Source organism: Acinetobacter sp. ANC_7511, from assembly GCF_056779975.1.
Genome location: NZ_JBWYIY010000015.1, coordinates 1 through 97,462 on the forward strand (window position 1 = coordinate 1; position 97,462 = coordinate 97,462).

Sequence of the window (97,462 nt, forward strand, 5' to 3'; positions counted from 1 at the left end):
CCATGTGAGAGTAAGTCATCGCCAGCTCATTATTCTAAACACCCCCTTCAATACAAGGGGGTGTTTTTTTATATATATAAATTGAAATAAATAATCATATAGACGATAAATTTTATGTCTTGAACAGTTATAGCAACCTCTCTTATCCATCTGATGCTCAAATTCATAAAGTATGATTAGTTTCTATTGGTACACCTGTGTACATAGAAAAATGATCGCCTAATCAATTGGTCGTGGTTGTCTTTTAATGCTTTAAATAATGAGTGACTAAAATGCATGCGAGATGCAATAGAGGCATTTACATAATAAAAAGTAAGAGTGAAAAATATATTACTTAATTACTCATGAACAGAAGTTGCTTGAGAGGTCATGATATAGTGAATTTAAAAGTTTTAAATCCGAATATATTTAAGGATACGTGATGACCAATTCAGAAAAAAAAATTGAGTGTGATTATTCTCTTTATGTTGCCTCTAAAGCATCCCAAACAGGTCAATGGCTTGAAGTAAAAGATAAATTTAGCCAAAAAATATTTGCCCGAGTAGCCTTAGCAGATGCAAATACTTTAGAAAAAGCAATCCAATCTGCAATTGATGCAGAACAGGCAATGGCAAAATTAGAACCATTTCAAAAGCAAAAGATTTTATTACATTGTGTCAAACGCTTTGGCGAAATGAGAGAGGAATTAACTGCAATTCTGATTGCAGAGGGTGGAAAGCCATTAAAAGCAGCTCAGGCTGAAGTTGAGCGTCTTATAAATACCTTTCAAATCGCTGCTGATGCTGTTACACAAATGGACGATGGGCGTTTAATGCCATTGGCTGTGACAGCTGCTGCACAGGGTTATACAGGTATGATTAAACATGTTCCGATTGGTGCTATATCATTAATTAGTCCTTTTAATTTTCCACTTAATTTAACTGCTCATAAAATTGCACCTGCAATTGCAGCAGGGTGTCCTTTCGTACTGAAACCTGCGTCACTTACACCAGTTTCTGCTCTAAAAATTGCAGAAGTGTTGGCGGAAACTGATTTACCTCAAGGTGCATTTTCAGTTTTACCTTGTCCTCGCGAACAGGCAGATATCTTGGTAACCGATGACCGATTCAAATTACTCAGTTTTACTGGATCGGATGAAGTCGGTTGGGATATGAAAGCACGTGCTGGTCGAAAAAAAGTCACCTTAGAGCTTGGTGGAAATGCTGCTGTTTTAATTGAACCTGATACTGAAATATCTGATGTGTTAATTGATCGTCTTATTGGGGGAGCTTATAACCATGCAGGTCAAGTTTGTATTAGTGTCCAAAGAATTTTAGTCCATGAAAATATTTATACGGATTTAAAGAAGAAATTAATTTCCAAAATAAAAAAAATCAAAGCGAGCGATCCGAATTCAGACTCGACCTTATGTGGCCCTATGATCAAGGAGGCAGAAGCTAAAAGGCTTAAAAAATGGGTCGATAAAGCGGTAAAGAAAGGCGCCAAAGTTTTAGTTGAAGGTCAGGTTAAAGGGGCTTTATTTGATCCAATATTGTTAGAAAATGTTGATGCGTCTTTAGAAATTTATAAAGATGAAGCTTTTGGACCCGTTGCCATTCTAGAGAAGTACAAAGATTTTGAAAAAGGCATTGCTACAATTAATCAAAGCCGATTTGGTCTACAAGCTGGCGTTTATACAAAAAGTCTGAATAAAATGATGTATGCGTGGAATCATTTACATGTAGGTGGTGTCATCATTAATGATATTCCATCATTCCGTGTAGATAATATGCCTTATGGTGGCGTTAAGGATTCGGGTCTAGGTCGAGAAGGGATTCAATCAGCAATTCGAGATATGCAAGAAGAGCGTTTGCTTGTGATTAAACAAGGATAATTATTTTTTATGTTAAAAGGAGCATAACGCTCCTTTTAAATTATTTAGTTTAGATTAACGCAGTGATTTAAAAATAAACATATTGAGTTAAAATTAATCAATAAGAATAAAAAAATGATGAAACACAGTTTTTTCCTGAATTAATTACAGAAAAATCTGATTAAAAGCGCTATTGTTGATTCATTAAACATCCTTTATTTCATCTTTCTTTAACCAAGAATATTAAATAAGGGGGTGGTTTGTAATTCGAAAAAAATGCTCAAAAGGCCGTTTCTGATTCAAACAAAAAAATTTTAATGGTATGCAATTACTTGCGAGATAACATCAACAATAGCAGTAAGCGTGTACCCATTTACGGATTAGGTACTATATGACAGCTTCACGTGAAAATTGGAGCGCCAGATCAGGTTTTATTATTGCAGCTATTGGTTCTGCAGTAGGTTTAGGCAATATTTGGCGTTTTCCCTATGTCGCATATGAAAATGGTGGCGGGGCATTTTTAATCCCTTATCTGGTTGCAATTTTTGCTGCCGGTCTCCCACTTTTATTTTTAGATTATGCAGTTGGACATAAATACCGTAAAGCCCCACCCACAGCTTACAAGAAGTTGATGAATGGTGAATCATTGGGTTGGTGGCAAGTCGCTGTGACATTAATTATTGGTATTTACTATGCCAGTGTATTGTCATGGGCGGGTAGTTATATGTTCTACTCGTTTGGTCAACAGTGGGGAAGTGATACAGAGAAATTCTTTTTCACTACCTATCTTCAAAATGGCGAAGGTTTAGCATTTGGATTTGTTCCGACCTTATTTATAGGTTTGGTTGTCGTTTGGGCGATCGTTATGTTCATCCTGTATGGTGGGGTGAAGAAAGGCGTGGAATTGTCGAATAAGATCTTTATGCCATTATTGGTGGTTTTATTTACGATTCTCGTGATTCAAGCTATTCGTTTACCAGGTGCTGTCCAAGGTTTAAATGCATTCTTTACACCAAACTGGGAAGCGATGGGCAATTATAAAGTATGGTTAGCTGCATTTGGTCATATCTTTTTCTCGTTATCCGTTGGTTTCGGGATTATGTTGACCTACGCTTCGTATTTGAAGAAAAAAACGAATTTAACTGGTTCTGGACTAGTCGTTGCTCTTGCAAATTCATCTTTTGAAATTTTAGCTGGTATTGGGGTATTTGCAGCATTAGGTTTCATGGCCTACAGTGCGGGTGCTTCAGTTGACGATGTTGTATCTGGTGGTATTGGTTTAGCTTTTATCGCTTTCCCTAAAATCATTTCAAGCATGGGGGCTGGCGGAGACTTATTTGGCTTCTTGTTCTTTGCATCTTTAACAGTTGCAGGGATTACATCCATGGTCAGTATTCTTCAAGTTCCAATCGCAGGTTTTCAAGACAAGTTAGGATGGTCTCGTAAGAAGGCTGTGACAATTATTGCAGGTGGTTCAGCAATTGTTTCAACTTTATTGTTCTCAACTCACAGCGCGATTACCTTTGTCGATATTATCGATTACTTTGCCAATAATATTGGTATTGTCGCGGGTGGCTTATTATCAATTGTATTGGTGTCATGGTTCCGTCGACCATTGTTAAAGCAACTTCAAGAGCATGTAAATCAATATTCTAGTATTAAGCTAGGTGTTGGTTGGAACTTCATGTTGACGATAGTCACGCCAATTTCATTGTTAGCTGCGTTATTGCTAACTTTGAACTCAATATTTACTGAAGGCTATGGCGGTTATCCAATTGAGATTCTATTGCCAATTGGTGGCGGTGTAGTTGCAATCTTTGTATTCTGTGCGGTTGTTTTTAGTCGTCTAAAAGACAATGGACCTGAGGAGAAATAAGATGAATACTTCTGCTTTAATGATGCTTATTATCTCAACAGTGCTGTTATGGGGTGGTCTTATTTTAGCCATGATTCATTTGGCAAAAAACCCAGATGAGCTTGAAGATTAAACTACTTCAGATCAATATTAAAAAAGCCATGACATGAGTCATGGCTTTTTTAATATGTCGATAAATTAGAAATAAACTATCTTAAAAAATAGCATTAAATCTTTTGAATTAAACAATAATAGAATCCATCACCATGACCTTGTTGTGGCAATAACTGACGGCCGTGGATTTGTTCAATTCCCCAATTTACATTTAATTTGATTTCTTGAGCATCTGCATGCGTGTTGAAGAAATCAATCATTTGGTGTTCATTTTCAGCTTTCAAAATCGAGCAGGTAATATAAAGCATTGACCCGCCAACTTTGAGTTGTTGCCACATATGATTCAGAATCTGTTTTTGAAGAGCAACCGTTTGTTGGATATCGGTAGATTGGCGAAGTAAACGAATATCTGGATGACGTCGTACAACTCCAATAGCAGAACACGGTGCATCGAGAATAATACAGTCAGCTTGTTCAGGTGCAGACCATACCGTAGCATCAGCAGGGAGTATTTCTACTGGAGCATAATGATTAAGTGCAAGACGCTCTAAGTTTTCACTTACGCGGCTTAAACGCTTTGTGTCGTGATCGATCGCATACAGCTTTTTAGGACGATAACACTCTAAAATATGTGCTGTTTTTCCACCTGGAGCCGCACATGCATCAATTACGATCTTATCATCAAGATTCGGCAACAAGGTCGCGCAAAGTTGAGCATGTTCATCCTGAACAGAAAAACCACCTTCTTCAAAGCCAGGGAGGTGAGGAATATGCACGGATTGATCTAAGATAATGCCTACATCGGACCATTCACATGGATGAGCATCAATCCCTTCTTCATCAAGAATATCTAAATATTCCTCACGGCTTACCTGTCGTTCATTTACACGTAGTGTCAAAGGCGCAGCCAGTTTAAGCTCAGCTGAAAGCATTTGAAGATGCTCTGGCCAATCTTTTTTCAAGCGTTTAAATAGCCAACTAGGTAAACCATGGGCTTGGTCTAATGCTTCGCCGAATTCTTCAGTTTCACGTGAAACACGACGTAGAATCGCATTCACGACGCCACTTAAAGCTTCAAAACCAAGTTGTTTGGTGGCTGTTACCGTTTCTGAGATAGCCGCATGTGCTGGAATACGCGTGCAAAGCAGTTGATATAAACCTAAATATAGGCAGCTTTCAACGGTTTCGTTGTTGAGCGGTTTAGTCAGAAGAGGGAGAGTAATTGCTTTAAGTGCATGCCATTGGCGTAAAGTGCCTAAAGTCAATTCATGAAATAAGGCCCGATCACGCTCACCAACCAATGAAAGATGTTGGGAAAGAACAGAGGTGAGGGATTGCCCATTCTGAACGGCCAGTAATGTTTTAATCACATGTCCGCGTAAATTTAAATGAGAAGATTGTTGGCTCATGCGAAGATCTGTCCTGGCTGCAATTTTTGACTTTGTAGAATTTGTGCAGCATTGAGCGCTTTACCGCCTGGCCACTGAAGTTGAGTGAGGCAAATCACTTGATGATCACCACACACAACGTGAACACCATCCTGATCGACACCGATGATTTCACCGACTTGTTGAGTTGATGGAGTGAGTGAAGAAAGTTTCGAATTCCAAATACGTAAATTGTTGGTTTCATCAATAGGAGTGAAAGCTACGGGCCAAGGATTGAAAGCACGGATATTTCGATCAATCGTCACAGCATCATTTGCCCAGTTAATTTGAGCTTCAGCCTTCGACAGTTTATGTGCATACACTGTAAGTGATTCATCTTGAACTTCACGTGTATCTAAATAATGCTTTAAAGTGTCTTCACTTTCTAAAACAGCGAGAGTGGCTTCAGCCCCTTGTTGAGCCAGTTTATCATGTAAGGTTGCGGAAGTATCTTCAGCCGTAATAGGACAGATCGTTTTAAACATCATGTCACCAGTGTCTAGACCAGCTGCCATTTTCATGATCGTAATACCTGTTTCAGTATCACCTGTCGCGATAGCACGTTGAATAGGGGCTGCACCTCGCCAGCGAGGCAATAAGGAACCATGAATATTCAAGCAGCCGTATTTAGGTGTATCTAAAACGACTTGAGGCAAGATTAAACCGTATGCTGCGACCACCATCACATCAGCATTGAAAGACTTGAGTTCAGCTTGAGCAGCCAAACCTTCCTCAGTCGACGATTTAAAATGTAAAGGTTGGTAAACAGGAATATTGTGCTCAAGCGCCAATTGCTTTACCGCTGACGCTGTTAGTTTTTGTCCACGTCCTGCTTTACGGTCTGGCTGCGTATACACAGCAACAATTTCATGAGAAGTCTTTAGCAAAGCTGCTAATGCACTCGCTGCAAATTCAGGGGTTCCCGCAAAGATGATTTTCACTCAGACACTTCCAAAACAATATAAAGAACATTATATGCCAAAAGCGATTTTCGCCCAAATAAGGTCGTAATTTGAAACGTTTTCATGTGCATTTTGTGCTTAAGGTGTGATTAATAAAATTTATGTATTTTTAAAAAAAGATTCATGAAAGTTTTGTATTACGATTTCAGATAAGGGTTTATAGTAGATCACATCTCTTACATCGATTTAGATCGTTGAGGGCAAATCAGACCTATACGAACAATTGCAAGCAATGGTTAACTGTTAATCAGAAAGCTGTCATAATAGAAGTAAGGTTCAACTGATTTAGCCTTATATTTCAGTATCATTTAGCCAGATTGAATACATATTCATCGAGCTCAGCTTAAGTTGGAAATAAAAATGCCTGACTATCGTTCGAAAACATCAACACACGGAAGAAATATGGCGGGTGCACGTGGCTTATGGCGTGCAACTGGAATGAAAGACGAAGATTTTGGCAAACCAATTATTGCAGTAGTCAACTCATTCACACAATTCGTACCGGGTCATGTGCATCTTAAAGACTTAGGTCAGCTTGTTGCACGTCAGATTGAACAAGCGGGTGGTGTAGCTAAAGAATTTAATACAATCGCAGTAGACGACGGTATTGCAATGGGTCACGACGGAATGTTGTATTCATTACCATCGCGTGACTTGATTGCTGACTCAGTTGAATACATGGTCAATGCACACTGTGCAGATGCAATGGTTTGTATCTCGAACTGTGACAAAATCACACCAGGGATGTTGATGGCGGCAATGCGCTTAAACATTCCTGTGGTGTTTGTTTCAGGCGGCCCGATGGAAGCTGGTAAAGTCCAAATTCGTGGTGGTGAACAAGCGATTGACCTTGTGGATGCCATGATTGTTGCTGCAGATGACAACTACACAGATGAAGAAGTAAAAGCATACGAACGTTCTGCATGTCCAACTTGTGGTTCATGTTCAGGGATGTTTACTGCAAACTCAATGAATTGTTTGACAGAAGCATTAGGTTTATCATTACCGGGTAATGGTTCAACACTTGCAACGCATGCCAACCGTAAAAAACTATTTGAGCGTGCGGGTCAGTTGATTGTTGAAATCACAAAACGCCATTACGAACAAAATGATTACAGCGTATTACCACGCAACATTGCCCCTAAAGCTGCTTATGAAAATGCCATGACTTTAGATATCGCGATGGGTGGTTCTACCAATACAGTACTTCACTTATTAGCGGCTGCGCATGAAGCAGAAGTTGATTTTACAATGGATGATATCGATCGTTTATCACGTAAAGTGCCTGTACTGTGTAAAGTTGCACCTGCGGTTAAAAATGTTCACATGGAAGATGTCCACCGTGCAGGCGGTATCATGTCGATCCTTGGCGAACTAGACCGTGCAGGTTTGTTAGATACTTCTGTACCAACCGTACACGAAAAAACATTAAAAGACGCTTTAGATAAGTGGGACATTATTCGTACTGAAAATGAAGAGGTATATAACTTCTATAAATCAGCACCGGGCGGTGTACCAACACAAACAGCATTCTCACAAGACCGTTACTACACACGTCTTGATGGCGACCGTGAAAATGGCGTGATTCGTAATGCAGAACATGCTTTCTCTAAAGACGGCGGTTTAGCAGTCCTTTACGGTAACATCGCACTTGATGGTTGTATCGTAAAAACGGCTGGTGTAGATGACTCGATTCTGAAATTCAACGGTACAGCACGCGTATTTGAAAGCCAAGATGATGCAGTAGAAGCAATCTTAGGCGGCAAAATCGTAGCAGGTGACGTGGTTCTGATTCGTTACGAAGGTCCACAAGGTGGTCCGGGTATGCAAGAAATGCTGTATCCAACAAGCTACTTAAAATCAAAAGGCTTAGGTAAAGACTGTGCGCTTGTGACTGATGGTCGTTTCTCGGGTGGTTCATCAGGTCTTTCAATTGGTCACGTGTCTCCAGAAGCGGCTGAAGGCGGTGCAATTGCTTTAGTTGAAGATGGCGACCGTATCGAAATTGATATTCCAAACCGTACGATTCACTTAGCAGTTGCTGATGATGTATTGGCTGCGCGCCGTGAAGTACAAGAAGCTAAAGGTTGGAAGCCTGCGAAAGAGCGTCCACGTAAAGTATCTAAAGCACTGAAAGCGTATGCAATGCATGCAACAAGTGCTGCAAAAGGTGCGGTACGCGATATCTAATCTGCTTATAAACTAGATCAATCATGATTCAAAAGCATCCTTCGGGATGCTTTTTTAATCACGAAAAGTTTGAATTTCATCTGAAAGCGTCAATTACATTAATGACAATATTTGATAGAAAGGTCATAAATATTGATCAATTCTCTTTGTCTTGATATAAGTTTTGCTCGCGTTCAAACTTTTTTAGTTTTAGAAAAAGCGATGAATTCGATACTTTGAGCACATAGTTTACCAGTAAAATCATCTGAGGCACATCTCATGTCATTGTTACGCCGTTGGTTTGATCCGCTACGATCGAGTTGGTTTTATCAGAAACCAAATCGTCAAGAGGTCTTGTCAACTGAGCAGGGTTTAACGATCTATCTTCGTTTAGATGATGTGTATAGTTATCTTGCAGTCCAGCAATTGGCACAATTAAATGACATTTTAAAAGATGAAATTAAGCCGTTAAAAATTGTTATCTCAGATACTGCTGCTGAAGCTCCAAATGATATGAGTCCTGAAGAGTGGCAAGATTACAGTCTACGTGATGCCCAAATTTTAGCGTACCAGCATCGTTTCGGATTCGATAATGAAAAGCCTGAAATACCAGGTGCTGAAGCGATTCAACAGGCAGAAACGATTTTACGAAATACCCCATTAACAGGTGAAAATTTTCTCTATTTATTGGAAGATGTCTTCCATATGTTGTGGCAACAGCAGTATGGAAAATTACGTACTTTGTATGTCATGGCCAGTCGACATCGAAAAGAACAACAAATCGCTGAGCGAACTTTTGATCACACGCCAGTTTTAGCAAGCTTTTTTGAGCTCGGTAATCGTCGGTATCATGCGGTAGATGATTTATTAAGATTGACCCGCCGTTTAAAACAACAAAGACTCTTGACCGGTAATCCTATTTTTCTCATCAATCATATTGAGTGGCGGGAACACCTAATGAATGATGCTGAAGAATTATCTGAGATTCAGGCGATGAATCCTGAGTTGGACCTCTATATTGCATTAGAAGATCCGATCTCTTGGTTATTATTAGCTTATATTAAAGAGGAACTTGCCGATTATTACGATATCCAACTTACCGTTTATCCATTGCAATATCAGGGACGAGATTTATTTGATTGGAGTTTGGCAACTCGTTTATCTAAACGAACAGAAGTAAAATTTACGCCGTTTTGCCGACCGACTCAGCAGGCGACATATGAAATAGCACGATTGTTTTACAGTGTGCCTGAGGATCAACGTCTTGATGCAATGTATGAAATCTTGCAGGCTGTATGGAGTAAAGGTAAAGATCTATCGTATCGACCTCATATTCAAGCCTTAAAACAGAACTTGAATATCACAACGCTCACTGAAGAGTCGATCAGTCAAAAGCTGGAAGAAAATCAATTACTCTGTGAGATGAAATCACAACCTGATTTACCAGTGCTTGAGCTTCGTATCGATGGAAAGAGTTATGTGTTTAATAGCTTATATCGTGTATGGATGATTGAAAGTATTTTCAGTAATGTGTTAGAACAAAAGTACAAAAGTGAAAATGAATCTGAACACAGGGATACCGAATCAATTGAAAATCAATAAAGAAAAATGCGAAACCCTTCAGCAAGCTCGAGCACAAATAGATTCAATTGATCAAGCCATAACAGAATTAATTGGTTTACGCCAATATTATGTAGATCAGGCAGTTCGTTTTAAAAGAACTATACAAGATGTACAGTCACCTGAACGTGTTGAAATAGTGATTGAAAAAATACGTGAATTGGCTACAAAGAATGGTGTGGATCCATTACTCATGGAAAAAATATATCGAGAGATGATTCAACACTTTATTCAAAGAGAGTTAAAAGAAATACGACCATAATAGTCGGAATTCTTAATAAGAATGAGGAACTTAGTTTCCTCTTTTATTCATTGAAATTTACAAAATATATAGCCGATTTGTGAACTGGTTCAACAAAGCTTAGTGTTACAAAAAATAATATTAAGTTAACATTTGGATACATCACTTTTTAGACTGACGGTCGAAGGCGCTATGGATACCCAGTTACAATTAGAAAAAATAGTCAAGGATCTTGAAAACTATAAAGTAGCCATTGATGCACATTCAATTGTAGCCATAACAGATGCACGTGGCGTCATTACTCATGTCAATGAGAAGTTTTGTAATATCTCACAGTATTCTTATGAAGAACTGGTCGGATCAACACATAAAATTATTAATTCAGGCTATCACCCGAGAAGTTTTTTTAAATATATGTGGAAAGCCATTTCGAGTGGAGAAATTTGGAAAGGCGAAATTTGTAACCGAGCTAAAAATGGTTCTTTATATTGGGTTGAAACCACGATTGTGCCGCTTAAAGATAATAATGGCGTTTTACAAAACTATATCTCCATTCGAACTGATATCACACAGCTAAAAAATTCCGAAGACCATGCACGTTATATGGCATTACATGATGAATTAACGGGATTGCCTAACCGCCGTTTTATGCAAGAACGCATGTTGGCGGTGATTGAATCATGTAAACAAAATGGTACACATAGTGCACTCATGATGTTGGATTTGGATAACTTCAAAAATATTAATGACACGTTAGGACACGATCGTGGAGATGACCTACTCAAAATGGTCTCGGTGCGTCTTATGGAGTGTGTGGCACAGCAGAATGCAATTGTCCGTCTTGGTGGAGACGAGTTTTTAATTATTCTTTCAGATTTAGATCCAGATGAAACGATTGCTAATCAAGCAGTGATGCAAATCGCTGATAAAGTTCGTGCTGCATTAAATGAGCCTTTCGTATTAAAGGATAATAAAATTCATACTAGCTCTAGTATCGGAATTTTTATTTTCCGTAATTCAAAATTGCCAAAAAATGAGTTGCTTAAGTACGCCGACATGGCGCTGTATCAAGCTAAAGAAAATGGTAAAAACTGCATATGTGTTTTTGATCCTGAAATGGAACAAAGTGTTATTGCTAAAGCTGCTTTATTAAATGATTTAAGATTAGCTTTATTACGAGATGAGTTCCAACTTTATTATCAGATTTTAGTAAATCGCGAAGAGGAAGTGATCGGGTATGAGGCTTTGCTACGTTGGAGTCATCCTGAACACGGTTTAATTTTACCAGGTCGATTTATTGAAGAAGTGGAGAAAACTGATCTCATACATGATGTTGGTAATCGTGTATTAGTATTAGCATGCCAACAGTTAAAAGATTGGAGCCAATACCCAGAATCTTCAAACTGGACGATTTCAGTCAATATTAGTGTCGAACAATTCCGTAAGACTGACTTTGATAAAAATGTGCTTCGGATTATTGATGAAGCAGGAATTGATCCAACATTATTACGTTTAGAACTCACTGAAAGCATGTTCTATACCGATATGCATAACTCAATTGAGAAAATGAAAAAGCTCATCGAGCGTGGATTAAGATTCTCTATGGATGATTTTGGAACAGGATATTCTTCATTGAATTACCTCAAAATGCTTCCACTGGATCAACTCAAAATTGATCGTTCATTTGTAGAAAATATTGTCGGTAATCCACGCGATATTGCTATTGTGAAAACGATTATTGATTTAGCACAGATTCTCGATCTGAATGTGGTGGCAGAGGGTGTAGAAACTGAAGAGCAATTCCAAGTTCTGAAAGAAAATGGCTGTAATACGTTTCAAGGCTATTATTTTGGTCGACCTCAACCGATTGAAAAAAATCTTAAAATACTTAATTAGAATAAAAAATTAAAAAAGAGAGCATTAAGCTCTCTTTTTTTATATGCGATAGATTTTTAGTTAGACTTTCCACCTAAGCTAAAGAACCAATTCAGGAATAATGCAGCAAAGGTAGCCGTTCCAATACCACCTAAATTGAAGCTACCAAATTGAAGCGCAAAGTCACCAGTACCTAAGATCAGCGTGATCGCAGCAATCATGAGGTTTTTATTTTTAGAGAAATCGACACGATGTTCGATCCAAATTTTAGCACCAGCGATGGTAATTAAACCAAACACCACAATTGATGCACCTGCAAGAATCGCAGTTGGAATGGTTTGAATAATTGCACCAAATTTTGGTGATAAGCCAAGGAAAATTGCGAATACACCTGCGATGGCAAAAATAATCGTGGAATAGACACGTGTCACAGCCATCACGCCAATATTTTCCCCATAAGTGGTCATGCCTGGAGCACCTACACCACCGGCTAATGATGTTGCAACACCATCGGCTACAAACGCTTTACCAATATGTGGGTCTAGATTTTCACCAGTCATGGCAGAGACTGCTTTGATGTGACCTAAGTTTTCAGCCACTAAAATTAAAGCTACAGGAGCAATGATGAGCATCGCGTTCATACTGAACTCAGGAGCATGAAAGTTAGGCAGACCAAACCATGCAGCTTGTGTAATCGGCGTGAAGTTAATTGGAGTACCGTAACCCATGATATTCGTAATAACAAAGTATACGATATAAGACAGCACCAAACCCACAAGTAAAAGTAGGCGTTGTAGCATCCCTTTGGTGAATACTGCAATTGAAGCCATACAAATGACAGTAATCAATGCCATCCACATATTAAATGGATTACCCGCGACACTTTTTACCGTTACCGGTGCAAGATGCAGACCGATGATCATGACCACAGAACCTGTTACGACAGGAGGCATGAGCTTTTCAATCCATCGAGTACCTGTTGCCATCACCAGAAAACCAATTAAGGCATAAAGTACACCACAGGTAATAATTCCCCCAGCAGCTAATGCAATATTCGCATTTGCTCCAGCACCGGCATATCCCGTTGCCGCGATGACTACACCAATAAAAGCAAAGCTTGAGCCTAAATAACTGGGCACTCGACCGCCAGTGATGAGGAAAAATAACAGGGTACAAATACCTGACATTAATATGGCAAGATTAGGATCAAAACCCATTAATAATGGTGCTAAAACTGTCGCACCAAACATGGCAAAAGCATGTTGAATGCCAAGAACTACACTTTGCGCAGGAGGTAAATATTCGGTCGTGCCAACAGGACGCGTATCAATATCATCCGTAAAGGGACGCCATTTAGGAAACCAACTGGTCATAAAGTGAGCACTCAATAGTTAAATTGTGCACATCATACGCCTGTTTTATGAGAAATCATCTGTTTCTTGCAAAATTATTAAAACTAATGGTCTGACTTTTATTGAATTTTTACCCATCGGTAAAAAAAATATGTTTTAAAAATAAAGTAAAATCAGCCTATTGCAATTCAGCTATATCAAAAAAATCTATATCCATATTGAGTAAAAAATTTATAGGTGCTTCGTTGTCATTACTGAAAATTAGAATAAAGTCTCTAAATTGCTCAAGCCCATAAAGGTACTTGAGCATAGGCAGTCGTGAAATCAACCCGTATTACGTAATCCAGCAGCAATACCTGCAATACTTACCATTAATGCATGGTCAACCTCAGTTTGTTCGACAGTTCGTTCAGCTAAATATTCGCGACGTCTTTTCATGAGTTCTGCTTGTAACAGGTGTAATGGAAGAAGATAGGGTTTACGAATCTTCATGGCTTGATCAAGAACTTCATTAGAACTGAGTAATTTAGATTCACCTTTCATCGCCAATAAAGTTTGTACGGCATCATGTAAGCGTTGGCGTAGTTCCGCACCCAATACTTTAAGATTTTCATCTTGGGTGAGATGAGATTCATAATACAATGCGACATTGCTATCTGATTTAGATAGCACCATCTCCAACATATCAATTAAAGTTTGGAAATAAGGCCATTGTTCTAACATTTCATCTAGCTCAGCTTTGTGACCTTCTGAAATGACTTGATTGATGGCTGCACCAGTACCTAACCATGCTGGAAGCATTAATCGAATTTGAGTCCATGCAAATACCCATGGAATTGCACGTAAGGATTCAATACCACCGCTGATTTTTCGTTTCGCTGGTCTTGAACCCAAAGGTAGCATCTGTAATTCAAGCTCTGGCGTCACGGTTCTTAAATATTGGACAAAATGAGGGTTTTCGCGGACTGTTTGACGGTAAACATTCACAGAGAGTTCCGTCATCTTGTGCATCAACTCGCGCCATGCTGCCTTGGGTTCTGGTGGTGGCAGTAAAGTCGCTTCAAGGGTAGCTGCGGTATAAATCTCTAAATTTTGCAGTGCGATTTCTTCTAATCCAAATTTGAATCGGATCATTTCGCCTTGTTCAGTCACACGGATTGCACCTGAGATTGAGCCAGGTGGTTGTGAAAATAGTGCTTGTTGGGTTGGAGCACCACCACGACTAATTGAGCCACCACGACCATGGAACAAAGTGAGTTGTATACCATGTTGTTTGGCAATAGCTGTTAACTCTTCTTGTGCACGGTACTGAGCCCAATTTGCAGACATGAAACCTGCATCTTTTGCTGAGTCAGAGTAACCAATCATGACCTCGTGCTTGTTTTGAATATGTTGTTTGTACCAATGCATACTGAATAAAGTATTCATGGTCGAAGCTGCGCCATCTAAATCTTTTAACGTTTCAAATAATGGAACTACACGCAGAGGTTGCTTAATACCTGCTTCTTTTTGGAGTAATAGAACCGCCAAAACGTCACTTGGATATTCCGCCATTGAAATAATATAAGCACCTAGACTTTCAGCAGGTTGTTCTGCCAAAGTTCGCATGGTAGCGAATACTTCTTGAACATCAGGATGCTCAATAAGACTTTGAGCAGATTCATTAAGATGCTTAGGAAGTAAAGGGCGTTTGCTTTGCAGTTCTTGTAATAAGAAGTTTTGACGGGCTTGTTCAGTCCATGTCTCAAAATTGCCAAGTCCAAGATACTCAGTAATCGCTGAAATTGCTTGACGATGACGACCTGACTCTTGGCGAATATCTAGTTTTAATAACTCAATACCGAAACAATTCACGCGATAAATAAAATCGAGTAACTTTCCTTGAGCGATACCGGAAAGGTTTGAATCGACTAATGAGCGATAACATAACAATAATGGCTGCAACAACTCATCTTTGTGATGAATAATCTGGCTACGATCCACATCAGAATGTTGACCTTGTAATTTTGCAGTGAGCCATTCTCTTGTAATTTTTAAGCGTTCACGTGTTGTTCTTAAATATTCACGATAAGGCTCTGAATGAGGCTGACCTAAGGCAGTCTTTAGTTCATCACTGCACGCCTGAACAGAAAGCTCCCAACGTAAATCTTCAATATCTCGGAGGTAGAGATCCGCGGCTTTCCATCGAGATAACCATAAAACTTCTTGAGTCACTTTGTGTGTGACATTTGGGTTTCCATCTCGGTCACCACCCATCCAAGATGCAAACCGCACAGGTGCAATATCTAAAGGTAAAGCTTGAGAACAATGCTCTTGAACCAATTGATTCAATTCACGGACAAACTTAGGAATAGCGTTCCATAAAGTTTGCTCAATGGTAGTAAAACCCCATTTTGCTTCATCAATTGGGGTTGGACGATGTTGGCGAATTTCATCGGTTTGCCATGCTGAACAAACCAATTGTTTTAATTCAGAAAGAACTTGAGCGCGCTGTTTGGGGGTCAGCTTTTGCTGATCAAACTTAGATAAACACTCGTTGATCCCATCATATTTTTGGATCAAGGTGCGACGACTAACTTCCGTAGGATGTGCGGTGAGTACAAGCTCAATATTTAGCTCACAAATTTGTTGATAAAGGGTTTCCGCTGAAATCAGCTGTTGTTGAAATTTTTCAAAAAGGGGAATAAGGACATTCGCTGCAGCGCCGTTTTCATCAAACTCATTTTGGCGACGGCTACGTACCACATGATATTGTTCTGCAATATTGGCAAAGTTCAGAAAATGTGAAAAAGCGCGTGTCAGTGGAAGAATCTCATCATCTTTTAAACTTAAAAATAAACTTTCTAATTGTTTTTCAGCTTCGCTATCACCATCACGTGCACCTTTCGCGAGTGCACGAATTTGTTCAACTTGATTAAACAAATCTTGTCCAGCTTGTTCTTTTAAAGTCTCTCCTAAAAGATTACCGAGTAAGCGTACGTCTTCACGTAATGGAGCATCAATTTGTTGAATCATTTTTTTCTCCTTTTCTTGTTCTTTTGACTATACCGCTTATTCATGACATGCCAAGCGATTGCAAAATAATTTAAAGAAAATTAGGTGAAAAATACGCCATTTAAGAATGGAGAGAGCTATTTTTTGTATTTCAGCATAAATAATTCGATGGCTTGATGAATAATTTCATCACATTCTGCTTCACTGGGAACCTGACGAACACCTAACAATACTTCATGATGTCGATGCCCTAAGAGTAAAGAAAGGAGCAAATGTGTTTGCTTTTCAGCATCATCTTTCTGGATAAATCCGTGCTCAATCGCTTGAGCAAAAAAATCAGTCCAAACCACAAATAACCGCTTATGAGATGCATTATAAAAAGGTTCAGCCAAAGGATTTTGCTCTGCTGCCAATTCTAATAATAAATGCTCAAGCTTAATGGCTTCAGGAAGATTGACAATTTGCAGCGCTAAACTACATACCTGATAGAAGTCTTCTAAAAAATTGGATTCAGGGTGTAATTGGATTCGCCGAGCATTGATTGATTCTTCGCACGTTTCTGCAATTGCGTAGGTAAATAACGATTCTTTATCTTGAAAATGGTTATACACCGTCAGTTTAGTCACGCCAGCTTCTTTGGCAATTTGATTCATGCTTGAACCATGAAAGCCCTGTTTTAGAAACAAACGTTTAGCTGCCTCTAATATTTGTTTCTTTTTAACTAAATCCTTAGGACGTCCAATATTCATTTGCACAAAAAAATCCAAAAAAAACAGTTTAGGTCATACCTTGAAAAATGATTTTTAATTACTGTACCATGCGGTATATTAATTAAAAAATAATCAAATTAATATCCCTAATTTGATTTGCCTAAAAATTGACATAAGAGCAGTGCACATGAGTCCTCAAAAATTTGCCACATACAGTCTAATGCTCATTTGTAGCGTGATACTCACCGCGTGTAGTAAGGATAAACCCACAGAGGAACAAATTCCATTTGTGATGGTTGCCCAGCCGAATACTTCCCAAGATGAACTGAAAAGTTATGCAGGAGAAGTTCAGGCGAGACAGCAAACGGCATTGGCTTTCCGTGTTGGAGGACAAATTACTGAACGCTATGTTGATGTTGGGGATCGAGTCAAAGTCGGGCAAGTCTTAGCAAAATTAGATGTGAAAGATGCTCAACTGCAGTTAAATGCTTCAAAAGCTCAGTTAGAAAGCGCGCAATCTGCAGCCAAAATTGCCGAAGAAGAATACAAACGCTTTAAGCAGTTATTACCTATTAATGCGGTGAGTCGTTCGCAATATGATGCCGTAGAAAATCAATATAAATCGGCTATGTCCAATTTAAAACAAGCACAATCAAATTATGCAGTGAGTAGTAATCAGACGGGATATAACCAACTCATTGCCAATAAAAATGGCGTCATCACTGAGCGTAGTATTGAAGTTGGTCAAGTGATCGCAGCAGGGCAGGCAGCATATCAACTGGCGATAGATGGTGATCGTGAAGTGGTGATTGGTGTGCCAGAACAAGCAGTATCAGAAATTAAAACAGGTCAAAAAGCTTGGGTTACGCTATGGTCAAAACCAGAGGAGCGTTTCGCCGCATATGTGCGTGAAATTTCACCTGCTGCCGACCAATCTAGAACATTTAGTGTCAAAGTTGCTTTGACTGAAGGGCGTTCAGCAATTCAACTTGGACAAAGTGCGCGAGTATTTTTTTCAAATATCAGTTCAAATGTGATTAATGTTCCTTTGACCAGTGTATCTGCAACAGAAGATCAGCCTTATGTTTGGGTTGTGAATCCAGATCACAGTATCCGTAAGGTGAATGTTCAAATAGGTGCTTATGGTCGTGATACGGTACCTGTGACTCAAGGTTTAAAAGCTTCTGATTGGGTCGTGGTTGGCGGTGTACACTTACTGCGAGATAAACAAAAAATTAATCCGATTGACCGTCAAAACCGTGCAGTGAATGTGAAAGCAGGACAAGTTGGAGCGAAAATATGAACTTTAACTTGTCAGAATGGGCGTTAAATAATAAGGGACTGATCCTTTATTTCATGATTTTGATGGGAATATTGGGTGTTTATTCCTACTCAAAACTATCACAAAGTGAAGACCCTCCATTTAGTTTCAAAGTAATGGTCGTTCAAACCTATTGGCCAGGTGCGACAGCGGAAGAAGTTTCATTACAAGTAACTGATCGCATTGAAAAAGAATTAATGAGTACGGGGCTCTATGATCGTATTGCAGCCTATTCTCGTCCTGGTGAATCAATGGTGACCTTTGTTGCCAAAGACTCGCTGCGTTCTCATGAATTACCGAATGTTTGGTATCAGGTTAGAAAAAAAATTGGAGATATCAAACACCAACTTCCTAGCGGTGTTCAAGGTCCATTCTTTAACGATGAATTTGGTGACACCTTTGGGAATATTTATGTCTTAACGGGTGATGATTTTGATTATGCCGTGATGAAGGAATATGCCGATCGCTTACAGCTGCAACTACAACGTGTACAAGATGTTGGTAAGGTTGATTTAGTTGGCTTGCAAGATCAAAAAATTTGGATAGAAATTTCAAATACGAAAACCGCTCAATTGGGTATTCCAGTTTCTGCAATTCAAGAAGCACTACAAAAACAAAATACCATGGCGAGCGCAGGTTTCTTTGAAACAAGCTCAGATCGTATTCAAGTGCGTGTCAGCGGACAATTGAAATCAGTCGAAGATCTCAAGAACATGCCATTACTGGTTGGTGATAAGACCATTCAATTGGGCGATGTGGCTGAAGTTTACCGTGGCTTTAGTGAGCCAGCTCAACCACGTATGCGCTTTATGGGCAAAAATGGTATTGGTATTGCGGTGTCTATGCGTAAGGGTGGTGACATCATTGCGCTAGGGAAAAATCTAGAAAAGACCTTTAATGATCTACAACAAACTTTACCTTTAGGGATGGAACTTAAAAAAGTTTCAGATCAGCCTGTAGCGGTGCAACGCAGTATTCACGAATTTATCAAAGTGCTCGCAGAGGCCGTGATTATTGTCTTATTGGTCAGCTTCTTCTCTTTAGGTTTCCGTACAGGATTAGTGGTCGCTTTCTCTATTCCCTTGGTCTTGGCAATGACGTTCGCAGGCATGAATTTCTTTGATGTTGGACTGCACAAGATTTCTTTAGGCGCGTTAATTTTAGCACTTGGACTTTTGGTTGATGACGCCATCATTGCAGTTGAAATGATGGCCATTAAAATGGAACAAGGATATAGCAGATTAAAAGCCGCAGGTTTTGCTTGGAAGTCGACCGCATTTCCAATGTTAACGGGGACGCTGATCACTGCAGCTGGATTCTTGCCGATTGCCACTGCTGCGTCGAGCACAGGTGAATATACTCGCTCAATTTTCCAAGTTGTAACCATTGCTTTGGTGGTGTCATGGTTTGCAGCGGTACTGTTTGTTCCTTATTTAGGTGACAAATTACTGCCTGATTTTAATCAAATGAATCAGAAAGCCCCGTGGTATCAACGCTTATGGGCAAGATTACGTCAACAACCAGAGCCACAACCAGTCGTTCAACACCATGGTGAGCATCACGATCCATATCAAACCAAGACGTATCAAAAATTTAGATCTTGGGTTGAGTTATGTATTACTTATCGTAAAACCGTTATTGCTGCGACGGTTGCAATATTTGTCTTGTCAATTTTGATGTTTAAATTTGTTCCACAACAATTTTTCCCACCATCAAACCGTGCTGAAATATTAGTGGATCTAAAACTAGAGGAAGGTGCTTCTCTAACAGCGACAGAAAATGCGGTTAAAAAAGTAGAAAAATTCTTGTCGACTCAAAAAGGGATCGATAATTACGTCGCTTATGTTGGTACAGGTTCTCCACGTTTCTATTTACCACTTGATCAACAATTGCCTCAGGCGAGTTTTGCACAATTTGTGGTTTTGGCTTCCTCATTAGATGAGCGAGATGAGATTAGAAAGAATCTGAGTGAAGAAATTAGTAAGTTATTGCCTGAAGTACGGACACGTGTATCGCTATTAGAAAATGGGCCACCAGTCGGTTATCCAATTCAATACCGTGTTTCTGGTGAAGATTTAAATACTGTTCGCCAACGAGCACAATTAGTGTCACAAGCAATCAGTGAAAATCCAAATACCGCCAATGTTCATTTAGATTGGGGTGAGCCGAGTAAAATTATTTCACTTGAAATTGATCAAGATCGTGCGCGTCAGTTAGGGGTATCTAGCTTAGATTTGGCGAATTTCTTAAATAGTTCAATAACAGGCGCTGCGATTAATCAGTATCGTGAGAAACGGGAGTTAATTGATATTCGTTTACGTGGCGATCAAGCGGAACGTGTTGATGTAGCATCGTTACAAAGTCTCGCTGTACCGACGAGTCAAGGTACAACAGTTCCATTGGCACAGATTGCGAATATTCAATATAAGTTTGAAGATGGTCTGATTTGGCATCGTAACCGTTTGCCGACGATTACTGTACGCGCAGATATTCGGACTAAACTCCAACCAGCTACTGTGGTTGGTGAATTAACTGAATCTATTGAGAAAATTCGTGCCGAACTTCCAAGTGGTTATCTGGTAGAAGTGGGAGGCACTGTGGAGGAATCTGCACGTGGGCAAACTTCAGTAAATGCTGGCATGCCGTTATTTTTGGCTGTGGTCTTTACCTTGCTTATGATTCAGCTCAAGAGTATTTCACGTTCGTTTATTGTTTTCTTGACCGCGCCTTTGGGTTTAATTGGCGTGGTATTGTTCCTGTTAATATTCAATAAGCCTTTCGGGTTTGTGGCGATGCTAGGTACCATTGCTTTATCTGGAATGATTATGCGTAATTCGCTTATCTTGATTGATCAGATCGAGCAAGATATCAAAGCGGGTCATTCTCAATGGGAAGCGATTTTAGAAGCGACAGTACGCCGTGCCCGTCCAATTATTTTGACTGCATTGGCTGCTGTGTTGGCGATGATTCCGCTTTCACGCAGTATCTTCTTTGGTCCAATGGCGGTAGCAATTATGGGTGGACTCATTATCGCAACATTATTAACGCTGTTCTTCTTGCCAGCACTCTATGCGGCATGGTTTAAAGTAAAAAAAGAGTCAAAAACCGCGTAGTTTTATGTGAATACTAGGTGCGAAGCATTGAAAAATTCAATATAGTAGTCCCTAGTTTTTAACACAAAATAACACAGTGGGCTGAGTACATAAAAAAACTGAATGTGCACTCGGTTGAGGTATAAAAAAGCATCCATGGGGCGAGACAATTTAACAAGACATCGTCGATTAATTACGATGTCTTATGTATTCATGTTTCTTGCATTGTTCACTGGTATCAGTGCTGCAATCGCCTATTTTTTAGCGCAAAAAGTGGCTCAAGCGCAAGACGCTGAAGTCTGGATCCATGCTCAAGCATTATGGATTGCACGAAATGTTGTGCTATTCATGATGATGGCCGCATTTGCTGCTCTTTGGTTTATTCCTGCCTGCTTTATCTATTGGGATAGTGTGTTATGGGTGAAAGGGTGTACGGTGATTGGTGTCATTTTTACCACAATTGCATGGCTATTTCTCCTAAATGCATGGCTTAAAGGCTTAGTTAAGTATCTCCAGAAAAAAGCCGCTTTTTAAAATAATGATTTAATTTACTTGTAATCTCGGAATATGACCCCAACATATTCCGCAGAGAAGTCATATCAAATTTTTTTGTGGAGCATCGCCAGACATGGCTAAACGTGATTATTATGAGGTTTTAGGGGTTTCTAAAACAGCTAGTGATGATGAAATTAAAAAAGCCTACCGTAAGTTGGCGATGAAATATCATCCAGACCGTAACCCTGATAATGCTGAAGCAGAAGAAAAATTCAAAGAAGCTGCTGAAGCGTATGAAGTTTTATCTGATAGTGAAAAACGCAGCATGTATGACCGCATGGGACATAATGCGTTTGAAGGCGGCTTCGGTGGCGGCGGCGGTGGTTTCGGTGGCGGTTTTAGCGCTGAAGACATTTTTAGTCAGTTTGGTGACATTTTCGGTGGCGCGTTTGGTGGCGGCGGTCGCCAACAGCGTCAAAGACGTGGTTCAGACTTACGTTATGTGCTTGAGCTCAGCTTAGAAGAAGCTGTACGTGGCGTAAAGAAAACAATCACTTTTACTGCGCCAGCACCATGTGAAGTGTGTGATGGTAAAGGTTCTAAAAACCCGAATGATGTTGAAACCTGTAAAACTTGTCACGGGGCTGGCCAGGTCCGTATGCAACAAGGTTTCTTCTCAGTTCAGCAAACGTGTAGCACTTGTCGCGGACAAGGTAAGATTATTAAAAATCCTTGTGGCACTTGTCATGGTTCAGGTGTTAAAGATCGTCAACAGACACTTGAAGTTACCATTCCTGCAGGCGTAGATAATGGCGATCGCGTTCGTTTAACTGGAAAAGGTGAAGCGATTCGTGATGGTCAATCAGGTGATCTATACGTAGAAGTTAATGTTCGTGAACATGAAATCTTCCAACGTGATGGCGCGGACTTGTATATGGATGTGCCGATTAGTATCGCTGATGCTGCATTGGGTAAAGAAATTGAGATTCCAACCCTTGATGGTCGTGTGAACTTGAAAGTACCTGAGGGAACACAAACAGGTAAAATGTTCCGTCTACGTGGCAAGGGTGTAAAACCAGTACGCACAAGTATGCAAGGTGATTTACTTTGCCGTATCGTGATTGAAACACCAGTCAACTTAACTGCACGTCAACGTGAACTTTTAAAAGAGTTACAAGAATCTTTAGATGGTGCGGACAGTAAATCTTCACCTAAAAAGAAATCATTCTTCGATCGTTTATTTGACTGATCAGAATGAAATAAAAACCCGACATTATTGTCGGGTTTTTATTAAGTTATAAATACTTAAGACGCTTAAAGCAAAGTAAGTGATACTACCATTAGATAATTTCTTAGTTTATGGGTGTATTCAAAAGTTGTTGAGACTTATTTGTTTAAGCTTTTAAAATCTAAAGGTAAATTTTTTAATAGGTTTTGTTAGAACTATAATTTAAAAAAAGAGGATCTGACGATCCTCATCATGTAATTTTGAAAAAACTAATCCTGAGCATCAATACTCTGACCATTCATACCTATACTGTCTTCGCCCATTAAATATAAATAAGCTGGCATGATTTGTTCAGGCGTTGCCAATACTTTCGGATCTTCATCAGGATATGCTTTAGCACGCATAGCTGTTCGTGTTGCACCAGGATTAATGCAGTTATAACGGATATTTGGATAGACATTTTCTTTTGCAAAAATTTGACTGACCGCTTCAATGGCAATTTTTGAAACTGAGTATGCGCCCCATTTCGCACGTGCTTCACGACCGACACCTGAGCTTGCAAAAACAACAGAGGCATTTTGAGATTTTTCTAATAATGGAAGTAAATGTTGAGTAAGAACAAAAGGTGCTCTTAAATTTACAGCCATTACATCATCCCACACTTCAGCAGGGTAGTGGGCCAATTCAACGCGCTCACCTAAAATCCCAGCATTGTGCAAAATCCCATCTAAACGACCAAATTGTTGGTCAAGTGTTTCCACAAGACGTTCGTAATCATATGCTGTTGCAGTAGAAAGTTGCAGTGGCAAAATTGCAGGTTGAGGAGCACCTAAACTTTCAATTTCGTCATAGATCACTTCTAACTTGTTCAGCGTTCTACCATGAAGAACGACGGTCGCACCATGTAAAGCATAGCTCAACGCTGCTGCGCGTCCAATGCCATCACCTGCACCCGTAATTAAAATTACTTTATCTTTCAATAAATCTGGGCGAGGTTGATATTCTGAATATTTCATGTGCGACCTCCTTCATTGTTCTAATTAAGCTGTTTTTTGGTGAGATTCGATCAATTCGATTAAGTGTTGATGTAATTCTTGTACATCATTCACTATACAATCTGCCTGCCAAGAATCTAAGTCATCTTTGTGTTCTAATGGTAAATATCCGTAAGCAGCCAAAATCGTGTACATATTTGCGCTTCGACCTGCATCAATATCACGTGGATGATCACCAACATAAATGCATTGTTCAGCTGGAACATTAATTTGTTGAGCAGCGAGATACATTGGTTCTGGGTCAGGTTTAGTGTGCTTAACATCTTCTGGGCATACGAGAACGGCACAACGTTCAGTTAAGTTTAAGGCTTGAAGTAGTGCCTCACTCAGCCAACGAGGTTTGTTTGTCACAATTCCCCATGGAATATCCCGTTGTTCCAAGTCCTCAATTAAAGGATACATTCCTGCAAAAAGGTCTGTATCCACAGCAATATCAGCACCATAGATATCTAGAAAGCGCTGACGATGTGCAAGGAAAATAGGATCATCAACCTGTAATTCAGGATATACCAATTTCACCATCGCCCGAGCCCCCTCGGAGACCTGAGTTCGGATCAGGGCTGCATCTACGATCTCTCGACCTTCTTCACGACACATTGCTTGAATAATACGAATAAAATCCGCAGCAGTGTCAATTAAAGTCCCATCTAGGTCGAAAAGTACGGCCTTCATTCATTCACCTCATTATGGGTGTAAACCATATAGTTCACATCGACATTTGGGGCTAACCAATAATGTTTAGTTAATGGGTTGTAATGTAAGCCTGTCATATCTTTAAGTTTTAAACCTGCGTTACGAATATCATGCGCTAATTCAGAAGGTTTAATAAATTTATGATAGTCATGAGTTCCTTTTTTCAAAAGACGTAACACATACTCTGCACCGATAATCGCAAATAAATATGATTTTGGATTACGGTTAATTGTGGAGAAGAATACATGACCGTTTGGTTTCACCAGTTTTTGGCATGCTTGAATGATTGACGCTGGATCTGGTACATGTTCCAACATTTCCATACAAGTTACGACATCGTATTGACCAGCTTGTTCTTCAGCCAATTGCTCAACTGGAATTTGACGATATTGGATATTGGTTACGTTTTCTTGTTCTGCATGCAGACGTGCGACATTTAATGGTGCTGCGCCCATATCGATACCGAGGACATTGGCACCACGGCGTGCCATACTTTCAGCCAAAATGCCGCCGCCACAGCCCACATCTAGGACTTTCTTGCCACTAAGACCACCTGCATGTTCATCAATCCAATTCAATCGTAGTGGATTGATTTGATGGAGAGGGCGAAACTCAGAGTGTTGATCCCACCATACCGCAGCAAGTGCTTCAAATTTAGCAATTTCTTGTGGGTCAACATTCAGTTGAGTCATTACAGCCACCTTAGCAAAGTTCGTTTTAATGGGTAGAATTTATATCAGATCTTAGTGTATCGCTAATTCCAAAAAAAGCGATAAATCTTGTAAAAAAGTTCACAGAATCAAAACGATTTTCTCATATTTGTTTTATAGTGAAACCATATGCTAATCAGAATGATTTAGAGGATAAAAACTTAATGAAAAAGGTGGTTTTTAGTGGCGTTGCCGCTGCGGTGCTGATGGCACTTTCAACAGGTGCAATGGCGAACTTTGTTGAAGGCAAAGATTATACGGTCGTGCAAAACCCAGGAAAGGTTGATGTCGCTGGTAAATTGGAAGTACGTGAATTCTTTTGGTATGGCTGTGGTCATTGCTTTACTTTAGAGCCTCATATGCAATCTTGGTTACGTAAAATTCCAAAAGATGTGAATTTTGTCCGTACACCTGCTGCAATGAACAAAGTATGGGAACAGAATGCACGTGGTTACTACATTTCTGAAGCACTTGGTGTTCGTAAACGTACCCATTTGCCTTTATTCCACGCGATCCATGACAAAGGTCAGCAGATTTTTGACCAAAAATCACAAGCACAATTCTTTACGAAGTATGGTATCCCAGAAGCGAAATTCAATAGTTTATATAATTCTTTCGCAATTACTGCCAAAGTCTCTCAAGCGAATAAATTAGCGCAGCAATATCAATTGACGGGTGTGCCAGCTGTTGTAGTAAATGGGAAGTATGTCGTACAAGGTGATAATGGCCGCGTGTTACAAGTGGTTGATTATCTATTGGATAAAGAGCGCAAAGCTAAATAATAAAAAACCCGCATTGAGCGGGTTTTTTTATGCCTCAGTAGTATTCCAATTCAAAATCCCTTTAAAGATTAATCGTATTTGGGTAATGGACTGTTTTTTGAGTACTAATTTTTGTAATTCAAGCTCCATACCTGAATATTGACGACCTAAGCTAATCCAAGACATTGCCCATGTGAAACATAAATTAATTAAAATATTCGACAACATTTTTAGGTCATCAGCATGATGAAAATTTTGTACGATTTCGAATTTTTGTAGGTCATTGGCCAAATCAGAATTTAGAAACTCAATTTCACGAGCAATCGCACGTCTTACCACTTCAGAACCCCCCCAGCGCTCTGCGATCATAAAAATCCAAGGTTGGGTATTTAAATCGATGGCTTCAAAAAAAAGTTCCATGCTGGTTTCGGCTTTCGCCTCAGGGTGGGCCAAACCTTGACCGAGCTGATGAAGTACGGTTTTCAAATATAACGCGACTTGATCCACTAACTCTTGGCCTAATTCATCCATATCTTGAAAATGTCGATAAAAGGCTGTTGGCACCAAACCAACCTCACGTGCAACTTCACGCAGACTAATACTGCTAAATGAACGGCCAGATGTGCTTAAGCGCAAAGCGGCATCCAGTAAAGCCTGACGACTTTGTTGTTTACGTTCATCGCGTATAGACATCTTAAAACCTGAGAAGTGAAGTCGAGATGAGTCTATCAAAAAAATATAAAAATTAAACGACGAATGTCAGTGAACATGTGTTGACTCAACTTTAAAAACAATATAGTGTACACATGTTCACTATTAGAACACTTGTTCACTCAATTAAATTGAAATACAAAAGAGGAACGTTTGAGATGAGTAGTTATCTGTCATATCGTCCTGAATGGATTCGAGAAGATTTCGTCGATTTTATCGCTGAAAAAATACATCCCACTTTGGCTTGGAAAAAAGTCAAAGCATCGCTCGTGAGTCGTCAGGCACTTAGTCACGATTTCTATGAGATTCATTTATGTCCAAATCACAATTTCGATTTTCAACAGATTGAGGCAGGGCAAAGTGTTTTAGTGACAGTCGTAATTGCAGGCGTGCGTCTACAACGTAGTTATTCGATTGTGGAAATTTCTGCGACAGGTAATCTGGTGATTGCTGTCCGAGCTCAAGGAGTAGTGTCGAATTGTTTAAGCCAATTGGCGATAGGTTCTGTTGTGGAAATTTCTCAAGCGCAAGGTGAATTTACGCTTGAGCCGACTCAACAGCCAATTGTGTTATTGGCGTCGGGGAGTGGCATTACCGCCATTTATGCATTGCTTACGAAGGCTTTAAACACATTATCTGTACCTATCTATTTGATTTATTTCTGTCGAGATGACGCGTTCCACGTGAAACTACAACACCTCGCTTCAAAACATGATCATTTTAATTATCACTATTTTAATACACGCCAACATAAACAATATCTGACATTGGCGTTGTTAGAGCAGTTAATGCCAAGTTTTAGGCAAGCACAGATTTATGCATGCGGTGCAACTTCGATGATGCAAGCTGTAAATCAAATTTGTCATGAAGAGGGGATCAGCAATCAGCTCAAACAAGAGTTTTTTCAAATCCGTGTAGATGAAGAAATTGAAAAACAATCTGTCACGTTTATCCGCAGTCAGAAATCGTTTGAAGCTCAAAAAAGTTTATTGGTGAGTGCTGAAGAGGCTGGATTAAGACCCGCTCATGGATGCCGAATGGGTATTTGTAATGCATGTGTCTGTAACAAAGTGAGTGGCGCTACTAAAAATATGCTCACAGGTGAAATTGAACATGAGCCAAATCGACAAATTAAATTATGTATTAGTCAGGCAGTAAGCCCTGTTGTGATTAATTTGTAATTTAACGGTATCGTATAAGACTGGAGAAAAATAATGAATATGTCACTTAATACAACATGGCAATCAAAATCTAAACATCTGACCGCTGAGCAAATTGAAGCATTTGGACAACGCGTTGAGCAGATCCGACTCAGTATTATGAATGATTTGGGTGAACAAGATGCCAAATATATTTATAAGATTCGTAACTTTGTTCGCTATAGCGAGATTGGCTCACGTGCATTGCTGATGTTTGGTGGTTGGATTCCACCTGTTTGGTTGGTAGGTACAGGATTACTGGGCGTGTCCAAAATTGTTGAAAATATGGAGCTTGGACATAATGTGATGCATGGTCAATTTGACTGGTTGAATGATCCTAGTTTAAACGGTGCGACATATGACTGGGACACCATCTCAACAGGCGATGACTGGAAATATACCCATAACTATGTACATCACACCTATACCAATATTGTGGGTATGGATCATGATGTAGGTTATGGCTTACTTCGTGTCTCAGCAGCTCAACGTTGGGAACCAAGATTTTTATTAAATATTCCATTAGCGATTCAATTGATGGTGCTTTTTGAATGGTATGTCGGTGTTCAAAATCTACACTTGGAAGACGCGCTTGTTTATAAAACCAAATCTTGGAAACAAGTGTGGAAAGATGCTGAAAAATTAAGAAAAAAAGTACGACGTCAGGTGGTGAAAGATTATGTCTTTTTCCCCCTTATCGCTGGTCCAAATGCGCTTCCTGTCTTCGTAGGAAATGCAGTTGCAAATGTGATTAGAAGTTTATGGTCATCTGCAGTGATATTTAATGGTCATTTTACTGAAGATGCAGAAACATTTGAGATGGATAATACCGAAAATGAAACAAGAGCAGAATGGTATTTACGTCAAATTCGAGGTTCAAGTAATTTTACGGGAACTTCATGGCTGCATATTTTGAGTGGTAATTTGAGTCATCAAATCGAGCATCATTTATTCCCTGATATGCCTGCAAATCGCTATGCAGAAGCTGCGCCAAAAATTAAAGCGTTGTGTGAGGAATATGGCATTCACTATAATGAAGCAAACTTTATGAAACAATTCTGGAGCGTTTGGGTTCGTTTAGCTAAATGTTCTTTACCAAATGATAAAACAGCTAAAATTTCTCAATCTATAAGAAAACTAAGAGGAATATTTGCTTGAGTACCACTATTTAGTTTAATTCATGAAAGGCATGGAGCAGTGATCTGCAAGAATAAAAGCACCTTTAGGAATCTGATTCAGGTTGCGTTTGAAAAGCTCGAAATCATGTACAGCACCACGACTCGTGCATAAACTCAGAACTTGCTGTGTTCTATAATGGATAATGGCTTGTACTTTAAAAGTATGTGCCTTCTTCTTACCACCATAGCTTTTCTTCTGTTTTTTAGGTCTTTGTATTGGAATTTCTGTGGCATCTACGATCACCACATTCCAGTCGATACCTTCGCCTTCAGGCAAACTATTGGGTAAATTAAATAGATTGGACTTGATCAGGCAATCCTCTACGTGGCGGACGATTCTTGAAGCAGTAGGCTCTGATACACCATAACTCGTTGCGACATGAAACAATGTTCGATATTCACGCCAATAACTTAAGCACAGAAGGATTTGATCTTCTACACTTAACTTAGATAGTCTACCTTTAGCAGGTACAAGCATTTTTAGCTGTTCAGCCATCAAATCAAAGATTGACCATGAGATGCCTGTATATCGCTTAAACTGTGTTTCAGAAAGCTTCTTTGAGTCGATGTATTTCATTCGTAAATTATGCATGAATATTTAAAATTATTCGGTACAAATAGTCAGCAAGGGATAGATCTTTTTTTGATTTATGAAAGAGATCTAGTATCTTATTTCTGAGTACTATTATTTCGAAAATTAAAAGTATAGATGTGAAAAAATGAATATTGGAATCTTATTATTTGATGAGGTTGAGGTCTTAGATTTTGCAGGGCCCTATGAAGTCTTTGCTATTACTACAGATAATCATAATAAAAAGCTTTTTAATGTGTTTACTGTGGCACAAAAACATGAAATTAAAGCAAGAAATGGTCTTGCAGTAAAAAGTGATTACCTCTTAGACAACTGTCCATCTATAGACATTCTCGTGATCCCTGGAGGATATGGTGCTGAAACAGTCGAGCTATATAATACTCATCTATTGAATTGGATAAAATTAAAACACGAAACGTCAAATATCACATTCTCTATTTGCACGGGAGCATTCATCTTAGCGGAGGCAGGGCTACTAGATGGGCTAAATGCTACTACTCATTGGATGGATATTTCACGTCTAGAGGCAGAATACCCTAAAATTACAGCTATGAAAGATGTTAGGTTTGTAGATGAAAATAGGATAATAACTTCTGCTGGGATATCATCAGGGATCAATGCTTCTCTATATGTCGTATCTAAAGTAACGAATAGAGATGTTGCATTGAATACAGCAAGAAGAATGGAATTTGAAACTGACTTATAGATTTTCTAAAATTAAAATAAGACACCTTATGCGAAGTTGGATTAAATCGCTTTTTCTTTTGCTCTCAATGAGCTTTTAGGTATGACTTAATTCTTTCAAAATTTAAGTTTGTCAGATTTAAAACACGGACTTATAACAAAGTCAGATGCCATCAATCTGCTATAATGTGCCCAATCTTTTTTTAAGTAAAAATTAGGACGTATTATGCGTATTGACCAGCGTGCATTAGACCAGTTACGTGACGTTAAAATTACTCGAAACTATACACGTTATGCAGAAGGTTCAGTTTTAGTTGAATTTGGTCATACCAAAGTTCTTTGTACTGCCAGTGTTGATAATTCAGTACCGCGCTTCTTGAAAGGAAAAGGCCAAGGTTGGGTGACTGCTGAATATGGCATGTTGCCACGTTCAACCCATACACGCAGTGACCGTGAGGCAGCTCGTGGTAAACAAAGTGGACGTACTCAAGAAATTCAACGCTTAATCGGTCGTAGCTTACGTGCTATGGTGGATTTGAAGAAATTGGGTGAAAACACGATTACAATCGACTGTGATGTTATTCAAGCCGATGGTGGTACACGTACAGCGTCTATTACAGGTGCTGCGGTAGCCTTGATTGATGCTATGAATTCATTACTTGAGAAAAAGAAAATCAAACAAGATCCACTCAAAGGTTTGGTGGCTGCAATTTCTGTTGGTATCTATCAAGACGAAGTACTACTCGACTTATGTTATGAAGAAGATTCAAACTGCCAAACAGATTTGAATGTGGTGATGACTCAGGGGGGGGAGTTTATTGAAATTCAAGGTACTGCAGAAGATAAACCGTTCACGCGTACGCAATGTAACGCAATGCTTGAAATGGCTGAGAAAGGCATTCAAGAGTTAATTCAAAAGCAACAACAAGCACTAGGTTGGTAATTCGCATCTGATAGCATGCCTTGATTGTAAAAAAGCACCTTGATAGAGGTGCTTTTTTTTATTTCATAGATTTGCAATTGAAGCTTCATTGCAGCGTCACGAAAAAAGCGTATCACTGAGTTCGCATAAAACGAGAAGGATAACTACATGCGAGCTTATTTTTTTATACTCATCCTTACACCAAGTATTTTGTTAACAGCTTGTGGGGGAGATGATGATTACCAACCATCCAAACCGCAACCTTCAGATCCAAGCTGTGAAATCTATTGTGCTCCATAACCATAACAAGAATAAAAACAGGATAACTGTATGAATCGTCGTGACTTTATTTTAAATTCGACCAAGACATTATTGGGCGCATCTGCATTAGCGAGTTTTCCGCTGAGTATTCAAAAAGCTTTAGCAATTGATGCAAAAGTGGAAACTGGCACTATTCAAGATGTGAAACATGTGGTGATTTTGACTCAAGAAAATCGTTCTTTTGATAACTATTTTGGAACATTCAAAGGAGTACGTGGTTTTGGTGATCGATTCACCATTCCATTGAGTGGTAAAAGAGCGGTGTGGGAACAGTATGATGGCAACAAAAATAAAATTTTGCCTTATCACCTAGACAGTTCATTGGGCAATGCTCAACGTGTTTCGGGCACACCTCATTCATGGAAGGATGGTCAAGCCGCTTGGGATTGTGGGCGTATGGGCAATTGGGTGGAACATAAACAACCTCAATCCATGGGTTATTTTAAGAAACAAGAACTCGAGTTCCAGTTTGCGCTGGCGGAAGCATTTACTTTATGTGATGCCTATCATTGTGCCATGCACGCGGGAACTAATCCTAATCGTAAATTTATTTGGACGGGGACCAATGGGCCAACTGCTGCAGGTGTCGCGAGTGTAGTCAATGAGTTTGATAGTATTGGTTCATCAATGATCGGTTACGACTGGACCACGTATCCTGAACGATTACAGCAGGCTGGGATTAGTTGGAAGGTTTATCAAAATATGCCAGATAATTTTACGGATAATCCTTTGGCAGGATTTAAGCAATATCGCAAAGCCAATGAATTATCTGGTAAGCCAGTTAGCCATGCCAATATTTTGTCGCCTGAATATGATGAGCGTATTGATCAACGACAACCTCTCTATAAGGGGATTGCCAATACGATGCCTAAGGACGGCGGTTTATTAGGACAATTTAAACAAGATATCTTAGACGGTAAATTGCCACAGGTGAGCTGGGTGGTCGCACCGGCAGCGTATAGTGAACATCCGGGACCATCAAGTCCTGTTCAAGGCGCGTGGTACATTCAAGAACTGTTAAACACTTTAACGGCAGATCCAGAGTTATGGAGTCAGACGGTTTTACTGGTCAATTTTGATGAAAATGATGGTTTTTTTGATCATGTACCATCGCCGTCTGCACCATCAAGAGAAATCAATGAAGCAGGTGATATTGTTAAAGTTCATGGTAAAACCACGTTATCAGAACAAGAGATATCATATGAATATTTCAATCACCCACGTGTATCAGGTTCGACAGCACAGCCTGAATTAAAAATGAAAAATGGTAAGAATGAAAACTTCTGGCATGGTGTGTATGGTCCAGGAGTACGTGTTCCAATGTATATCATTTCACCGTGGAGTCGTGGGGGATGGGTCAACTCTCAAGTATTTGATCATACTTCAATTATTCAATTTCTTGAGCAACGTTTTGGCGTGCAAGAGCCTAATATTAGCCCTTATCGTAGAGCGGTCTGTGGTGACCTTACGTCGGCGTTTGACTTTAAGACACCTAACTTTAATATTCTGCCAACACTCAATGGGCAAAGAACAAAACAAGAAGCTGACAATACGCGTCATTCGCAAGAGCAACTGAGCAAGGTTCCAGTCCCAGCAAATCAACAATTTCCTGTGCAAGAATCTGGAATACGTCATTCTCGAGCATTACCTTATTTATTACATACCAGCGCGCGCGTACAGGTTGCAACCCGAAACATACAATTGATTTTCGCAAATGGTGGAGAACAAGGTGCGGTTTTCCATGTCTATGACAAACTAGATTTAAATGCCATTCCTCGACGTTTTATGGTGGAGGCAGGCAAACAGCTTGAGGATGTTTGGGAACTAGTAGATGATCAATATGATCTTTGGGTACTTGGACCAAATGGTTATCATCGAGCATTCAAGGGAAATCTTCACCATCAAATTGAAAGAGATCATTTGCCAGAAATTCGAATTTGCTATGAAGCCTGTCAACCTAAAATAATTATAAAAATACGGCATGATGGTGCTGAAGCTGTGGAGATGATGGTCAAGGACAATGCGTACTACAATCAAAAAATGTGGACTGTCAAAACTCAAGCGAATGAGGCTGAACTTCATCTCGATTTAACGGAGTCTTGGGGATGGTATGATTTTAATGTGGTAATCGCCCAACAGCAGGGAGAGCAGGCTTATGAACGTCGATTTGCTGGACGTATTGAAACAGGGCAGCATACATGTACCGATCCTATGATGGGATTATTGCAACCTAAATCTTAAACACGAAGTAAAAAAGCCGTGAATGTTCACGGCTTTTTTCACAATTGAAAAATTCAGGTATTAAGACAGTCGAAATGAATTAGAGATCCAACCTTTCGGAAGTTGAGGCATTATAAGCTCCTCAGGGCGATTTGGATCTTCATCCAGTTGCTTACCACCATAAATGACATCATTGATCTGTCCATTTTGATTTTGATATGTTAACCAAGGATAGGTTTTACCAAACCCAACAGGATCTTGGGTGTAATCACAAACACCATCTGGAAAAACTTTTTGTAATCGAGCCCATTGCTCATCTGTAAAGTTAATATTGGGGTAAAGACGACGTGTGAGTGGTTGTAGTTTACATTTATTGGCGTAGGTACTAATTTGATCACCTGCTACCATTCGCGGTGTTTTATAGACCGGTACACGAAGGTTATTGCAGAACCCAGATCTTCGAATCGTTCCTAATGTGATACATGAGTCGTTAAGATTTACTTTATTGCGTGTGAGTTTCTGTGGCAGAGGTAAATTGCTTGTATCATTTTTTACGCGATCCAACCATTGATTCATATCATCGAAACTGATTTCTAAACATTTAAGATCGCCAATCATAATGGTATCACCTCCATACAGAAGCTGATTGTTATGATGTCCGTGTGCTTTGTCTAAACGTGCTCTAATCGCGAATGCTCGGTAAGCATCATGGAAGATCGCTGGATCTGGACCACGACAATCAATAATCGCCACTTGATCTAAATTATTGGCAACATTGATTAAACCAGTTCGATAAGCATTTTTCAAACCTTGCTCCGTGGCATATAACCGTTCGGGAATTGGGTTAATATCAATATCAACTCCACCAAGGCGTTCATTTAATAAAACAAATTTTTCAGCATTGATCACACCATCAAATAAGGTTTGAAGCCCGTATTGCACACCGACATTATCAATTGGCAGGTTTGCAAACCCGACATTGCGTTGATTTTCGACGGGACTCCAAATTTGTCTAAGCTGTTGTGTATTTGGATCAACTTCAGTTGGATTTCTGAGACCCAACAAATTTACAGCAGCCTCTTGAATTGAACAGCGTGTCCCATTCGGATTTGAGGTGGCATTGTACAGTTGTGTTTCTGATATTCCGCTACAAATTGTATTTGGTCGAGCAACATCGAATTGCGCAAGTTCACTGACATAACCATTAATCTCAGAAATATGACCTTGAATATGGTTAATTTGATGAGGGAGGAAAGAGCGGCCTTCTGCTGTTTTAAAATAATTGATCATAATATGATAATCAGCAAACTGAGATGCTGTACTCCATGCATCAGGGAAGGAGCAGGTTACTAACAAACCTTGGTATACACCTGGATAAGCGTTAGCTACCCATTGAGATGCGAGCGCGCCACCTGAGCAGCCTTGTCCAATCGTGTAGTCTAAAGTGCCGTATTGTTCGATAAAACGTTCTTTGGCCATAATAATTGATTCAGCTTGAACCGCCAAATTACAGTTATGTCCACTGTTGGATAGCGCCGTAGACATGACGCCATAACCTTTGCCCAAAGCCTTGATGGTAATATCTGGCAAAATAGAAGTTGATGTCGCAACCACGGTAGGCGCGGTTGCAGACTGATAATCATTTCCGCAACTTTGCCCATGGGTTACTAACAGCTTATTATTAAATTGGGGTTGTGGATTCAGCGCAGTCCAAGGCTGATTAGGATTAAACAATACAGCAAACCGATATTCATCACGATTTTGATAGCCAACCTCCTCTCGAATGATAAATGGCACTTCTACACCTGTATCGGTCTTAATTTTGGAAATTAGACCCGCCGAAGGTGGTTTCTCAGGATTATAGGTTTGTAAAGTTCCGACCAAATTCCGATAGTAGTAATTATATTGAACAGGTTTACGACAAAATAAATCAGTCGAGCCGTTGGTACAGGTCCATGGATTAATTTGGGGTCCAGATAAAAGAGGGCCTGTGGTACTGAAATTTTTTAAATATAAATTTTGAATTGCGTTTGGTGTTTCAATTTTAAGTAGATTTTCCCCTAACTGTAATCCATTCAATAGCACTCTATTTTGAGCATTAGAAAAGCGAGATTTGATGTCCTGTCCATTTAAATGAATGCTTATATTTGCGTCATTAAAATTAATCGATGGGTCTAATTCGATTAATACATCATTATCTGTCACAAGATCGGGGCGAGTTGATAAAACAGTCACGAATTCTTTTTCAAGTTTATTCGTTGGATTGTCAGGATCAGTTGGATTGGTCGGAGTTGGCTGTGATCCATTACCACCGCCTGAATTCCCCCCAGATTCGCTGGAGCTTTTACAACCGACGAGTAAGCTGCTACTAATCGCGACGCTTAAAAGCGTATAGATCATTTGCGTTTTCATGTGATTTCCCTAATGTACAACATGGTGGATGCAATCGATCCGATGACTGCATTTCTTTTTATTTATTCACTGACATTCAGCATGGTCTATGCGTTGACACCCTCCTATTATTTAGACAATGCGAACTCATGGGTTTAATTGTATTTATTGGCTTCACTATGAATGAAAATTAGGCAGCATTCCATGACAGAAAATTGAATAATTGTAAAATTAAGGCAAATAAATAATTGAAATTTAATGATTTACTTTGCATTCTATAGGTATATTATGATTTTGATTAAAAAATAATCTTAAAGCGTGGAAGGTATCAACTAGGACCATATAAATTCAAATTTTTTTGTATTCTTGCGATAAAGTTAATGTAGCATCACAGTTTTAAGCAAATAAAAAAAGGAGCAAAGCCCCTTTTTTATTGAGAGATAGAATTTAATCAATTAAGCGTTAAAGCGCATAGATAAATCGATGGCTTTTACATCTTTAGTAAGTACACCCATTGAAATAAAGTCGACGCCTGAAGTAGCAACTTCACGTAAGTTCTCGATGGTAATATTACCTGAAGCTTCTAATTTACAACGACCAGCCACATGCTTGACTGCATCAATCATTTGTTGTTGGCTGAAATTGTCCAACATAACGATATCCGCACCAGCATCTAAAGCTTGGTTTAACTCATCCCAAGTTTCAACTTCGACTTCCACAGGTTTACCTGGTGCAATGGCATGCGCTTTTTCGATTGCTTGCTGAATGCCACCTGCAGCCATAATATGGTTTTCTTTAATTAAAAAAGCATCGAATAAACCTAAACGATGGTTTTGACCACCACCTACACCCACCGCATATTTTTGCGCAATACGTAAGCCTGGTAATGTTTTACGTGTATCAAGCAGTTTGGTATTTAAACCTTCCAAATGTTTCACATATTCAGCCGTTTTTGTAGCAACAGCGGAAAGGGTTTGTACAAAATTAAGTGCTGGGCGTTCAACGGTTAACAGACTGCGTGCTGAGCCGGCAAGTTTTAAAAATGCCTCATTGGCTTGAACTTGATCGCCATCTTGCTTTAACCAAATCACATCAACGCTTGGATCATAGGCTTTAATTAAAGCATTCACCCACGGTTGCCCTGCAAGAATCATCGTTTCGCGACTGATAATGGTTGCTGTTGCTTGTTCATCTTCAGGTGTCAGCAATGCGGTGATATCACGCTCACCAATATCCTCTTGCAATGCTTGTTGGATATTGATTTGAATTGATTGTTCAAGCAAAGATTGCGGTATGCTCATAAAATCCCTATTGTAGGCACCAGAAAAATGAGCAATATATTACCATTGCACTTAAAGTAATGGTGCTGTTTTTTTCGTCCAAGTCTTTTTCAAAGATGAGCGTGGATGAATTGTCATAAGTTGCAAACACGGATTGAGATCACACATGTCGAATGTACCCAAGCTTCAAGTGGTAGATGGTGTATTACAAGGTGCAAGATTTATTGCTTCACCAAATTTTAATCAAAGACCAGACCATACTGACATTCAACTGGTGGTCATCCACAATATTAGCTTACCGCCCTCACAGTTTGGAGGAGGCTATATTGAGCAGTTTTTCCAAAATAAATTAGATTGGGATGCACATCCTTATTTTAAAACCATTGAAGGGATGCAGGTCTCAGCACATTTGTTGATTTTAAGGTCAGGCGAAATTTTACAGTTTGTTAATTTTAAAGACCGTGCTTGGCATGCAGGACGCTCTACGTACATGGCAAATCCAGAATGCAATGATTATTCGATTGGCATTGAACTCGAGGGTAGTGATGATCAAGATTTTACGGAACAACAATATCAAGCTTTAGTTGAGGTCGTGGCAACACTTCAACACGCTTATCCTAAAATTAAAAGTCATATCGCAGGGCATTCAGATATTGCACCTGGACGAAAGACCGATCCAGGACCGCATTTTCAATGGTGTTATTTTAGAGATCAATTAAAACAACGAAAAATATGATGCTTTGTCGAATGAAATAACAATTTAAAAGCGAAGTTTTATTACAATATCGTCAATCTTTTTAAGTGGTGAATATGATGGCGCTTTGGCGATCCACCTTTATTGTTAGTGCAATGACCATGTTGTCTCGTGTCATGGGGCTTATTCGAGACATGGTGCTGTTAAATGTGTTCGGGGCAGGTAAAGACTTCGATACTTTTGTCGTAGCGTTTCGTATTCCCAACTTTTTTAGGCGTCTTTTTGCCGAAGGTGCATTTTCCCAAGCATTTATTCCTGTTCTCACAGAATATAAAACCACCAAACTCCATGCTGAAGTTCAGATCCTAATTAGTCGGGTATTTGGATGTTTGCTTACCGTGATGACTGCATTAACTTTGCTGTGTATGATTGTTGCACCTGCGATATTGTATGTTTATGCGCCAGGATTTCATGCCGATGCAGCCAAATTTGATTTATCAGTCGACTTATTCCGTCTCACCATTCCCTACCTGATGTTTATGTCGCTGACGGCATTTGCCAGCAGTATCTTAAACAGCTATGGCTCATTTACCACACCCGCATTTGCGCCAGTGTTGTTGAATATTGCTATGATTGCAGGGGCTTTGTGGTTATCTCCACATATGGAAACACCCATTATGGCATTGGGTTGGGCAGTGGTGTTTGCTGGCATTTTGCAATTAGCCCTACAAATTCCGGAACTGTGGCGCAAAAAACTCCTGATCCCACCTAAAGTTGATTTTAAGCACGAAGGTGTCGAGCGTATTTTAAAATTAATGTTGCCTGCACTGTTTGGGGTTTCAGTCACACAAATTAATTTGCTGCTCAATACCATTTGGGCGTCTTTTATGCAAAATGGTTCTGTGTCATGGCTTTATACAGCAGAACGGATGACCGAATTGCCTTTAGGCTTAATTGGTGTAGCCATTGGAACGGTGATTCTGCCTGCACTCTCTGCGCGTAAAGCCGAACAGGATCAAACTAAATTTAAGGCTATGTTAGATTGGGCTGCACGTGTCATCGTATTTGCTGGTATCCCAGCCAGTATCGCTTTATTTATGTTATCTACACCGATTATTCAAGCGCTGTTCCAACACGGTGCTTTTGATGCACGAGCGACAGAAATGACCGCTTTGGCATTACAATGTATGAGTGGTGGTGTCTTGGCATTTATGTTGATTAAAGTCTTTGCTCCTGGATTTTATGCGATTCAAGATACCAAAACCCCAGTACGTGTTGGCCTAATGGCTGTTGCAGCCAATGCTATCCTCAATGTGGTTTTTATTGGTATCTTCAAATGGATGGGCTGGGAAGAACTCCATATGGCATTGGCGTTGTCATCTACAGGTTCTGCTTTAGTCAATGCAGGGATGCTATATTTCTATTTACACAAGCGTGAAATATTCCGATTTGGTCCGCACTGGAAAAAATTATTTTTCCAATTTATGGTGGGTAACGCCGTGATGATCGCAGCTTTATGGTATGGTCTCAGCTGGTATAATCCAGATGTAGCCCCGTGGATGCGTGTATTTGAAGTGCTTGCTCTTTGTGTATTAGGTGTGGTTGCCTATGTATTGGGTTTATTTGCGACGGGCTTTAGACCAAGACAGTTAAAACACGGCTAATGCTTTAAACAGACCCTAAATAAAACAAAAACATCGCGGAAGCGATGTTTTTGTATAAGTCATGTGAACCTTAAGGCAAAACTTTTAAAAGTTCGACATCAAAGATCAAGGTGCTGTTCGGCTCAATCGCATCGCCCGAACCGATCTCACCGTAGCCCAAATCAGCAGGAATAAAGAAGCGGTATTTAGCACCTTCCTTCATGAGTTGTAAGCCTTCAGTCCAACCCGGAATGACTTGACTCACTTGGAATTCAACCGCTTGATTACGCGCGATCGAACTATCGAATACTGTGCCATCGATCAAACGCCCTTCATAATGAACTTTCACTTTTGACGTTGCTTTAGGTGTTTTGCCTTGACCTTGCTGAATCACTTGATATTGCAGCCCTGTTGGTCGTGTGACAATACCTGCTTTTTTGGCATTCTCTTGTAAAAATTGCTGCCCAGATTTTAAATTTTCTGCAGCTAATTTTTGAAATTCGATCAGCTGTTTGGATTCACTCTGCTTTTTGTATTTGGTTAAAGCCTGCGCCATTTCTTGATCGGTTAAACTCGATTTTTGACCGGTTGAGCCTTGTTTCAATCCTTCAATAAAAGCATCCAAATTAATATCTTTTAATGTATCCGCATTAGTGCGTCCCATCACATAGCCATAGCTATATCCGAGCTGATCTTTTTCAGTACTTTTATTGCTAATGTTTGCCGCAAATGAGACAGAGCTGAGGATCAGCAGACTGCTTAATATAGAGATTTTTTTCATCATTCAAATCCAAAAAAGGAGAGCTGAAGGCTCTCCTTTTGATTAATTTATTTGACTTCGATTAATTCAACATCAAAAATGAGCGTGCTGTTTGGTGGAATCGTACCAGGAACACCCTGTTCACCATAAGCCAGATTTGATGGAATATATAAGGTTGCTTTACCGCCTTCCTTCATCAATTGTAGGCCTTCGGTCCAACCAGGGATGACCTGATTCAACGGAAATTCAATCGGTTCACCACGTTCAACCGAGCTATCAAAGACTTTGCCATCAAGTAATTTACCGGTGTAATGCACTTTAACCACGGAGTTTGCAGCAGGTTGTTTGCCTGTACCTTCTTTGCTGATGAGATACTGCAAACCAGAAGCAGTTGTTTTAACATTCGGTTTTTTTGCATTTTCAGCAAGGAAGCTATTGCTTTGTGCATTGGCAGCTTTAGAGTCCTCGACTTTCTTTTCTTCTAATTCTTTTTGTAAAGCCACATAAGCAGTTTGCAGTTCTTCATCTGTATAGGCACGTTCTTTTTTAGCATGCGCTTCACGGACACCGACAATAAACGGATCAATCGCGACTTCAGGAGGAGTTTGGCTGGCAACTTCATAACCCAGTGCATAACTGATTTTATCAATCGGTTTTGCATCAGCAGTCATGCTAGAAACTGTCGCAGATGTTGGATGTTGACTTGCATAATAAACAGGAACGAGCGCAGCACCGCCTAAAACGACAGCAACAGCAATGGGTAAAGCTTTACTCATGAGATTTCCAATTTTTTTCAATTATATGTGCAATTTTCTAAAATCGCGGAACCAAAACAGCATAGCGTCAATTCACTTTCAGCGATATAGAATTTCAATGAAATCAACAAAATTTCACAAATATACAGTGTTTGATCGGCATAAAAAAAGCCTGAATAGATCAGGCTTTTATTCAAGAATAATTAATCATTGTCCTTTGAGGCTTTATACGCATACGCATAGTTATAACCATAGCCATAACCTGCCGCATTACGTTGAATGTCATTTAGAATAAAGCCATTCACTTTCACACCGGCTTGTTCGAAACGATTGACTGTGATTTCGAGTTCTTTCATTTGTGTCTTCGCATAGCGAGCAATGACCAAATTCACACCTGCATATTGCGAAATGATAATACCGTCAGTCACAGCAAGTACAGGTGGCGTGTCAATGATCACATGATCAAACTGTGTTGAAAGCTGTTCAAGCAACTGTTTGAATTTTTCAGAACTCAACATCTCAGATGGATTGCTCGGACTCTTACCACGAGTGATCACACTTAAACCAGCGACTTCAGTGTCTCGAATAATATTTTGTAGAGAGTGCTGATCAGTCATGTAATCAGTCAAACCTGGCTGTGTTTCAATATTGAAATATTTGTGTAGATAACCACGACGTAAGTCAGCATCAATAATCAAAACACGTTTGTCGGCTTGCGCTAATATTGTTGCTAAATTTGTTGAAATAAATGATTTACCCACTTCAGGTGCAGGACCAGAAATCATAATCACATTATTTCGAGCTGAACTCAGCGCAAAATGAATCGCCGTGCGCATGCTGCGTAAACTTTCAATCGCAATATCATCGCTATTTTTAATCGCGAGAATTGGGATTTTCTTATGTTTTTTCAGCATCTTAATGCGGCTTTCTTGTACTGGAGAACGCGGTACCGTTGCATATACCGGCAGATCCAATTCATTTTCAATTTGACTAGAGTCTTTAATACCTGAACGCATCATATTACGTAACAGCGCCAGAAGTGTCCCCAGGAAACCGCCGAGGAAAATGGACAGAATTAGGATCTGTAATTTTTTAGGTTTAATTGGTTCAATTGGTTCTACTGCAGTATCAACAATGCGAACATTACCAATTTCCCCCGCTTTCGCAATGCGAAGTTGTTGGTACGAATTCAGCAAAGCTGTATACAACTGTTGTTTGACTTCAACTTCACGGAATAACTGTAGATAGCGACGTTGCAAGTCTGGGAGTTGTTTTAATGTGCCATCCAATTCATTGATTTTTTTATTGATCGCGCCAAGTTGAGCGTTCATTTGTTGCATGATCGGATGTTCATTGGTGTATTTCGCACCCGCTTCAGCCACTTTTTGCTCAAGTTCAGCCTTTTGAGTTTCTAAGGTAACACTTTGCGTTAAATACAATTCAGATTCTTTGGTAACATCAACCGTATTAAAGCCTTGACGGAATTTGTTAAATTCACGTTCGGCGACATCCAGTTGTTGTTTTAGTTCTGGGAGTTGTTCATCCAAGAATTTGAGCGTTTGCGCAGTTTCAGCAGAACGTCGCTCTACATTTTGCTGACTATACGCATTTAAAATCGTATTCAGGACTTTTGTAATATGTTCTTTATCTTGACCTTGATAATTGAGTCCCAGAACACCAGTCATTTTCCCTTTTTCAGCCACTGAATAGTTGGCCAAAAGCGATTTCATCGCAGCAGGCAAAGACTGTTTGGTGATGATATAGCGGTCATTCAATTGATCTTGTGTGCGAATCTCAACTTTCCATACGCCATCGCGGGTAGAGTTTTGATTGAGCTGGTTGATTGAACCTTTTAGCACCACTTCTTCGGTTTTTATATCGGTCAGGGTAAATTGTTTCTCCGTAAAATTAAGTTCTAATGCACGGTCACGAAATTTCTGAGGAACATGGAAATGGGGAATCGCAAAAGATTTTTCGTCATCGTTAAAAATCACAGATTGACGTGAATAACTGGTCGAATAGTCATGTGGTGAAAATAAACGATCAAAGAAAGAGTTTTGCGTACCAGATACCCTAAGATCTAAATTTAAATTCTCAATCACTGAACCGAGGACTAATCGAGATTTCAGGATTTCAATTTCAGCTTGTGCGGGTTGTTTCTGCTCAATCATATTTGAGAGATCACCCAAAAGTGCAGCTGATGTACCTTTACTTTCTTCAACTTGGACCAAAGCATCAACAGAGTAGGTATCTGGTGTTGTACGCAAGTAGAGTAGGGCACAGACCAGACTCAAAATCACACACAAGGCAATCAGTTTCCATTGTGCGATTAATGAAAAAAATAATTCTTTTAAATCAATTGTATCTTCGGTATTCGCGGTTTGACTCATAATCTTTATTCAAAATATTAAAGGTGTTTTTTCCAATCAGCGATACAATCCTGAATCAACTGACAGGTGTCATTAAAGAATGCTTGATCGTGTTGGTAAGGATCCGCAATATTTTTTTCACGCCAGTGCCCCAAGCGAAAGGTTTTTCCTTTTGCGTATGGCCATGTTTGTTCGATATGCTTCTGTTGGTTCTGGCTCATGACAAGAATCAAATCCGCATTTTTGACCAATTCAGCATTCAGTTTGCGCGCCACATGATCTTGCATATTTATACCGAAATTTTGCATACATTGTAATGCTTTATCATCTGCAGGATGGCCAACTAAGCCAGAAATCCCAGCAGAGTGTATGTTTCGATCAGGGTACGCATCTTTTAGGAAATATTCTGCCATGGGGCTTCGACAGATATTTCCAATACATACCACTAAAATATTTTGAAAATTCATCAATTCCCCAAACGATCTAAATTATATAAAGCATTGGAGAAAGGAATAACCTGGTTGACCACACGTTGCCAGCGCGTTAGACCCGTTGCATCGACATAAACAATATCATTACTTTGCATTTTAAACTGATTAGCGAGACCAAAATTAGCAATGCTAGACAGATCCATATGAAAGATTTCAGTCATAGGTGAGTCACTTTGACTTCTAACGACGTAAATTTTACTACTGCTCGCAGACAATGGATTTAGCCCTAAGCTCTCCCCAATCACATCACTTAAAGTCATGCCTTGATCACGCATTGGTAGGGATTGGTTTTTACCTGACTCACCCATGACATAGATTTTTTGATCTTCACGCGAGTTCACGTAAATCGTATCGTTGGCTTGTACCAAAAGATTGTGTAGTGAAAACCCTGCTTTCTCCAGCTCAATCGAATTTAAATTATAGGTTTGACCATTGCGAACAAGACTAATCGACGTATTAGCACCAAATTGTGTGTTGATGCCACCGGCTAAACCAAGCGCAGTATAGATACTGGTGGGTTGGTCATTTAGCGTATATTGACCCCCTTTCATCACGTTGCCTTGTACCGAATAGCGCTGACCTTGGTAAGACAAAACTCTAGCGATGACATCTGGCGTTTTTAAATAACGGGCAAGTAATTGACGAAGTTCTTGATTCACTTGATCTAAACTTTTGCCAGCCGCTTTATAACGTCCAATAATTGGAAATTGAATATAGCCACGAGAATCGATTTGATAACCATTGGATTTAATGGCTTCTTGATTACTAATGGTACTGGTTGGAGGTGTAATTTCTGGATATGCCCATAGATAAATGGATAATACGTCACCAGCGCTGAGTAGATATTGTTTTTGATTTTGTAGAAACAAATGTCCCAAATCTTGGTGAACATTGACTTGTGCAGGTTGAACAGCAAAAAGGGACTCTTGAGTGAGTTTGATGACATTGACTTGAGTGCCCAAATCCGTCTGAAAAACACCTTCTTCAGGTAAGTCATAGGTTTGAAGACCTGAGGTAACAGCACATCCTGTAAAGCTTAAACTTAATGCCAACAGCAAACTATAACGATAGTGACTCACTCGTATTCCTATATTGTATACATTTATGATTATTCAAAAATTAATCTTAACTTAACTATATAAAGTTAAGCGACATTTTATACTAATTAAAACAATAAATATATCTTACCCAAGCTATCTTTATGTTTTAAATGCAGAAAGTATAACTTCTCTGACTTAAAGGAGTTTAATAAGAGTAATTTTTATCAAACTATTAATGATGTAGAATATCCATTTTAGAGCATATATAAGGCTTCAGAGATGTATGATCTCTATAATCTAAAAATTGCCATTATCGGATTGGGTTACGTCGGTTTACCGCTCGCTGTTGAGTTTGGTAAAAAAGTTCCTGTCGTGGGCTTTGATATCCATCAAAAACGCATTGATGAGTTGCGTAAGGGGCATGACCATACATTAGAGGTTTCATCAGAAGAGTTAGCGCAGTCTACGCAGTTGATTTATAGTGCGAATTTAGAAGATCTAAAAGACTGTAATTTGTATATTGTCACAGTGCCAACACCAATTGATGAATATAAACAGCCAGATCTTATCCCACTTGTTAAAGCATCGCAAAGTATTGGGCAAGTTCTGAAAAAAGGCGATGTGGTGGTCTATGAATCTACGGTATACCCAGGTGCGACAGAAGAAATCTGTATTCCTGAACTAGAAAAAGCATCAGGTCTTAAATTTAACCAAGACTTCTTTGCAGGTTATAGTCCTGAGCGTATTAACCCAGGTGATAAATTGCACCGTGTCACCAATATTTTAAAAATCACTTCAGGTTCAACGCCAGAAGTCGCTGACTTTGTCGATGAAGTTTATAACTTGATTATTGAAGCTGGTACCCATAAAGCAGCGAGTATCAAAGTCGCTGAAGCAGCTAAAGTGATTGAAAACACACAGCGTGATGTGAATATTGCACTGATCAATGAGCTTGCAGTGATCTTTAATAAAATGGGCATTGATACCGAAGCGGTGCTGCAAGCGGCTGGCACGAAATGGAATTTCTTACCTTTCCGTCCGGGTCTAGTGGGTGGTCACTGTATCGGTGTGGATCCGTACTATTTAACCCATAAAGCCCAAGCGATTGGCTATCATCCTGAAATTATTTTGGCAGGTCGTCGTCTCAATGATGGCATGGGTGCGTATGTGGTGACTCAGCTTGTGAAAGCCATGCTAAAAAAACGCATTCAGGTGGAAGATGCCAAAGTCCTGATTTTGGGTCTCAGCTTTAAAGAAAACTGCCCCGATATTCGCAATACCCGCATCATTGATATCGTGAAGGAGCTGAAAGAATATCATATTGATGCCGATGTCTATGACCCATGGATTGATGCTCAAGAAGCTAAGCATGAATATGGCATTCAGCCAATTTCGACTTTAGAAAATGGCAAATATGATGCCGTGATTTTAGCGGTGGCACATGATCAGTTTAAAGCGATGGGTGCAGATGCTATCCGTGCTTTGGGTAAATCTGAACATGTATTGTATGACTTGAAATATGTGTTATCTCAAGCCGAATCTGATTTGCGTTTGTAAGAGGACATATTTTTCATGAATCAATATCAACAGGTATGTGAGCAACTGAAAGTACAGCCAAAAACATGGCTCGTGACAGGCGTTGCAGGTTTTATCGGCTCAAACCTTTTAGAAACACTACTTAAGCTTGATCAAACCGTGGTGGGTTTAGATAACTTTGCCACAGGTCATCAACATAATTTGGATGAAGTCCAAGCTTCTGTGACCACAGAGCAGTGGGCGAAATTCAGCTTTATTGAAGGTGATATTCGTCAGTTTGCCGATTGCCAAAAAGCCTGTGTAGGTGTGGACTATGTGTTGCATCAAGCGGCACTTGGTTCAGTACCACGTTCAATTGCAGACCCGATTACTACCAATGAAACCAATATCAGTGGTTTCCTCAATATGCTAACTGCGGCACGTGATGCCGGTGTAGCAAGCTTTACTTATGCGGCAAGCAGCTCAACTTATGGTGATCATTCTGCATTGCCAAAAGTCGAAGAAAATATTGGCAATCCATTGTCACCTTATGCGGTGACTAAATATGTGAATGAGCTGTATGCCGATGCATTTGCTCGGAGCTACGGCTTTAAAGCCATTGGTTTACGTTACTTCAACGTGTTTGGTAAACGCCAAGATCCAAACGGTGCTTATGCGGCAGTGATTCCAAAATGGACGGCATCGATGATTCATGGTGAAGATGTCTTCATCAATGGCGATGGTGAAACCAGTCGTGATTTCTGTTTTATCGACAATACAGTACAAGCCAATATTTTGGCAGCAACTGCATCCGATGAGGCGAAAAATCAGGTCTATAACGTGGCTGTGGGTGATCGTACTACGCTCAATGACTTGTACCGTGCGATTCAATTAGCACTTGCGGAAAATGATGTACAGTTCGAGCGGGATCCTGTGTACCGTGATTTCCGTGCAGGGGATGTGCGTCATTCACAAGCGAGTATTGCTAAGATTCAAAAGCATTTGGGTTATGCGCCTGAGTTTAAAATTGCCGAAGGTATTCAACTGGCCATGCGTTGGTACGTGAACAACTTAAAATGATCTTAAGCAGATGATTGCGAAACTGTTCGCAAAGTATCAGTCCATTGGGCTGATCACATTAAGTTTACTTGCAGGTGCGATAATGACATTTATCGCACTTCCTGTTTTAACACGCTTATATTCTGTTGCGGACTTTGGGGCGTATGGGATTGCTTTAGCGATCGTTAGTGTTTTATCGACTGTAGCGAATTTGCGTCTGGATCAAGCTTTATTGGTCGCTGAGGAGCAGGATAAAAAAAGCCTGATTTTTGAAGGAGCAGTGTTCTCAACGGCGATTGCTATTATCAGTGGTATTATCATCAGCTTCATTTTAAATGTTGAAATGGCAGGGGCGGTTGCCACAGGTGTGCTTGCCAATACCCTGATTCAGAGCCTGTATAATTATCAATTTTCCGCACATAAAGAATATTTCTGTGCGAGCTTGAATATTTTTAGAAGTGCGATTGTGGTAGTGGTTCAACTGTCTTTACCGCTTGTGATGCAAATTAGTTTGGTCAATAGCTACAATATCAGCTCGATCATCGTGATTGTGGCTGTATTAATTTATCTATTGAAACATCAACTCTATCAAGTCTGTTGGCAGGCATTTAAGAATTATAAAGATTTCATTTACGCCAATACGCCACATGCTTTGTTGAATAGTTTTTCGCATAACTTGCCTTACTATGTGGTGTCGCATTTTGTGGGTGTACAGGCGATGGGTTTCTATGCCATTGTCGAGCGTACTTTACGTGTGCCGATCAATCTGATTTCGCAAACCTTGCGTCAGTTCTTTATTCGCAAATTCAAAACCACAGAATCCAATCAAAGTGCTTTAAAGGCGAGTGTATTGCTCAGTCTCGTTTCACTACCTTTATTTGCGATTTTCTTTATCTTGCCTGAATCCCTATATTTATGGGTTTTTGGCACTGAATGGATCGGCATCTCAAGCTATTTCCAAATTTTAGCCTTGGGCTATTGGGCGATTTTCTGTAATCCGCCTAGCTCGGCTTTTTTAATTGCCAAGCGTAACAGCCAAGTGTTGTTTAAACTGCAAATTGTTGAGCTGATCATTAAGTTCGCATTATTTGCCGGTTTATATGTTTTATTTGACGATAAAATTTATATGCTATTGGCAGTGCCTGTCGCACTCATCATCTATAACTTTGCCATTTTATATGTGGTGTGGAGAAACAAAAACTGATGTTTTTTAAACTATTAAAACTGATGAATTGGTTCACTGCACAATGTCGTCAGCAATTTTATAACATGGCTTTTGGCACGAAGTTTCGCTATTTCGGCAAAGGCTGTACGGTCGATATTAGTGGAAAGGTGAAGATCGGCAACAATGTTTATATTGGCGATCATGTCAGTCTGATTGTTGAAAATGGTGCTGTGCTAGAGATCGCCGACAACAGTTTTATTGGTGAAAACTGCTATATCAAATGTTTTGGTGGCAAGGTAGTGATTGGTCAAGATGTTAGTATCAATTCCAAATCGTATATCAATGGCTGTGGCGGTGTAACGATTGGCGATAACACCCGTATTGGTACGCAAAGCATTATTATTGCGAGTAATCATAAGTTCGGTGAGCCTGATCTTTTGGTCAAAGATGCGATTACCAAACTCGGTGTCAGCCTCGGTGAAAATATTTGGCTTGGTGCACGAGTGACAGTTTTAGATGGCGTGAATATACCAAGCAATAGCGTGATTGGCGCGTGTAGTTTGGTGTCCAAACCGCTGGATGATGCTGGGGTTTATGTCGGTAGTCCTGTCAAAAAAATCAAAGCGCTTTAGAACAAGGTTCACGTGACTTTCACACGCATATCTTCAAGTGCATTTTCAGCGTAAAATATTCAGCGATTTTTCCTCCTTTTAGAACCTGACATAGGTCATGTATATGGCATTTATTGTTTCTGCTTTTCGACAGTTGTTTGATTTGGTCTATTTTATGGCTAAAGGCAGTGTGGCATATGCACGTAAAAAGGGGGTGAAAATTGGTGAAAACTGTCGAATTTATATTAAAAATTGGGGCTCAGAACCGTTTTTAATATCATTGGGTGATCATGTTACGGTCACCTCAGGCGTAAAATTTATTACCCATGATGGTAGTACCTGTTTGGTCAAAGATGCCCAAGGTAAACGTTATCAACGCTTTGCGCCGATTCAAGTTGGCTCGTATGTGTTTATTGGTGTGAATAGCATTATTATGCCGGGCGTGAAGATTGGCTCGAATGTGGTGATTGGTGCAGGTTCAGTGGTGACCAAAGATATTCCAGACAATACTGTGGCGATTGGTATCCCTGCGAAAGTGGTGTCGAGCTTTGCTGATTATCAAACCAAAATTCAAAGCACGTGTGCTAGTGATAGCGACTTGGTCGGGATCACTGATTATCAACAGCGTGTTGAACGTGCCATGCAAGTGCAACAGCAAAAATCCTCTTAATTCATTCTCCCCACATTTTAGGTTGTTCTATGCTGAATAAAATCATGTTTTTCTTGCCAACTTTAGGTGGTGGCGGTGCGGAGCGTACCGTAATCCAACTAGCAAATAACCTGGTACAGCAAGGCCGTGATGTCGATGTGGTGGTCTGTGATTTAAGCGGTGAAAAATCCAAACTACTGCCTGAAGTCGACTCTAAAATTCAGCTAATTGATCTCAATTGCGGTCGTGTATTTCGGGCAATTCAACCCTTAAAACAATTACTCAAAGCCATTCCATATGATGCAGTGATTGCTACCCAAAGCCACAGCAATATCGTCTGTGCTATTGCAAAACGTTTGGCAAAAAGTCAGAGCAAACTGATTTTGCGTGAAGTCTCGACGCCATCGAAAAATATGAAGCTGACAGGGCTAAAAAAGTTTGTCTTTAACCGTTTGGTGAATTGGACCTATTGCAGTGCCGATCAAGTGGTCTGTGTCTCCAATGGTGTATTAGAAGATTTTAAACAGTACTATCATTACGCTGAAAATAACCTGAACACCATTTTTAACCCTGTGATTGACAGCAGTTATCTGCAAAAACTCAAAGCACCGGTACAACACCATTTCTTTAGCCAAGATCACCAAGTGGTGTTGGCAGTTGGGCGTTTAACTGAAGCCAAAAATTTTGGTTTATTGATTCGTGCTTTCCATGAGTTACATCAAATCCATCCTGAAACTCGTCTCATTATTTTAGGTGAAGGCGAGTTACGTGCTGAATTTGAAGCCTTAATTAAGGAACTGAATTTAACCGACGTGGTGGATTTACCAGGATTTGATCCAAATCCATATGCCTATTTTAAATATGCTTCACTGTTTGTTTTAAGCTCGAATTGGGAAGGTTTACCGGGTGTGTTGATTCAGGCATTGGCCTCCAACGTCAAAGTGGTCAGTACGGATTGTCCAAGTGGTCCACGTGAAATTTTGGCAGACGGTCAGTTTGGTCTATTGGTGCCATGTGATGATCAAAAAGCTTTGAGTCATGCTATGCATCAAGCGTTGTATCATGATTATGTCGAGTTTGATGCGGAAGCCTTTAAGCAACATTGTTTGCAATTCCATAAAGATACCGTGGTGCATCAGTACCGAGATTTGTTGGAGTCGAAGGCATGAATAAACCGCTAATGGTGCATGTGATTACCAACTTTGCAGGGGTAGGCGGTGCTGAGATGATGCTGGCACGTCTGATTCAATTCACTGAAGATCAATATCAGCATGTGATTATCAGTTTAATGAAAACCTCTGAGGTGTATCAAACCACGCTCGAGCGTTGTCAGTCACATTATGCGCTGCAGTGGAATGGTTTAAATACACTAAGTACGATTCAAAAATTGCGCGGTTTACTCAAACAATTACAACCGAAAACTGTGCAATGTTGGATGTACCATGCCAATGCATTGACTAGTCTGAGTGTCGTCGGTTTAGCTCAAAAACCAAATGTGGTGTGGGGCATTCATCACTCACTTGCATCCCCAAAAGATGAATCAATCAGTACTAAAATTGCACTGGGTTTAAGTAAAGCTTTATCAAAACAACCCAGTGCCATTATTTATTGTGCGCATTCATCGAAACAGCAACATGCTGACTTTGGTTTTCAAAATACCTATCAGCATGTGATTGCCAATGGCGTATTTCTCGATAAATTTCAGCCGAATTTGCAGTTCCACCAACCGACCGTAATTGGTTTTGCAGGGCGATATCACACCGCCAAAGGTTATCCCTATTTGTTTGAAACTATGGACTTGCTGAAAGATGAAAACATCATCTTTAAAATTGCAGGTAGTGGCGCGAGTTTAGAAAACCCAGAAGTTAAAGCCTTATTTGAACAATATCAGTTAGATGCTGAAAAGGTTCATCTATTGGATCAAGTCTCAGATATGCCTGCCTTTTATCAATCGATTGATGCTTTTCTGATGACTTCAATTACTGAAGGTTTTCCAAATGTGTTGGTCGAAGCCATGGCATCCGGTTTACCATGTATCAGTACAGATGTGGGTGATGCCAAATATATTGTGCAAGATTTAGGCAGTATTGTGCCACCAAGAAATGCCCAAGCCTTGGCAGATGCGATTTTGGCGTATGCACAAAAAACCGAGGCAGAAAAACAAGGCTTAAAACAAGCAACGCGTGAACGGGTCGAGCAGAATTTCAGTATTGCAACCGTCAGCTGTCAATATATGCAGGTGTGGAGCCAACAGGCATGAAATTTTTAATGATCAGTAGTTTTTTGCCGTCGGTATTGAATTTTCGTGGCAAATTATTGGAAGCGATTTCTGCCAAAGGGTATGAGATTCATATCATGGCACCTGAGTTTGCAAGCTTTCCCGAAGAACAGCAGAAACTACAAGCACTTGGCTATCACTTGCATGAAATCCCGATGCAACGCACGGGCACCAATCCACTGTCGGATTTAAAATTATTTAAACATCTGTATCAGCAAATTCGTCGTATTCAACCGGATTATGTGCTGTCCTATACCATTAAACCGGTGATTTATGGCACGCTCGCATCATGGCTAGCCAAAGTACCGCATCGTTTTGCGTTGATTACCGGTCTCGGCTATGCCTTTCAAAATGTCGAATCAGGTAAACGCAGTCTATTTCAAAAAATTGTGCATGGCTTATATGCCCAAGCTTTAAAATATAGTGAAAAAGTCTTTTTTCAAAATCCTGATGACTTAAAACTATTCCAAGATATGCACTTGCTTGAACCCAACAAACCCACTGTGGTGGTGAATGGTTCAGGCGTGAATGTCCAAGACTTTGATGTCATGCCTTTACCGAAAAATGCAGAAGGGCAGGTTAAAGCATCCTTCTTGCTGATTGCCCGACTACTCGGTGATAAAGGCGTACGTGAATATGCGGAATCGGCACGTATCATTAAAGAAAAGCATCCTGAAGCAGAATTTCATTTAGTCGGCTGGATTGATGATAATCCTTCTGCGATTGCCCAAGCTGAACTCGATCAATGGATTGCTGATGGTCGCCTCAAATATTGGGGCAAACTCACTGATGTCCGTCCTGCCATTGCAGAAAGCTCAGTCTATGTGTTGCCATCGTATCGTGAAGGCACACCACGCACGGTATTAGAAGCCATGGCGATGGGTCGTGCGATTATCACCACTGATGCACCAGGGTGCCGTGAAACCGTATCCCATGGTGTAAATGGCTATTTGGTCGGAGTAAAATCAGTCGATGATTTGGTACACAGCATGCACTATTTTATTGAAGATCCAGAACTCATTGAACTCATGGGGCAACGTTCACGTGAAATCGCCCTCAATAAATATGATGTGCATCAGGTTAATCGTCATATGATGAGTGAAATGCAATTAGCATCTGTGCATCATGAGGTGCTGAAATGATCATCAAATATATCAAAAGTGATTTATATCGTTATACGGGCAAGATCAGTTTTAAATTATTTTTAAAAAATTATTTACTCAATCGCGGTTTTAACTTTTCGTTTTGGCTACGGATTGCTAGTTCAAAAACCTTTTGGGCAAAATTGGCTTATCCAATTTATTACTATAAAAAAAGAAAATACGGCATTGATATCCATATCAGCACCAAAATTGGCTACGGTCTATATATTGGTCATGGTGGTCCGTTGGTGATTAATCCAACTGCTGAAATTGGTAACAATGTTAATCTTTCCCAATTTACGACGATTGGTGCCAATGGTGGACGTAAAGCCGCACAAATTGGCGATAATGTTTATATTGGCCCCAATGTTTGCATTATTGAAGATGTTAAAATCGGTGAGAATGCCACGATTGGTGCAGGAAGTGTGGTCACTAAAGATATTCCTGAAAATGCCACGGCTGTGGGAAATTATGCCAAAGTGATTCACATGAATAATGCAGGTCAATCTGTAAATAGACGTTGGACAGATCTTGACTAAGGGGCAGAGGAATTCAATGTTAAAACGTATTATTGATATCACGATTGCATCGACCGCTTTAATTTTGCTATCGCCTGTGTATTTTATTGTGGCACACAAGGTGAAAAAGAATTTGGGTTCACCGGTGCTATTTCGTCAGGTACGTCCGGGTCTACACGGCAAACCGTTTGAAATGTTCAAGTTCCGCACCATGAAAGATGCGTTGGATGCTGAGGGCAATCCATTACCCGACAGTGAGCGTTTAACCCCATTTGGTAAAATGCTTCGTGCAACCAGTTTGGATGAAATGCCTGAACTATGGAATGTGATTAAAGGCGACATGAGTATCGTGGGTCCGCGTCCATTACTGATGGAATATTTGCCTTTATATAATGAGGAACAAGCCAAACGCCACAATGTGCGTCCGGGCATCACTGGTTATGCGCAAGTGAATGGTCGTAATGCCATTTCATGGGAAAAGAAATTCGAACTCGATACATGGTACGTTGAAAACCAATCGCTATGGCTTGATTTTAAAATCATGTTCAAAACCATAAAAAAAGTCATCGCCAAAGATGATATTAGTGCCGAAGGCGAGGCAACCATGAGTAAATTTGCCGGCACACCGGAACACAAAAAATGACAACACTTTATGCAATTTATGGTGCTTCAGGTTGTGGGCGTAGTCTGATGCCTGTTGCCCGTCAGCAATTGGCGCGTGAACAAGATCAATCTGAAATTATCTTTATTGATGATGCTTTAACAGAAATCAGTTCAGTGAATGGCCATCGTGCCATGAACTATCAGGCATTTTTAAATGAATCAGCATCTGAAAAATATGTACAAATTGCGATTGCCAATAGTCGGGTACGAGAAAAAATTGCTCATCGTTTAGAAGCCGATGGTATTCAGCTTTGGTCGATCTCTGCCGATAACGTGATTTTCATGGATGAGGTTCAAATCGCGGAAGGTTCAGCTTTAAGCCCATTTGTTACGATTACCTCCAACATTAAAATCGGCAAATGCTTCCATGCCAATTTATACAGCTATGTGGAGCATGATTGTGTGATTGGGGATTTCGTTACCTTTGCGCCAGGCGTAAAATGCAACGGCAATATTCATATTCATGACCATGCCTATATTGGCGCAGGTGCCAAGATTAAGCAGGGCACGCCCGATCAGCCATTGGTGATTGGCAAAGGCGCGATTGTCGGCATGGGTGCCGTAGTCACCAAAAGTGTTCCTGCGGGCGCAACAGTGGTGGGTAATCCTGCGCGGATTGTCAGCACTTCACAGCAATAAGTTTTAGGAAAATTCCATGTTAAACAGTGAATTTGAGCCTTGGCCAAGCTTTACCCAAGCAGAAGCCGATGCGGTGTCAAACGTCCTTCTTTCCAATAAAGTCAATTATTGGACAGGTCAGGAATGCCGTGAATTTGAAAAGGAATTTGCACAGTTCGTTGGAACAAAACACGCCGTTGCCGTCGCGAATGGCACAGTGGCATTGGATTTAGCCCTCAAAGCTTTAGGTGTAGGTGAGGGGGATGATGTGATTGTCACTTCACGTACCTTTTTAGCGTCTGCAAGCTCGATTGTGACCGCAGGTGCCAATCCAATTTTTGCTGATGTTGAACTCGATTCGCAAAACATTTCACGCCGTACTATTGAAGCGGTGCTGACCCCGAATACCAAAGCCATTATTTGTGTACATTTGGCAGGTTGGATGTGTGATATGGGTCCAATCATGCAATTGGCTGAGGAAAAAGGCATTGTCGTGATTGAAGACTGCGCCCAAGCACATGGTGCGATGTATAAAGGTAAATCCGCAGGTTCAATCGGTCATATTGGTGCATGGTCATTCTGCCAAGATAAGATTATGACCACCGGTGGTGAAGGCGGGATGGTCACCACCAATGATGAACATCTTTGGAAAAAAATGTGGTCATACAAAGATCATGGCAAAAACTTCGATAGCGTCTATAACAAACAACACCCACCGGGTTTCCGTTGGTTGCACGACTCCTTTGGCACCAACTGGCGCATGATGGAGATGCAAGCGGTGATAGGCCGTTTGCAACTGAAAGAAATGCCTGAATGGACTGCAAAACGTAATGTCAACATGGCGCGTATCCAAGCCATATTTGAAAATAGTCCTTATTTTACAGTCGCAAAACCATCATCTGATTATGTACATGCAAGTTATAAATGCTATGTGCAGGTCAATGTTGATGCTCTGCCTGAAGGCTGGTCACGTGATCGCATTATGGCGGAAATCAGCGCGCAAGCGGTGCCGTGTTTTAGTGGCTCATGTTCAGAAGTGTATTTAGAAAAAGCTTTTGATGAGACACCGTGGCGTCCAGAAACACGTTTAGCCAATGCGAAAGCATTAGGTGAAAGCAGTCTGATGTTCTTGATACATCCAACACTGTCTGAACAAAGCCTGCAAAAAACCATAGATGCGATTCAAAGCGTGATTGCCAAGATTCAAGCCTAAAACAGCGTATAATCACAGCGTGCTTTTTCAGCCATGATAACTGAGCCTAAATGAAAGATTTTATTCGTTCCATTGCATCTTTACCGCGTCGCCAAAAACAAGTGGTTTTGGTGACCATGGACATGTGCATGCTGCCTTTGATGATGTGGCTGGCCTATGCCATTCGTTTGGCGCGACCAAATGTCACTGTGATGCAAGGTCTTGAGGCTTGGTATATCTATGTTGCCATCGCAGGTGTACTGATTTTTGCTTTGCTCGGGATTTACCGCGCCATCGTGCGTTCATTTAACGAAGATTATTTACTGCGTATTTCGATCGGGACATTTATTCAAATTGTGGCGTTGTATGCCATCAAAAAATTAGATGTCGCCTTTATTCCAATGAGTATCCCACTCATGTACGGCTTTATGCTGTTTTCTTACATGTGGTGGAGTCGTGTGGTGATTCGTTATGCGACGCTTAAAACCTTTGCCAAAAAGCAGACTCGTAAACGCGTGGCAATTTATGGAGCAGGATTGGCAGGACAACAAATTGCAGCCGCTTTAAATCGTTCCGATGATTATTTACCTGTCTGTTTTATTGATGATAAAAAATCATTGCGAGGTCAGTCTTTAAGTGGATTAAAGATTTATTCACCGAAAAAAGCGCAAAAGAAACTCGGTAAATTTGGTATCGAGGAAGTTTTACTTGCCATGCCATCGGTCGGACGTGCGCGTAAAAAGGAAATTATTGAATCCTTTGAAGCCACTGACGTCAAAATCATGGAATTGCCTGGTGTCACCCAACTGGTCGATGGAAAAGTCAAAGTATCTGATATCCGTGAAGTGGATATCATTGATTTATTGGGTCGTGATCCTGTACCACCTAAGCCTGAGCTACTAGAAAAGAATATTAAAGATAAAGTCGTGATGGTGACTGGGGCAGGGGGGTCGATCGGCTCAGAATTGTGTCGTCAGATTGTCAAGCATCAACCTAAAATATTGGTGCTGTTTGAAATGTCTGAATTTGCGTTGTACTCGATTGATCGTGAATTGCAGACTTCAGGAGTGCAGGTGATTCCAATTTTAGGTTCGGTGACAAATCAAGTAAAATTGGAACGCATTTTGCAACAATACAGCGTGCAAACGGTGTATCACGCTGCAGCATATAAGCATGTACCTTTGGTTGAAGCCAATCCTTTTGAGGGTATTTATAACACCTCGATTGGTACACAGCGCAGTGTCGATGCTGCAGTGGCTCAAGGGGTGGAAACTTTTGTGCTGATTTCGACCGATAAAGCGGTACGTCCGACCAATGTGATGGGGGCGTCAAAGCGCATGGCAGAACTCTATTGCCAAGGTTTAGCATCGACTCATCCTAAAACACAAATCAGTATTGTACGTTTTGGTAATGTTTTAGGTTCGTCAGGTTCAGTAGTGCCACTGTTTAAAAAGCAGATTGCGCAAGGTGGTCCTGTGACAGTGACCCATCCTGAAGTGACGCGTTACTTTATGACCATTCCTGAAGCTGCGCAGCTTGTGATTCAAGCTGGTGCAATGGGCACGGGTGGTGATGTGTTCCTACTTGATATGGGGGAGTCGGTTAAAATTGTAGACCTTGCAAAACAAATGATTCGCTTAAGTGGTTTCCGTCCTATGGATGACAATGGAATTGGCGACATTGAAATTCAATTTACGGGTTTACGTCCAGGTGAAAAGCTGTATGAAGAGTTATTGATTGATCAAGAAGGTGTGGAAATAACAGGACATGAGCGAATTCTAAAGTCTTATGAAAAGTATTTTTCATTCGCTGATATTCATGAAGCTTTTCTTTTATGTCAGGAAATACATCTGAAAGAAAATTTGTATGAATTGACTCAGTTATTTATTATATTTGTAGATGGTTATATATCAAACGAAATTGATAGCTAAGTTAAAAGAAAATGCTGTATTTACAATTTTAATGACTCCCGAATGTTATAATGACATTGTTTAATGCTGAATATTCTCAATGGCTTTATAAAGTTAGTTCTATAATTTAGGGTATATATGAAAATTCTAGTGACAGGTGGTGCTGGTTTTATTGGATCAGCAGTTGTAAGACATATTATAAAAAATACTAATAACCAAGTTTTGAATATAGATAAGCTTACTTATGCGGGTAACTTAGAGTCTCTTAAAGAAGTAGATCAAAATGAGCGCTATCATTTTGATCAAATTGATATCTGTGATGCCGAGGCTTTAATAAACGCTTTGGAATATTTTAAACCAGATTTAATCATGCACTTGGCCGCAGAATCTCATGTTGATCGTTCGATTGATGGACCTGCAGAATTTATAAGAACTAATATTGTAGGAACATATACGCTTTTAGAGGTGAGTCGTAAATATTGGTTAAGCTTAGATGCAGAGAAAAAACAATTATTTAGATTTCACCATATTTCTACAGACGAAGTATATGGTGACTTAGATGGTACAGCGGATTTATTTACTGAAACTACATCTTATGCACCGAGTTCACCTTATTCGGCAAGTAAAGCAAGCTCTGATCATCTAGTGCGAGCATGGCAACGCACTTATGGTTTGCCGACCATCATCACCAATTGCTCAAATAATTATGGTCCTTACCATTTTCCTGAAAAATTGATTCCTTTAGTGATTTTAAATGCTTTAGAAGGCAAAGCGCTTCCAATTTATGGTAAAGGTGATCAAATTCGCGATTGGTTATATGTAGAAGACCATGCTAGAGCATTATATAAAGTAGTGACTGAAGGTGTTGTCGGAGAGACGTACAACATTGGTGGGCACAATGAAAAACAAAACATTGAAGTAGTTAAAACGATTTGTAAAATTTTAGATGAGCTGAGACCTCAAGCGAATGCAGAGCCTTATGAAAGTTTAATTACTTTTGTCAAAGATCGTCCAGGTCATGATTTACGTTATGCGATTGATGCAACTAAAATTGGCAATGAGTTAGGTTGGAAGCCTGAAGAGACCTTTGAAAGTGGTATCAGAAAAACAGTTGAATGGTATTTAAATAATTTAGATTGGTGTCGCCGAGTTCAAGATGGCAGTTACCAGCGTGAGAGATTAGGTGTGAAGTTATAATGAGTACAAAAGGTATTATTTTAGCGGGTGGATCTGGTACACGCTTATATCCAATTACAAAAGGAATTTCAAAGCAGTTACTTCCAATTTATGATAAACCGATGGTGTATTACCCGCTTTCAGTTTTAATGTTGGCTGGTATTCGGGAAGTTTTAATTATTAGTACACCAGATGATATTGATGGTTTTAAACGCTTACTAGGTGATGGGTCGCAGTTTGGCATCCATTTAGAATATGCAATTCAGCCAAGTCCCGATGGTTTGGCACAAGCTTTTATTATTGGTGAAAAGTTTATTGGTGAGAGCAATGTTTGTTTGGTTCTAGGCGATAATATTTTTTATGGCCAAGGTTTTACACCAATGTTAAAACAAGCTGTTGCTCGAGCGAAAGGTGCAACCGTATTTGGTTACCAAGTAAAAGACCCTGAGCGTTTTGGGGTAGTGGAGTTTGATGAGAAAAAACGAGCAATTTCATTAGAAGAAAAACCTAAACAACCAAAATCAAATTTTGCTGTGACTGGTTTGTATTTTTATGACAATGATGTCATTCAAATTGCAAAGCAAGTTAAGCCATCAGATCGTGGTGAATTAGAAATTACTACAGTGAATCAAATGTATTTGGAGCGTGGTGATCTTAATGTAGAGTTGCTAGGGCGTGGTTTCGCATGGCTAGATACTGGAACACATGCAAGTTTACTTGAAGCAGCACAGTTTGTAGAGACTTTAGAAAAACGACAAGGTTATAAAGTTGCTTGCTTGGAAGAAATTTCTTTGAGTAACGGTTGGTTAACCAAAGAGAAAGTATTAGAAATAGGTCAAAGTATGAGTAAGAATGATTATGGGCAATATCTAATTTCTTTGGTAAGTGAATAAATGAGTTTAGTGAAATTAATTGACTTACCGAGTTTCGGCGATGAAAGAGGTGGTCTGGTTGCGCTTGAGTCGAATCAATCTATTCCTTTTGAGATAAAACGCTTATATTACATTTTTAATACATCGAATAAACCACGAGGATTTCATGCACACATTGACTTAAAACAGGTTGCGATCTGTTTGAAGGGAAGTTGTCGTTTTATTTTGGATAATGGTCATAATCAAGAAGAAGTAATTCTAGAATCTCCAACTAAGGGATTAATTATCGATTCTTTGATGTGGCGAGAAATGCATGATTTTTCAGAGGATTGTGTGCTTCTTGTACTCGCTAGCGAGCATTTTTCAGAGGATGATTATATAAGAGATTACAGTTCATTTTTAAAAATGGTGAATAAACCATTTATACACCCTCTATCAGATGTAAAATCAGAAAAAATTGGCTTAAAGACTAAAATTTGGCAATTTAGTATTGTATTTCCTGATGCAATCATTGGTGAAAATTGCAATATCTGTGCGCATACATTGATTGAAAATGATGTAAAAATAGGAAATAACGTTACGGTTAAGTCAGGTGTTTACATTTGGGATGGTATAACGCTTGAAGATAATGTATTTGTTGGCCCATGTGTAACTTTTACAAATGACAAAAGACCAAGATCAAAACAGTATCCTGATTCTTTCCCAAAGACATTGATTAAGAAAGGAGCAAGTGTGGGGGCAAATGCTACAGTACTACCAGGGATTACTATTGGTGAAAATGCACTGATTGGGGCTGGAGCTGTTGTGACAAAAGATGTGCCACCAAATGCAGTAGTTGTAGGCAATCCAGCATATATTAAAGGTTATACAGAATGATTCCTTTTCTTGATTTAAAAAGTGTTAATAAACAACATCGCGATGAATTAATAGAAGCCTGTACCCGAGTTATAGATTCAGGTTGGTATATTGGTGGAAATGAGTTAGAGCGTTTTGAACAAAATTTTGCAAACTATTGTGGAACAAAATTTGCCATAGGTGTTGCAAATGGTCTTGATGCTTTAATTCTTACATTGCGTGCATGGAAAGAGTTAGGAAAAATTACTGATGGTGATGAGGTTGTTGTTCCATCGAATACATACATTGCCAGTATTCTTGCTATTACAGCCAATAATTTAACACCTGTATTGGTTGAGCCTGATATTAATACCTATAATATAGATCCATTAAAAATAGAAGAAGTAATAACGCCTAAAACTCGTGTTATTTTGCCTGTGCATTTGTATGGGCAACTTTCTAATATGCCAAAAATTATAGATATCGCAAAAAAATATAATTTATTAGTTTTAGAGGATTCAGCGCAAGCACATGGCGCACAGATAGGAGGGAAAAAAGCAGGGAATTGGGGTGACGCATCAGGCTTTAGTTTTTATCCTGGTAAAAATTTGGGTGCATTAGGTGATGCAGGTGCTATCACGACTAATGATATTGAATTAGCAACAATGTTAAAAGCATTACGTAATTATGGATCACAAGAAAAATATAAAAATTTAGTCCAAGGTGTGAATAGTCGATTAGATGAAATTCAAGCGGCTATGTTGGATATTAAGCTTAACTATTTAGATCAAGAAACTCAGCATAGACGCCAAATTGCGACTTTATATCTGAATGGAATAAAGAATCCTCTTATTAAGCTTCCATTGGATAATGTGGATGTTGAAGCCTGCGATCAGCATGTTTGGCACCTATTTGTAATTCGTACGAATAAACGTGACGCATTACAAAAGTATTTATTAGATCATAATATTCAGACGTTAATTCATTATCCAATCCCTCCACATAAGCAGAAAGCATATAAAGAGTTGAATGGTCATAGCTATCCTTTAACTGAAGCTCTACATGAAGAAGTTCTAAGTTTACCTATTAGCCCTGTAATGCATGTTGATGAAGTTCAATCAGTAATAGAAGTTATCAATTCTTTTGTAGGGTAATTATGTTAGATCTATTTAAAAAACTATTGCCTAAAGCTGTAAAGAATTGGCTATACCCTTTTAAGATGAATTTAGTGGATAATCCAAAAAAGAGAAAGCTGTTTTTGCACATGCAAAATAAGCATCAAGAGCTTTTACAACAAATGAAAGGCAAAAAAAAAGTCAAAGTAGTTTTTTTAGCTATTCATAAAAGCGTTTGGAAAGTTGATCCAGTTTTTCAAAAAATGCTTAATGACCCCTTCTTTGAGCCTGTAATACTTGTATGTCCTTATACTGTTTATGGGGAAAAACGTATGAAGCAGGATATGCAAGAATGCTATGAGTATTTCAAAGAGAAAGGATATCCATTACTTTCTTCTTATAATGTAGAAGAACAACGTTGGATCACACTTGAAGAAATACAACCAGATATTGTGTTCTTTACTAATCCACACAACTTAACACGTAAGGAATATTATGAAGATGCTTATTTAAATTATTTGAGCTGTTATGTACCTTATCATCATGAAGTTGGTTCTTATGGAAATAATATTGATCAATATGATCAATATTTTCATAATGCAATGATGACTATTTTTGCAACACATAATGCATCTTACGAATTGTTTAAAAAAACTGCTCAATCTAACGCTGCTAATGTAATTGTCACTGGTTATCCAGCGATGGAAGAGTTAATGGATTTAAAAGAGAAAAAGGTTGTATCCGAAGTTTGGAAAAATAATGATACAAGGCTAAAAGTGATTTGGGCCCCACATCATACGATTGATGATCCAGTTTTGCCTTATTCAAACTTTTTGAAATATGCTGATAAGTTTAAAGAGCTTGCACTAACTAAAGCAGAATATATAACATGGTGCTTTAAGCCACATCCTATTTTAAAGTCAAAACTGTATTTGCACCCAGAATGGGGAGTAAAGAGAACTGATGAGTTTTATGCTTTTTGGCGTGATAATGAATTTAGTCAATTAAGTGAAGGTAGTTATTATAATCTTTTTGCTGAATCGGATTTCATGATTCATGATTCAGGGTCTTTTTTAGCAGAATATCTATATTTAGAGAAGCCTGTGATGTACCTATTACATGAAAATAATCATGGAAATTATTACAGTAAGTTTGGTCAAGCAGCATTAATGGCATGTGAGATTGGCTACTCATTTGATGACATAATTAAGTTTGTTGATAAGCAATTAAATTATGGTTGTGAAATAAAAAGTGAACATAAATTTTTTATCGATAACTATATATTACCATATTTTAAGTTAAGGCCATCAGACCAAATAGTGGATATTATCAAAGGTAAAATAAAAAGTGTGTAAAACAGTTATTACTTATGGAACATTTGATATGTTTCATGTTGGACACTTAAATCTAATTAAAAGATTATCTTCTTTAGGGGATAGATTGATAGTAGGTGTTTCTACAGATGAATTTAATGAACAAAAAGGTAAGCAATGCATCATTCCATATGAACAGAGAAAATATATAGTAGAAAATATCAAAGGAGTTGATTTGGTGATTCCCGAAAAAAGTTGGGAACAAAAAAAACAAGATATCATAGATAATGATGTAAGTTTATTTGTGATGGGGGATGATTGGAAAGGGAAATTTGATTTCCTGTCTGAGTATTGTGAAGTAAAATATTTGACAAGAACCGAAGGTATATCAACTACACATTTAAAAACAGTTTTAAGTAGACCAATGGATAAATTTAAAAATGATATAGATGAGGTTTTTAAGTTAATGGAAACTATAAAACAGAATTTAAACTGAATCTATGTCTCTTAAAAAAAAAGCTTTACATGGCTTCGCTTGGAGTATTACAGATAAGTTAATTAATCAAATTGGTTATTTGGCTGTAACTATATATCTAGCAAGATTAATAGGTCCAGAAAGTTATGGGCTTATTGGCATGCTTACAATTTTTATACTGTTAGCAGAAAGTGTTGTTAGTAATGGTTTTTCTTCAGCTTTAGTACAGCGTAGTAAAGACTTAAGTGAAGCTGATGAAAATACAGTATTTTTTATTAATATAGCATGGAGTATTGCAATTTACGTGATGCTCTATCTCGTAGCTCCATTCATTGCATACTTTTATAATGAGCCGAAACTTTTAGATATTTCACGAGTGCTTTTTGTGCTCGTGATCATTAATTCTTTTGCGGTAGTAGTGCGAGCTAAGTTAACGATAAATATAGATTTTAAGAGCCAAACAATATCAAATACCATAGCTAGTTTACTGTCATCTACAGTCGGACTTTATTTGGCATTAAAAGGATACAGCTATTGGGCACTAGTATGGATGTTAGTGATAAAGTCGTTGATTAATACGATTTGTTTGTGGTTCTTTTGCCGTTGGAGCCCAAAGTTAATATTTAGCGTTGAGTCATTCAAGAGTTTATTCAAATTTGGTTCGAATTTAATGATAGCCGGTTTTGTAGCTACTTTTGTGAATAATCTCTATATAGCTTTAATTGGGCGTTATTTTAATGCTACTCAAGTAGGTTACTTTACTCAAGCAAATAATTTAAGTAATAACTTACACCAAGTTATTTCTTCTACTTTACAGGGAGTTACCTACCCAATATTAACTTCAGTTAAAGAGGAAAAAGAGCTACTAGTCAGTATATATAAGAAGTTAATTTCTATTACTATGTTGGTTTCTCTTCCTTTGTTAATGGGGATGGCTGCGGTATCTCATGAGATTGTTTTATTATTATTAGGTGAGGAGTGGCTACTAGTATCTCCTTTACTTAGTATACTTTGTTTTGCACGTGCGATAACACCTATCAGTGCAATAAACATGAATATATTAAATGCCATAGGTAGGTCAGATTTATTTTTAAAAGTCGATTTAATTAAACTTCCACTTACTATTGCAACACTTTTAATATCCGTACCATTTGGTATAGAAGTTCTAGCTTGGTCTATGATGGGCACAACAATTATAGCTTTTTTTATTAATGCTTACTTTCCTGGTAAGTTATTTGGTTTTGGTGCAGGTTCACAACTTAAAGTTGCAACTAAATATATTTTTGCTGCCACAGTTATGTACTCCGTAATCAATTTGGTAAACTTAGATGATATTGTGCTTTGGCAAGTTTTACTGACTAAGATTCTCATAGGTATAATACTGTATCCTTTAATACTTGTTATAATCCGTGACCATATTGTAATGCATTATGTAAATTTACTTATTAGTAAAGTAAGAAGTTGACGGTTAAAAAATTATTATGAATATGAATCCATTAGTATCAGTGGTTATTCCTTGCTACAATCATGAAAAATATGTTAAAGATTGTATTCAGAGTGTAATTGATCAAACTTATACAAATATTGAACTGATTATTATTGATGATGGTTCAAGTGATGATTCTGTGGCGAAAATTCAAGAAATGGTAGAATTTTGCGAAGTAAGATTTACTCATTTTGAATTCAGAAGTCGGCCAAATAAAGGACTTAGTACAACACTAAATGAAGCTATTGAGTGGTGTCAAGGGGAATATTTTTCTATATTAGCTTCAGATGACCTGTTCTTAAATAACAAAATTAAATCTCAAGTTGATTATCTTATTGAAAATAATGACTGTATTGGTTGTTTTGGGGGGTATATTCGAATTGATATTAATGGAATAGAGTTAAATACTATCAAAAAAAATTATAGATGTTATTCTTTTGAAGATATTATATTGCATAAACATGATTTACCAGCTCCGACACAAATGATTAGGTTGCAAATGCTAAAGGCGGTTGGTGGTTACTCTAACCAAATTATAATTGAAGATTGGTATATGTGGTTGAAACTATCTAAAATTGGTAGGTTAGATTATCTGTCAGATATTTTTTCAAAGTATAGAAGTCATTCTGAAAATATTTCTAAAAATGTAGAAATGATGAATTTTGGTCGAAATCAGGTGTTATCTTTATTTAAGGATGATGAATTATATTCGAAGGCCAAGTTGGAAATTGATTGGATATACTTAGCTGAGCTAAAAAATAGTAATTTTGTAAAGTTTATTTTCTTACTATTAATTAAGCTTATGTTAAATCCTAAAAATTATTTTTATAAAATTTTTAATAGATAATGATATTTTGTGAGTTTGAAGATGATTTCAGATAAGCCTTTAGTAAGTGTCTTAATACCAGTTTTTAATGTGGAGAAATTTGTAAAATCCGCTATATTATCAATTATGGAGCAGACATATAAAAATTTACAAATAATTGTTATTGATGATTGTTCATCTGATGAAACATTTAGAATTGTATCTGAATTAGCGAAGTTAGATAAAAGAATATTATTATTGAGGAATAAGGAAAATTTAAAAATTGTAAAAAGTTTAAATAAAGCTTTTGATCATGCCCGAGGAGAATATATTGCTAGGATGGATGGGGATGACTTGTGTGAAAATGATAGAATAGAAAAAATGATTAATTTTATGAAATATAATCAAGAATATAGTCTAGTGGGTACTTCAGTTTTATCTATTGATGAAAATGATAATGTAATTGGTAAGCAAAAAATGCCTAGTAGTTGGAGTAGTATAAAATTATCAATGAAATATGCTTCACCAGTATTACATATTTGGGTTGCTAAATATGAAGTATATAAAAAACTTAAAGGATATAGGGAAATTGTAGGAGTAGAAGATTATGATTTTTTGTTGAGAGCTTATTCTTTAGGATTTAAGTTCATAAATATACCAGATTATAGTTATTCCGTAAGGTTAAGAGGGGGGAACTCCAATACTACTATTGGTTTTAGACAGAGAGTTATGAGTAATTATGTATTAAAACTTTATAATGAAAGGTTGTATCAAGTTGATGACTCATTTAGTCTAAGTAATCTAAATCTTTATTATGAAAATTATAAAGGTAGCGAAGAGAATTATAATAAATCTATGATATTTCTACGTAAATCTATTATTGAGAGATGCAAGGGAAATTATTTAAAAACTATTGTTTTTGTTCTTATATCAATATCTTTATCAAAATTTCAAGCTCAATATATTTTAAAGAGATTGGTGTTTAAGTTTTTAAATAATTTCGAAAAAAAATTACCTTGAGCCTGGTCCTGATATAGGATAACCATCTATATCCGTATTTGATAGAAGTTTTCTATAATCTTCATCAGAATAAAGCATAATCATTAGTGGTGGTTTTATTGCTTGCGTAATATAGTCACCGGTAATGATATGATGTCGATTAATATAAATGTTAATAATTAGTAATGTGTAACTAAAGTAAAATAATAGAAAAATTGATAATATTTTATTTCTTATATTTCTAGTTAATAAAATTATTATTGATAAAATTGCAACGTAACCGGTATATCTGCCAAATGCAATTTCACTAAAATAGCATGCGCATGTTGTAATTAATAAAACATTAATAAAATAGAAGAATTTCATATCTGTTTGATTAGTGTTTTTAATTTTAAAAGCAAAAAGATAAATTGCTATCACTAATAGTTTAATTGATATATTGATATAAAAGAAAATTAAGCCTCGATTTGATTTGTCGGATAAATTGTCAAACTCAGTATATACTGTAAGCGTGTTAAAGTTTTCTGCGAAAAAATTCAAAGAAAAAACAGATTTTAAGATTACAGCGGAAATAAAAAAGCAAATAACAGATAGCATTATTGTTAATAATTTATTTGGTTTAAAATATATACTTATAAAGTAACTAAGAATTAATGGGAAAATGGCGGTATGGGTTATAAATGCCAAAATAAAGTATAAAAAATATTTTTTATTTGATGTCGTTATGATGCTTGTTAAACCATAAAGAAAAAATGCAAAAGATAAGTGTGATCGGAGTCCTAAACTAATGTTAATAGGGTTGATAATCACCAATGTGAATAATATAATAATAAATGTATTCTTTTTACTTAAATTATAATAATTTATTATTCTATCAACGCTTTTAAGCTCTAAAAATACTGTTAAGAATATAAAAATAGAGGGTAGTAGGAAGAAAGGTAGATTAAAAAATTTAAATGTTAATGTTAGATAATCAAAAAAATAGTCATTTGTGTAAAGCCCTATATCTTTTAAGGTGTTAATATTATCAAATCTAAGTAAATATCTATAAATATCATGTACTGGTGGGTTTTTAATAGTTAGAACTGAAAAAAATAAAGCTATTATTATAAATATTAAAGTTCTATTATTTTTTTTATGTACATTATAAATAGAGTAAATAAATCCTAAAATTGGATTTAAGAAGAATAAGATTAAGCTAAAAAATTTTTTTAAATCTATCTTGAGATTCTGCATGAGTTTATACCTAAAAACTAATGTTTTTTATTTCAGCATTATGATATCATAATTAAAATTTTAGTCATCTGTCATCTGAAAAATGAAAGTAGCTTTTTTGATTCCTAAGTTAATTTATTGTGGGCCAATAAACGTGGTTCTTGGAATCATAAACAATATCAGAATGCTTGATCATGATGTTGAGTGTACTATAATTTGTTTGGATGGTTATTTTGATAATTTTTTACTAAATAAAATTGTAGAAGAGAATTTGGCCTCAGTCATTTTTTTTGATAGAAAAATGAACGCTAATGAAGCATTAGATTTATTTTCAAAATTTGATGTTGTTCATTCACATGGATTTTATCCTGATAAAATTCTTTCAAAATTGGATATCCATTCTAAAAAAATTTCAACTGCACATTGTATGTTTTATAGAGATTACCCTAAAGAGTATGGTTTATTTAAGGGCTATTTAGGATCATTTATGCATTTAATTTATTATAAATTTGGTAATTTTGATCATATTGTTGGATGTTCTGATTCTGTTTCTAACTACATTGCTTCTAAAATAAAAAATAAAAACATTATTTCAATTAATAATGGGGTGGATCAAAGAGTTTATAAACCACTTTCAATTCAAGAAAAAATTCTTAAAAGACAGGATTTAGGTTTAAATCGTTATAAGAGATTTTTTATATTTTCTGGTCGAATTATTAGAAGAAAATGTGTTCCTGAACTCATTAGATATTTTTGTAAAAATTCGAAATCCTCAGATTTGTTGATTATTTTGGGTGATGGTGAAGAATTAAATAGATGTAAGATTGAGGCCTTAGATAGTGATAATATTGTTTTTTTAGGACATGTAGATAATCCTCATATTTATTATCAAATTTCTGATTTTATTATATCTAATTCTTCAGCAGAAGGATATCCAATGAGTATTTTAGAGGGTATATCTTGTGGTTGTGTAGGAATTCTATCTAATATAGAGCCTCATGTTGAGTTTATTAAAAAAAATCCTGATTGTGCAATTTTATTAGATGACTTTATTTTTGAAAAAGATTTTTCTACATTATCTTTAGAAAGTTACTATTCCTTATCAGCACGTTATATGACTAGTCTATATTTACAGATATATAGGTAAATAATCATGCTAATTTCAGTTCTTATGTCTTTGTATCATAAAGAGTCTCCTCAAGCGTTGAATCTTTGTTTTGAGAGTATATGGACGGCTCAATCATATAAACCTAATGAAATTATTCTAGTCTTAGATGGGAAAATTGGTTTAGAATTATCTAAAGTTATTGATCTGTGGAAAAATCAACTTGGTACAATATTAAGGGTTATTCCTTTAGAAAGTAATGTAGGGTTAGGTCAGGCATTAAACGAAGGATTGAAATATTGTACTAATGAATGGGTTTTTCGTATGGATACTGATGATATTTGTACATCTGATCGCTTTGAAAAGCAAATTAATTTTATACAGCAAAATCCTGACGTTGTACTTTTTGGGGGGCAAATTTTAGAATTCGATAAAGTTCCTAATGACTCTAAGGTGATCAAATGTGTGCCCCAAAAACACTTCGAAATAATAAAATATGCTAAGTCACGTTGCCCATTTAATCATATGACTATTGCCTATAAAAAGTCTGTTATCCAAAAAGTAGGAGGCTATCGACATCATTTGTTTATGGAAGATTACAATCTTTGGTTAAGAGTAATAGGGCATGGTTTTCAGGTAGCTAATCTTGCAGACATTATATTATATGCTAGAGTTGGTAATGGAATGCATGCAAGACGTAAAGGCCTTGAATATATTAAAAGCGAGAAAAAATTATTAGATCTAAAAAAACAACTCAAACTTCAATCGCCTGTACATGCTAATATATTATTTCTCATCAGATCTGCACTCCGAATTTTACCCAGTGGTATGTTAGGGAAAGTTTATAATAACTTTCTTCGCAAGAAACCTTCTAATTAAAGTGGTACTCATATAATGAAACGCTTGGTGGATATACTGATTGCTCTTGTGGCCTTAATAATTTTATCTCCTGTATTCTTAATTGTGGCGTATAAAGTTCGTCAAAATTTAGGTTCACCTATTTTCTTTCTTCAAGAAAGACCAGGTAAAGATGGTAAACTTTTTAAAATGATTAAGTTTCGATCAATGAAAGATGCTGTTGATAAAAATGGTAATCCTTTGCCTGATGAAGATCGGATCACGCCCTTTGGTCAGAAACTTCGTTCTACGAGTTTGGATGAAATGCCTCAACTCTTTAATGTCATTAAAGGTGATATGAGTGTTGTTGGTCCACGTCCAATGTTAAAAGAATTTGTTGAACTTTATTCACCTGAGCAAGCTCGTCGCTTAGAAGTACGTCCGGGTATGACTGGTTTAGCACAAGTCAGTGGCCGTAACGAACTAGATTATGAAGAACGTTTTAAATGTGACGTTTGGTATGTAGATCACCATAACATTTGTGTTGATTTTAAAATTATGCTCAAAACAGTGAAAGTCATGCTCAAGCGCGAAGGCATCAATGCACCGGGGCATGTAGGTCCTTCTTTATTTGAAGGAAACGAACCAAAAGAAAAGCATGATGAAGTAAAATCATCTTAATTTGAATTTTATTAATTTATATCCATTATGATCAAAAAAGCCATTCTTCCAGTCGCAGGTCTAGGTACACGTTTCTTACCTGCAAGCAAATCTATTCCTAAAGAAATGGTCACTGTCGTTGATCGTCCTGCGATTGAATATGTGGTCAAAGAAGCGATTGCTGCGGGTATTGAACAAATTATTTTAGTCACACATGCTTCAAAAGCATCCATTGAAAACTACTTCGACCGTAGTTTTGAGCTGGAAACGACCTTAGAACAAAAAAAGAAATTTGATTTACTGAAAGAAATTACCGAAATTTTGCCCGCGCATGTGAGTGTGATCAGTGTGCGTCAGCCACAACCCTTAGGTTTAGGTCATGCTGTGTTGTGTGCAAAAGATGTGGTAGCCGATGATGATTTTGCTGTACTACTTCCTGATGTTTTAGTCAAAGATTCGTCAGCGACTAATGACTTGAGCTTAATGATTCAGCGATATAACGAATCACAAGCATCACAAATTATGGTTGAAGCTGTCCCTGACCAGATGGTCGATCAATATGGGATTGTGGATGTTGCTGAGTCACCGCTTGAGGGACAAAGTATCCAAATGCAAGGGATTGTAGAAAAACCTGCAGTGGGTACAGCACCATCGAACTTATCTGTGGTAGGACGTTATATTTTGCCTGCGAAAATCATGCAATTGCTTGAACAAACACCAAAAGGTGCGGGCAATGAAATCCAACTCACCGATGCGATCGCGATGCTTCAACAAACAGACGTGGTAGAAGCCTATCGTATGAAAGGTCAAACCTTTGACTGCGGAAGCAAGTTGGGTTATTTAAAAGCGGTATTGCATTACGGTATGGATCACCCAAGTTTAGGTGAAGCTTTTAAAGTCATGATTAAAGACTTAAAACTTTAAAACGAGTATCGCTATGAATATTGCAGTATTTGGTCAGACCTTGTATGCAGGGGTTATGGCAGCATTGTTGGCTGAATATGGCCATCAAGTCTTCTGGTGTGATCTTTTAAAAAAACCAGCATCGGAACAGGTATATGCTCAGGATCGATCTGTACAAGACTTGCTTGAGAAATTACATCAGACTGGTGCAATAAAATACTGCACATTTGCAGCGATTCCCCTTGATGTGGATGCCTATTTTTTTAGTTTTAATCCGACTGAGCAATTGCAAGGCATTGAAATACTCAAAGCCCTCAAACAACGCACAATCAATCATCCTAAATTAATGATTAATGCATCCACATTGGGTTTACATGGAACTCAAAAGTTTGCTGAACTATTGCCTGAAGATGATTGGGTTTATGTACCAGATGTGATCCAAGAAGGAAATGCATTACGTAGCCTGACGCAAACCTCACAACTGGTCGTTGGTTGTGAGAGTGATCGTGCTAAGCGTGTATTACAAGAGTTATTACGACCGTTCTTTCCACGTGAGCAACAATATCTATTTATGCCAGTGTTAGATGCGGAATTTACCAAGTTAAGCGTATCTGGCATGCTGGCGACCAGAATCAGCTATATCAATGATTTAGCTGTGGTCGCCGAGAAATTAGGCATCGATATCGAGCATGTGCGCCAAGGCTTAGCGGCAGATAGTCGTATTGGTCCTTCTTATTTATATCCAGGTGCAGGGTTTGGTGGGGAAAATTTCTCGCATGATGTACAAACATTGGCCAGTACTGTTTCTGGTACTGGGGCTAAGAGTCAGCTCTTAGCACAAGTCTGGGAAATTAACGAACAGCAAAAGGAAATCCTTTTCCGGAAATTATGGAATCATTTTCAGGGGGATCTGAAAGACAAAGTCGTGGCGATTTGGGGGGCTTCTTTTAAAGAAAATACGGCTCGTATTCAACAATCCCCGATTCATGCCATGTTAAAAGCTTTATGGGCACAAGGGGTTGTGGTTAAACTTCATGATCCACAAGCCTTGAGCGAAATTGAAAAGGTGTATGGTCAGCGCGAAGATTTAATTTATTGCCAAGATCAATATGAAGCAGTGGATGATGCGCATGCGCTTTGTATCCTCACAGCGTGGAAACAGTATTGGTGCCCAAACTATCAAATCCTTAAGAAAATCATGCAACATGCTTTAATTTTAGATGGTCGTAATATTTTAAATCCCGAATATGTGAAGTCGCAGGGCTTTGCTTATAGAGGAGTAGGGCGTTAATGGAACAGCCAAATCAAAAATTGAATTCAGTCGCTGTTGAACAAGCGCTTGACAATCTAGAGCTTTTAAAAAAACAAATAAAACATCAACATTTACGTGATTTTTTTCAGCAAGATTCTAATCGCTTTCAAAATTGTGCGATTCATTTCGAGCCACTCATTTTCGATTATAGTAAGCAGCGTGTTGATGGTCCTGTGCTTGATGCCTTAATTGAGCTGGCTCAAAGCTGTGACTTAGCGGGTTGGATTAAGCGCTTATTCTCTGAAGAGGGGATCAACTACACAGAAAGTCGAGCAGCCATGCATTGGGCATTACGCTTGCCGCAAGATCATACTGAACATTCAAAGATCGCCAATCAAGTGCATCAGCAACTTGATCGTATGTATGCTTTGGTTGAGAAAATACATATGGGGCAGTATCGTGGTGCATCAGGTGAAGTGATTCAAGATGTTGTCAATATTGGGGTAGGGGGATCGGATCTGGGTCCATTGATGGTCAGCCATGCGCTCTCGGATTTTAAACAAACCACTCAAAAGCCATTGAATGTGCATTTTGTATCAACCATGGATGGAAGTCAGTTGTCTGACTTACTGCATAAACTGCGTCCTGAAACCACGCTGTTTATTATTTCTTCCAAGTCATTTGGCACCATTGATACTTTATCCAATGCGCAAACGGCGCGCTTGTGGCTCGAAAAAGCATTGGGTGAAGAGCATGCCATTCTAAAACACCATTTTGTTGGGGTGTCAACCAAGCCTGAGAAAATGACCGAATGGGGAATTTCCCCTGAAAATCAACTGCTCCTTTGGGATTGGGTGGGTGGTCGTTATTCACTGTGGTCATGTATTGGTTTGCCTATTGCATTAAGTATTGGCGTAGAGGGGTTCAAGCAACTGCTCGCAGGGGCCTATGCGATTGACCAGCATTTTCAAAGCACCGCTTTTTCACACAATATTCCGGTGTTGATGGGATTGTTGGGAGTATGGAATAGTAACTTTCTAGCAATGAAAACCCATGCAGTTTTACCCTACGATGGTCGACTCAAATATTTTGCTGCGTATTTGCAACAATTGGAAATGGAGTCCAACGGTAAATCTGTGCAACGCAATGGTGAGAAAACTACGTTAGATACCTGCCCGATTGTATGGGGTGAAGTCGGTCCGAATGCTCAACATGCTTTTTATCAGTTATTGCATCAGGGTACACAGGCGGTCAGCAGTGATTTTTTAGCGCCTGTTAAACGTTATAATGGTGACCAATATACCTATGTAGATAATGCCGAGGCGCTTAAGCAACAGCATTATCTCGCGTTATCCAATTGTTTGGCGCAGTCACGATTATTAGCCTTTGGCAATGATGCTTTAAAGCCTCAAGAGCTTGAGGGATTGCCGCTCTATAAACAATATGACGGTAATCAGCCCAGCACGACAATATTGATAGATGAGCTCAATCCTTATAGTTTGGGTATGTTGATTGCTTTGTATGAGCATAAAGTGTTTGTGCAATCTGTCATTTGGAATATCAATCCTTTTGATCAATGGGGTGTGGAAAAAGGTAAAGAAATTGCCAATCAACTCTTACCTATTCTAAATGGTGAACAAAATGATTTGTCCAAGCTTGATGCGTCGACACAAGGTTTAATTCAGATATTAATAGGAAAAGACAATGCCTAAAGTATTAGTGACGGGTGGTGCAGGTTATATTGGTTCGCATACCTGTGTTGAATTGCTCAATGCAGGGCATGATGTTGTTGTTCTTGATAATTTATCGAATAGCTCACCAGAATCTTTGAATCGCGTTCAAGCTTTAACGTCTAAATCTTTAGAATTTATCGAGGGTGATATTCTTGATCAAGCGATTTTGGATCAAATTTTCCAAAATCATCAGATTGACGCCGTGATTCATTTCGCAGGCTTGAAAGCGGTAGGTGAAAGTCAGCAAATCCCATTGAAGTATTTCGAGAATAATATTTCTGGCTCGATTAGCTTAGTCAAAGCGATGGAACGCGCCAATGTTTTTAATTTAGTCTTTAGCTCTTCTGCAACGGTGTATGATGAAGCCAATGTCTCTCCACTGAATGAAGAGATGCCGACAGGCATGCCAAGTAACAACTATGGCTATACCAAACTGATAGTTGAGCAGTTATTGCAGAAACTCGCACAAGCCGATGCACGCTGGTCAATTGCATTGTTGCGTTACTTTAACCCAGTTGGCGCGCATAAAAGTGGGCAGATTGGTGAAGATCCACAAGGCATTCCAAACAACTTAATGCCTTATGTGACTCAAGTGGCTGTGGGTCGTCGTGAAAAACTATCCATTTTTGGTAATGATTACGATACCGTCGATGGCACGGGTGTGCGTGACTATATCCATGTGGTGGATTTGGCGAATGCCCATTTATGCGCACTGGAAAATCGTTTAAATGCGCAAGGTTGTCGTGCTTGGAATATTGGGACAGGCAATGGCTGTTCAGTGCTAGAGATTAAAAATACCTTTGAAAAAGTCAATGGTATTGAGATCCCATTTGAATTTGCACAGCGCCGTGCAGGGGATGTAGCCATTTCATTTGCAGATAATGCACGTGCAGTTGCTGAATTGGGTTGGACGCCAAAATTGAATCTGGAAGATATGTTGGCAGATAGTTGGAATTGGCAAAAACAAAATCCAAATGGCTATCGTGAATAAAAAAATGGAGCATTACAACGCTCCATTTTTTATGCGGTTTTAAGACTGAATGAGTTGAGTGAGCTCATCGATATAAGCTTGCATCGGCTTTGGATTCTGATCTTTACGGCTTTCAATATTTAATCGCAAAAGAGGCTCTGTATTTGAAGCACGTACATTTAAACGCCATGCACCAAAATCTAAGCTGACCCCATCCGTTTCATCAATGGCTGGATTTTGATTTGCGAAATGATCAAAGATGTTCTGAATGGTTTCTTTTGTATCGGCAACTTTAAAGTTAATCTCGCCAGAACATGGGAATTTTTCAATCATTTCCTCAACCAGAGCAGAGAGTGGTTTTGCCGTTTCAGAGACAACTGAGATTGCCAATAACCATGGAATCATGCCACTGTCGCAATAGGCAAAATCACGGAAGTAGTGGTGCGCTGACATCTCACCACCATACACTGCATTGTGTTCACGCATTTTATCTTTAATGAAGGAGTGGCCTGATTTCGATTGCACAGCTTCACCTTGATATTGTTCAACAATATCGAAGGTATTCCACACCAAACGCGGATCATGCACAATTTTTTCGCCTTTTTGTTTCAGTAAAAATGCTTGTGCTAAGAGACCGACAATGTAATACCCCTCAATGAATTGACCTTTTTCATCAAAAAGGAAACAACGGTCAAAGTCACCATCCCACGCGATGCCCATGTCAGCATGATGTTGAAGTACAGCATTGGAGGTGCTTGCACGGTTTTCAACTAAGATGGGGTTGGGAATACCATTTGGGAAGTTGCCATCCGCTTCATGATGAATTTTGATAAATTCGATTGGAATATTCAGGGTTTTAAATTTTTCTTCGATCGCATCGATCACATGACCTGCAGCACCATTACCCGCATTGACCACGAGTTTTAGTGGTTTGATTTTAGCTGGGTCAATATAGGTCATCAAATGATCGATAAATTCAGGCAAGATATTATAATGCTGAGTTGTGCCTTTGAGTTCGACTGCTTTGAACTGATTTTTTTCAGCAAGAAGTTGAATATCTTTTAAACCCGAGTCTGCTCCAATCGGACGAGCATTTTCACGTACAAGCTTCATGCCGTTATAGTCCATTGGGTTATGGCTAGCTGTTATTTCGATCCCGCCTTGCACATCAAGATGGAATGCACCGAAATAAACTTCCTCAGTCCCCGTCATGCCCAAATCTAAAACATCAACGCCTGCATCATTCAGGCCATTGATGGTAGCTTGTTTCAGTGCTTCACTGGTTAAGCGAACATCGCAACCGACTACCACTTTTTGAGGTTGATAAATTTCGCCATAAGCACGTCCAACACGGTATGCGATATCTTCATTGAGTTCTGTGCCCAATTTTCCGCGGATATCATAGGCTTTGAAACAGGTTAATTTTTCCATGTTAAGGTTCTAATCTATTGAGCAAATTGAATACGAAAATTATAGCGATTTTATGTAAGTCAGGCATAGGTTGAGATGAAAAATTACATTTAAATTCAGTAAATTAATTTACGTTATGATGCTTATTGTTGGTTGTAAATCAAGCAGCGCTCATAAGTGGATGAATTTTTTTGAAAAAAATGTAGTGAAACTTTATTGAATGTAAAAAATTGAATTTATAAAAATTTAATAATAAAAAAGCCCTGATATTGATCAGGGCTTTTTTGAATCTGGAGCGGGAAAGGAGACTCGAACTCCCGACCCCAACCTTGGCAAGGTTATGCTCTACCAACTGAGCTATTCCCGCGGAGTCTATCAATTTTTTAAGTGAAAAAACTGAATGAAAAAATTTTGAGCGGGAAAGGAGACTCGAACTCCCGACCCCAACCTTGGCAAGGTTATGCTCTACCAACTGAGCTATTCCCGCATGCCGTGTATAATACAGCATGAAAAATCAGGGTCAACAACTTTATAAAAAAATATCGTGTGATTGAATAAAATTAAAGCATTTCAATGTATTTCGCTTAATTTTTGATAGGTCTTAAGCTCAAGATTAAAGCGTAACTCTCCAATGGCGGTGTGTTTTATTTACTTTTTATTCTAAAACTTCACGGTATACTGCTGGCAACCAATGAATGCGTGTGGAATGTAAGCATGACTTTAGAGCAACAATTAATTGAGCGTTTACAACAATTGTCTCCTGTGCACTTAGACGTGGTGAATGAGTCATCAGGTCATGGTGGCTATTTCCCTGGTAAAGAATCGCATTTTAAAGTCACTGTTGTAAGTGAAGTGTTTCAAGGCTTACGTTTAGTTCAACGCCATCAAAAAGTATATGCACTGGCGGGTGACCTATTGAGTCCAGGAAAGATTCATGCTTTGGCGATTCATGCTTATGTACCAACTGAATGGACTGGTCAAGCGCCAAGTAGTCCTGAATGTGCACATGCGCCGAAAGCTTAAATTTTAAAAGTAGGAGAGTGGCTGCAATGGATACACACTTAGTCATTAAAATCGTGCATATGTCGAGTTTGCTCTTGTTGATTATTGCTGTATTAGCACGTGCGACAACCTTATATTTTGGCGTCGAAAATCAACAACCCAACCCGAAAGGACGTAAGGCTTATGTTGCGCTTCAACATTTGGCATTTACTTTGGTTATTGGGACAGGCTTGATTTTATTGTTTTTGAATAATTTTCAAGTTCAACCTTGGTTCTATGCCAAAGTGGTCTTAGTGATCGTAATGTTATCTTCATTAATTAAAGCATATCGCCAAGATGCGTCTGTATTGTTAATTCAACGTCGTGCGGGGGTGCTGATTAGTTGTGTCGCATTTATGGCCATTATTGGCATCGTGATGATTAAGCCAACTTTTGGTTAATTGTTAGACACAATCGTTTAGGCTCTCACCCCTCTAGGTTAAACTTCATCTATAAAGTGAATTGAGCCTAGAGGGAATGATGCGTACACGTGTGGTGTTTAATCAAAAAGGTGGCGTTGGTAAATCCAGCATTACGGTAAACTTAGCTGCATTGAGTGCACATCAGGGTTTTAAGACGCTTGTCATTGACCTCGATCCTCAGGCCAATTCTAGTCAGTATCTATTGGGGGATGATGCGACTTATAATGCCGATAAACCTGCACTAGAACCCAATATTGAAAATTTTTTCGAAGATGTATTGGCGAATCAGTCCAGCAAAGGTTTGATTGGTCAAGCCATTGGAAATTTGCTCAAAAATAAAAATAAAGGCTTAGAAGCTTATATACATCAGTCACCATTCCCATCTCTCGATGTTTTACCGGCAAGTCCCTCGCTTGGTGCTTTAGAGCATAGTCTCGAATCCAAACATAAAATTTATAAGCTGCGTGACGCGATTCAGCATCTAGCAGGGACTTATGATCGGATCTATATCGATACACCGCCTGCATTTAATTTTTTTACTTTGTCGGCATTAATTGCAGCAGACCGAGTGTTGATTCCATTCGATTGTGATGTCTTTTCTAAGCGTGCCTTAAAAACGTTGATCGAAAACATTATAGAAACTCAAGATGATCATAATGATCGATTGGAAATTGAAGGTATCGTCGTTAACCAGTTTCAAGCGCAAGCAAAACTTCCTCGTGAAGTGGTACAGCAGCTCAGAGATGAACAACTACCTGTACTCAATGCGATGTTGCCACCGTCGGTATTGATGAAAGAATCTCATCATAAAAATAAGCCGTTAATCTATTTAAATACAGATCATAAATTGACGCAGGCCTACCAATCATTGTTCAATGAAATCGAGAATAAATAAGATTTGAGAAGAGTATGAACTCACGCGCGATGAAAATGGTCATGCAACTTAGTGCAGTCGGTACGGTTGCTGTATTGATGACTGCTTGTGCGACGACGGTTAAACCGAGTTATGTTTCTCCGACGCAATATCAAGCATTGAGCTGTGTACAACTTGGTGCTGAATTCAATCGTATTCAGCAGTACATCAATAATGGTGTACAACCGCCTAAACGTACAGGTGTTGGCGTTGGTCTAGGTGTTGGTGGTGGCTGGGGCCGTGGCGGTTGGGGCTTTGGTCCTTCAGTTTCCGTCAATATGGGACAGTCATCGAATACCAAAAATACTGAATTGTCGCGATTATATGGTGAGCAAGATGCGATCTCACAAGCGGCAACATTTAAAAATTGTCCTTATGTTCCTAAGCGTCAACAGCAAACTCAGTAATTTAAAAGGGCTGTTCAATCTGAGCTTGAGCAGCTTTTTTTTAGCAAAATGTTTCAATGTAAATTTATTAAAATCAATATTTTATAAAATTATTAACTGAAAATAGACGTGACATTCATCATTCCTTCACTTTAAAAACTTGTCTTTAAATTCGTTTTTCGTTTAAGGTGTGCCTCCTCTAAATCTCTGATTTTAATCTATGGTAGAAAGTTGGCTTTATATTTTTGCAGTGTTCGCGGTATTACTTATTCCCGGTCCAACCAATGCATTATTGGCTAGCGCAGCACATCACCATGGCGTATTAAAAGCATTCTATTTCGTACCTCTTGAATTACTGGGTTATATCTACGGCATTAGCATTTGGGCACTGTTGGTGCATTTAACCCTACCAATTTGGCCGATGCTGATTCATATCTTACATTTGGTAAGTGCAGTTTATGTGATTTGGATGGCTTTTCATTTATGGAAAGCTTCACATCTTAAGCAATTGAGCCAAAAAAACATTCGAATGAGTCGCAGTCATCTTTTTAAATCGACACTGAAAAATCCAAAATCTATTTTGTTTGCGGTTGGTATTTTTCCAGCATGGACTTGGGATTCTTTTCAAAACTATTTTTTAGTTTTGGGTGTATTTACCTTATGTTTAATTCCATGTGCTTTATTTTGGATGTATTTTGGTCGTAAAGTCTTGGCAGGGAATCAGACGGTGGTCAGCGCAGATCGCTTATACAAAGGTTCTGCCATGTTACTTATGCTCAGTATGTTACCTGTCATTATTGGATTTTTCTAAGCCATTCAATATTTTGTAGTGATAAAAAAAGCAGATTCTTGGTGGAGAATCTGCTTTTTTGAAGCCTAAGATCATTACATCATTTCGGGATTTTTCTTTGGGAAAAACTTGTGGCGAATAAAGCCAATGATCCCCGGTAATACGCTCAGAATGATGATTCCGAAAATTAAATGGGTGAAATTGTCTTTCACGATCGGCATATTACCGAACAAGTAACCCAAGGTGATAAACGAAGAAATCCACAAGAAAGCACCAACGACATTGTAAGTAATGAAGTATTTGTAGTTCATGCTTCCTGCACCAGCGACGAAGGGTGCAAATGTACGCGCGAATGGGACAAAACGCGCAAAAATAATGGTTTTACCGCCGTGTTTTTCGAAGAATTTTTGCGTATAAACCAAATGTTTTTTATTGATAAATCGAGATTCAATCTCAAAAACACGTGGTCCGATATATTTTCCAATATGATAATTTAAGGTATCACCCAATACTGCTGCCGTGAATAACAACACGCCCAAAAGCCACGGATCCATTGCACCTGTTGAGGCTGCTAAAGCACCTGCTGCAAACAGTAAACTGTCCCCGGGTAGAAAAGGCATGACCACCAAGCCCGTTTCTACGAAAATAATCAGGAATAAAATTCCGTAAATCCAAATGCCATAATTGGTAATAAATTCAAGTAGATGATCATCTACATGCAGAATAAAATCGATTAAATCCATGAGGGGTGAACTGAGCAAAAATGTGTTCAAATGCTAACAGCCATCGGCGCTGATGTCAGTAGTCAATTGATTTAAATTATAGGTGAATTATTGTTCTTATTATGCAACGCTGATTCTTTATATTGATTATTTATCCTAAAAATAAAAGCTACTAATCTAAGGTCATTAACAAAAACAAAACATAGATAGGTCAACCCAATGTTTAATCCAAATCAAGTGATTCAAAAAATAGTTGCTCAACCCACAGTGCATGCAACTTTAACCCTCGTCGCACGTGTCCTTTTAGCATATATCTTTATCGTAGCGGGGTGGGGCAAACTCGCAGGTTATAGCGCGACAGTTGGATATATGGAAGCGATGGGTGTGCCAGGTGCATTATTGCCAATAACCATTTTGGTTGAACTGGGTGGAGGCTTAGCACTGTTGTTTGGAGTGCAAGCACGATTATTCGCAGCAGCTTTAGCTGGTTTCAGTTTAGTTACCGCATTTCTTTTTCATGGTACACCCGAAGATTCGATACATTTCATGAAAAACTTTGCTATGGCGGGTGGTTTAATCTTTCTCGTATTGCATGGTGCAGGTCAATGGAGTGTGGATCAGCGTTTTGAAAAATAAATGACGAATACGCAATGCAGGTGAAATGAGAGAATTATTCGCCTGCTGCATCGTGATCTGAATGTAACGCCAAAGCTTGTATGATCAAAGCAATCGACTGAAATTGTTGAATAAAAAGACAATATTTAATAATAATGTATTGAAATATAGAGAGATTTGAATAGTGTGCGTAAGCTTAATAAAAATGATAGAATAGCGCGCTAATCCTTCGTTAGCCTTTCATAGTTGTTATCATGACTACCAATACTCAAATTACCGAAGATCGTATCCTGATTTTGGATTTCGGCTCTCAATATAGCCAATTGATCGCACGTCGTGTACGTGAATCAGGCGTATATTCTGAAATGTATGCTTTTGATATGTCGGAAGAGGACATCCGCGCATTTAATCCAAAAGGGATTATTCTTTCAGGTGGTCCTGAGAGTGTTCACGTTGAAGGCAGCCCACGTGCGCCAGAAGTTGTGTTTAACTTAGGCGTACCAGTATTGGGTATTTGTTACGGTTTACAAACGATGTCTGCTCAGTTGGGCGGTAAAGTTGAACCGGGTACAGTTCATGAGTTTGGCTATGCTGAAGTCGATATTAAAGTACGTGATGCTTTAATTGGCGATCTTGAAGATTCAGCAGACAAATTGAAAGTATGGATGAGTCATGGCGATAAAGTGACTCAAATTCCAGAAGGTTTCCAAATTACTGCAAGTACACCAAGCTGCCCAGTGGCAATGGTGTCTGACGAATCTCGTCGTTTCTACGGTATCCAGTTCCACCCTGAAGTAACCCATACTGCTAAAGGTAAAGAGTTACTTGAGAACTTTGTACAAAAGATCTGTGGTTGCCGTAGCCTATGGAATTCTGAAAACATCATTGATTTGCGTGTTGAACAATTACGTGAACAGATTGGTGATCAGAAGGTTCTTCTTGGTCTTTCAGGTGGTGTAGATTCATCTGTTGTGGCTGCATTGCTTCACAAAGCAATTGGTGATCAATTGACATGTGTATTCGTTGACAATGGTCTTCTTCGTTTAAATGAAGGGGATCAAGTGATGGAAATGTTTGCGAAAAACATGGGTATCCGTGTGATTCGTGCTGATGCTGAACAACGTTTCCTTGACGCTTTGGCAGGTGAAGTTGATCCTGAAGCAAAACGTAAAATCATTGGTCGTGAGTTCATCGAAGTATTTGCTGAAGAAGCACGTAAGCTTGATGGCGTGAATTTCCTTGCGCAAGGTACGATTTATCCTGATGTGATTGAATCTGCTGCAAGCAAACAAGGTAAAGCGCATGTGATTAAATCACACCATAACGTGGGTGGTTTACCGGAAGATCTCGCTTTTGAATTGGTTGAGCCAATTCGTGATTTATTTAAAGATGAAGTACGCCGTTTGGGTACAACTTTAGGTCTTCCATTTGAGATGCTTTATCGTCATCCATTCCCAGGACCAGGTCTTGGTGTTCGTATTTTGGGTGAAGTGAAGAAAGAGTATGCTGATATTCTTCGTTTAGCCGATGACATCTTCATGCAAGAACTTCGTGCAAGTGGTTGGTATGATAAAACTGCACAAGCATTCGCTGTATTCCAACCAGTAAAATCTGTGGGTGTAGTCGGTGATGGCCGTCGTTATGCATGGGTGATTGCACTTCGTGCGGTTGAAACGGTTGACTTTATGACGGCTCGTTTCGCACATCTCCCTTATGATCTTGTGGATAAAATCTCTACTCGTATCATGAACGAGATTGCAGAAGTTTCACGTGTTGTTTATGACGTATCGTCTAAACCACCTGCTACGATTGAATGGGAGTAATTTAGGGCTTTCAAGAAACAACGTTTCTTGCCTAAATTACGCCAAGAGCTATCCTCGCGGCAGTACCTGAAAAGGTACATCCAATAAAAAAGGACGCTTAGGCGTCCTTTCTATTTATTATCTAAAATTTAATTCAGAAGAATTCTATGTTTGAAGAATTAGTCAAAATACGTAAAGCATAGGAAGTCATTAGCCCAAATAACGTTGTTTTAAGAAATTTCCCAAACTCTTGTTGTGGCAAGGCAAGCAATTTGATTGCTACTTACTTAGAATCTAAAGGATATGGTGAATTCCAATATATTTTAGGAAAAAATATAAAGGAAACAGAAAGTCTGCTTGGCTTTTAAATGTAGGAAGTAGATATATATAGTTGATCTAACAGCAGATCAATTTAGATTGGATAAAATTATTTATACGTTAGAGCATGAGTATCCTTTATCACAGTTATTTCCAAAACTATTAAATCAAGGGCGGGCAAGCATTCTATTTTTAATACATACAAAACTCCAATTGTCCTACCTATAGTATTCAGCGTATTAAGTCTAAGGTGGTTCAATTTGCATGACCTTGTTAATATCTATAACAAAGATAGCCATTTGCCAAACTTTTAGGATAACAACATGACCAATAATACTTATACCGAATTGTCTCATTCAGAAGACTGTGAAAAGCACGCCAACCAATTTATTCAGGAATTTCCACTGCGCCGTGCAGAAATTGGTCAAGGGACAGTGATCAAACGCGCTTTACCAAGTCGCCATAAGCGTATGATTGGCGCATGGTGCTTCTTAGATCATGCAGGTCCTGTAACATTTGAAGCTGGACAAGGTCTAGATGTTGGTCCACATCCACACATTGGTCTACAAACCTTTACTTGGATGATTGAAGGGACTATGTTGCATAGCGACAGCTTAGGGACAACAGATCAGCTCATTCAGCCCAAGCAAGTCAATCTCATGACAGCAGGTCGAGGTATTTCACATACTGAAGTCGCGCCAGCGAATGAAACAAAAATGCATGCTGCCCAACTTTGGATTGCATTGCCTGATGACAAACTTACCATCGATCCAGCTTTTAATCACTATCCAGAATTACCCGTCGTCAATCAGTCAGGTATCGAATTTACGGTATTGGTCGGTGAGTATCTAAATACAGTATCACCAGTCAAAGTACATACTGAGCTTTTAGGTGTTGATTTATTTGCGCAAGCAGCCACAAAAGCACGTTTACCTTTAAATCCAAAGTTTGAATATGGATTTATGGCGCTTGAAGGTACAGCAACTATTAATGGCCATCATTTAGATGAAGACAATATGGTGATTTTAGAGCCAGGGCTAGAATATGTGGAAGTAGAGATCCATGACAATAGTCGTGTACTGCTTTTGGGCGGTGAGCCATTTGAGTCACCAATTTTATTATGGTGGAATTTCGTTGGACGTACGCAAGAAGAAATCAAAATTGCACGTGATCAATGGATAGCAGAAGATCCACGTTTTGGGTCAATTCCATCATACCAAGGCGAGCGTTTGAAAGCTCCGATATTGCCTGATAGCATGCGTCCATCTAAATAATAAGACACAGAAGGAAAATAAAATGGCAACGATCGCAAATGCAAAGGTCACCACACTACCTGAAAAATGGGGTGGTGAAATTCAATCTGGTCAGCACACATTTCTCACCGATAAACCTGAATCATTCCAAGGTTTAGATCGTGGGCCTGCACCGTATGATTTTATTTGTTCAGGATTAATTTCCTGCACAATGATTACATTACGAATGTATGCAGAGCATAAAGGACTGGATTTGGGCGAATTCAGTGTCGAGGCAGATTTTAAAGCCAATAAAGAAGGGCAGGAATGGATTGAGCGTCGTTTAAGTTTTAAAACTAACTTGGATGAAGCGCTACAAGAAAAAATTTTAAATGTGTGCCAAAAAACACCCGTCACTAAAACATTGCTCAGAAGTGTCGAAATTAAAACAACAATTGTTTAAATATAGACAACTTAATAGGCATCAACATTCTGTATTTTTGTAATTTACAGCTAAAAAGAAGACATTTTGTGTAAAGCAGGATGTCTTTTTTTTATTCAAAATGGCTATATAGAGAGAAATAAAATTAGGTGGTCTTATGCTGACATTACATCATTTAGAAAAATCACGTTCTTCAAGAATCATTTGGGCGCTAGAAGAATTAGGTACTGAATACCAAATTCAACATTATAAAAGATTGCCAACTTACGCCGCTCCACCAGAATTGAAGAAGGTTCATCCTTTGGGGAAATCACCAGTGATTACTGATGATAATTTAGTGATCGCAGAATCTGCGGTGATTTTAGACTATCTGGCTGATCGCTATGATACACAGCATCAATTTAAACCCCAGTCACAGCCTGATTTAACACAATATCAGTATTGGATGCATTATGCTGAAGGTTCATTAATGCCACTTTTAGTGATGACCTTAGTTCTCTCGTTTGTACCTCCTAAAGTACCTTTTGTGATTCGACCAATTGCCAATAAAATTATTGATGGGGTGAGTGATGGATTTATACAACCGCGTCTCGCTGAACATATTGAATTTTTAGAACAGCATTTGGCGCAACATGAATTTTTTACATCTCAGTTTTCATTTGCAGATATCCAAATGAGTTTTCCCTTGATCGCGATGGATGAACGCTTAAATGGAAAATATCCGAACATTCATGCCTATGTAAAACGCATAAAACAAAGACCTGCTTATCAGCGAGCGGTTATCAAGGGGGGTGATTAAGATGGCGGATCAGGCAGTGAAATTAATCTTCCTGCCCGGAGCATCTGGCAGTACTGCATTTTGGAAACCTGTTCAATCACATTTTGAATCTGAGTACGACACGCACATCATTGCTTATCCCAGTTTTGGTGAATATCCTGATCATCCACATGTAAATTCAATGTCAGATTTACAAGATTATGTATTTGATCATCTTCAGCGCCCAAGTATTCTGATCGCTCAATCTATGGGTGGGGTCATTGCTGTTCAAGCGGCGTTGAGGTATCCAAAATTGATTCAAGGTTTGGTGTTGGTCGCTACGTCAGGTGGCGTTGATTTAACACCATTTCATGTTAAAGATTGGCGTGCAGAATATCAAAATGAATATGAAGTGCCGCACTGGTTTATTGATGATGAAACCAAATTAGATGAACGGCTTGCTGAAATTGAATGTCCTGTACTATTAATCTGGGGCGGAGATGATGACATTAGTCCTGTCGCAGTAGGTGAGTATTTAAATCACGCTTTTAAGTATTCAGAGCTGAATGTGATCCCGAACGGACAACATGATTTAGCTAAAGTTTATGCGTCAGAGTGTATTTCTTTTATCCAACGCTACTTAGCAAAATTTTAGGTTTGCTCTAGACTAAAAAAGGATGCTAATCGCATCCTTTTTTATGATTATCGTTTTACAACGATTGAATCAATACCGCTGTGTTGTAGGGTTTGCTGAGCGATGACAGCAGCTTCTTGAGAGTCATAAGGTCCAGAGACAACCCGATACCAGGTTTGACCGCCTTCCGTGGTTTTAATGACATCTGCAGATAAGCCGTTGAGAATAATTTCAGCACGACGTGCATCAGCACTGTCTGGATCTGGATAACTTCTAACTTGTAAAAGGTAGCTACTCGCCACGGGTTGAGGTTCTACACTTTCAATCAGTTCACCCTCGGTCGTTGTAGCATCAGCAACCACAGGTGCTTCCACGATGACAGGTGCGGTGTTCACTTGCTGATTTTCAGGTACAGCTTGATCGGGGATTGGAGTCACTTGTTGTTGAGGCAATAAATCGTAGAAGCGATAATCTTTATTCGTATCTTCTTGATAATGTTCAGATTGAATATCATTGCTTTTTGGTTGGACTGGCGCCCACGGTTTCCATAGCATTAAGGCTACGGCAAAACTCAGTACAATTAAAATCAGAACAAGCATACCTAACCATTTTGGTATTAATGGTTGTTTAGGTTTGTTAGGTCTTTCTGATACACCACGCTGCGTTTTTCCAAACACTTGGAAACCTCTCTTATTTTAAGATCATGCAATGGAAAATTGGATTACCATCACATGGAATTTTTATCTCATTTTTTTCAATAATAAAAGTCTAAAGAGGTGAATCTTTTAAAAAGATTCACCTTCGATGACTTACATGCTTTCAGGTGCAGAAACGCCTAAAAGCTCTAAACCATTTTTCAAAACTTGACGAACATTTACCGATAACAACAAACGTGCTTGGGTCAGATCAGTATCATCACCGAGTACTTTATTTTCGTTGTACCAACCATGGAACAATGCTGCAAGTTCTTTTAAGTAGTTACCTACTTGATGCGGTTCATGGCTGTTTGCAGCACGTGCAATAATTTCAGGGTATGCTGCAAGTTTTGCTAAGATTTCAGTTTCAGCTTCTAATTCAAGCTTTGCGGCAAAACCACGCGCAGTGGTCGCATCGAAGTTGATGTTCAAGCTGCTTGCTTTTTCTAGCATACGACAAATACGTGCATGAGCATATTGAATGTAATACACCGCATTGTCTTTACTTTGAGAAACCGCGAGATCTAGATCAAAGTCGATGTGCTGTTCAGACTTACGCATGACATAGTAGAAGCGAGCAGCGTCGTTGCCGACTTCTTTACGTAGATCACGCAATGTGACGAATTGACCTGAACGAGATGACATTTGAACCATCTCACCACCGCGCCATAGGCTGACGAATTGTACTAATAACACAGTCAGTTTTTTTGAGTCATATCCCATCGCATCAATCGCTGCTTTTACACGTGCGATATAACCGTGGTGGTCTGAACCCCAAATATCAATAATGTCAGTATAACCACGCTGAAGTTTATTCAGATGGTAAGCAATGTCAGAAGCGAAGTAAGTGGTTTGACCATTACGACGTTTTACAACACGGTCTTTTTCATCACCAAATTCTGTTGATTTGAACCAAATGTTGCCATCTTTCTCATAGAGGAAGCCGCGTTGATCAAGTGTTTGTAATGCTTCTTCAATTTTTTCAGTCAATGATGCTTCACTAAACCATTGGTTGAAAGTCACACCAAATTCACCAAGATCATCTTTAATATCATCAAGAATTGCTTTTAACGCAGCTTGATGAAAAACGCGATAACCTTCACCTATTAACGTCTGCGAGTTAAAAATTAGACCATCAATGTGTTTTTCTTTATCGCCAGAAATTACAACCTTGTTGCCTTCGGCATCAAGTTCTTCAGCATACTGCACATCTTCTGGCACATCTTTAAAAACATCAGCTACAGGGCGAACATATGCATCGCCGTCTTGATCAATAATGCTTTGTGCAATTTCTTTAACGTAATCGCCTTGGTAAGCATTTTTAGGGAATACTAATGTTTGACCAGTTAACTCAAGGTAACGTAGATAAGTAGACGTCGCTAAAATGTCCATTTGACGACCAGCGTCATTCACATAGTATTCACGATCCACTGTAGCACCAGTTGCTTCAAGTAAATTCGCAACCGTCATGCCATATGCTGCGCCACGACCGTGACCCACATGTAAGCTTGATGTCGGGTTCGCAGAGACAAACTCAACTTGGATTTTTTTCGTAGCATTAACTTGCGTACGACCAAAATCATTAGCTTGTGCCTGAATAGCATCAAGAACAGCAAAACGTTGGTCTGCATTCAAGAAAAAGTTGATAAAACCAGGACCAGCGATTTCCGCTTTACTGATATCCGCAACTTCTGGCAGTGCAGCAAGAATTTTTTCTGCTAAATCACGAGGCTTCATACCTGCAGCTTTAGACGCGATCATTGCGATATTGGAAGCGAAGTCACCATGGCTTCGGTCTTTGGTTCGCGTTAAGTTTCCGCTGTTGTTAAAGTCAGATGGGAGGACCCCTTCAGCTTGAAGAGATTGCACTGCATGATCGAGAGCTGCTTGTATTGCCGTATTCATAATTTATCGAAAAATTAATGTCGCAGAAAAACGACAAATATAGCAAATTTAGCGCTCATTAGCGAAGCAGATTTGCGTTGAATAAAACTTATCCGACATAAAAAATAATAAAGTCAGTTTTTTTAATCACTATGCGCTATTTGCAGAATTAACGGTGATGAAATTAATCTTTTACATCTAATGCATATCGATGATTGAATTGAGCCTGATTGTCTTTATCTCATTTAATGTGAATTTAAATAGAAATCAGGCAATTTTATGACTCGAAATTAAGCCATACACGTGACAGGCTTATTTAGTAATTCTGCTTTACCATTTTGGAAAGTGTATAACTTAGATGCATGGAAGATTTTAATGGTTTTGGCCTTTTGAGCAGCAGTTTGAAATGTCGCTAATTTTTTTTGATTCGCCAAACTAAAAGGATTTCCGTAATTCTTATTGTCAAGTAGTACTTGGATCATTCCAACTTCAGGCTGAAGACTATTTAAAATTTCCGAACCTTCCACATTTTGTATGCTGAGACTTGGTTTTTGGACACTATTCTTACAATTTAAACGCAGGAACAGCATGTGACCATCAACTGCTTTGTTTTGTAAATCATAAATTCCTTGAAGGTCATTTTCGATATATACCCACTGACCAATCGGCATATTTTGTTTAAGTTTCTCAATTTGCTCGAGTGTGGTTTTACTAATATCGACAATGCCTTTTTTATCAATTTCAGGCGTCTTATCGGCGCGTGCTAAGCCCACCATTGAAAGTGCTTTATCACCGACCATTGAGGTCGTGTCAGTGATGGTTTGACAACCCGTCACATTTAGCAATGAAATAATAGTCAATGGCAAAATGGCAATTTTAGCTGTAATTTTCATGTGGATCTAATAATGAAGTAAAAATACGATTGAATCCGATATTAGCCGAATCGTTCAGATTAGTTTGCAAAAAAAAGTTAATAAACATGAATAATACACCTGAAATGTGACAGTTTTATCTATTTCTCTATCAATAGAATGATGGATTGAAATTATAAAATTTAAAAATACTGCCAATATTATTATCAATTTTATAAATATACATTTGTCTTCATTTCGGCTTAAGCTATTTCTTAAATAAATGGTAAAAATGAAATGAAAAGGGTCTGAATTTAGGCCTGATCCATGAGATTAGAGATGACAACTGAACACACTGAAGTGAAACACCCTCTTTATACCCCTTATGCTGGCTTTACTTTGCTTGAACTACCTCTCCTTAATAAAGGCTCTGCGTTCACTGAGGAGGAGCGAGCAAGTTTTAATCTCAATGGTTTACTACCTCATGTGATTGAAACGATTGAAGAGCAACACCAACGTTCATATCAACAATTTACGTCATTTCATGACGACATTAATAAGCATATTTATCTGAGAAATATACAAGACACCAATGAGACTTTGTTTTATCACCTCATAGAAAATCATTTATCAGAAATGATGCCGATTATTTATACCCCAACGGTAGGTGAGGCTTGTCAAAGATTTTCTGATATTTACCGCCGTCATCGTGGTGTATTTATTTCATATCCTGATCGTGCCAACATTGACGATATTTTACAAAATGTGAATAAGAATAACGTCAAAGTCATTGTAATCACAGATGGTGAACGCATTCTTGGTTTAGGTGACCAAGGGATTGGTGGGATGGGAATTCCAATCGGAAAATTATCTCTCTATACCGCATGTGGTGGTATTAGCCCAGCTTATACATTACCCATTACATTGGATGTAGGAACCAATAATGCACAGTTGCTAAATGATCCAATTTATTTAGGTTGGAATCAGCCTCGTATTAGTGGCGATGAATACTATGACTTTGTGGATGACGTACTTCGTGCTATTAAACGCCGTTGGCCAAAAGCTTTGATTCAATTTGAAGATTTTGCTCAAAAAAATGCAATGCCATTGCTGGAAAAATATCGTGATCAATATTGTTGTTTTAATGATGATATTCAAGGCACTGCTGCTGTTGCAGTCGGTAGCTTAATCGCAGCAAGTCGAGCTGCAGGAAAACAATTACGTGACCAGAAAGTGGCATTCTTGGGTGCTGGTTCAGCGGGCTGTGGTATCGCTGAGCAAATCATTGCGCAAATGGTGGCTGAAGGTTTGAGTGATGCTGAGGCAAGATCACGAATTTATATGGTCGATCGTTTTGGGTTATTGACCGATAATCAACCAAACCTTTTAGATTTTCAGCGTAAACTGGTTCAAAGTTCAGAAAATGTATCCGCGTGGGCTGATGCGGAAGGCATCATTTCATTGCTAGATGTTGTAAAAAATGCACACCCAACTGTGTTAATTGGTGTCTCTGGACAACCGGGTTTATTCACTGAAGAAATTATTCGAACTATGGCATCCAATTGCGAGCATCCTATTGTATTGCCATTGTCGAATCCAACGTCGCGTGTAGAAGCCGTACCAGCAGATATTATTCAGTGGACGGACGGTCGTGCTTTGATTGCGACAGGTAGTCCATTTATGCCAGTTAATTATCAAGATAAGCTACACAATATTTCTCAGTGTAATAACTCTTATATTTTCCCAGGGATTGGCTTAGGCGTGATTGCTGTGCAGGCAACGCGTGTTACAGACAATATGCTCATGGCATCAAGTATGGCATTAGCAGATTGCTCTCCAAAATTGCAAAACCCTGACGACGACTTACTTCCTGATCTCAATGATTTGCAGAAAGTCTCCCGGATCATAGCGTTCAAGGTTGCAAAAGCGGCGATTGAGGATGGTGTTGCCTTGCCATTGAGTGATGAGCTGATCGAAAAAAGTATTGAAGATAATTTCTGGAAGCCTGAATATCGCCGTTATAAGCGAATTCCATTTTAAAAAAACTTGAATTTTCAATATAAATTGATTGGAAATAAATAGGAATCAATGCGTTGGTTCCTATTTTTTGTTTAGAATAATTACAATATTTAAAAGCAAGATTGAGCGGAATACGCTACAATTTTCAAAAATCATAATAATAGCTTTAATCATTCTATGCTCAATAATATCAATTCAATTATAGAAGGCTTGGGTCTTAGCCCGCAAAAGCGCGCGTTACATATTAAATTTTCTAATCCTATATTAGATAGCCAAGTTTTCATTCAACGAATTCAGGGTCAACACTTTATTAATCAAGGCTTAAAAGCTGAAGTATTATGCTTATCGACGAATGCGCATTTACAACTTAAGCAATTCATTGGTTGTTTGGTGGCTGTCGATCAAGTTACGGATCTTGGAAAATTAGCTCGGACTACTGGGATCGTGACAGGGGTGAGCCAAGGTCAAAGTGATGGAGCGTTGACCTTATATAAGCTGACCGTTGAGGATGCAACCTCACTTTGGCACAAACGCCGCAACAGCCGTGTATTTATGAACAAATCCGTGGTTGATATCACTGAGATTATTTTTAAAGAGTGGCAGACGAAAAGCGTGTTATTTAGTGCCGCTTTGAGTCTGTCAACGGCGGGTTTAAAAGCATCATATGATATACGTCCATTTGTGATGCAAGCCAACGAATCAGACTATGATTTTCTAACACGCTTATGGCGGAGTGAAGGTATTAATTGGTTGATTGATGAGACAGATCAAACCGTGCCATTCTCAGCGAAAGAAATTCAATCACAAAAATTAAGGCTAATAGATGAAAATAGTCAGTACGAGCCTTTAGATCGACGCACGCTCAGATTCCATCGCAGTAATGCAACAGAACGTTTTGATACGATTACCAGCTTTATTGCTCAACGCTCAATACAATCTACAGCAATTCAGGTACAACGTTGGCAGGGCGATATACTTGCGCAAGATCAAGATGATTATCAACTCAGTGCTCATCAACATAGTGACCAGTTGGACAATGAAACCTTAAGTCTAGAACAAGCATGGACTGTGAGTCCTGCTTGGATTACTGATTTAAAAGGTGAAGATCAAGCCACTCTATCAAACAATTCACAACTGCAAAAACTGAATACACAACTCAATCAATACCAAGATTTGCAGGCTAAATACTTTACTGCGGTGAGTAGCGTTCGAGATGCCAATGTTGGGTATTGGTTTGAATTTATGGGTCATCCAGAAATAGATCAACATCAAGGGGCAGATCGCCAATTTATTATTTTAGGAAAACAATTTTTTAATCAAAATAATTTACCTAAAGATTTAAATAATCAAATTGAAACATTAATTGATTTGAGTCGTTGGAAACAGACAAAAACAGATGAGCGTTTATCTACAGAACTGAGTTTAGTGCGCCGAGCTATACCTATTGTTCCAGAATATGATCCATTGAAACATCGTCCAGTTGCTTATCCTCAACGGGCAAAAGTGGTTGGTCCTGAAGGTGAAACGATCTATGTGGATCAGTGGGGACGTATTAAGGTTCGCTTCGTATTTACACGTAATGATGATCATCAACATGATGGTGGTGCAGGGTCAAATGATAATGATACAGACTCTGCATGGGTTGATGTTTTAACTTCTTGGGCTGGGGAGGGTTATGGATCAAGATTCCATCCACGTATAGGTGAAATTGTAGTCATTGATTTCTTTGATGGAAATGTTGATCGACCTTTCGTTGTTGGGCGTTTACATGAGGCTGAACGTCATCAAACTAAGTTTGATGTTAAGGGGCAGTTACCTGATACAAAAAAACTCAGCGGAATTCGCACGGCAGAAGTTGGTGGCTCTGGATTTAACCAACTCCGATTTGATGATACGACAGGACAAATTAGTACTCAGTTGCAAAGTAGTCATGCGGCAACTCAATTGAATCTGGGTAATTTGAGTCATCCTAAGGATAAGGAGAAAAGTGATGGACGTGGAGAAGGATTTGAGCTGAGAACTGATGCTTATGGTGCTGTTCGTGCAGGGAAAGGAATGCTCATTACGACTTATGCACAAGAAAAAGCAATTGCTGACCATCTTGAAGCTGCACAGGCTCAATCATTGTTGAGTCAGAGTGAGCAGAGTATGAAAATGCTCAGTGAAATTGCAGTAAAACAACAATCGGATGCATTAAATGTAATTAGTAGATTACCTAAATTTATTCAATCATTAGAAATCAAAAGTAGTGCTCAAGCTTTGCAGTCTACAGTGAATTTATTTAAGGAGGGAATAGCGAAGGATCCATTAAATGCACTGAAAGATTGTGGTGGTTTTATTAAGGATATTGGTATTTTAGGTGGTAATACTGCTGGAATTGTGGATGAGTTTAATAGTTACTTTGAGCATGCTCAAGAAGCGGTTGATAATCTCAAGGAATTTATTGATAACGTACAAGAATATGGTTCTGAAGCGATAAAGAGGAAATTTGAAAGTATTAAAAATGGGATTAAAGATAACCCATTTCAAGCACTTCAAGATGTGAGTAAAGCAATTTCGAGCGTTGACTTGAATGTGGAAGATCAACTGGTGTTATGCACTGGTTTTGGTGGTGCAAACAAAAAAGATGATATTAATCCAGTAAAAGCCTTAAGCACACTGACAGGTTTTATGGAGGGATATACTCAAGGATTAGAAAATAGTTCTGATCAAAAAAAACAAGAGCAAGGACGTTTATTTAGACAGGCACTCATGCTTTTGGCTTCACCCAATGGGATTGCATTAACAACGCCTGAGGACATTATTCTTCAAGCATCACAAGATATTGCGGAGAGTGCACAGGGTTCAATTAATTTAAGTGCGCAAAAAAATATTGTGGGGCATGCTCAAGACAAGATCAGTTTGTTTGCTGCACAGAAAGGATTTCGAGCGTTCGCAGCTAAAGGAAAAGTTGAATTACAAGCGCAAGATGATGCGATTGAAGCTATTGCACGTAAGGTGATTAAGCTTATTTCAACCGAAGATAAAATTGAAATTACCAGTCCAAAAGAAATCGTATTGACCGCAGGTGGCTCGCAACTCAAGATTAATGCTAGTGGAGTATTTAGCACGACGGGTGGAAAATTTGAGAGTAAGGCAGGGCAGCATTTGTTTACGGGTGGGGCTAACGTTAATTTTCAGTTACCATTTATACCTAAGATATTGGATGGGGGTTATAGTCAACAATTTAACTTAAAATCCTTATCAAGTGAACATAGTGACTTAATTGGTTCAGGTTATAAAATTATCAATAAAAAAACTCAAGAAATACTTATTCAGGGTGTTATTAATTCTAATTTTGAAACAGAGAGAGTTTTCAGTGAAAAAGAAGAAGAATTAGAATTGATCGTCTATGAAACAGAATATACAGATTTTAATATTGAAAACATAAGTGAAATTTTGGGAGATTGAGATGTATACGATAAGGAGAGGTGATACTTTAAGTGGAATTGCAAGGAAAAAAGGGTTTAGTGTTGATGAATTAGCGCGTCTAAATGGAATAAAAAATAAAAATTTGATTTATATTGGTCAGAAGCTAAAGCTTCCTAATACAAATACAAATACAAATACAAATACAAATACAAATACAAATACAAATACAAATACAAATACAAATACAAATACAAATACAAATACAAATACAA

At 38.7% G+C, this 97,462-nt stretch carries 86 protein-coding genes and 2 tRNA genes; 63 read left to right on the forward strand and 25 right to left on the reverse strand.

The features are described from left to right. Positions 1 to 421: 421 nt before the first annotated feature. From AC1M9L_RS11015 to AC1M9L_RS11025, 3 genes are all read left to right on the forward strand, one after another. Complete coding sequence (locus AC1M9L_RS11015; protein ID WP_481592123.1) at positions 422 to 1,873, forward strand: aldehyde dehydrogenase family protein; 1,452 nt, start codon at positions 422 to 424, stop codon at positions 1,871 to 1,873. A 370-nt stretch (positions 1,874 to 2,243) separates the two neighbouring features. After that, entirely contained in the window at positions 2,244 to 3,728 is a 1,485-nt protein-coding gene (locus AC1M9L_RS11020; RefSeq protein WP_481589409.1) for a sodium-dependent transporter, read from the forward strand. 1 nt (position 3,729) lies between these two features. Next, positions 3,730 to 3,840 (forward strand): methionine/alanine import family NSS transporter small subunit, encoded by a 111-nt coding sequence (locus AC1M9L_RS11025; RefSeq protein WP_081403317.1) that lies wholly within the window; start codon positions 3,730 to 3,732, stop codon positions 3,838 to 3,840. 94 nt (positions 3,841 to 3,934) lie between these two features. On the opposite strand, the gene rsmB is transcribed toward AC1M9L_RS11025, so the two are convergent. Together rsmB and fmt are read right to left on the reverse strand one after the other, a co-directional pair. Then, the gene (gene rsmB / locus AC1M9L_RS11030) at positions 3,935 to 5,230 is read right to left on the reverse strand and encodes a 16S rRNA (cytosine(967)-C(5))-methyltransferase RsmB (protein ID WP_481592124.1); all 1,296 of its coding nucleotides are present in this window, start codon (positions 5,228 to 5,230) and stop codon (positions 3,935 to 3,937) included. Beyond that, positions 5,227 to 6,189, reverse strand: a complete 963-nt coding sequence (gene fmt, locus AC1M9L_RS11035) for a methionyl-tRNA formyltransferase (protein ID WP_481592125.1) — start codon at positions 6,187 to 6,189, stop codon at positions 5,227 to 5,229. The genes rsmB and fmt overlap by 4 nt, the downstream gene beginning before the upstream one ends. Before the next feature lie 381 nt (positions 6,190 to 6,570). Here fmt and ilvD point away from each other — a divergent pair, with 381 nt between their 5' ends. From ilvD to AC1M9L_RS11055, 4 genes are all read left to right on the forward strand, one after another. Further along, entirely contained in the window at positions 6,571 to 8,400 is a 1,830-nt protein-coding gene (gene ilvD / locus AC1M9L_RS11040; protein WP_081403313.1) for a dihydroxy-acid dehydratase, read from the forward strand. 258 nt (positions 8,401 to 8,658) lie between these two features. Continuing rightward, positions 8,659 to 9,981, forward strand: coding sequence for a hypothetical protein (locus tag AC1M9L_RS11045; RefSeq protein WP_481592126.1), 1,323 nt, complete (start codon positions 8,659 to 8,661; stop codon positions 9,979 to 9,981). Next, positions 9,974 to 10,261, forward strand: coding sequence for a chorismate mutase (locus AC1M9L_RS11050; protein WP_035270424.1), 288 nt, complete (start codon positions 9,974 to 9,976; stop codon positions 10,259 to 10,261). The genes AC1M9L_RS11045 and AC1M9L_RS11050 overlap by 8 nt, the downstream gene beginning before the upstream one ends. Positions 10,262 to 10,432: 171 nt before the next feature. Next, on the forward strand, positions 10,433 to 12,136 hold the full coding sequence (locus AC1M9L_RS11055) for a putative bifunctional diguanylate cyclase/phosphodiesterase (RefSeq protein WP_481592127.1): 1,704 nt from the start codon (positions 10,433 to 10,435) through the stop codon (positions 12,134 to 12,136). Positions 12,137 to 12,192: 56 nt separating this feature from the next. Here AC1M9L_RS11055 and AC1M9L_RS11060 read toward each other — a convergent pair whose 3' ends face one another. The 3 genes from AC1M9L_RS11060 to AC1M9L_RS11070 form a co-directional block, all read right to left on the reverse strand. Then, complete coding sequence (locus AC1M9L_RS11060; RefSeq protein ID WP_481592128.1) at positions 12,193 to 13,488, reverse strand: solute carrier family 23 protein; 1,296 nt, start codon at positions 13,486 to 13,488, stop codon at positions 12,193 to 12,195. Positions 13,489 to 13,791: 303 nt separating this feature from the next. Further along, positions 13,792 to 16,482, reverse strand: coding sequence for a phosphoenolpyruvate carboxylase (gene ppc / locus AC1M9L_RS11065; protein WP_481592129.1), 2,691 nt, complete (start codon positions 16,480 to 16,482; stop codon positions 13,792 to 13,794). A gap of 116 nt (positions 16,483 to 16,598) precedes the next feature. Next, the gene (locus tag AC1M9L_RS11070) at positions 16,599 to 17,216 is read right to left on the reverse strand and encodes a TetR/AcrR family transcriptional regulator (protein ID WP_035268797.1); all 618 of its coding nucleotides are present in this window, start codon (positions 17,214 to 17,216) and stop codon (positions 16,599 to 16,601) included. A gap of 142 nt (positions 17,217 to 17,358) precedes the next feature. Between AC1M9L_RS11070 and AC1M9L_RS11075 the strand changes: the two genes are divergently transcribed. From AC1M9L_RS11075 to dnaJ, 4 genes are all read left to right on the forward strand, one after another. Continuing rightward, the gene (locus AC1M9L_RS11075; protein ID WP_481592130.1) at positions 17,359 to 18,474 is read left to right on the forward strand and encodes an efflux RND transporter periplasmic adaptor subunit; all 1,116 of its coding nucleotides are present in this window, start codon (positions 17,359 to 17,361) and stop codon (positions 18,472 to 18,474) included. Continuing rightward, a complete protein-coding gene (locus AC1M9L_RS11080; protein WP_481592131.1) occupies positions 18,471 to 21,605 on the forward strand; it encodes an efflux RND transporter permease subunit in 3,135 nt (1,044 codons plus the stop codon). The genes AC1M9L_RS11075 and AC1M9L_RS11080 overlap by 4 nt, the downstream gene beginning before the upstream one ends. 135 nt (positions 21,606 to 21,740) lie before the next feature. Further along, positions 21,741 to 22,118 (forward strand): hypothetical protein, encoded by a 378-nt coding sequence (locus tag AC1M9L_RS11085; protein WP_035268802.1) that lies wholly within the window; start codon positions 21,741 to 21,743, stop codon positions 22,116 to 22,118. A gap of 94 nt (positions 22,119 to 22,212) precedes the next feature. Beyond that, positions 22,213 to 23,328 carry a molecular chaperone DnaJ gene (dnaJ, locus tag AC1M9L_RS11090; RefSeq protein ID WP_035268804.1) on the forward strand — a complete coding sequence of 372 codons (1,116 nt, stop codon included), beginning with the start codon at positions 22,213 to 22,215 and terminating at the stop codon, positions 23,326 to 23,328. 248 nt (positions 23,329 to 23,576) lie between these two features. Here the strand turns inward: dnaJ and AC1M9L_RS11095 are convergent, their stop codons facing one another. The 3 genes from AC1M9L_RS11095 to ubiG are packed head-to-tail and all read right to left on the reverse strand — an operon-like array spanning position 23,577 to position 25,747. After that, positions 23,577 to 24,323 (reverse strand): YciK family oxidoreductase, encoded by a 747-nt coding sequence (locus AC1M9L_RS11095; RefSeq protein ID WP_035268812.1) that lies wholly within the window; start codon positions 24,321 to 24,323, stop codon positions 23,577 to 23,579. Positions 24,324 to 24,347: 24 nt separating this feature from the next. Then, on the reverse strand, positions 24,348 to 25,034 hold the full coding sequence (locus AC1M9L_RS11100; protein WP_035268813.1) for an HAD family hydrolase: 687 nt from the start codon (positions 25,032 to 25,034) through the stop codon (positions 24,348 to 24,350). Continuing rightward, a complete protein-coding gene (gene ubiG, locus AC1M9L_RS11105; protein ID WP_481592132.1) occupies positions 25,031 to 25,747 on the reverse strand; it encodes a bifunctional 2-polyprenyl-6-hydroxyphenol methylase/3-demethylubiquinol 3-O-methyltransferase UbiG in 717 nt (238 codons plus the stop codon). The genes AC1M9L_RS11100 and ubiG overlap by 4 nt, the downstream gene beginning before the upstream one ends. Before the next feature lie 182 nt (positions 25,748 to 25,929). Between ubiG and AC1M9L_RS11110 the strand changes: the two genes are divergently transcribed. Next, the gene (locus tag AC1M9L_RS11110) at positions 25,930 to 26,547 is read left to right on the forward strand and encodes a thiol:disulfide interchange protein DsbA/DsbL (RefSeq protein WP_092767991.1); all 618 of its coding nucleotides are present in this window, start codon (positions 25,930 to 25,932) and stop codon (positions 26,545 to 26,547) included. Positions 26,548 to 26,574: 27 nt separating this feature from the next. On the opposite strand, the gene AC1M9L_RS11115 is transcribed toward AC1M9L_RS11110, so the two are convergent. Next, positions 26,575 to 27,219 (reverse strand): TetR family transcriptional regulator, encoded by a 645-nt coding sequence (locus AC1M9L_RS11115; protein WP_481592133.1) that lies wholly within the window; start codon positions 27,217 to 27,219, stop codon positions 26,575 to 26,577. A 176-nt stretch (positions 27,220 to 27,395) separates the two neighbouring features. On the opposite strand from AC1M9L_RS11115, the gene AC1M9L_RS11120 reads away from it, so the two are divergent. Beyond that, a complete protein-coding gene (locus AC1M9L_RS11120; RefSeq protein ID WP_481592134.1) occupies positions 27,396 to 28,418 on the forward strand; it encodes a flavin reductase family protein in 1,023 nt (340 codons plus the stop codon). A gap of 33 nt (positions 28,419 to 28,451) precedes the next feature. Beyond that, positions 28,452 to 29,594, forward strand: coding sequence for a fatty acid desaturase family protein (locus AC1M9L_RS11125; protein ID WP_481592135.1), 1,143 nt, complete (start codon positions 28,452 to 28,454; stop codon positions 29,592 to 29,594). Positions 29,595 to 29,609: 15 nt separating this feature from the next. Here the strand turns inward: AC1M9L_RS11125 and AC1M9L_RS11130 are convergent, their stop codons facing one another. After that, complete coding sequence (locus AC1M9L_RS11130) at positions 29,610 to 30,206, reverse strand: transposase family protein (RefSeq protein WP_481592136.1); 597 nt, start codon at positions 30,204 to 30,206, stop codon at positions 29,610 to 29,612. Positions 30,207 to 30,333: 127 nt separating this feature from the next. Between AC1M9L_RS11130 and AC1M9L_RS11135 the strand changes: the two genes are divergently transcribed. The 4 genes from AC1M9L_RS11135 (at position 30,334) to AC1M9L_RS11150 (ending at position 34,374) form a co-directional block, all read left to right on the forward strand. Next, entirely contained in the window at positions 30,334 to 30,912 is a 579-nt protein-coding gene (locus AC1M9L_RS11135; RefSeq protein WP_481592137.1) for a DJ-1/PfpI family protein, read from the forward strand. Positions 30,913 to 31,116: 204 nt separating this feature from the next. Continuing rightward, positions 31,117 to 31,833: a ribonuclease PH gene (gene rph, locus AC1M9L_RS11140; RefSeq protein WP_481592138.1), complete on the forward strand. Its 717-nt coding sequence runs from the start codon at positions 31,117 to 31,119 to the stop codon at positions 31,831 to 31,833. Positions 31,834 to 31,980: 147 nt separating this feature from the next. Next, on the forward strand, positions 31,981 to 32,112 hold the full coding sequence (locus AC1M9L_RS11145; protein WP_481592139.1) for a hypothetical protein: 132 nt from the start codon (positions 31,981 to 31,983) through the stop codon (positions 32,110 to 32,112). A gap of 30 nt (positions 32,113 to 32,142) precedes the next feature. Next, positions 32,143 to 34,374, forward strand: a complete 2,232-nt coding sequence (locus AC1M9L_RS11150; RefSeq protein ID WP_481592140.1) for a phosphocholine-specific phospholipase C — start codon at positions 32,143 to 32,145, stop codon at positions 34,372 to 34,374. 60 nt (positions 34,375 to 34,434) lie between these two features. Here the strand turns inward: AC1M9L_RS11150 and AC1M9L_RS11155 are convergent, their stop codons facing one another. Continuing rightward, positions 34,435 to 36,765 (reverse strand): DUF6351 family protein, encoded by a 2,331-nt coding sequence (locus tag AC1M9L_RS11155; protein ID WP_481592141.1) that lies wholly within the window; start codon positions 36,763 to 36,765, stop codon positions 34,435 to 34,437. A gap of 434 nt (positions 36,766 to 37,199) precedes the next feature. Then, on the reverse strand, positions 37,200 to 38,045 hold the full coding sequence (gene nadC / locus AC1M9L_RS11160) for a carboxylating nicotinate-nucleotide diphosphorylase (protein WP_481592142.1): 846 nt from the start codon (positions 38,043 to 38,045) through the stop codon (positions 37,200 to 37,202). Positions 38,046 to 38,190: 145 nt separating this feature from the next. On the opposite strand from nadC, the gene ampD reads away from it, so the two are divergent. Together ampD and murJ are read left to right on the forward strand one after the other, a co-directional pair. After that, entirely contained in the window at positions 38,191 to 38,760 is a 570-nt protein-coding gene (gene ampD, locus AC1M9L_RS11165; protein WP_481592143.1) for a 1,6-anhydro-N-acetylmuramyl-L-alanine amidase AmpD, read from the forward strand. 68 nt (positions 38,761 to 38,828) lie between these two features. Continuing rightward, positions 38,829 to 40,382, forward strand: a complete 1,554-nt coding sequence (murJ, locus tag AC1M9L_RS11170) for a murein biosynthesis integral membrane protein MurJ (RefSeq protein WP_481592188.1) — start codon at positions 38,829 to 38,831, stop codon at positions 40,380 to 40,382. Between the two features lie 70 nt (positions 40,383 to 40,452). On the opposite strand, the gene bamJ (AC1M9L_RS11175) is transcribed toward murJ, so the two are convergent. The 5 genes from bamJ (AC1M9L_RS11175) to AC1M9L_RS11195 all read right to left on the reverse strand — a co-directional run bounded on the left by bamJ (AC1M9L_RS11175) (position 40,453) and on the right by AC1M9L_RS11195 (position 45,815). Beyond that, on the reverse strand, positions 40,453 to 41,142 hold the full coding sequence (gene bamJ, locus AC1M9L_RS11175) for a BamJ family beta-barrel-assembly machinery protein (RefSeq protein ID WP_481592144.1): 690 nt from the start codon (positions 41,140 to 41,142) through the stop codon (positions 40,453 to 40,455). A 47-nt stretch (positions 41,143 to 41,189) separates the two neighbouring features. Next, positions 41,190 to 41,897 carry a BamJ family beta-barrel-assembly machinery protein gene (bamJ, locus tag AC1M9L_RS11180; protein ID WP_481592145.1) on the reverse strand — a complete coding sequence of 236 codons (708 nt, stop codon included), beginning with the start codon at positions 41,895 to 41,897 and terminating at the stop codon, positions 41,190 to 41,192. A gap of 182 nt (positions 41,898 to 42,079) precedes the next feature. After that, positions 42,080 to 44,266, reverse strand: coding sequence for a polysaccharide biosynthesis tyrosine autokinase (locus tag AC1M9L_RS11185; protein WP_481592146.1), 2,187 nt, complete (start codon positions 44,264 to 44,266; stop codon positions 42,080 to 42,082). 17 nt (positions 44,267 to 44,283) lie between these two features. Continuing rightward, positions 44,284 to 44,712 (reverse strand): low molecular weight protein-tyrosine-phosphatase, encoded by a 429-nt coding sequence (locus AC1M9L_RS11190; protein WP_481592147.1) that lies wholly within the window; start codon positions 44,710 to 44,712, stop codon positions 44,284 to 44,286. After that, on the reverse strand, positions 44,712 to 45,815 hold the full coding sequence (locus tag AC1M9L_RS11195; protein WP_481592148.1) for a polysaccharide biosynthesis/export family protein: 1,104 nt from the start codon (positions 45,813 to 45,815) through the stop codon (positions 44,712 to 44,714). The genes AC1M9L_RS11190 and AC1M9L_RS11195 overlap by 1 nt, the downstream gene beginning before the upstream one ends. A gap of 240 nt (positions 45,816 to 46,055) precedes the next feature. Here AC1M9L_RS11195 and tviB point away from each other — a divergent pair, with 240 nt between their 5' ends. From tviB to AC1M9L_RS11305, 22 genes are all read left to right on the forward strand, one after another. Continuing rightward, the gene (gene tviB, locus AC1M9L_RS11200; RefSeq protein WP_481592149.1) at positions 46,056 to 47,333 is read left to right on the forward strand and encodes a Vi polysaccharide biosynthesis UDP-N-acetylglucosamine C-6 dehydrogenase TviB; all 1,278 of its coding nucleotides are present in this window, start codon (positions 46,056 to 46,058) and stop codon (positions 47,331 to 47,333) included. A gap of 15 nt (positions 47,334 to 47,348) precedes the next feature. Further along, positions 47,349 to 48,371, forward strand: a complete 1,023-nt coding sequence (locus tag AC1M9L_RS11205; protein ID WP_481592150.1) for an NAD-dependent epimerase/dehydratase family protein — start codon at positions 47,349 to 47,351, stop codon at positions 48,369 to 48,371. Between the two features lie 10 nt (positions 48,372 to 48,381). Continuing rightward, positions 48,382 to 49,554: a lipopolysaccharide biosynthesis protein gene (locus tag AC1M9L_RS11210; RefSeq protein ID WP_481592151.1), complete on the forward strand. Its 1,173-nt coding sequence runs from the start codon at positions 48,382 to 48,384 to the stop codon at positions 49,552 to 49,554. Next, entirely contained in the window at positions 49,554 to 50,147 is a 594-nt protein-coding gene (locus AC1M9L_RS11215) for an acyltransferase (RefSeq protein WP_104494892.1), read from the forward strand. The genes AC1M9L_RS11210 and AC1M9L_RS11215 overlap by 1 nt, the downstream gene beginning before the upstream one ends. Before the next feature lie 103 nt (positions 50,148 to 50,250). After that, positions 50,251 to 50,796: an acyltransferase gene (locus AC1M9L_RS11220; RefSeq protein ID WP_481592152.1), complete on the forward strand. Its 546-nt coding sequence runs from the start codon at positions 50,251 to 50,253 to the stop codon at positions 50,794 to 50,796. A 29-nt stretch (positions 50,797 to 50,825) separates the two neighbouring features. Continuing rightward, on the forward strand, positions 50,826 to 51,944 hold the full coding sequence (locus AC1M9L_RS11225) for a glycosyltransferase (protein WP_481592153.1): 1,119 nt from the start codon (positions 50,826 to 50,828) through the stop codon (positions 51,942 to 51,944). Further along, positions 51,941 to 53,035 (forward strand): glycosyltransferase, encoded by a 1,095-nt coding sequence (locus AC1M9L_RS11230; protein ID WP_481592154.1) that lies wholly within the window; start codon positions 51,941 to 51,943, stop codon positions 53,033 to 53,035. The genes AC1M9L_RS11225 and AC1M9L_RS11230 overlap by 4 nt, the downstream gene beginning before the upstream one ends. Continuing rightward, the gene (locus tag AC1M9L_RS11235) at positions 53,032 to 54,195 is read left to right on the forward strand and encodes a glycosyltransferase family 4 protein (protein WP_481592155.1); all 1,164 of its coding nucleotides are present in this window, start codon (positions 53,032 to 53,034) and stop codon (positions 54,193 to 54,195) included. The genes AC1M9L_RS11230 and AC1M9L_RS11235 overlap by 4 nt, the downstream gene beginning before the upstream one ends. Continuing rightward, positions 54,192 to 54,734, forward strand: coding sequence for a serine O-acetyltransferase (locus AC1M9L_RS11240; RefSeq protein WP_481592156.1), 543 nt, complete (start codon positions 54,192 to 54,194; stop codon positions 54,732 to 54,734). Before AC1M9L_RS11235 ends, AC1M9L_RS11240 begins: the two co-directional genes overlap by 4 nt. A gap of 16 nt (positions 54,735 to 54,750) precedes the next feature. Next, on the forward strand, positions 54,751 to 55,356 hold the full coding sequence (locus tag AC1M9L_RS11245) for a sugar transferase (RefSeq protein WP_481592157.1): 606 nt from the start codon (positions 54,751 to 54,753) through the stop codon (positions 55,354 to 55,356). Further along, positions 55,353 to 56,015: an acetyltransferase gene (locus AC1M9L_RS11250; RefSeq protein ID WP_481592158.1), complete on the forward strand. Its 663-nt coding sequence runs from the start codon at positions 55,353 to 55,355 to the stop codon at positions 56,013 to 56,015. The genes AC1M9L_RS11245 and AC1M9L_RS11250 overlap by 4 nt, the downstream gene beginning before the upstream one ends. Before the next feature lie 16 nt (positions 56,016 to 56,031). Continuing rightward, on the forward strand, positions 56,032 to 57,207 hold the full coding sequence (locus tag AC1M9L_RS11255) for a DegT/DnrJ/EryC1/StrS family aminotransferase (RefSeq protein WP_481592159.1): 1,176 nt from the start codon (positions 56,032 to 56,034) through the stop codon (positions 57,205 to 57,207). 50 nt (positions 57,208 to 57,257) lie between these two features. After that, positions 57,258 to 59,117: a polysaccharide biosynthesis protein gene (locus AC1M9L_RS11260; RefSeq protein WP_481592160.1), complete on the forward strand. Its 1,860-nt coding sequence runs from the start codon at positions 57,258 to 57,260 to the stop codon at positions 59,115 to 59,117. A gap of 117 nt (positions 59,118 to 59,234) precedes the next feature. After that, positions 59,235 to 60,293 (forward strand): dTDP-glucose 4,6-dehydratase, encoded by a 1,059-nt coding sequence (rfbB, locus tag AC1M9L_RS11265; RefSeq protein WP_481592161.1) that lies wholly within the window; start codon positions 59,235 to 59,237, stop codon positions 60,291 to 60,293. Then, complete coding sequence (rfbA, locus tag AC1M9L_RS11270) at positions 60,293 to 61,165, forward strand: glucose-1-phosphate thymidylyltransferase RfbA (RefSeq protein WP_481592162.1); 873 nt, start codon at positions 60,293 to 60,295, stop codon at positions 61,163 to 61,165. Before rfbB ends, rfbA begins: the two co-directional genes overlap by 1 nt. Next, on the forward strand, positions 61,166 to 62,020 hold the full coding sequence (locus tag AC1M9L_RS11275) for a WxcM-like domain-containing protein (RefSeq protein ID WP_481592163.1): 855 nt from the start codon (positions 61,166 to 61,168) through the stop codon (positions 62,018 to 62,020). Next, a complete protein-coding gene (locus AC1M9L_RS11280) occupies positions 62,017 to 63,132 on the forward strand; it encodes a DegT/DnrJ/EryC1/StrS family aminotransferase (protein ID WP_481592164.1) in 1,116 nt (371 codons plus the stop codon). The genes AC1M9L_RS11275 and AC1M9L_RS11280 overlap by 4 nt, the downstream gene beginning before the upstream one ends. 2 nt (positions 63,133 to 63,134) lie before the next feature. Further along, positions 63,135 to 64,448, forward strand: coding sequence for a CDP-glycerol glycerophosphotransferase family protein (locus AC1M9L_RS11285; protein WP_481592165.1), 1,314 nt, complete (start codon positions 63,135 to 63,137; stop codon positions 64,446 to 64,448). Next, entirely contained in the window at positions 64,441 to 64,902 is a 462-nt protein-coding gene (gene tagD, locus AC1M9L_RS11290) for a glycerol-3-phosphate cytidylyltransferase (protein WP_481592166.1), read from the forward strand. The genes AC1M9L_RS11285 and tagD overlap by 8 nt, the downstream gene beginning before the upstream one ends. A 4-nt stretch (positions 64,903 to 64,906) precedes the next feature. Next, complete coding sequence (locus tag AC1M9L_RS11295; protein WP_481592167.1) at positions 64,907 to 66,346, forward strand: lipopolysaccharide biosynthesis protein; 1,440 nt, start codon at positions 64,907 to 64,909, stop codon at positions 66,344 to 66,346. A 16-nt stretch (positions 66,347 to 66,362) separates the two neighbouring features. Continuing rightward, entirely contained in the window at positions 66,363 to 67,214 is an 852-nt protein-coding gene (locus AC1M9L_RS11300) for a glycosyltransferase family 2 protein (RefSeq protein WP_481592168.1), read from the forward strand. A gap of 21 nt (positions 67,215 to 67,235) precedes the next feature. Next, a complete protein-coding gene (locus AC1M9L_RS11305) occupies positions 67,236 to 68,192 on the forward strand; it encodes a glycosyltransferase family 2 protein (RefSeq protein WP_481592169.1) in 957 nt (318 codons plus the stop codon). On the opposite strand, the gene AC1M9L_RS11310 is transcribed toward AC1M9L_RS11305, so the two are convergent. After that, complete coding sequence (locus AC1M9L_RS11310; RefSeq protein WP_481592170.1) at positions 68,184 to 69,407, reverse strand: EpsG family protein; 1,224 nt, start codon at positions 69,405 to 69,407, stop codon at positions 68,184 to 68,186. The genes AC1M9L_RS11305 and AC1M9L_RS11310 overlap by 9 nt on opposite strands. 82 nt (positions 69,408 to 69,489) lie before the next feature. On the opposite strand from AC1M9L_RS11310, the gene AC1M9L_RS11315 reads away from it, so the two are divergent. From AC1M9L_RS11315 to galE, 7 genes are read left to right on the forward strand one after another with little or no spacing between them, the layout of a single operon-like run. After that, a complete protein-coding gene (locus tag AC1M9L_RS11315; RefSeq protein WP_481592171.1) occupies positions 69,490 to 70,533 on the forward strand; it encodes a glycosyltransferase family 4 protein in 1,044 nt (347 codons plus the stop codon). Positions 70,534 to 70,539: 6 nt separating this feature from the next. Further along, a complete protein-coding gene (locus AC1M9L_RS11320; protein ID WP_481592172.1) occupies positions 70,540 to 71,370 on the forward strand; it encodes a glycosyltransferase in 831 nt (276 codons plus the stop codon). Between the two features lie 15 nt (positions 71,371 to 71,385). Further along, on the forward strand, positions 71,386 to 72,009 hold the full coding sequence (locus AC1M9L_RS11325) for a sugar transferase (protein WP_481592173.1): 624 nt from the start codon (positions 71,386 to 71,388) through the stop codon (positions 72,007 to 72,009). 27 nt (positions 72,010 to 72,036) lie between these two features. Then, positions 72,037 to 72,912, forward strand: coding sequence for a UTP--glucose-1-phosphate uridylyltransferase GalU (gene galU, locus AC1M9L_RS11330; protein ID WP_481592174.1), 876 nt, complete (start codon positions 72,037 to 72,039; stop codon positions 72,910 to 72,912). A gap of 13 nt (positions 72,913 to 72,925) precedes the next feature. Continuing rightward, positions 72,926 to 74,182: a nucleotide sugar dehydrogenase gene (locus AC1M9L_RS11335; RefSeq protein WP_481592175.1), complete on the forward strand. Its 1,257-nt coding sequence runs from the start codon at positions 72,926 to 72,928 to the stop codon at positions 74,180 to 74,182. After that, complete coding sequence (gene pgi, locus AC1M9L_RS11340) at positions 74,182 to 75,855, forward strand: glucose-6-phosphate isomerase (protein WP_481592176.1); 1,674 nt, start codon at positions 74,182 to 74,184, stop codon at positions 75,853 to 75,855. The genes AC1M9L_RS11335 and pgi overlap by 1 nt, the downstream gene beginning before the upstream one ends. Further along, positions 75,848 to 76,867, forward strand: coding sequence for a UDP-glucose 4-epimerase GalE (galE, locus tag AC1M9L_RS11345; RefSeq protein WP_481592177.1), 1,020 nt, complete (start codon positions 75,848 to 75,850; stop codon positions 76,865 to 76,867). Before pgi ends, galE begins: the two co-directional genes overlap by 8 nt. Positions 76,868 to 76,906: 39 nt before the next feature. Here the strand turns inward: galE and AC1M9L_RS11350 are convergent, their stop codons facing one another. The 3 genes from AC1M9L_RS11350 to AC1M9L_RS11360 all read right to left on the reverse strand — a co-directional run bounded on the left by AC1M9L_RS11350 (position 76,907) and on the right by AC1M9L_RS11360 (position 78,743). Further along, complete coding sequence (locus AC1M9L_RS11350; protein WP_481592178.1) at positions 76,907 to 78,277, reverse strand: phosphohexomutase domain-containing protein; 1,371 nt, start codon at positions 78,275 to 78,277, stop codon at positions 76,907 to 76,909. Positions 78,278 to 78,547: 270 nt separating this feature from the next. After that, a tRNA-Gly gene (locus tag AC1M9L_RS11355) sits at positions 78,548 to 78,623 on the reverse strand. Between the two features lie 47 nt (positions 78,624 to 78,670). Then, positions 78,671 to 78,743, reverse strand: a tRNA-Gly gene (locus AC1M9L_RS11360). Positions 78,744 to 78,970: 227 nt separating this feature from the next. Between AC1M9L_RS11360 and AC1M9L_RS11365 the strand changes: the two genes are divergently transcribed. The 5 genes from AC1M9L_RS11365 to AC1M9L_RS11385 all read left to right on the forward strand — a co-directional run bounded on the left by AC1M9L_RS11365 (position 78,971) and on the right by AC1M9L_RS11385 (position 81,829). Next, positions 78,971 to 79,279 (forward strand): BolA family protein, encoded by a 309-nt coding sequence (locus AC1M9L_RS11365; RefSeq protein ID WP_481592179.1) that lies wholly within the window; start codon positions 78,971 to 78,973, stop codon positions 79,277 to 79,279. A 26-nt stretch (positions 79,280 to 79,305) separates the two neighbouring features. Then, on the forward strand, positions 79,306 to 79,698 hold the full coding sequence (locus AC1M9L_RS11370; RefSeq protein ID WP_180028969.1) for a SirB2 family protein: 393 nt from the start codon (positions 79,306 to 79,308) through the stop codon (positions 79,696 to 79,698). Between the two features lie 79 nt (positions 79,699 to 79,777). After that, on the forward strand, positions 79,778 to 80,614 hold the full coding sequence (locus AC1M9L_RS11375) for a ParA family protein (RefSeq protein WP_481592189.1): 837 nt from the start codon (positions 79,778 to 79,780) through the stop codon (positions 80,612 to 80,614). Positions 80,615 to 80,649: 35 nt separating this feature from the next. After that, on the forward strand, positions 80,650 to 81,039 hold the full coding sequence (locus tag AC1M9L_RS11380) for a hypothetical protein (protein WP_481592190.1): 390 nt from the start codon (positions 80,650 to 80,652) through the stop codon (positions 81,037 to 81,039). A 199-nt stretch (positions 81,040 to 81,238) separates the two neighbouring features. Further along, positions 81,239 to 81,829: a LysE family translocator gene (locus AC1M9L_RS11385; RefSeq protein ID WP_092767920.1), complete on the forward strand. Its 591-nt coding sequence runs from the start codon at positions 81,239 to 81,241 to the stop codon at positions 81,827 to 81,829. A gap of 74 nt (positions 81,830 to 81,903) precedes the next feature. On the opposite strand, the gene AC1M9L_RS11390 is transcribed toward AC1M9L_RS11385, so the two are convergent. Next, on the reverse strand, positions 81,904 to 82,551 hold the full coding sequence (locus AC1M9L_RS11390; RefSeq protein ID WP_035268957.1) for a DedA family protein: 648 nt from the start codon (positions 82,549 to 82,551) through the stop codon (positions 81,904 to 81,906). A gap of 198 nt (positions 82,552 to 82,749) precedes the next feature. On the opposite strand from AC1M9L_RS11390, the gene AC1M9L_RS11395 reads away from it, so the two are divergent. The 6 genes from AC1M9L_RS11395 to AC1M9L_RS11420 all read left to right on the forward strand — a co-directional run bounded on the left by AC1M9L_RS11395 (position 82,750) and on the right by AC1M9L_RS11420 (position 88,351). After that, positions 82,750 to 83,166 carry a DoxX family protein gene (locus tag AC1M9L_RS11395; protein ID WP_481592180.1) on the forward strand — a complete coding sequence of 139 codons (417 nt, stop codon included), beginning with the start codon at positions 82,750 to 82,752 and terminating at the stop codon, positions 83,164 to 83,166. Positions 83,167 to 83,399: 233 nt separating this feature from the next. Beyond that, positions 83,400 to 84,968: a glutamine-hydrolyzing GMP synthase gene (gene guaA, locus AC1M9L_RS11400; protein WP_092767916.1), complete on the forward strand. Its 1,569-nt coding sequence runs from the start codon at positions 83,400 to 83,402 to the stop codon at positions 84,966 to 84,968. Between the two features lie 620 nt (positions 84,969 to 85,588). Further along, entirely contained in the window at positions 85,589 to 86,539 is a 951-nt protein-coding gene (locus AC1M9L_RS11405; protein ID WP_092767912.1) for a pirin family protein, read from the forward strand. A gap of 22 nt (positions 86,540 to 86,561) precedes the next feature. Beyond that, positions 86,562 to 86,960 carry an OsmC family protein gene (locus AC1M9L_RS11410; RefSeq protein WP_481592181.1) on the forward strand — a complete coding sequence of 133 codons (399 nt, stop codon included), beginning with the start codon at positions 86,562 to 86,564 and terminating at the stop codon, positions 86,958 to 86,960. Positions 86,961 to 87,096: 136 nt separating this feature from the next. Then, a complete protein-coding gene (locus tag AC1M9L_RS11415; RefSeq protein ID WP_481592182.1) occupies positions 87,097 to 87,738 on the forward strand; it encodes a glutathione S-transferase family protein in 642 nt (213 codons plus the stop codon). Position 87,739: 1 nt separating this feature from the next. Continuing rightward, on the forward strand, positions 87,740 to 88,351 hold the full coding sequence (locus tag AC1M9L_RS11420) for an alpha/beta fold hydrolase (RefSeq protein WP_218947423.1): 612 nt from the start codon (positions 87,740 to 87,742) through the stop codon (positions 88,349 to 88,351). 47 nt (positions 88,352 to 88,398) lie between these two features. On the opposite strand, the gene AC1M9L_RS11425 is transcribed toward AC1M9L_RS11420, so the two are convergent. The 3 genes from AC1M9L_RS11425 to AC1M9L_RS11435 form a co-directional block, all read right to left on the reverse strand. Next, a complete protein-coding gene (locus tag AC1M9L_RS11425; protein ID WP_481587719.1) occupies positions 88,399 to 89,007 on the reverse strand; it encodes an SPOR domain-containing protein in 609 nt (202 codons plus the stop codon). A gap of 132 nt (positions 89,008 to 89,139) precedes the next feature. After that, the gene (gene argS, locus AC1M9L_RS11430) at positions 89,140 to 90,930 is read right to left on the reverse strand and encodes an arginine--tRNA ligase (protein WP_481592183.1); all 1,791 of its coding nucleotides are present in this window, start codon (positions 90,928 to 90,930) and stop codon (positions 89,140 to 89,142) included. 269 nt (positions 90,931 to 91,199) lie between these two features. Then, a complete protein-coding gene (locus AC1M9L_RS11435) occupies positions 91,200 to 91,802 on the reverse strand; it encodes a hypothetical protein (protein WP_481592184.1) in 603 nt (200 codons plus the stop codon). Positions 91,803 to 92,099: 297 nt separating this feature from the next. On the opposite strand from AC1M9L_RS11435, the gene AC1M9L_RS11440 reads away from it, so the two are divergent. The 3 genes from AC1M9L_RS11440 to AC1M9L_RS11450 form a co-directional block, all read left to right on the forward strand. After that, positions 92,100 to 93,800 carry an NAD-dependent malic enzyme gene (locus tag AC1M9L_RS11440; protein ID WP_481592185.1) on the forward strand — a complete coding sequence of 567 codons (1,701 nt, stop codon included), beginning with the start codon at positions 92,100 to 92,102 and terminating at the stop codon, positions 93,798 to 93,800. A 156-nt stretch (positions 93,801 to 93,956) separates the two neighbouring features. Continuing rightward, positions 93,957 to 97,229 carry a type VI secretion system Vgr family protein gene (locus AC1M9L_RS11445; RefSeq protein ID WP_481592186.1) on the forward strand — a complete coding sequence of 1,091 codons (3,273 nt, stop codon included), beginning with the start codon at positions 93,957 to 93,959 and terminating at the stop codon, positions 97,227 to 97,229. Between the two features lies 1 nt (position 97,230). Further along, on the forward strand, positions 97,231 to 97,462 hold a 232-nt coding region (locus tag AC1M9L_RS11450), incomplete at its 3' end, for a LysM peptidoglycan-binding domain-containing protein (RefSeq protein WP_481592187.1).

Excerpts from the sequence above, each read along its gene's own strand:
- AC1M9L_RS11015 (WP_481592123.1), top strand. The coding sequence starts at position 422 with ATGACCAATTCAGAAAAAAAAATTGAGTGTGATTATTCTCTTTATGTT.
- AC1M9L_RS11020 (WP_481589409.1), top strand. The coding sequence starts at position 2,244 with ATGACAGCTTCACGTGAAAATTGGAGCGCCAGATCAGGTTTTATTATT.
- AC1M9L_RS11025 (WP_081403317.1), top strand. The coding sequence starts at position 3,730 with ATGAATACTTCTGCTTTAATGATGCTTATTATCTCAACAGTGCTGTTA.
- rsmB (WP_481592124.1), bottom strand. The coding sequence starts at position 5,230 with ATGAGCCAACAATCTTCTCATTTAAATTTACGCGGACATGTGATTAAA.
- ilvD (WP_081403313.1), top strand. The coding sequence starts at position 6,571 with ATGCCTGACTATCGTTCGAAAACATCAACACACGGAAGAAATATGGCG.
- AC1M9L_RS11045 (WP_481592126.1), top strand. The coding sequence starts at position 8,659 with ATGTCATTGTTACGCCGTTGGTTTGATCCGCTACGATCGAGTTGGTTT.
- AC1M9L_RS11055 (WP_481592127.1), top strand. The coding sequence starts at position 10,433 with ATGGATACCCAGTTACAATTAGAAAAAATAGTCAAGGATCTTGAAAAC.
- AC1M9L_RS11060 (WP_481592128.1), bottom strand. The coding sequence starts at position 13,488 with ATGACCAGTTGGTTTCCTAAATGGCGTCCCTTTACGGATGATATTGAT.
- ppc (WP_481592129.1), bottom strand. The coding sequence starts at position 16,482 with ATGATTCAACAAATTGATGCTCCATTACGTGAAGACGTACGCTTACTC.
- AC1M9L_RS11075 (WP_481592130.1), top strand. The coding sequence starts at position 17,359 with ATGAGTCCTCAAAAATTTGCCACATACAGTCTAATGCTCATTTGTAGC.
- AC1M9L_RS11080 (WP_481592131.1), top strand. The coding sequence starts at position 18,471 with ATGAACTTTAACTTGTCAGAATGGGCGTTAAATAATAAGGGACTGATC.
- AC1M9L_RS11085 (WP_035268802.1), top strand. The coding sequence starts at position 21,741 with ATGGGGCGAGACAATTTAACAAGACATCGTCGATTAATTACGATGTCT.
- dnaJ (WP_035268804.1), top strand. The coding sequence starts at position 22,213 with ATGGCTAAACGTGATTATTATGAGGTTTTAGGGGTTTCTAAAACAGCT.
- AC1M9L_RS11095 (WP_035268812.1), bottom strand. The coding sequence starts at position 24,323 with ATGAAATATTCAGAATATCAACCTCGCCCAGATTTATTGAAAGATAAA.
- AC1M9L_RS11100 (WP_035268813.1), bottom strand. The coding sequence starts at position 25,034 with ATGAAGGCCGTACTTTTCGACCTAGATGGGACTTTAATTGACACTGCT.
- ubiG (WP_481592132.1), bottom strand. The coding sequence starts at position 25,747 with ATGACTCAACTGAATGTTGACCCACAAGAAATTGCTAAATTTGAAGCA.
- AC1M9L_RS11110 (WP_092767991.1), top strand. The coding sequence starts at position 25,930 with ATGAAAAAGGTGGTTTTTAGTGGCGTTGCCGCTGCGGTGCTGATGGCA.
- AC1M9L_RS11115 (WP_481592133.1), bottom strand. The coding sequence starts at position 27,219 with ATGTCTATACGCGATGAACGTAAACAACAAAGTCGTCAGGCTTTACTG.
- AC1M9L_RS11120 (WP_481592134.1), top strand. The coding sequence starts at position 27,396 with ATGAGTAGTTATCTGTCATATCGTCCTGAATGGATTCGAGAAGATTTC.
- AC1M9L_RS11125 (WP_481592135.1), top strand. The coding sequence starts at position 28,452 with ATGAATATGTCACTTAATACAACATGGCAATCAAAATCTAAACATCTG.
- AC1M9L_RS11130 (WP_481592136.1), bottom strand. The coding sequence starts at position 30,206 with ATGCATAATTTACGAATGAAATACATCGACTCAAAGAAGCTTTCTGAA.
- AC1M9L_RS11135 (WP_481592137.1), top strand. The coding sequence starts at position 30,334 with ATGAATATTGGAATCTTATTATTTGATGAGGTTGAGGTCTTAGATTTT.
- rph (WP_481592138.1), top strand. The coding sequence starts at position 31,117 with ATGCGTATTGACCAGCGTGCATTAGACCAGTTACGTGACGTTAAAATT.
- AC1M9L_RS11145 (WP_481592139.1), top strand. The coding sequence starts at position 31,981 with ATGCGAGCTTATTTTTTTATACTCATCCTTACACCAAGTATTTTGTTA.
- AC1M9L_RS11150 (WP_481592140.1), top strand. The coding sequence starts at position 32,143 with ATGAATCGTCGTGACTTTATTTTAAATTCGACCAAGACATTATTGGGC.
- AC1M9L_RS11155 (WP_481592141.1), bottom strand. The coding sequence starts at position 36,765 with ATGAAAACGCAAATGATCTATACGCTTTTAAGCGTCGCGATTAGTAGC.
- nadC (WP_481592142.1), bottom strand. The coding sequence starts at position 38,045 with ATGAGCATACCGCAATCTTTGCTTGAACAATCAATTCAAATCAATATC.
- ampD (WP_481592143.1), top strand. The coding sequence starts at position 38,191 with ATGTCGAATGTACCCAAGCTTCAAGTGGTAGATGGTGTATTACAAGGT.
- bamJ (WP_481592144.1), bottom strand. The coding sequence starts at position 41,142 with ATGAAAAAAATCTCTATATTAAGCAGTCTGCTGATCCTCAGCTCTGTC.
- bamJ (WP_481592145.1), bottom strand. The coding sequence starts at position 41,897 with ATGAGTAAAGCTTTACCCATTGCTGTTGCTGTCGTTTTAGGCGGTGCT.
- AC1M9L_RS11185 (WP_481592146.1), bottom strand. The coding sequence starts at position 44,266 with ATGAGTCAAACCGCGAATACCGAAGATACAATTGATTTAAAAGAATTA.
- AC1M9L_RS11190 (WP_481592147.1), bottom strand. The coding sequence starts at position 44,712 with ATGAATTTTCAAAATATTTTAGTGGTATGTATTGGAAATATCTGTCGA.
- tviB (WP_481592149.1), top strand. The coding sequence starts at position 46,056 with ATGTATGATCTCTATAATCTAAAAATTGCCATTATCGGATTGGGTTAC.
- AC1M9L_RS11205 (WP_481592150.1), top strand. The coding sequence starts at position 47,349 with ATGAATCAATATCAACAGGTATGTGAGCAACTGAAAGTACAGCCAAAA.
- AC1M9L_RS11210 (WP_481592151.1), top strand. The coding sequence starts at position 48,382 with ATGATTGCGAAACTGTTCGCAAAGTATCAGTCCATTGGGCTGATCACA.
- AC1M9L_RS11215 (WP_104494892.1), top strand. The coding sequence starts at position 49,554 with ATGTTTTTTAAACTATTAAAACTGATGAATTGGTTCACTGCACAATGT.
- AC1M9L_RS11220 (WP_481592152.1), top strand. The coding sequence starts at position 50,251 with ATGGCATTTATTGTTTCTGCTTTTCGACAGTTGTTTGATTTGGTCTAT.
- AC1M9L_RS11225 (WP_481592153.1), top strand. The coding sequence starts at position 50,826 with ATGCTGAATAAAATCATGTTTTTCTTGCCAACTTTAGGTGGTGGCGGT.
- AC1M9L_RS11230 (WP_481592154.1), top strand. The coding sequence starts at position 51,941 with ATGAATAAACCGCTAATGGTGCATGTGATTACCAACTTTGCAGGGGTA.
- AC1M9L_RS11235 (WP_481592155.1), top strand. The coding sequence starts at position 53,032 with ATGAAATTTTTAATGATCAGTAGTTTTTTGCCGTCGGTATTGAATTTT.
- AC1M9L_RS11240 (WP_481592156.1), top strand. The coding sequence starts at position 54,192 with ATGATCATCAAATATATCAAAAGTGATTTATATCGTTATACGGGCAAG.
- AC1M9L_RS11245 (WP_481592157.1), top strand. The coding sequence starts at position 54,751 with ATGTTAAAACGTATTATTGATATCACGATTGCATCGACCGCTTTAATT.
- AC1M9L_RS11250 (WP_481592158.1), top strand. The coding sequence starts at position 55,353 with ATGACAACACTTTATGCAATTTATGGTGCTTCAGGTTGTGGGCGTAGT.
- AC1M9L_RS11255 (WP_481592159.1), top strand. The coding sequence starts at position 56,032 with ATGTTAAACAGTGAATTTGAGCCTTGGCCAAGCTTTACCCAAGCAGAA.
- AC1M9L_RS11260 (WP_481592160.1), top strand. The coding sequence starts at position 57,258 with ATGAAAGATTTTATTCGTTCCATTGCATCTTTACCGCGTCGCCAAAAA.
- rfbB (WP_481592161.1), top strand. The coding sequence starts at position 59,235 with ATGAAAATTCTAGTGACAGGTGGTGCTGGTTTTATTGGATCAGCAGTT.
- rfbA (WP_481592162.1), top strand. The coding sequence starts at position 60,293 with ATGAGTACAAAAGGTATTATTTTAGCGGGTGGATCTGGTACACGCTTA.
- AC1M9L_RS11275 (WP_481592163.1), top strand. The coding sequence starts at position 61,166 with ATGAGTTTAGTGAAATTAATTGACTTACCGAGTTTCGGCGATGAAAGA.
- AC1M9L_RS11280 (WP_481592164.1), top strand. The coding sequence starts at position 62,017 with ATGATTCCTTTTCTTGATTTAAAAAGTGTTAATAAACAACATCGCGAT.
- AC1M9L_RS11285 (WP_481592165.1), top strand. The coding sequence starts at position 63,135 with ATGTTAGATCTATTTAAAAAACTATTGCCTAAAGCTGTAAAGAATTGG.
- AC1M9L_RS11295 (WP_481592167.1), top strand. The coding sequence starts at position 64,907 with ATGTCTCTTAAAAAAAAAGCTTTACATGGCTTCGCTTGGAGTATTACA.
- AC1M9L_RS11300 (WP_481592168.1), top strand. The coding sequence starts at position 66,363 with ATGAATATGAATCCATTAGTATCAGTGGTTATTCCTTGCTACAATCAT.
- AC1M9L_RS11305 (WP_481592169.1), top strand. The coding sequence starts at position 67,236 with ATGATTTCAGATAAGCCTTTAGTAAGTGTCTTAATACCAGTTTTTAAT.
- AC1M9L_RS11310 (WP_481592170.1), bottom strand. The coding sequence starts at position 69,407 with ATGCAGAATCTCAAGATAGATTTAAAAAAATTTTTTAGCTTAATCTTA.
- AC1M9L_RS11315 (WP_481592171.1), top strand. The coding sequence starts at position 69,490 with ATGAAAGTAGCTTTTTTGATTCCTAAGTTAATTTATTGTGGGCCAATA.
- AC1M9L_RS11320 (WP_481592172.1), top strand. The coding sequence starts at position 70,540 with ATGCTAATTTCAGTTCTTATGTCTTTGTATCATAAAGAGTCTCCTCAA.
- AC1M9L_RS11325 (WP_481592173.1), top strand. The coding sequence starts at position 71,386 with ATGAAACGCTTGGTGGATATACTGATTGCTCTTGTGGCCTTAATAATT.
- galU (WP_481592174.1), top strand. The coding sequence starts at position 72,037 with ATGATCAAAAAAGCCATTCTTCCAGTCGCAGGTCTAGGTACACGTTTC.
- AC1M9L_RS11335 (WP_481592175.1), top strand. The coding sequence starts at position 72,926 with ATGAATATTGCAGTATTTGGTCAGACCTTGTATGCAGGGGTTATGGCA.
- pgi (WP_481592176.1), top strand. The coding sequence starts at position 74,182 with ATGGAACAGCCAAATCAAAAATTGAATTCAGTCGCTGTTGAACAAGCG.
- galE (WP_481592177.1), top strand. The coding sequence starts at position 75,848 with ATGCCTAAAGTATTAGTGACGGGTGGTGCAGGTTATATTGGTTCGCAT.
- AC1M9L_RS11350 (WP_481592178.1), bottom strand. The coding sequence starts at position 78,277 with ATGGAAAAATTAACCTGTTTCAAAGCCTATGATATCCGCGGAAAATTG.
- AC1M9L_RS11365 (WP_481592179.1), top strand. The coding sequence starts at position 78,971 with ATGACTTTAGAGCAACAATTAATTGAGCGTTTACAACAATTGTCTCCT.
- AC1M9L_RS11370 (WP_180028969.1), top strand. The coding sequence starts at position 79,306 with ATGGATACACACTTAGTCATTAAAATCGTGCATATGTCGAGTTTGCTC.
- AC1M9L_RS11375 (WP_481592189.1), top strand. The coding sequence starts at position 79,778 with ATGCGTACACGTGTGGTGTTTAATCAAAAAGGTGGCGTTGGTAAATCC.
- AC1M9L_RS11380 (WP_481592190.1), top strand. The coding sequence starts at position 80,650 with ATGGTCATGCAACTTAGTGCAGTCGGTACGGTTGCTGTATTGATGACT.
- AC1M9L_RS11385 (WP_092767920.1), top strand. The coding sequence starts at position 81,239 with ATGGTAGAAAGTTGGCTTTATATTTTTGCAGTGTTCGCGGTATTACTT.
- AC1M9L_RS11390 (WP_035268957.1), bottom strand. The coding sequence starts at position 82,551 with ATGGATTTAATCGATTTTATTCTGCATGTAGATGATCATCTACTTGAA.
- AC1M9L_RS11395 (WP_481592180.1), top strand. The coding sequence starts at position 82,750 with ATGTTTAATCCAAATCAAGTGATTCAAAAAATAGTTGCTCAACCCACA.
- guaA (WP_092767916.1), top strand. The coding sequence starts at position 83,400 with ATGACTACCAATACTCAAATTACCGAAGATCGTATCCTGATTTTGGAT.
- AC1M9L_RS11405 (WP_092767912.1), top strand. The coding sequence starts at position 85,589 with ATGACCAATAATACTTATACCGAATTGTCTCATTCAGAAGACTGTGAA.
- AC1M9L_RS11410 (WP_481592181.1), top strand. The coding sequence starts at position 86,562 with ATGGCAACGATCGCAAATGCAAAGGTCACCACACTACCTGAAAAATGG.
- AC1M9L_RS11415 (WP_481592182.1), top strand. The coding sequence starts at position 87,097 with ATGCTGACATTACATCATTTAGAAAAATCACGTTCTTCAAGAATCATT.
- AC1M9L_RS11420 (WP_218947423.1), top strand. The coding sequence starts at position 87,740 with ATGGCGGATCAGGCAGTGAAATTAATCTTCCTGCCCGGAGCATCTGGC.
- argS (WP_481592183.1), bottom strand. The coding sequence starts at position 90,930 with ATGAATACGGCAATACAAGCAGCTCTCGATCATGCAGTGCAATCTCTT.
- AC1M9L_RS11435 (WP_481592184.1), bottom strand. The coding sequence starts at position 91,802 with ATGAAAATTACAGCTAAAATTGCCATTTTGCCATTGACTATTATTTCA.
- AC1M9L_RS11440 (WP_481592185.1), top strand. The coding sequence starts at position 92,100 with ATGACAACTGAACACACTGAAGTGAAACACCCTCTTTATACCCCTTAT.
- AC1M9L_RS11445 (WP_481592186.1), top strand. The coding sequence starts at position 93,957 with ATGCTCAATAATATCAATTCAATTATAGAAGGCTTGGGTCTTAGCCCG.